This is a genomic window from Mucilaginibacter sediminis (assembly GCF_051903035.1).
GTDB lineage: Bacteria > Bacteroidota > Bacteroidia > Sphingobacteriales > Sphingobacteriaceae > Mucilaginibacter.
Map to the genome: position 1 here is coordinate 6,513,952 of NZ_CP170602.1, position 115,343 is coordinate 6,629,294.

Consider the following 115,343-nt stretch of genomic DNA (forward strand, 5'->3'; position numbering starts at 1 on the left):
TGATAGATTGATTTAGTTCTGTCATTTACAGTGTTAATACGGCCAAAATTATCTTCAAGGGTTTCTACTAAAATGTCTTTTTCAAGAGGTCGGTCTGAAAAAAAATCGAGATCTATTGATTTTCTATGGCCATATAACAGAGAAAGTGCTGTGCCGCCAACCAACCTGAATTGTTTTAATTCAGGCAATGAAACAATTTTTCTTAAAAGTTCCAGTGTTGCTGGTTCAACTGTTTCTTCTCGTAACATTTAAAGTCGGTAGGTGTTACCTTAAACAAGGTACAGCAAAAGTTTATGCTCATATCTGAAAGCCATAAAGCCTGCAAAGCCAGTTTGCCTACTTTATCAAACCCGTAAAACTTAATCAGGTTATTAAAGTCTTGTTCTTTGCCACGTTCTAAAACCTTTTCCACAACATGCGCCGCATTCTTTTCATAGTCAATACTATCCATATCCACATCCCAAAATGCCTGTTTGCTTAAAATAGGTTTGTCCATGATTATACCCTTCTGTCGCAATTGCCCTCACGTAATTTGGCACAGTTACCATAAAGGTTTAGCGAGTGGTGTTTAATATCGAATTTTAAAATGTCGCCCATCATGCTCTGTATCTGCTGAATCCGCGGGTCGCAAAACTCCACTACTTTACCGCAGTCGATGCAAATGATGTGGTCATGCTGTTTGTAGCCGTATGATTTCTCAAACTGGGCCATGTTTTTGCCAAACTGGTGTTTGGTTACCAGGTCGCATGATACCAGCAGTTCAAGTGTGTTATATACCGTTGCACGACTAACGCGGTATTTTTTATTTTTCATGTGGATATAAAGAGATTCCACATCAAAGTGATCTGAGCGCGAGTAAATTTCTTCGAGTATTGCAAAACGCTCCGGCGTTTTGCGCAGGTTTTTATTCTCAAGGTAAGCCTCAAAAATTTTTTTAACCAATGCTATAGTATCCGGTTGGGGCATAATGGTCTGTTAAGCAGGCAAAGTTATTAATAATTTGGTTTATTGGTTGAATAAGTTGATTAAGTTGCATTGGGTTGAATAAGTTGATTGAGTTTGATTGCTTGAATAAGTTAACCTAATCAACTCAATCAACCACTCACTCCCCCACCTTAAGAAGCTTTTTCAATCACCGAATCAAATCTATTGACGCCGGTAACGCCTTTAATCAGTTTTATTTTTTTGATCAGGTTTTCAAGGTGATTGGTATCGTTTACGTAAACCATTATCGATCCTTCAAAAATACCGTTATCACTATCAACGGTAATGGAGCGGATATTTACCTTAAAATCGGTTGATATTACGGTGGTAAGTTTATTGATTAACCCAACTTCGTCAATTCCGGTTATTCTTAAACCAGTTAAAAATGCGAGCTCCTGTTGGTTGGTCCAGCGGGCCTTCACAATCCGGTAGCCATAATTGGCCATCAGCTTCGCGGCATTCGGGCAATTGGTGCGGTGTATTTTAATGCCATCGCTTACGGTAACAAAGCCAAACACATCATCGCCGGGGATAGGGTTACAGCAATTGGCCAGTTTATAGTCAATTTTCTGCATATCCTCACCAATCAGCAGCATGTCGGCGTCTTTCGATTTCAGGTTACGGATAAGGTTTTGAACTTGCTCCTGTTCAATTTTGTCCTGGGGCTTGTTTTCAACGTTTTTTTCAAATGCCTGGTATTCTTTCAGGTCCTTCATGTCTATCACACCCTTGGCAATGTTATAAAACAGGTCCTGGGTTGATTGCAGTTTGAAAAAGTAGCTCAGTTTGTGCAGGTTTTCGGAGTTATAAGTGATTTTAAGCGATTTCATTTTACGCTCCAATATCTCTTTCCCATCCTCAGCAACTTTACGTTTTTCTTCTTTTAAGGCCGATTTTATTTTGGCTTTAGCCTTTGCAGTAACCACAAAATTCAGCCAATCCTCTTTGGGGGTTTGCTTGCCCGAGGTGATGATCTCTACCTGGTCGCCGTTTTGCAGTTTATAGCTAAGGGGCACCAGTTTATGGTTTACTTTGGCGCCGATACAGCTGGCGCCTACGTCGGTATGTATCTCAAATGCAAAATCCAGGGCTGTGGCATTAAGCGGCAATTGTATAAGCGCCCCCTTTGGGGTAAAAATAAAAATTTCATCGCTGAACAAATTCATCTTGAAATCGTCGATAAAATCCAGGGCGTTAGTGTCAGGGTTTTTAAGCATATCCCTTACCTTTTGAACCCATTGATCAAGCCCGCTATCGGTTGATGATTCCTTGTATTTCCAATGCGCGGCAAAACCTTTCTCGGCAATCTCGTTCATGCGTTTGGTACGTATTTGTACTTCAACCCATTGCCCGCGCGGGCCCATAACGGTGGTGTGCAATGATTCGTACCCGTTCGCTTTGGGCGACGATATCCAGTCGCGCAGCCTGTCGGGGTTGGGGCGGTATTGGTCGGTAACTATGCTGTAGGCCTTCCAGCAATCGGCTTTTTCCTGGTCGGGGGCGCTATCTAAAATTATCCTAATGGCAAAAAGATCATATACCTCCTCAAAGGGGATAGATTTTTTCTTCATCTTATTCCAAATGGAGTGGATAGATTTTGGCCTGCCAAACACATCGGCATGAATTTCCTGGGCCTGCAGCGCCTTGTTAACAGGTTCAATAAAATCGCGGATAAAGCGCTCGCGTTCAGCTTTCTTCTCGTTCAGCTTCTTTTTGATGAACTGGTAAGTCTCGCGCTCCATGTATTTCATGGATAGGTCTTCCAGTTCAGATTTTATAGCATATAAACCCAGCCTGTGTGCCAGGGGGGCATACAGGTAAACGGTTTCTGAGGATAGTTTAAGCTGCTTATCGCGCGGCATAAACTCCATGGTGCGCATATTATGCAGCCTATCGGCCAGTTTTATGAGTATTACCCGTACGTCATCGGCCAGGGTAAGCAGCATTTTACGGAAGTTCTCGGCCTGTAACGAGCTGTTGGTATCAAATACGCCCGATATTTTAGTTAAGCCGTCAATAATTTTGGCCACCTTTTTACCAAACTCCATCTCAATTTCGTCCAGCGTCATATTGGTATCTTCTACCACATCATGCAGCAGGGCGCATACTATTGATGTAGTGCCCAGACCAATCTCTTCGGCGGCTATCTGGGCAACTGCAATAGGGTGGTATATATAGGGTTCGCCGCTTTTACGGCGCATATCTTTGTGGCTTTCAAGTGCCATGTCAAACGCCTTGCGTATCATGCGTTTATCACCCTTTTGCAGGGTCGATTTACAGGCGCGCAACAATGCACGATATCTTTTTAGTATCTCATTCTTCTCGGCTTCCAGATCAATCTCTATCTCTTTCATATATGCTATAGGCGGTATTAATAAGATAAACTTGTAATTGAAAATTATTATTACAGATTATATTAAAATACCACAAAAATTTCCTTTAATTTTGTTTTAAGTAAAAATATGAAATTTATTGGTTTTCTGTTGATGTTTTGTTGCTTAGTGAGCCAGGTAAGGGCTCAGACAGATAAACCTGCACCTATGATATTAGGCAAAAATGATACCATAAGGGTGGCCGTAACCGATGTTGACGGAGAACTGATACCATGGGTAGTTTGCCCGCCAATAAGAATTGTAGATACCCGCATATTTGCTAATGATGCCGATAGGGACAATTACCGCCGATTGCGTTATAACGTAATGAAAGTGTTGCCTTACGCACGTTTTGCAGGCCAGCGGTACGCAAAATTACAGCGGGATCTGGCGCTAACCGGCGATAAAAAGAAGCAGAAAGAATTAATAGGAAACTGCGAAACCGAAATTAAAACATTGTTCAATAAGGAAATTAAAAATCTGACAATTAGTCAGGGTGAAGTTCTGATTAAATTGATTGACCGCGAAACCGGGCAAACAAGCTACACCATGGTAAAAGAACTTAAAGGTGGTTTTAAGGCATTTATGTTTCAGTCTGTAGCCAGTATATTTGGCCACAACCTTAAAGAAACTTACGACCCAGACGAGCAGAGAGATATCGAGGCCATACTTACCCAGGCCGGATATAATTCCACTAACTACTGATAATGGATAACACAAGCGTCTACGAGTTTAACGTTCAAAAGTTAAACGGTGATGATATTAGCCTGTCGGCTTATAAAAATAAAGTACTCTTAATTGTTAATACCGCCTCTCAATGCGGCTTTACACCGCAGCTTAAAGATCTGGCCGAACTGAAAGATCAGTTTAAGGATGCTGATTTCGAGATACTCGCTTTTCCATCGAATGATTTTGGAGGACAGGAGCCTTTGGAAGGCGCCGCTATTGCTGCTTTTTGCGAAAATGCTGGTGCCAACTACCCGGTATTTGATAAAATAAGGGTCCGCGGGCCTTTTGCACACCCGTTATACCAGTTTTTTGCTGATAAGAAAGCAAACGGCAAACTTAAGTCGGTACCGAGGTGGAATTTTCACAAGTTTTTGATTGACAGGGAAGGGCACGTTACCGACTTTTATTTTCCTTTTACCAAGCCAACATCTTCAAAAATCCGGAAAAAGATTGAACGCCTTTTGGCAGCCGCTCGTTAACACAAACACTATAATGAAATTAGATATTTTAGTTTTATCGGTACATCCCGATGATGCCGAACTTGGATGCTCGGGCACTATTTTAAAACACATTGCCATGGGCTATAAGGTGGGTATTGTTGACCTTACCCGCGGCGAATTAGGTACAAGGGGATCGGCCGATATACGTGAGCAGGAAGCCGCCGCAGCCGCCGAAATATTAGGTCTGTCGGTAAGGGATAACCTGGCTATTCCTGATGGTTTTTTTGAAAATACGCGCGAATATCAATTACAGGTAATTGCGGCAATCCGCAAATATCAGCCGGAAATTTTAATAACCAATGCCTACTATGACCGGCATCCAGATCATGGCCGCGCCAACGAACTGGTAGAGGCATCGGCATTTTTATCGGGCTTACGTAAAATAGAAACTTTTGAAAAAGGAGAACCGCAGCAGGCGTGGCGGCCAAACCTGGTGTTGCACTTTATACAGGATAACTATATAAAACCGGATGTTTTAATTGACATCACCGCATATTGGGATAAAAAGGTAGAGAGTATTTATGCTTATGGTTCGCAGTTTTACAACCCTCAATGGGAAAATGAGCCCCAAACCTACATATCAACCCCCGAATTTATAAATGTGGTTGCAGCCCGTGCCAGCGAATTTGGTAAAAGTATTGGTGTTAAATATGCAGAAGGCTATACCAGCAGGAAAATTTTAGGGGTAGATAATTTATTTGCTTTAAAATAATATATTATTTAACTGAAAATAAAATAAGCCAATGTCTTTTTAAGATATTGGCTTATTTTATAATATTGGTTTAAATATTTAAGCTTTGATATATTCAAAACGATTATTCTCATTGCTTCTTTCTCGCCTCAGTTTATTTTCGTTTGCCAGTTTTAAAAGGATACCGGATAACTCCGAAGTTTTAAAATCCGAATCAAACTGCTCTTTACAATAGTTGGCTATTGATGAGATGGAACGTTGAGTATCAAAAAAGTCGGTACTTAATAATTGGTTCAATATCTTTGTTGCCCCTGGCTTTTTACGACCCGAAATAGCAAAATTTTCATCGTCTGGGCGCATTTTACGCCCTTTTTTGCTAAAAATTTCAGATCCATCGGCATCCGCCTTTTCCGACTCAATCATTACGTCCAGTAGTCTGTCGATGATTCGTACCTGTACAGCTTCTGACTGAAATGAGTTAACAACTTCTGCTACCTCAACAAGTTGTTTTTTTAATTTCTCTATATGTTTGCTCATGATGAACTAGATTTGAATTCTAACAGGAATTGTCAAATCTAACTGGAATAATAATTAAAAATATAGCGTATTTTGGTAAAAAAGTTGTTTATGTTAATATTTCAGCTCTTTTTGTGCTAACAATTGGCAAAACATATATTAAATACTAAACAGCATTCACTGTGAGTAGCGATCCTTTGGTTTATAATACGACCTATTATAATGTTTTGGCTATTTTCTCCAGCATTTCAAGCCCGGTATCTATATGATTTTTTTCGATAATAAGCGCCGGCCTGAAGCGAATGCTCTTATCGCCACAGCCTAAATACATGATGTTATTATCTAATCCCTTGTTAATGAAGGTATCGCGCTTGCTTTTGTCAGGGAAATCAAAGGCTGTAAGCAGGCCCTTACCTCGTACATTACTGATAACGGGCATCCTGGCCGAAATTTCGCTAAGTTGATTTTGTAAATAATCGCCCATTTCTGCGGCATTTTGGCAAAGGTTATCCTCCTCAATCACTTCCATTATTTTTGATGACCTTACCATATCAACCAAACTACCGCCCCAGGTTGAGTTAATGCGCGATGAAACATGGAATACATTGTTCTCAATTTCGTCTACCCGGTTACTGCATAATATGCCGCAAACCTGCATCTTTTTGCCAAAAGCCAAAATGTCTGGCCGGGCTTTGGGACCAAAGTGCTCATGGCACCAAAATTTGCCGGTAAGGCCAACACCTGTTTGCACTTCATCGTAAATTAACATTGCTTCGTATTCATCGGCAAGCTCACGCAGCTTTTCTAAAAATTCCTTGCGTACGTGGTTATCCCCACCTTCTGATTGTACCGGTTCAATAATAATAGCGCAAACATCATCTTTATTATCCTCAAAAGCTTTCCTGATTTGGGCTACAGACAATTGCTCGCGTTGCAGCAAGTCTTCATGATTAGCGTCGCTGTAGGGGAAATTCATATACGGTACCGATACTCTTGGCCAGTCAAACTTGGCAAACCATTTGGTTTTATTGGGCACTGTGTTGGTAAGGCTAAGGGTATAGCCGGACCGGCCATGAAAAGCGTGCTCAAAATGGATCACTTTAAACCCTCGTTCTTTTGTATACCCCCGGGCAAAATTCTTTTGCACCTTCCAGTCCATGGCAACTTTTAAGGCATTTTCGATAGCCAATGAACCACCAGCTATAAAAAAAGCGTGCGGCAAATAATCGGGTATACCAATCCTTGAAAATGTTTCTACAAATTGCGCGTACTGAGTGGTATATATATCAGAGTTGGATGGGTTGGTTAATGCCGCCAGCATCAGGTTTTTTTTAAACTCTTCGTCGTTCACCATTTTGGGGTGATTGTAGCCCAATGGAACCGAAGCAAAGCAGGTAAAAAAATCAAGGAGTGTCCTATCATTTTTTGAATCATAAATATATACGCCCTTGCTTTTTTCCATGTCAAAAGTGAGGTCGAAGCCATCGGCAAGTACGTGCTTCTGTAATGAAGCCTGAACGTTTTGGGGTGAAACAAGTAGATTGTACATATCAATTTTGGTTTATACAAATCTACAAAAAAGCCCTCAAAAACAAAATTTAGGCGGTTTTTGAACCGATTGGGTAAAAAGTATGTTTAAATTGTTTAAAGTTACTTTTTGTACCAAAGCCAAAAATAGTATAGCGGGATAAGTTGCTTTTTTTTGATTTTAATTTGTTTAATCCTATTTCAATCTGCCTGAAATAGCGTAAGGGCAATACTGTTGGATGTGCGTTTTTAATTTATGATATAATCTGTTTGAATATTTAGGGACAGTGGTAAATACCTTATTTTACAAAAAAATTGTCAAGTCGGCAAAATCTTTAAATTGTATCAAAACACAAAAAGCCCCGGACTCCCGGGGCTTTTTGCGTTTTCATGTTTAATTGAAAATTATTTTTGTTTAAACTGAACGCGACGGTTTAATACACGTCCTTCTTCTGTTGAGTTATCGGCAATTGGCATAGTTTCGCCATAGCCTTTGATTTTTACTTTCTTGGCATCAACACCAGAGTTAACCAGGTAAGTTTTTACCGAGTTAGCACGATCTTTTGATAGCGCAATGTTGTGAGCGGCAGTACCTTCAGATGATGCAAAGCCATCAACCTCCACCTTTTTACCAGAAGCGCGCAAATCGGCAGATGTGGCATCCAAAACAGGATAAGATGAGGTGCGCAATACCGAGCTGTCAAATTCAAACTGGATGTTTGAATAAGCTGTGGCAGCAGTATGAGCTGCTAATGCAGATGAATCTGGTTTAGGGAATACGATAACGCAACCAGAACCATCAACTACGCTACCTGCAGCAGTACCAGGGCATTTGTCAAACTGATCGGCAACGCCATCACCGTCCGAATCTTTTTTCAGGTCGCTAACCGCAGTTTCAACATTGGTAACGCGGCCTTTTAAAGCTTCAACTTCCTGGCGTAAAGCTGCATCGTACAATTCATCATACATTTGAGCAACCGGGTTAACCCATGTTAGGTTCTGTTTTGTTTTCGGGCCAAAAGTATACTCTAAACCACCGTACGTATAAGAGTAATGGCTAAAGGTTGGATACGTGCTTTTACCGGCAACATTATAACCCTGTACAAAGCTAACGGTGTATCCTAAGTTCAGGGCAACTGCATCAGATAACCTGAATTTTACACCCGCGCCAACAGGGGCATATAGTTCTTTTACCGTATGTCCGTAAGGGTCATTTACTGTAGTACCTGCATCTGTAACATACATTTTAGGTTTGTACATATCTAAACCTAAACCTGCGGAACCATAAAAGTTAACACTGTTTTTACGATGTAAAAAGCTAACACTTGCAATGTTGAACACGCCGCTTAAAGCCACGGAGTTAAAACTGGTTTTGTATTCGGTAATGCCAAATTTTTCAGTACCGGCTTTATCAATGCCGTGTACCTTGCCGCCTAAATAATCTAACTGCAAGCTAAAAGTGTGCGATAGCTGCTGCCTTAAATACAATCCATAACCCAAATCAACTTTAAACTTATTTGTTGTGTTAATGGTAAACGGAACAAGCCCATCAGTTATACCGGCGCTTACACCAATACTGAATGTGTTGTACTGGCCAATACCACCAAATACCTTGGCAGTAGAGGCTTCAGTCGTGGTTGTTGTAGTAGTTGCGGTTTTGGTGGAATCGGTTTGGGCATTAGCCATACCTACAACCATCAAAGAAGCAAATGATAATCCGACTGTTTTCTTTAATGTAGAATAGTTCATAGTTTTAATTTATTAATAAAACATCATTAAGAATCTTAATGATTTAATGCTAAAAACTCATTTTTTTGAAAAAAGTTTTCTGCTATAGAAATATTTTATTTAAAATATTAATTATTAAGGGGATATATTTTTTTGAAAAAAGTATTTTGCGGATTTTATGGGCCTATAATTATTGCATTCATACAATCCGTACTGGTTTTAAAACTACGGCCAATGATAATATTTATAACTTTACCAGTGCTACTACAACGTTGAAGTAAAAATAAGCGAGGGATATCTTTTTAATTAATAACGCGGGTTGTAGAATTGCATGGATTAACCTTAATACATGATACCATTGAAAGTAATACAAAGTGTACATCCGGAAGATTTTAAACGATATGATACCGCTACCATACGCTCGCGTTTTTTGATAGATAACCAGGTACAACCGGGTAAAATCAACTGCACCTATACTCATTATGATCGTATGATAGTTGGCTTTGCCAACCCTACAGATACTCAATTGCTGCTGCCAAATTATCCAAACCTGCGTGCGGAGTATTTTTTAGAGCGCCGCGAGATAGGGATTATCAACGTAGCCGGTGATGGAGTTGTAGTAGCCGATGGCATTACTTATGATGTGAAGAAACTTGATTGCCTATACATTGGCAAGGGCACTAAAAGTGTGCATTTTGCCAGTAAAAATAGTAATGAGCCGGCAGTTTTTTACTTGCTTTCGGCGCCGGCGCATGCAACGTACCCAACAACCTTGTTAACCCATGCTGATGCGGTAAAAGTTATACTTGGCTCGGCATCAACAGCCAATCATCGTACTATTAATAAATACATACACCTGGAAGGCACCAAAAGCTGCCAGTTGGTTATGGGCCTTACCATTTTGCACGACGGCAGCGTATGGAACACCATGCCGTCGCATGTGCATGATCGCCGCATGGAGGCCTATTTTTATTTTGATGTGCCCGAGGGGCAGAAGATATTCCATTATATGGGCGAGGGCAACGAGACCCGGCACATCACCATGAATAATTACGATGCCGTGGTATCGCCGCCCTGGAGCATTCACTCGGGTAGCGGTACAGCAAGCTACAGCTTTATATGGGGTATGGCGGGCGAAAACCTGGATTATACCGATATGGATCCTATTGCTATTACAGACCTCAGGTAATCATCATCAATAAAAATAATATACATTGGAAAATAATTTCTCTTTAGCCGGTAAGGTAATCGTAGTAACGGGCGGCACGGGCATATTGGGTAACGCCTTTATAAATGGTATTGTTGAAGCAGGCGGCGCCGTAGGTATTTTGGGTCGCAACGCCCAGGTAGCCGAGGAGCGAGCCAACGCTATTAACCAAAATGGCGGCAAAGCGGTGGCATTGGTTGCCGATGTTTTAAACCAGGAAGAACTGCAGGCCGCTAAAACCAAACTGATGGATACATTTGGCAGACTGGATGGCCTGGTGAATGGGGCAGGGGGTAACATGCCGCAAGGCGTTTTACAGCCCGATGAGGATGTTTTTAAAATGAATATAGCCGGCATGAAAACCGTAATGGACTTAAATACCTGGGGCACCATTATCCCCACACAGGTATTTGGCGAGGCTATTGCGCAAACCGGCAAGGGTAGCATTGTTAATATCTCGTCGATGAATTCAAAGCGGGCTATTACCAAGGTATTGGGCTACAATATAGGTAAGGCAGCTGTTGATTGTTATAACCAATGGTTTGCCGTTGAGTTGGCTAACCGTTACGGCGATGCCATCAGGATGAATGCCCTTGCGCCGGGATTTTTCCTGACCGAGCAAAACCGGAATCTGCTCACCAAACCCGAAGGCGGCTATACCGACCGTGGCCAACTGGTGATAAAACAAACGCCGTTTAAACGTTTTGGCCACCCGGATGAACTGATTGGCGCGCTGATATGGTTGCTAAGCGATGCATCTAAATTTGTAACCGGGTCCATGATCTGTGTAGATGGCGGTTTTTCTATTTTTGGCGGCGTGTAACAATTTGATCGCACTTCTCTTTATCGCGAAATTTTATCTCAATTATTTTACGTTTGTTAACTGCAATGAATTACAATTGTAACTACACTTGCCGTTAAAGCTAAAAGGGATATGAATTTCGCGGTTGTTACCATAAAGGATATTGCTAAAGAGCTGGGGATTTCCACATCTGCGGTATCTAAAGCGCTCAAGGATAGTTATGAAATAAGCGAAAAAACCAAAGCGCTTGTACGTGAATGTGCAAAAAGGCTTAACTACCAGCCCAATCACATGGCCCGAAGCTTAAAAAAGGGCAGCAGCAAATCCTTGGGCATAGTTGTATCTACCATCGATAATCACTTTTTTTCGCAGGTTATTAACGGCATCGAGTTTGTTGCTCACGCCAGCGGCTACAATGTGTTTATTACCCAAACACATGAATCGTACGAGCTTGAAAAATTAAACGTAAGCCATTTGATGTACCGCGCAATTGATGGTTTGCTCATTTCGCTGTCAACAGAAACGGCCGATGTATCCCATCTTAAAGATCTTCACGAAAAGGGCCTGCCCATTGTTTTCTTTGATCGTGTAAGCGACGAAATAGATACCCACAAAGTAATTGCCGATAATTTTCAGGGCGCTTTTAAAGCAACACAATCATTAATTGAGGCCGGGTATCGCAAAATTGCACATATAACAAGTTCTGTAAATGTATCTATAACTGCCGAGCGTTTAAAAGGATACCAGGCTGCCCTTGCCCAAAACAACATGGAGCAAAACGATGGTTTTATAAAGTATTGCCTTCATGGTGGTAAAGACCTCATCGAGATTGAAAATGCGCTCAACGAATTACTCCTTTCGCCCAATCGCCCCAATGCTATTTTCACCGCATCTGACAGGATAACTACCACAACCCTGATGTTATTGCATAAACTGGGCTTTAAAATACCTGGCGATATAGCCCTGTTGGGTTTTACCAATACCCAATTGGCCGATGTTTTAAACCCATCGCTGAGTACGGTGTATCAACCTGGGTTTGAGATAGGTAAAAAAGCCACTGAAATGCTTATCAGTTTGATTGAGAGCCGCAGGCCTGTAACCGAATTTGAAACTGTTGTTTTACCTACCCAGGTTTGTATCCGCGATTCATCTGCTCCGTAAATTCTTTTCTTGGATTTATGCGTTCCGCTCTAAGCTCTCCATAACTATATCGATGTAGTAAATATTTCGTTATTGTATTGAATAAAATTGTCTGTTCGGCAATACATTTGAAAACCAGTTATATTTTGTGTCTATATTGGCTTTTAAATTTCATAATTATGCGTTACCGGTTATTTGTAAAGGGTTTAGTAGGCGTATTAGTGCTTTGCCAGGGCTATAAAGCAACAGCACAGGTTGTGCGGTTAGATTACTATTTTAACCGCGAAGTGCATACCGTTTCAGGCGAGACTAAGCGGTTCCATTATTTATGGGACGAAAAAGAAAATACCGGTTATTCTATTTGGGGCGATGCTTTTAAAAGATGTGGCGCTACTTTAGATTCGCTTCCGGCTGCTCCTACGGCAGATAATTTAAAAGGAACCGCCATTTATATTATTGTTGACCCTGATACTAAAAAAGAGAGCCCCAAGCCCAACTACATAACCGAACAGGACGCCGGTGTTGTTGCACAATGGGTAAAGGCCGGTGGCGTATTGGTGATGCTTGCAAATGATAGCGCCAATGTCGAGCTGCCTCACTTTAACATACTGGCCAATAAATTCGGAATGAATTTTAATAACGACCTGCAAAATCATGTAATTGACGATAGCCATTTTGAGGACGGCGCTATTATAACCGCCGGCAACCCGCTTTTTAAAACCGCGCAAAAGATATTTATGAAAGATGTTTGCTCCATAACTACCAATGCTCCTGCAAAGCCTGCTTTGGTAAAAAATGGAATAACCCTAATAGCCCAGGCAAAATTTGGCAAGGGAACGGTACTGGCCATTGCCGACCCATGGCTTTACAATGAATATACCAACGGACGTTTACCGGCCGGATATGAAAATGATAAGGCCGCAAATGATATATCGGCCTGGTTGTTAGCCCGGGTTAAAAAATAAAATAGACAACTGTGTTTACCCAATTAAATAATTATGAAAATATTTAACGCCATTAAAATCCTGTTTTTTTTGATAATTATGAGTGTTATTGCCCCAGTGGCCGCGGATGCCCAACAAACCCCGCATATTAAAGATGTTGCCAATGCAGTTGAACGCTTACGCCAGGTAATGATAAGCGCCGATAGCGTGGCCCTGGATAAAATAGCGGCCGACAGCTTGAGTTACGGTCACTCCAGTGGTAAAGTGCAAAACAAAAAGGAGTTTATACACAGCTTTACCAGCGGCGCATCGGTTTTTACAGCTATTGACTTTACAGGGCAAACAATTACCATATCGGGCAACACGGCTATTGTTAGGCACCTACTATCGGCAGCCACCAACGATGCGGGCAAAGGCCCGGGCACCGTTAAGCTGGGTGTTTTGTTGGTTTGGGTGAAAAATGGCAAAGAATGGCAATTGCTGGCCCGGCAGGCGGTTAAGGTGCCGTGAGGATAGTTTTTAGATTCTTAAAAGCATAAATTATTCGTACCTCGCAATGACGATAGTTGATTTCTTAGCCATCTATTCTTAAAATCTATCCTTCATTCCCAATAATCCCCAAATGCCGCCACTATGGATGGCCAGTATTTTACTGTCGGGTTTAAAATGCCCCTTGCCAATCAGGTCGTATAAAGCATACATCATTTTACCGGTATATACAGGTTCTATAACAATGCCGGTGGCGGCAACAAACTGCTTTACAAAATCGATAAGTTCGTCAGTCGCTTTGCCGTATCCGCCAAAATGGTAGTCGGTATGCAGATCATAATCGGCAGGAGCAGTTAAAAACCGGTTAATCTCATCCCTGATAAAGCCTCCGTTTTTAAAAACGGGTATCGCGTTAAATTTTGTTGTAAGTTGATGGTTGATTAATCCGTTAATAATGCCCGCCGCAGTGGTTCCGGTGCCACAGGCGCAAAAAATATGGTCGTAGCTGTCGGTTAGTTCGTTTACCAGTTCGGCGCAGCCCTGGGCACCTTCTGCAGACGAGCCACCTTCGTCAATAAAAAATGCCAGCTCATTATCGCTAAAATATTTTTGGAATAATGCGGGTTTATCACGATAGCTCTCCCTATCGGTAAATACCAGTTGCATGCCGTGTAGTTTGCATAAAAACAACGTATTGTTGTCAACTTCTTCTCCGCGCACAATACCTGTAGATTTGAAGCCGAATTTAGCTGCCGCCGCTGCTGTTGCCAGTAAGTGGTTGGAATACGCCCCGCCAAATGTTACCAAGTGACTTTTGTGCTGGTTTTGAGCCGATTTGAGGAGGTATTTAAGCTTACGCCATTTATTGCCCGATATCATGGGATGAATGAGATCGTCCCGTTTCAAAAAAACTTTAACCTTGTCTGCATCAAACAACGGATTTGCAATTTGATGTACCGGACTAAAAATTTCGAGATCAATATTCATAAAAATAACCTGCCCTTAATGCTATTGCAATATTACGCTTAACCTACCACAAAAAACGATTACTTTTGCGCCCAAATGGCATACGAACCCGAGCTGATAGAGCAGGAAGAACAGGATTTATTTGAACACTTACGCGTTGTGGTTGATAAGGGTCAGTCGCTGCTGCGCATTGATAAATTTTTGATGCACCGGGTTGAGAATGCTTCGCGCAACCGCATCCAGAATGCCATCGAACTGGGAAATGTGCTGGTGAATGATAAGCCTATAAAAAGCAGCTACCGGGTAAAGCCGCTGGATGTAATTTCGGTTGTATTGCCCCATCCGCCCCGAGACACGGAGGTTTATCCTGAAAATATCCCCATTAATATTGTTTATGAGGATGATGACGTACTGGTGGTTGATAAAGCTGCCGGCATGGTGGTACATCCCGGTTATAATAATTATACCGGCACATTGGTAAATGCTTTGGTTTACCACTTTCAGCAGTTGCCAACATTGCCGGGTAATGATGGCCGGCCGGGCCTGGTACATCGTATTGATAAAGATACCTCGGGCCTGTTGCTCATCAGCAAAAATGAGCGCTCCATGAGCTGGCTGGCCAAGCAGTTTTTTGACCATACCATTACCCGCAAATATATAGCCCTGGTTTGGGGCGATTTGGTTGAAGATGGCACCGTAACGGGCTATATTGGCCGCAGCATTGCCGATAGGCGGGTAATGTCTATTTATGACGACCCGGAGAAAGGCAAATGGTCGGTAACACATTACAAGGTGCTGGAACGTATGGGCTATGTTACCCTGATAGAATGCCAGCTGGAAACCGGCCGCACCCACCAGATTCGCGCGCATATGCGGCATATTGGCCACCCATTGTTTAGCGATGCTACTTACGGCGGGGATAGGATTTTGAAAGGGACGGTATTCAGTAAATACAAGCAATTTGTAGAGAATTGTTTTGAGCTGATGCCCCGCCAGGCGCTGCATGCCCAAACCCTTGGCTTTTTACACCCAACCCAGAAAAAGCAAATCCTGTTTGAATCGCCACTGCCACCCGATTTTGAAAGCGTGCTGCTAAAATGGCGCAGGTATACTGCGGCTGATAATCAAACCAATGCCAATAGCGAGGAGTAATAAAGAGTTATTTGTGGCTAAATGCATAATTTTTGCACAGTAGTTTAAGTTTTAATAAAGCAAACGGCATTTATAAATCAATCCGGTTTTAAAATCTGCACATTTGCACACTTGTAATCTGCACATCTGAAAATGACACCAGTGTTAATCAATTTTAACGGACAAATACTTCCTCAAGGCAGCCTGCTGCTTAGCATAGCTAACCGGGCATTTAAATATGGCGACGGTTTGTTTGAGAGTATGCGCCTGATGAAAGGACAGCTTAAATTTGCCGATTTGCACGCCGACCGCCTGCAACGCGGCATGAAAGCGCTTAAAATTGATGGTTACTCGCAAATGGATACCTGGTTTTTAAAAGATATTGTGGAGGAACTTGCCCGCCGCAACAAAGTAAGACATGGCCGGCTGCGCCTGACTGTTTATCGGGACGCCGAGGGCTTGTATACGCCTACTCAAAATAAAATGGGCTATTGCCTGGAGCTTACCGCATCTGACGAGCCGCGGTACTTTTTGAATGAGAAAGGGTTGATTATGGATGTATTTACCGAATTACCCAAGCCATCCAATTACCTATCCAACATCAAAACCTGTAACTCGCTTATTTATGTGATGGCGGGCATCTATAAAACTCAAAATAAACTTGATGATGTATTCCTGCTGAACCAAAGCGGCTTTTTGTGCGAGGCAAGCAGTTCAAATATATTTATCCATTACCAAAATCACCTGTACACACCAGCACTAAGCGAAGGCTGTGTAGAAGGTGTAATGCGCCAGGTAGTAATAAAGCTTGCCCGGGATAACAATATAGATATTACCGAAGCCCAGATAAATCCCGACATCCTTTACGAAGCCGACGAAGTGTTTTTAACCAACGCCACCCGCGGCATCCAAACTGTAATGGGCTTTGGCGTAAGGCGCTATTTTAACAGGGTAAGTAAGGTTTTGATGGATGAGCTGAATAAGTTGTGAGTTGTGAGTTGTGAGTTGTGAGTTGTGAGTTGTGAGTTGTGAGTTGTGAGTTGTGAGTTGTGAGTTGTGAGTTGTGAGTTGTGAGTTGTGAGTTGTGAGTTGTGAGTGAAATTGGCGATCAAGGTAAGCAATTCTTTAGTCCGTTTAATTCAGTTTAACAAAAAATGGCAATCATAACTCAGGGCAAACGCATCTGATTGGGTTAACATAACTTAACATATTTTAGATATTTTTTTTATAAATATTTAATAATCAATACTTTGTGTTTTAACATGGTTAACACTAAACTGATCGCGCAATTTAGGCTCATCCTAATATTTGCGCCTGTTGTAGGCCAACACAAGTCCCTTTGGCACCTGGATCATTTAACCGGCATCAGCCAATAAAAATAAGGTATCGTTTGATGCTGACATCTTCCCGACGCTATAAGCTTATTCCGTTAGTATTATTAAATAACAGCTTATCGTCGTTAACCATTTAGATGCGTTTGCCCTGAATCATAACTGTTCTTCGTAGATAAAGAAACGGCCGGTTTGCCGGTCTTGCATATATAAGGTATTCCCACTACTTCGTTTCCACAGGTTAACGTTTTGTGGAGGCGTAAACCATGCCGGCGTGTCCGTTGGTAATATCGCTATGTTATTGGTTTTAATGAGGTTGTTTTGTTTGATAAAAGCTGCACCCCATTTTAGGGTGGGCGCCAACTCTAAATAAACTATGTACTCTTTAGTAAAATGTGCCGATTGCCAGAATTGGCCGTGAATGGCGAATACTTCTTTGCCGGGTTTTTCGCCTGCCCAAAGCATGTAGCATTCTTCGGCATTGCTGGACCTCTTTTCCCGACAGCTGCTTAAAATGAAGCAAAGTAATACAGATAATAAGAGAATTGGAGCCAGCTTCATTTGGGTATTACTGATTTTGAAGCCAAAGATAAACTTATTCTTCAATAGCTACCGGTGCTTTAATAGCCGCCAAAATGCCACCCCAAAGCGCAATACGGGCTTGTAGTGCTTCCTGTACAGCAGTGGTCGCTTCTTCCCATTTGGAATCGTCGTCGCCGCAAAGTTCGGCAGTCATTTCGTAGGCCAGGTGGGAGTGGTGGTCGCCATCAACTTCAATGTGGCGCTCCAGGTAGTAAAGCAGGATATCTACCTTGCCGGGCAGCTGCCGGCTGAGTTCTTTAACAATGCTTACAAACATATCGGGTATTAAATCCTCGCGGCCAAAGGTAAATACCGCTGCCTGCACATGGTTTTTGTTGGTGCCGATAACATCAAAAGTATGCAGCATAAAATTGCGCGCCGCCAACGGGATATCAGCAATAATTAAAGCTTCGTCGATATGTTTGCCGAAGTTTAATTCATGAAATAAATTGTTAATAGCAATGGCGTCGCTGCCGGCCTGATGCATGGCGCGCAGGTATAGTTCAAAATGGCTGGTGCGGTTGCCTTGTTCGTCAACATCGCTTTCCTCGCCGGTTACAATTTCGTTAATCAGGTAGCGGGTATTGGCATTACCGGTTGGCATCCATGGTGTGGCAGTACAGGTAAGTTTTTGTTGCAGCGATTTTAACAGCGACATAAAATCCCACACGGCAAACACATGATGATCCATAAAAACGGTTAATTCATCCAACGAGTTAATGTTTTTATATAATTCGTGTTGTATCAGTTGATCACGTAAAGGCTGGATCTGGGTTTTTAGTAGTGCTATGCGCTCGCTGTAATTTGCCATCGGGTATTCGGTATATTATGGCGGCAAAAGTAGCAATAACAGGTGTTAAAAAACGTTAAGTTGTAATTTTTGACTTTGACTTGATTAGAATATCATTAGTCATAATAGTAACAATCCTAAATATTCCTTATCCTATTACATATAATCAATTATGAAAGCAACCGCCTTATTATCAACCCTGCTCATCATCCTGTTTTTTTCGGCATGTAACTCTACACCTTCGAAAGATATTGCTACACCGAAGACCGATATGCCCGAACCGTTAAAGGACGATAAATCAGACTTTAGCATGAAGAGGATGCCTTCAGGTTCGTTAATGGATGAGATTTATGACGACTTAGCAAAAAAAGACCCGCAACTTCAAAAGCTGGAAGAGCAGCTAACTCATTTTAACGGTGGCATAGCTGATAGTTTGAAGGCGTTTAACAATTATGCTGCAAAATCAGACGGATACTATTTTTCTGCAAACGAATCGTTAACGGCTATAAAAGATACCGTGCTGCGGGTGCAGCTTAGTGCATTAATAGCCGAGAGCAAATTGAAATACATGGAAAAAATAAGCAGGTTTACCAGTTTAAAAGCGCACATTGATAGCAATCAGATAAAAATGGACGACTATCATGCTGTGCTGAAAATAGTTGCAACCTTGCCCATTATTGAAAAGTATCAGGACAAAAACATGCCCGATATTACCAGTACGGCCAACCTGGCCAACGAGGCGCAACATCTACGGGTTAAAACAATGCAGCTGGCAAGGAAGTATCAAAAAAAGAGTAATTAAACTCTATTTGGATGTTGCCTGGTATCATATAATCTCAGAATTACAATTTTATCGGCTTTTATTCTGTAATATATTTTCAGTCTTTTGTGCGCAACAAAAAAACGCATTGGTTTTCTGGTGTTTGAAAGCCTTCCGAGTTCGGGAAAGTTTTGAAGGACCTTAACAAAGTCTATTGTGAGGTTTTTAAACCGAATAACTGCTGCTTCCCCGAAGTCTTGAAGTATATAGTCGAGAATAGTATCAAAATCAAATTCAGCTTCTTTAGTAAAAACTACTTCAAGGGCCATTGTTTGTATTTTGCTTCTATAACAGATAGCGGGATTAAATTATCTTCATCTTCACTTGATTCATAAGCATCCAAAAGCTCTTGTTGTTGCTTTGGAGATAATGACTCCCAGTCTGAATTATCGACATTTATGTGTTGACTAATAATATCATAAAATTGCGATAGCAATTCCGGATCATTTATTTGATCTATTAGACTGTGGAAATCTGATTTTAATTCGGCAAGTTTCATATTCATAAATTTAAAAAGAAAAAAAGACAATTACCATCACAATTTCACCCCTCTTAAAAAATCCTCGATACCCATCCGTTTTTTGCCTTCCAGCTGTATGTCTTTTACACTAATAAAACCGCCTTTGGCGGCAAACTTTAAAAATGTTTTACCATCGGTAAGGAAACCGCCTGGCTGTATTGCCGGTTCATCAATCAAAAGTTCTGAAGCGTAAATTTTTAATAATTTACCGTTCAAGTCCGTATAGGCGGTAGGGATGGGGCTTAGGCCACGAATTTTGTTGTATACGGCTTCGGCCGGTTGCAGCCAATCAATCTTACAATCTTCCTTAAATATTTTAGGGGCATGTTTAAGCTCTTCGCCGGTTAACAGCTGTACTTGCGGATGCTCATGATAACGGCCGCTTTCAACCGCCTTTACTGTTTTTACCAGCAGACCCGCGCCTTTGTTCATCAGCCGGTCGTGTAAGTCGCCGGCAGTTTCGGTTCCGGTTAGGGTTATTTTTTCGGTGAACAATACATCGCCGGTATCAATTTCATGTTTCAGGAAAAAAGTAGTTACACCGCTTTCCTTTTCGCCATTGATAATTGCCCAGTTGATAGGTGCCGCGCCACGGTATTGTGGCAACAACGAAGCATGAAGATTGATGGTACCTTTGGCGGGCATCGTCCAAACAGCTTCTGGTAACATCCTGAAGGCTACAACCACCTGTAAATCTGCCTTAAGGGCTTTAAGCTCGGCTAAAAAATCGGGGTTTTTTAGTTTTTCGGGTTGTAATACTTTTAAACCATTGGCTACTGCATACTGTTTCACTGCCGATTCGTTTAGTTTTTGCCCACGCCCAGCGGGTTTATCGGGAGCGGTAACAACGCCAACAATATCGCTGCCGGCCTTTATTAATGCATCAAGCGATGCAACTGCAAAATCGGGGGTGCCCATAAATACAATTCTCATGGTATATGCTGTTTTATTTGCTTCGTTTATTAATTGTACAATAAGTACTTGCTACGTGTTATGTTAAATTGCTTTAAACCTGGTTCCCAACTTGCGCGAATCTCGTTCTCGGTTTTGCCATCTGCAATCTGCTTCTGCAATTCTTTACCGCCGGCTAACTTGTTAAAGTAGGCATTAAAAAAATGCTCTTTATCCGGGAAAGCTTTGTAAAGCTCAATAAGCCACGATAAGTTAATATGCCCCATGGCGCGTATTTGGTTCGGCGTGTAATTTTTAAGGTCGACGCCGAAGCATTGTTTATCTTTTTGCGGAGGGTTCTCGCTCATACCGGGGATGCCAACAGGAGTAAAGGAAAAAGGATAAATGCCCTTTAACAGGGGGTGTCCCAACAAAAGGAACGGGAAATAAGTGCCCCTGCCCAGGCTAAATGTTGTGCCTTCAAACAAGCAGGTGCTGGGGTAAATTAAAATAGACTGTTCTGTATTTAAATTGGGCGATGGGTTTACAGGCAGCTTATAAGGCATATTGTGGCTGTAATTGGCCACTTTTATAATTTTTAGTTTGCATTGCACGCCGTTTTTTAGCCAGTGTTCGCCGTTTATCATTTGTGCATACTCGCCAATGGTCATGCCATGGCTTATAGGGATGGGGTGCATGCCCACAAAGGAGTGGTAAGCGGTATCCAGTATGGGGCCATCAACCATATAGCCATTGGGGTTTGGCCTGTCCAGTATCATCAGTTCAATGTTGTTTTCGGCACAGGCCTCCATTACATAATGCAGGGTTGATATATAGGTGTAAAATCTTGCGCCAACATCCTGTATATCAAATATTATCAGGTTTATATCCTTTAGGTCTTCGCCCGTGGGCTTGTAATGTTTATTACCATAAAGAGAGATTACGGGCAAGCCTGTTTTGGTATCTATAGCATCGTTTACCACAGCTCCATTGCTGGCATTGCCACGAAAGCCGTGTTCGGGGCCAAATACCTTTTTAATGCTGATGCCACGTTTTAGTAAACTATCAACACTGGGTGTAAGGTTTTTGCCAATAACAGAAGTTTGATTAACAACCATCCCGATATTTTTTCCCTTAAGATAGTCAATATACAGCGGAATTTGATCGGCACCGGTCAATATTTCTGTATTATTTTTTTTATCGTTTTTTTCTTTTTTTAGATGGCTTTTAGAATATGGAGCCGGATTGGCGCAGGCGGTATATACACTTAGTAATGCTATTAAAGCGCTTTGTAAAAAAACAGGTGTAATCTTCATAAAATATTGTTTTGAAACAATTTAAAAAGTAGCAGGTTTAATAGCAAAACCGCATATTTGCGAAGGTACTAAAAATCATTCTGCATTGAGTTTCGCCTCCTTTATATCCGCCCGTATAACATTCAAGTCAAAGCGTACATTTTCAAAGCTAATTGTACGTATTGCCATTATTGGTATTATGCTTGGTTTGGGCGTAATGATATTATCATTGGCCATTGTAAAAGGATTTAAACACGAGATACGCGAAAAAGTTCGTGGTTTTGCCGGCGATATACGCGTCATTAAGTTCGACCTGAACAGTTCATACGAGAGTTCGCCTATTGTTGAAGATGCTGGTTTTATTGCGCGGATGCGTAAAAGTCCGCTGATTACCCATGTAATGCCAACGGCCACCAAACCCGGAATTATTAAAGCCAATAACGAAATTGAAGGCGTGGTACTAAAGGGTGTTGATAAAACGTACGACTGGACCTACTTTAAAAAAATGATGGTTGCCGGTGATGTAATCGACTTTAAAGACTCTGTTGAAGTCCAAAAAGAGATCATGCTATCGCAGCAAACCGCCAACCGGTTAAAGCTACAGGTAGGCGATAAGCTGCTGATGTATTTTGTGCAGGAGCCATTGCGTAAGCGACAATTTAAAATAAAAGGCATTTTTAATATCGGGGTAGAGGAGGTTGACAAAACATTTGTAATAGGTTCTTTATCATTAATAAACCGCCTGAACGATTGGAAACCCGGCGAAATAGGGCAATATGAATTACGCGTAGCTGACTTTGACCAGGTGGATTTTGCGGCAGATCAACTGGACCAGGTTTTACCGGTAAGGTTAAAATCGCGGACGGTAATAGAAGATTATCCTAACATATTTGAGTGGTTGAAATTATTGGATGTAAATTCGGTAGTGATGCTTGTACTGATGGTTATTGTGGCGGTTATCAACATGATATCGGCCCTGCTGATCATGATTTTAGAACGCACCGCCATGATTGGTATGTTTAAAGCCATGGGGGCATCAAACTGGAACATCCGGAAAATATTTTTATACAATGCCACTTATTTGATAGGCCTCGGCCTGTTGTTGGGCAACGCGCTTGGGCTTGGCCTGGGTTATTTTCAGCAACAAACCCACTTTTTTAAACTCGACCAGGCATCGTATTATATGACCTTCGTACCCGTACAATTTGGATTATGGGATGTATTGCTGCTTAACCTGGGCACATTGATAATTTGCTTGCTGGTGCTTATTGTTCCATCGATGCTCGTGAGCCGGATTTCGCCGGTGAAGGCAATAAGGTTTAAGTAAAGTAGTTAAATTTCCTGTAGATACAGATATTCGCCATCTTTTTGAGCAAAGACATAGTTATTCCAAAAGTTGTCGTCGTCCATGGTGCAGGAGGAATCGAGATAATTTTCATTATCCCAATTGGTTATTTGTTTTAAATCCCTAATAATTGCTGTGCCGTAGTAAATAGAGAAGTCGAAATTCTCTGGCTCAAAATAGACCCACTTGTAATATTTTCGTTTTGCACTATCAAATACGAAATAATGCAATAGCCAGTTATCAGCAGAATTTGAAACCATACAACAAAATAGTGTGCACTGTTTCTGTTCAGGGAAAATCATCGTAAAAGTGATACCCGAACCGGCTATATACCGATATTGGTCAGGAAGTTCAATCCGTATACGATCAAAAAAAGGTAATATCAAATCCTCGTTAAAATAATACCTCCACGCTTGATTTACTTTTTCTTTTTTTCCCTTTTTTAGCGATGCAACCAAGTACGGGGCATCTTTAAACTCTTCCATTCCCACATCTTTATAAGATGCAGTTTCGAATGTTTGCTTGAGATAATCGAGCGTTTCGTATGGTTTGAATAAAGTTTGCTGCCAAAAGTCAGGATAATCCGGTTCTTTAGACAAATTCGCCTTAATTCCATCTTGATTAACCAAATCGCCATAAAAGCAAAGCGTTTTTAAAATAAACCATTGTTCCTGATAAAGCATACACAAAAAAGTTATGGAAAAATATTGGTAAATACCTTCTTCGATAAGTTTTTGAGACGATTTGTTTGTGTAGGATGTCCGGTCAAAATTATAGTCCTTTCCTAATTCCTGATTATAATTTTTAGAGGTGTGCCATCCTATTTGTTCATGCAAATATTCAAACTCATCATAATCGATGGTACTTATGTCAACAAGAGTTGCCGCGTAAAACTTATCTTTTTCAGGATTAAATACCCCGCCAAAATATCCTACTAATAATTGTTCATCAACTCTTGGTTGCAAGATAGCTTCAATATCGTTGTTATAATCAAACATAAGTGATTTAGATCTCGACTAAATATATAGATTATAATCAGGATTGGTGTAATGTTTAACCATCGATGGAATATAGGTTATCGCCTTTTTACCTTTTTCCTCCCGAAAAATTAAACTTCAAATTTAAACCGCCTGCTCCAAACTTTATCTGTTGTGCGCCCATTCCCTGGAGGGGGTATTTCAAAAACGGCTCGATAATTAAGCGGTTTTTGCCTAAGGCTGTACCTACACCTACCGATATATTCAGTGTTCTGGCAAAATAAAAGCCATTGAAACTTTGTCGGTTTGTTTCTTCGGATGTTTGCTGGGTTGCGCCGCTTAACAACGAACTATGGGGGATACCATAACTGGTAGTATAAGCTTCATTAATAAATGTACCCGAACTTAAACCAGCCGAAAAATAAGCATCTGTTTTTTCGGGGTTAAACTCGTATTTTAAATTGATAGGCACATCAAGCCCTACCAAACTGGCATTATAATTTTTAAACACCGGGAACGACGAAGCAGGCACCAGCTTGTTATCCTGTGCTGCAACAGCAAATGTTACTGCGCTGGCTGCGCTTGCGGTTGGCGGTACGTTGCTGTTGTACTTCAGCGTATTTTGCGCCAGGGCAACCCCGGTAGATAGTTTGAGGTTTTTGCTAAGCCTGATATCGGATGTAAAACCAGCCCCGGCATTTACCTGGTTGGCGCTCCCTTTGGCATAGTTAAAAAAGGTGGCCGCGTAAATGCCAAATTTTACCTTTTTATCGTCTGTAGCTTTGTCTTTTGCCTTTGGAGTTTGCAAATTATCGGCAGCAAGCATTGTAGCCATGGCATTGGCCGATGATGGCCTGGCCTGCGTTGGCTGCTGGCTTGCCGCATGGGGTGTTACATTAGTTGTAGTAGCTTTGGTAGCTGGTGCAATAACCGGATTTGCTGCATATTGCTGCTTGCCTGCATCAGTAACAACGGTTTTAGCACTATCTGCTTTAGCGCCTGGTGTGGCTACAATAAGGGGTTGTTTATTGCCAGCAGTAGGCTGTTGGGCCGCAAATGGATTAACCGTGCTGTTAATACTGCTATTTTGATTAGCCTGTGGCTGTTTAACCGCAGGAGCATTTACAGGTATTTGGGTTGATGGCCTGAAAACTGCCGCACTGTTTTGGTTAACAGCAGCAGCATTTACAGCCGGGTTGTTCATTGCCGGCTTTTTACGTGGATTGTTCTGATTTTGGGCAATATTGTTTTGGGCTGATATTGTGGTATCAACAGAATTACTATTACCTGCACCCGTATTAGCTGCTATGTGGCTAACGGTATCAATCTGTACGGCTTGTTGATGCCGGGTATTTTGCTTAACCGGTTTTATAACAGCGGTATTAGTAGTGTTTGCTTTTTGTTTGTTGTTAAGCATCCATACACCAATGGCTAAAAATAGCAGCAGGCCGGCTGCGGTGCTTGCCCACCACAGCCAAACCATAGGGCGCTTCTTCTCCCCCTCAGGAAATTTTTCCCTGAGCAGCAGCCAGCCCTCATCGGCGGTGGTGTCTTCGTAATGATCAAACACCTCCCTGATGCGGTTCTTTAAGTCGTTATCCAACTGATCATCCATGGTTTTGTGCTTCTTGCCTTAATATTTTTCTTAATCGTTCTTTAGCCCTGCTCAAATAAACGCGCGATGAGCTTGCCGGGATAGCTAACATATTGCCAATTTCATCATGATTATAACCATCTATTTCGTACATGTTAAAAATGGTAAGCTGTATGGCAGGCAGCTCATTCATCATCTTTAATATGTCTTGTGCATTTAAATTATCAACCGTACCCATATTACTGCTTATGGGCGCGGCATTATCCAACTCAACATTTAACTGGAATTTCAAGTCCTTGCGGCGACGGTCGATAGCGGTATTCACTACAATTGTACGTAGCCAGGCTTTAAAGGGTTTATCTGTATTGTAATTATGCACGGCGTTAAATACTTTTATAAATGCATCATTTACAGCCTCCAAAGCGTCGTCGCGGTTAAGGCTGTAACGCAGGCTAATACCCATGGCGTAGCCATAAAACTGCTTATACAGCATTTCCTGGTATTTAAGGCTGCCTTTTTTGCATTGGCTGATAATTTCTTCTTCAGTAATGCCTTTGGGTGGATGCATTAAGTGTGTTTAATTCCGCTTAAATATTGTGTTGTTTTTTATGTATTTACGCAATAAACAACCCTGTTGATACAAATAAAAAAGATTTTCCTATTAACGCCATATGCAGGTATCAATAGTTATCGCTAATTATTAAATCAGGTGAGCCCGACTTACCAAAAAAGCCGCCACCAAAATATGGGCGACGGCATTTCAGTTAAAAACAATAATAATTAGTTTGCAGTTTTTACAAGGTCATAACGGCCTATAGTATCCGGGCTGGTAGATGAGCTTGCACGTAACATTTTAAAGTTGGTGCCGTCGTAAATATATTGGTAAACGCCTACCAAATGATTTTTAAGCCGTGGTACGCCCGATTTAAAAGTGCTATCATTAAACTGGATGTAATAACCGTCAAAAGCAAAAGTACCGTGACTGCCAGCATGTTTTACAGTAGTATCTGCTGTTACGGCGAAGTGATAGTTACTGGTCATTTTCAACACTATCGAATCTTTCAAGGTATCATATTTACCGGTCGAGTTTTTAGTTAATAGTCTGAACTGACCGTTAAAAGTTCCTACCGGTGCAGATACTACAACTGATGTTCCTGAGTTTTTGGCGCAGGCTGCAAGTAAGGTTAACAACAGGGGGAGTAAGTAAAATAAATTACGCTTCATATTTTTGGTATTTGTAGTCATTACGAATATAAGCATATAAACGCTACAGCCGGCTGCGAAATTTTTATAGTTTTTTTGCTTCGTTCCAAAAAATGTCCATTTCGGCAAGGCTCATATCCTGAAGCTGCTTGCCATGTTCTTTGGCTTTTAACTCCAGGTATTGAAAACGTTTTATAAATTTCTGGTTTGTTTTCTCAAGCGCGTTCTCGGGGTTAATATTAATAAAGCGGGCATAATTAATAAGCGAGAACAACAAGTCGCCAAATTCACCCTCGGCTTTTTCATGGTCGATGGTGGTTTCGTCTTCGGCGTTAAACTCATTTTTAAATTCCTGCATTTCCTCTTCCACTTTGGCCCATACCTGGTTTTTCTCCTCCCAGTCAAAACCCACGCCCCGGGCTTTTTCCTGTATCCGCGATGCCTTTACCAATGCGGGCAGGGAGGACGGTACACCGCCCAAAACAGATTTATTACCCTCTTTTAGCTTAATTTGCTCCCAGTTACGTTTTACGTCTTCTTCATTCTGTACCTCAACATCGCCATAAATATGCGGATGCCGGTTTATCAGTTTGTCGCAAACCCCGTTTAATACATCTGTGATGTCGAAATCATTAGTTTCCGACGCTATTTTAGAATAGAAAACAAGGTGTAGCATAATATCGCCCAGTTCTTTTTTAATTTCCTGCATGTCATCGCCCAAAATAGCATCGCTCAGCTCGTAGGTTTCTTCAATAGTCAGGTGCCTGAGGCTTTCAAGTGTTTGCTTTTTATCCCAGGGGCAATTGGCCCGCAGGTCGTCCATTATAATAAGCAGGCGTTGAAAAGCAATAGTTGCGGTAGGTGCAGTTTCGGGGGCTTTTAAAGGCATAATATGGTGCGGTATTTTTTGCAAAGGTATGATAACATCTTTAATGCAAACTTATCCCGGTATTAATTTAAAGGTAATATTAATTAACTTTATTGGCCAACTCATAACTGTAAAACCATGATCAAGAAAATCTACCTGCCTTTATTTTTTTTAATGCTGATAATTGAATGTTGCCAGGCCCAGCAACTGATGCAAACTACGCCGCAAAACAGTACGCTTGAACAGCCGCAGCCATTTTTATTTACTATTAATACTTTAAACCCATCTGGCCGAAACTGGAGCGTAAATTATTCGGGCGGTTATGGCGAGCACACTGTTACACCATTGGGCTTTGATGGTGTTGACCAAAATATATCTGCAAAGGGCTATTTAGGGTCAAAATTTACGTTTTTGGCCACTTTAGGTACCGGTTTTAGCAACAATGGAAGCGTACATACTTTGGAGCAGGCCGAATTGCTGCGCGATTTTATAGGTGGTAACCAGCCCATGGGTTTCCGTATAGGAGCAGGCCTGGGTTTCAGGCATGAGTTTAATAATGATAACGTGGCATTTAGCCGGATAACCGCCGCTTATGATGTTATGCGGTGGAAGATAGGGGCCAACGTACGGTTAGAAAGAGCTTTCGCTACCAACCGCGATGGTCTTGATATTGTTACAAGCGTTGGTGTACACAGACACATTACCGGCCGGTTTTTTGGTGGCTTTGAGGCAGTAGGGCAGGATTTGGAAGGTTTTTGGGAAACGGATGAAGCCGAAGGCGGCGCCCGGTTAATGGTAGGCCCGTCTATAAACTATGCACCAACAAATTCGCGTTTCGCGTTTACTCTTTGCGGAGGGCCTATTATATATGCAACAAGGAGCGCCAACACCCAGGGCCAGTTTGCTGCTTACCGCGAGTTGCCAACGAATAATGGTTTTACCCTGAAATTTAACGTCGGTTTCCGGTTTATGTAAGCTGGTAGTGTTGTGTCATCGATAAAGTTACGGATAGTCTTTCGCCCAAAGTCTTAAGTCCCAGGTCAAAAAAAATCAACTTTGGACTTACGACTTAGTACTGTTGACTTAACAGTAGTACTTTAAAGTTTTATTGCCCGCAGCATTTCGCGCTTGCCTGCGGCGCCCGAAACTTTTTGTATGCTAAAACCAAGCGCTTTAAGCATCCGTTTAAGGTTGCCGGTTATGGCGTAGGTAACAAATACACCGCCGGGCTTTACAAAGCCCTCAACATGGCTAATGGCTTGTTGTTCCCACATTTCGGGCTGGCGGGATGCTGCAAATGCATCAAAATAAACAATGTCATATTGCCGGCCTGATTGAAAATCCAACAATTTGCAGTTGGCTATTTGTAGCAGGCAATTGTTGTTAATGTTTACGGAGCCAGTCAAAGCCCCCGGATAATGTTTTAAGTACGACGCCCACAACTCGGCAGGGATATAATCGTTATAACCGGTTTGCCCCATCATCTGGGCTGCAAGCGGGTATGCTTCAATGCCGGTATAGTTAAGGTTGATGTGGTTAATTGTGCAAGCATCTGCGCTCAACAAAAAATTGAGCCCGGTGCCAAAACCAACTTCTAAGATGCTTACTTCCTTTGTATTATTTTGATCAAGGAAATAGTTAAGTCCTGCGTTTACAAATACATGCAGACTTTCCTGCAGCGCCCCGTTGCGCGAATGGTAAAGCTCACCTACTTCGGCGTTGTAAATGGTTTTTGAACCATCGGCGGTTGTAACTATTTTTAGTTCATGGTTCATGATTGATAGTTCATAGTTGATGGATCATAGTTCATGGCTTATCGATCATGGTTCATGGGTTGACGGTTTGTTAATCAATTGGGCAAGAAGCTTATCCTGCTAACGGGGCTGCGTTCGCCATGAACAATGATCTATGAACCATGAACATTTTTAGCAAATTCCGTCACAACTTCGCCCAGGTCATAAACAGGCACTTCGCTTATGGTGCCTGCTATAATACTTGTTGCAGCAGCCGAGCGGTAACCCGCCGCGCAGTGCACAACAATTGGCTTATCTGCAGGTATTTCATCAATACGTTCCCGCAGTTCGGGAAGAGGGATATTGATGGCATGTTTAAATATTTTACCCTCATTTACTTCGTTGGTATTCCTGACATCTATGATGGTATAGTTTTCGGGCCGGGCCTTAAAATCTTTAAGATCCAGATCGGGGAGGTTTTCAATAATGTTTTGGGGCGATAGCTGTATAGCCATGATGTTGCTTTCATAACCTATTTTGGCAGCTTTTTTTACCAATAAATCGGCAGTATCGTCATCTTCTGCAACAAGGTAAAATTTTTCGTCGGGCTGCAGTATCGAGCCTAACCAGGTTTCAAACTTGTCGCCATCCTGCAGGTTGATAGCGCCCGGAATGTGGCCGGCACTGAAAAGCGTTTTAGGCCGGCTATCTATAATGGCGATTTTTTCCTGCAATTGAATATCGGCCTCAAATTTTACGATGTTATCAATACTTTGTTGAAATTTAGCAGCACCGGTTTTATTCAATTCTACATCGTAACCAAAGTATTTTGGTATAAATGGCTGGTCGGCCATGAGGGTTTTGATGAAGGTTGCCTCGTCCATCAGTTGCAAGGCGTAATTTTCCTGTATTTCGCGGCCGATAGTACTTTGCAGGTCGGGGCTCATATTTTTGCCACAAAGTGAGCCCGGGCCATGCGCCGGATAAACTATAACGTTTTTGGGCAGGGTCATGAGCTTGTGGCGGGTGCTCAGGTACATTTGTTTGGCCAGTTCTTCTTTTTTGGCAGTAATGTTGCCCACATTTTCGCGCAGATCGGGGCGGCCAACGTCACCAACAAATAAGGTATCGCCGGTAAAAACGGCTGTTTCTTTACCCTCTTCGTCTACCAGTAAAATACAAATAGAATCGGGGGAGTGGCCGGGGGTATTGATAGCTTTTAGCTTCACATCATTCAGCTGAATAACGTCGCCATCGTCGAAGGTTTCATGGGGGTAGGTGGCGCCGGTAAGCTTGCTGCAATAAATAACGGCATCAGTAACCTGGTGAATTTCCAGGTGCGAACTCACAAAATCGGCATGGGGGTGGGTTTCAATAACGCCCACTATATCGGCATTGTGCTGGGCCGCAAGGGAATAATATGGCAAAGGATCGCGCGCCGGATCAATAAGGATCATTTTGCCTGTGCGAATAACGGCGTACGATGCATGCGCCAAACCTTTGTCGTAGAACTGCTGGATAATCATAACAGCCGCAAAGATAACTGTTTGGCGGGGATGTTTTAAGGCCGAAATGTTTGGAGGCTGTAAAGTTTGGAGCACTTGAACATTCCCTTTGACAAGCGAAATACAGGACTAAAAATACCCCGATTAAAGGTTTAATAAAAATTATAAAACGTATAAGAAAGACTGTCATTTAAACCCCAGCCAATATTTTTTGAATCGAGCAATAGCTGGAAAGCCCGTTCTTCAAACTGGTCAAGTAAATCCTCTTTTTTGAGGAGTTTTAAAGCGCTTGCATAGGTACTGGAAAGGCTGTTATAAAAAGTCTCGTCTATGTCGCCATAGTCGTTTGTGAATTGGATGCCTGTTTGCACGTAAAAAAGCATCAGCGCTGCCAAAAGCGCCGCAGAGGCCTCCAGCTTTTTAAATTCGCTAATGTATTGTTTACCCTGTTTTAAGTTATAGCCGAAACCTCGCTTCGGATAAAAGGTCTCATATACTTTGGCCTGATATTTTTCAAATAAGCCATCTTCATCCGGCTTGAAATAAAAGTCGAGGTATTCTTTTACCTGTTTGTTTTTTTTATATAAGTCGGCTAATATTTCAATCAGCGCCTTTTTGTCGAGTTTAGTAAGGTCGTTTTTGAGGGCCATTATCAATTTTTTTTATGCGGAATAATATACTTTAATACAAACATAGTAAAGTGCTTCAATTGGGAATGCCATGGTACTTGTAAAATATGGAAATCGCTTTTAAGAGTTGATCCTGAAGAAGTTAGTTCCTAAGGAGCAAAAAAGTTAACTGTTTTACAAACAGTGAGCCTCTCCGAGGCAGCTTAAAATTATATAATCATTTACAGATTAGCGATTTGCTGATGAAAGTTGAAAAGTGATTTTCCTGGCTTGTAAAGTTTAATGTGCCGCGTTGTGCGAAGGAACATCTCAAAAGCTCATCAGTTTGAATTTAAAATTCTGCCCTTTTGAATATTATATTCGTTTTCTGTGATTGCGCCGCTATCTAACAACTGCTTATACTTTTGCAATTCATCTGCAGGCGATTGATTGGGGAAGCCGTAAAATGGTTTTTCATCTATCCGCCTGGTGCAATAAACTATAATTACACCGAATATGCTAAGAAACAGGCCCAATAGCAGCCCGCCGACTGAGCCGATTGCTCTTTTTGAACCTGCGTTGTATCCCCAGATAGCAGGTATAAACCACATGCCACCAAAGGCAATAATAATTAAAATGATTTCAGGTGCGCCGAGTCCCATATTATATTAGGTTTAAGGTTTTAAAAATTCAGTTATTTATGTGGGTTCAATGTATGAATAAGTTTTTAATTGTTTGATTGCCGTAATCTTAAATCCTTGCATCCACAAAGCTTCTACCCCCTCTGGAGCACATAAATTAATCTAAGGATAAGAAATCAAAATCCAAAAATCTGATAAATCTGCTTAATCCAAGTTCAGACAAATTTGCGTTAGGGATCGGCGCGGATACCGGCCAATGTGGCTAAGGCCTGTGCAGTATAAGCATGGAGCCCGGGCCGCAGGCAACGCCCCTTTTAGTACCAAGTAGTTAGTATCAAGTATCAAGATTTTTTGGGGAGAATATCAGATACTAAGCTGGTAGTGTCGTATCAACGATAAATTGACGGATAGTCTTTAGCCCAAAGTCTTAAGTTCTAAGTCAAAAAAAGAAAAAATTCAACTTTAGACTTACGACTTAGTACTGTTGACTTAACAGTAGTATCAGTTAGTAAGATTGGTAACCAGGTTTACGCTTTGCGATTGCATACCCTGTCTTGATACTCAATACTTGCTACTAAAAAAAGTTACCAAATCCGCGTCCTGTCTTCCGGTTTTTTGTACAATTTATCGCCCGGCTTAATGTTAAATGCCTTGTACCAGGCGCTGATGTTGGTTAAGGTGGCATTGGTGCGGTGCTTATCGGGCGAGTGCGGATCCTTAAGGATATTTTGGGCAGTAGCCTCGGGGCGTTCCGAACTGCGCCAAGTTTGCGCCCATGACAGAAAGAAACGCTGATTGGGCGTAAATCCGTCTATAACTTTGGCCGACCGGCTTTGTTTTGTTTTCAGGAAGGCCTCATAGGCTATGCTCAAGCCACCCAGGTCGGCAATGTTTTCGCCAAGGGTTAGTTTGCCGTTTACGTGCAGGGTATCCAGGACTGTAAGGTTATTGTATTGCATTACCAGTTGGTTGGCGCGTATTTTAAATTTGTCAGCATCACTTTTCGTCCACCAGTTGCGCAGGTCGCCGTTGGCATCATACCGGCGGCCTTTATCGTCAAAACCATGGATAATTTCATGGCCTATAATACCGCCTATACCACCGTAATTTACGGCATCATCGGCCTGTAAATCAAAGAAAGGGAATTGCAGCATAGCTGCCGGGAAAACGATTTCATTATTGGTTTCGGAATAGTAAGCATTAACGGTTTGCGGTGTAATTCCCCAACGGGTTTTATCAACCGGTTTGCCCAGAAGGCTTATGTTAAAATTATACCGCCATTTTAAAAGACTACGGATGTTTCCTACATAGTCGTCGCGTTTTATGATTACACCATCATATGTTTCCCATTTATCAGGATAACCTATTTTTAAAGTAATTGCGCGTATTTTTTTTAGCGCCTGTTCTTTTGTTTCCGGGCACATCCAATCCAGGCGCTTAATGCGGTCGCCCAAAGCTATTTTAATGTTGTTTACAAGCATCACCGCATATTGTCTGGCGGCCGGGCTAAAATATTTCTTTACATATAGTTGGCCCAACAATTGGCCAAGGACCTCGTCAATAGTGTGGCTCACTCGTTCGTTATGGGGTAATTGTGTTTTTTCACCTGTTAAAACGTTTTTATAAGCTAAGTATGCTTGTGCAAAAGGCGAGCTTAAGGCGGGCGAAGCGCCTCTTAAAATACCCCATTTAAGAAGTATTTTCCAGTTTTCAACAGGGGTAACCGCTAACAGGGAATCGGTAGCTTTGAAAAAGGAGGGCTGGCTAACCAGGATGCTATCCTGGCCAGGTGCATGAAACATGGGCAATAATGCTGTCCAGTTTAAATGTGGGGTAACTTTAACGAAATCTGCTACAAGGAATTTATTGTAAATAACATTCGGGTCGCGCATCGCCACACGGGAAAGCTGCGCTTTTGCCAAAGCAACCTCAAGGTTATAAACTATTCCGGCGTTTTTAGCAGCTTCATCTGCGCTACAACCATTTAACCTAAATATGGTTATTATGAAAGTTTTTAATGCATCTGTAACGCTTTTGGATCGTTTATCATTTTGTAAGTAATATGCCCTGTCGGGTAACGAGATGCCTCCCTGGCTAAGGCGAAGAATATACTTTGATACATTTTTATCATCCTGAACAGCCTCCAGGCCAAATAACAGGACAACTATGCCATTAACACGTTCAAAAGCAAGCTCGTTGATTAGGCCATTCAAGTCTTTGATTTTGCCGATGCGTTCCAGGTCCGGTTTAATATGCGAGTAACCTAACCTTTCAATAGCCAGGCTATCCATGCCGCTGGCGTAAAGGTCGCCAACGCGTTGTTCAATGCTGCCTTTAGGCGCCGTTACGGATTGCCGGCTTACTTCTTCCAATAATCGTAAAAGTTTTTGGGTGTTTTCGTGGCGTAGCACAGCAAAGCTGCCCCAGCGGTTTTCATTGTCAGGTATGGGGTTGTTTTTTATCCAGGTACCGTTGGCATATTCAAAAAAATCATCGCCGGGGTTAACGGATATATCCATATTAGCCGGGTCGATAAATTTTTTGCGTATGGTAGTTTTGTGTTTTGGTGGTTTTGTTTTACCGGTTACCTGGGCGTTTACCGATGGTAATAAGGCTACCATGAGCATAAAACACCAGAATTTTAATTTCATTATAATATTATTTGAAAATTAAAGGTAATAAATTACCGAAATAACGTACTAACCAAAAAGGTGGCCGGATATCAAAACTAAGACTGGCAGATAGTCAGGGCCAGTCCAGGTATCCGATATTAAAACCTACCAAATCTCCGTCCTGTCTTCCGGCTTTTTGTACATTTTATCGCCGGGCTTAATGTTAAATGCCTTATACCAGGCGCTAATATTGGTTAAGGTGATGTTCGTGCGGTGCTTATCAATCGGGTAGGGGCTTGTTAATATGCGCTGGGCTATGGCCTCCGGGCGTTGAGCGTTGCGCCATACCTGGGCCCATGACAGAAAGAAGCGCTGATCGGGCGTAAAGCCATCTATCCTGTTGGCCGACTGACCTTGTTTTGTTTTCAGGAAGGCTTCATAAGCTATGTTTAAGCCGCCCAAATCGGCAATGTTTTCGCCAAGGGTTAGCCGGCCATTTACATGCAAGGTATCCAGTACAGTAAGGCTATTATATTGCACTATTAATTGGTTGGTACGTGCTTTAAATTTGTCGGCATCGTTTTTTGTCCACCAATCGCGCAATACCCCATCTATATCATATTGGCGGCCCTTATCGTCAAAGCCGTGGGTTATTTCGTGTCCTATTATGCTGCCTATGGCGCCATAATTTATCGCATCGTCGGCCTCTAAATCAAAAAAAGGAATTTGCAGCATCGCCGCCGGAAAAACTATTTCATTGTTGGGTGTAGAGTAGTAGGCATTTGCGGTTTGCGGCGTTATGCCCCAACGACTTTTATCAACAGGTTTGCTAAGGTGGCTTATCTCGAAGCTGTAACGCCATTTTGATATATTACGTACATTTTCTAAATAGCGGTTGCGCTTAACGATTACGCCATCGTATGTTTCCCATTTTTCCGGGTACCCAATTTTTACCGCAAGGGCGCTCAACTTTCTTAACGCGTGTTCTTTTGTGTCCGGGCTCATCCAATCAAGGCGTCTGATACGGTCGCCAAGGGCTGTTTTTAGGTTGTTTACAAGTTCGGTTACGCGTTTTTTAGCCGATGGCGAAAAATATTTCTCTACAAATAATTGCCCTAATAACTCACCCAGGGCATTATCAACCAACTTACTTATACGCTCGCTTCGCGGCAGTTGTTCTTTTTCGCCGGTTAAGGCGCTGTTATAGTCAAAAGTTGCTTTTACAAAAGGCGAACTTAAATATACTGCCGACCCCCTGATGGTATTCCACTTTAATAAAAGTTTCCAGTTTTCAACAGGTGCGGCCGCTAATAAAGAGTCGGCAACTTTAAAAAACGACGGCTGGCCTACCAGGATGCTATCCTGTTCGGGGATGTTTAACGCGGCCAACAGTTTGGTCCAGTTTAAATGCGGGGTAATTTTATTAAAGTCGGCTACCAGGAATTTATTATAAATAACGTGTGGGTCGCGCATGGCCACGCGGCTAAGCTGTGCTTTTGCCAATATACTTTCCAGGTTATAAACAGCTGCGGCATTGCTATTTGCTTCAGCAGAAGTGCTGCCGGTTAGGGTGAATAACTTCACCATCAGGGTTTTTAAAGCACCTTGTAACTTTTTTGCGCGCTCGTCATTTGTCAAATAATAATCCTTATTTGGTAAAGAAGTGCCTCCCTGGCCAAGATTTACAATGTATTTTGTTGAGTTTTTATCATCCGGGTCAATCCCCAATCTGAACAGTTGGGCGCTGCCATTAATGCGTTCAAAAACCAATTCATTAATGATGTCATCAAAATTTTTGATTTTGTCAATGCGCTCAAGGTCGGGTTTAATTGGCGAATAACCCAGTTTTTCGATAGTGACACTATCCATGCCGCTTGCGTAAAGATCGCCAAGGAGTTGCGTTAAACTGCCGTTGGGTGCAGTTGCCGATTGCCGGCTAACCTGGTTTAATAAACCTGCAAGCTTTTGGGTATTTTGCCAGCGTAGCACGGCAAAGCTGCCCCAACTATTTTCATTGGGTGGTATAGGGTTGTTTTTAAGCCAGTTGCCGTTGGCATACTCAAAAAAATCATCGCCTGGTTTAACGGAGGTATCCATGTTGGCCGGATCGATAAATTTTTTTCGTATGGTACTTTTATGTTTGTGTTTTTGTAGCGTTGCTTTTGTGCTTACTTGTGCATTTGCCGATAACGATAAGGCGCATATCAGGATAAAACACGAAAGTTTTAACATCATAATTTATTACTTGAAAAATAAAGGTAATAAATTGTGGCAAAATGGAAAAACCTGTTAATTCCCGAAACTGGTTCAAAATAAACCGGCATATTCCTCTGGCATTTTATCAATACTTTTAATCTGGATATCCTTAAAATAAACTTCGGCGGCTTCGCTTTGCAATTGGAGCTTGCCTTTGGTTAGGGGTTTGCTCTCCTTACCGTCCTGGTAACCCAAATTTGATAAGGCATTTACAACGTGGCCGTTTACGATATAAACACTTTTATCGCCATAACAAATCAACTCCATGGTGTTCCATTCGCCTTTGGGTTTTTCAAAGTTTTGGTGGCGCTGGCAAAAGCCCTGATTAGGTGCTCCTACGCCCATGTAAACCCTATCCGCATTTTTATCAAACACGTAATTGGGCACGCCGTCAGGCTTGCTGGCCCTCACGGTGGCATGGGCGGTGCCTACGTTCCAATAATCGCCAATGCCGCCTTCCATCACCTGGAACTCTTGTGATAACATCCAGGCATGAAAATAGTCTGCGCCACACTCGCCCTGCGAATGGTATAACAAACCCGAATCCATAGGTTCGTTTAAACGTGGTTCCCATTTCTTGGTGCCGAATTTGGTTTTCAACCGGAGGCGATAATTTTGAAATTCCTGTTTGGTATAAATACAGCCATATATTTCGCCGGTAATATGCAATACAGGTTCGCCGTTTTGCATCTCGACCGAAAACAAATTACCTTCATTTTTATCATAACCAATAGGTGGCAGCGTTTTTCCATCGGCGCCTTTCGGCGCTTCGCCTTTGTAGGGATAGGTTAACCGGTAGCTTTGGTAAATGGTCCATTTGCTCATCTTTTTATCTATCAGCTTAACCCAGCCGTTATCAGGGTTAAAAGAAGTAAGGCAGGCCAAAGCCATGCAGCCAAGCGCAAGTGCTAAAGTTTTTTTCATAGTGGTGAGAAACTATAAGTTTAAGAAATTCAAATCAATTCGCAATCGATTGCAATTGCGTACTAATGTAAGCAATTGGCATTGCAGAAATACTGCGAATGCTAAAAAACGATCAGGAAATGTTTAAATGTTATTAAAAAACGACATGATTGCGGGAACATAAAACCGGAGACGCTGTACCATCGCATGTCGGCGAAGACTCACCCTGTCGAGGCTACGCCCGACATCCCTCTCTTCTGCTGCGCAGGAAAGAGGGGCTTGAATATCGAGTAGGCCTCAAAAGGTCATTAGTCATTTACGGCCAAATTTAATTGGTAGCCCTTGTTTTAAAAATTGACTAATGACAGCGAAGCGAAATGACCAATGACAAGCGCAGCGACAGTGACCAACTCATTTCTTCACCCACTCCTTTTGTTCTTCGGGAGTAAAAAATGTCCAGGCCATAATGCGACTGGCCTTTTGGCCTTGCGACATGTTGATGGTTTGTACCTCAACTGCGCCTGCTTTTTGCAGGGCGTTATATAAAATACGCAGGTTCTCTTTTTTTGATACCAGGGTGGTAAACCACAGGCATTGTTTGGCAACGCGGGTACTTTGGGTAGCCATTTGCTTTAAAAACGCGGCCTCGCCGCCGGGATACCATAATTCCATATTCTGGCCGCCAAAGTTCAATACGGGTTCTTCCCTGCCTGTTTTCAGACCCAGATTATTCCATTTACGCTTGGAGCCCTCGGCTGCTTCTTTGATAGAGGCGTGGAAGGGCGGATTACATAGTGTAAGATCAAATAGCTCGCCCGGTTTTATAGCGAATGTAAAAATATCTGCTTTGTGTTTTTGCAGGCGCAGTTCAATAGCGGCTTTTAATTCCTTACTCTGGTCTATTATTTTTTGTGCCGATGCCAGGGCTTCCTCATCAATATCAACCCCGATAAAGCTCCAGCCATATTCCTGGTGACCTATGATAGGATAAACACAATTGGCGCCTACACCAATATCAAGTACGCGCACTTTTTTTCCTTTACGCACTACGCCATCATTTGCGGTGGCCAACAAATCGGCAGCGTAATGAATATAATCGGCACGGCCCGGTATAGGCGGGCACAGATATCCTTCGGGGATGTCCCAGTACTCAACCCGGTAATGGTGTTTAAGCAAAGCCCTGTTAAGCAGTTTGACAGCTTCGGGATCAGAGAAATTGATGGTTTCGTTCTCGTACTTATTTACCGTGACAAAGGCACGTAACTTAGGCATCGCCTTTATAAGCGCTTTAAAATCATATCCCATACGGTGCGCATTGCGCGGGTGCATGGCTTCTTTTACTTCGGGCTTATCTGGTGTCGGTTCTGACAAAATATTTATTTTAGTGTTCGATTAATTAATTGTTTTAAGCTTTCCGCCTTCGGCTTTAAACTTATTATCCTACAATACTGCTCAAATCGGCGGGCGAGTAATTGATCGATTTCAAGGTTTTATTATCGGCGGTGCGGTAAACCAAAAACAGGCCGTCAATTTCTTTATAGTGCGATTCGGTACCGGCAGTATTGCGGTAATGCTCAATAGTTTGGTTGGCTTCTTCAATGGTTTTGCAGGCTTTGCTCATATTGGAGCGGTGCACTTCGTCAAACAATTCTTTAAACTTTCCGGCAAGGCCAAACTCAAGAACAGCGCCCGATAGCACGTATTGTAAATCGCAAAGCGCATCGGCTATTTCAACAAGGTTATTATCGTTCACGGCTTCCTGTAGTTCTTTCAGCTCTTCGGCCAAAAGTTCAATACGCAGCTGGCAGCGCTCTTTTGAAGGGATTTGCGGATTTGCTACAATGGGATGTTTAAAGGTGCTATGAAATTCGGCAACCTGGTTAAGCGAGTTTAAATCTTTGATCATTTTGTTGAGGAAGCATCTAAGCCCGCTAAGTTATGAATAACCTGATCGCTTTCAAAAAGTCACGTTTTAAAAAGACGGTTCGTCCATTAAAACATATTTATTTGAATAATGTTGATGTTTTGCTTTTAATATATAGTAACACCGTTTTTGGCGCAATTAAAAACCTTATAATTAGTCCAATGACAATTATTTGCAATAACATTTACTTAACATATCATAACGTTGTTAACATAAACATAATATTAAAATAGCATTTAGTTAACGTACCTTTGTGCCGAATTTAAAATTCTTGAGTCAACCTGAATTTTTCCATCCCCCGAACATATGAAAGATAAAAAAGTAAAATCCGCAGCCAAAGAGGCCCGTAAGGCGCTTAAAAAACAATTAAATGATAAGTTTACTGTTCAGCTAAAAAACATTGTGAGCGAATTTGAGCCCGATTTAAAAAGCCTGACCAAAGCAATTGAAAAGGCTTCAAAAAATTTAGCCAAAGCAATTGCTGCAAAAATAAGCGATAAAAAGGACGCGCCAGCCGCACCTGCAAAAAAAATAAAAGGAATTGTTGTTGAAGTTAAAGCGCCCGCTTTACCAATAGTTAAGGAGGCCGCCGCCCAGGCACCTGTTGCTAAAGTTGCCAAAACAGCCACCAAAACGGCCGCTCCTAAGCCCGTAGCTAACAAAAAGGGAAGTGAACCTGCAAAATAAACCTGTAAATACGACGGTTATTTTTGCCGTAGTCAGGTGCCTTTTATTCATAGATGGTAAATTTATTAACTTGATTAACAAATAGTTAAATTAAATTTAACTATTGTAAGTTAAAATAAAAAATGTAAATTGTCGGTTGCGATAACTGATAATTTACATTGATTAAACCAGACTCATTAGCATCAAAAGCGCATAGCGTTTGTGGTGCCCAATGCGGCAGAGTGCAGCATGCGGCAATTGCCAAAGCGGGGCTTTACCAACAGGTAAAGGATTTTTTTTCTGGGATATTTGACACCAGCAACTGGCCCGCCCGATGGCATTGTGGCACATGGAGCGAATTTCATGGCTGGCTGTACATTTTTTCTGATTTGTTAATAGCGGTATCTTATTTTGCCATACCACTATTGCTTATCATCCTGCTCACCAAACGAAAGGATGTTCCCTTTCCAAAAATACTTTGGTTATTTGTGGTATTTATTGTTTTATGCGGCATTACACATTTAATAGACGCCGGCATTTTTTGGTGGCCTGCATATCGCCTGAGCGCGCTGTTAAGGTTATTCACCGGTATTGTATCGGTAACAACAGTATATACGCTATACCGGGTTATGCCAACTGTACTTTCGCTACGTTCGGTTAACGAGTTGCAAAAGGAAATAAATGAGCGTAAAATTGCCGAAGAGAAGCTGGCTGCAAGCGAGTTCCTGTTGCTGGAAGCAGGCCGGATGGGCAAATTTGGCGGATGGGAAATGGATTTAATCACTAATAAGATTACCTGGTCTGAAACTATTTTCGATATCCATGAACTGCCCTATGATTATGACCCCACTTTTTATGATTTCAGCCGGTTTTACTCCGAACCGTATTTGACGACAATGACCCAGGCATTAAACGAGTGCCGGGATACAGGCACGGGTTATGACCTGGAAATGCAGCTGATAACCGCCAAAAACAACCGGGTCTGGGTGCGCGCCCGTGGCGAAATGTTGTATGATGAGCATAGCCAGCCCGCCAAATTAAGAGGCGTATTTATGGACATTGATAAATACAAGCTCAATGAGCTGTCGTTAAACAAAACCGTAGAAATGGTTACCAAAAACAACCAGCAGCTCAAAAATTTTACGCACATCCTGTCCCATAACATCCGTAACCATGCCAGCAATATCTCGCTGGTTTCGTCATTAATTGATGAAAGCACATTGGATGAAGAGAATGCCGAACTGTTTCAAAAAATCAAAAAGATTTCTGAAGGCTTGAATACTACTCTTGAAGACTTATCATACGCCATTAAAATTAAAGATGAAATTATAGAGGCCGAACGACTAAGCTTTAAGGAAATAACTGGCAAAATTTTGGGAATTATCGGATCGGACGTAGCTGCAAACCACGCGGTAATTACGCAGCAATTTGAGGTTGAAGAGGTTACTTTTCCAAAAATTTACCTCGAAAGCATCCTGATGAACCTGTTAAATAATGCAATAAAATACCGTAAGCCAACCGTCGAGCCAAGGGTGTTATTAAAAACATACAGGGACGAAAACGGGAACACTGTTTTAGAATGTACCGATAACGGTATTGGCATTGATTTGAAACTACACGAAAAAAAGATTTTTGGTTTATACAAAACTTTTCATGACCGCAAAGACTCGCATGGGGTTGGTTTGTTTTTAACCAAAACTCAGATCGACTCGCAAGGCGGACAAATAACCGTAAAAAGCAAACCCAACAGTGGCAGCACATTTAAAATAACTTTTAATGAAAAAAATTAATACCCTTTGTGTGATAGATGATGATGATATCTACACTTTTACCATCAAACGCATTATCGCCAAAGCAGAAGTTGCCGAAAAAACTATTTTTTTTCATAACGGCCGGGTCGCAATAGATTTTATTTGTAATTGCATGGAAGCCATTGCCAATTTGCCCGACATGATTTTGCTTGACCTGAACATGCCTGTGCTTGACGGTTGGCAGTTTTTGGACGAATTTATAAAACTGGTACCCCGCCTTGGAAAAAAAATACTGATTTACATTGTAAGCTCGTCAATTGATGAAGACGACTTTAAACGCGCCAAAGAAATGGAACTGGTATCTGACTTTATTGTAAAGCCCCTTAACGCAATCGATCTCAGGAATATTGTAGATCAGTGGGTATAAATCGAAAAGCCTTAAAGCTGGATGTTAAAAGGCCAATTTGGTAAGTACCATGGCTTTTCGTCGCACATAATCCTTAGCTTCGCTGTTGATTTGTGTTGATACCTATGTTTACTTTTAACGCATTTTACAACATCCTCCGGGAGCGCCTGCATTACATATATCTTTTGTATGCTGTGCCGCTGGTGATTACTATAGCCATGATAACCCCGGCTTTTCAAAGCCCTGACGAGCCGAATCATTTTGCACGCGCCGAACAGGTTTCAAGGCTTGAATTGGTGCCCGAATTTGTGTATGACAAGGCACACCCAGTTACCGCAGCCGATTCTATATCCAAGGACCCAACTTTGGTTTATCCCGATAGGGGAGGCTTCAGGGTTGATAAAGGCATTTACCAACTCGATGGTATTTACAAACCACTTGCCCGGCACGATAGTATAAAATTGGCAACGTTAAAAATAGACAGCGCTAAAAAAATAAGATGGCATACAGGTACCATCTATTTCAATTTTGGCAACACGGCCATTTATCCGCCTGTTGTTTATTTAATGCAGGCGCTGGGTATTTCGGTGGGTAAACTGCTTCATTTAAGCATCCTTAATACATTATACCTTTCCCGGATATTAAATGGTTTACTATGTGTGGCGTTATGTTTTTTTGCCTTGATGCTGGCCAAACAGAGTAATATTTTACTATTCATCGTGTTACTTTTCCCGATGACGGTATCGTTATTTGCTTCGGTAAGCCAGGATGCTGTTTTGATTAGCTGTTGTTTTTTGCTCGTTGGCTTTATAGACGATTTCTCTTTTGGCGATAAAAAACATCAGCCCCAATGGAAACTGTATGCCATGGTTATCCTGGTATCTATCATCGGCATTGCCAAACCGCCTTATATTATCTTCGCCTTTTTGTTCCTGTTTTTAAAACTTACCCCAAAGCAAAAGGCCGTCGGTATTATTACACCTTTTGCTGTGTTGGTGCTTTGGCTCGTGGTCAATCATGGCAGTTTTATGATTAAATTCGCGCCTGCCGAAATGCGGCTCAACTCAAAATTACAGGTATTGTATATTTTGCACCATCCTTTCAGGTTTATAGGCATGTTCTTCAACTTTGATAAAACCGCATTACAAAACACAGCTGATATGTTTGTAGGAATACTGGCCTGGCTTGATGTGCCGTTGCCCGATATTTATTACCGCAATGCGTACATTTGCCTTGTTTTAGGGATCATCATCAGCCTTGGTTTTAAAGGCAGCGCCAGGCTCAGGATAGCTTTGCTGGTTTGCAGTATCATTACCATCGTCGCGGTTATATCTGCCCAATATATAACCTGGACTGCCCTCGAATCTCCAACCCTCGGCGGCATGCAGGGCAGGTACCTCATTCCCATTTTTCCGCTTATTGCGTTGGCTTTATGTGGCTATTCGTTAAATAACCGCTTCGCGGGTTTAAAAGCAGTTGTGTTATCTATTGTCTTATTATTCCCGGCATATTCGGCCATCATCATGATACAGGTTATCAGCAGCAGGTATTATTAACCCCATATGCTCCACAGCCGCTATTAGGCGATGCCTGCGGCCGGGCTCATACACCTGCAGGCTTTGTGTGTGGCGAGGGTATCCGCTGCCATCCATAACACATTTTGTCTGAATCAAAATTTTTAGAATTAAAGAATGAACAGAATTTGCCTGACTTGCATACCATTTTCTCCATGAACCATGAACCAATGGCCCGATGAACTTTTTCTAAAACAATTTCACATTTAATATCATTTTAATATCTGCTATCAGTTTAGTAACCTTGTATACATCTTTTTTATAGCTTAAATGGCTTTAAAACACAGTTCTGCATTGCCCCCCGAAATGTTAAGGGTTTTTGAGACCTTGCCTCAACCGTACCTTATACTTTCGCCCGAGCTTTATATGCTCACGGCCAGCAATGTTTATTTGCAGCTTACAAATAAAACCCGGGTCGAAATTGAAGAACAGTATCTTTTTGATGTATTCCCCAAAATGCCCGATTGGTCGTCAGAAGAGGGGGGGATTGCTTTTTCGCTTAATAAAGTTTTAGAAACCCTTCAGCCGCACCAGTTGCCTGTTACGCGCTTTGATATACCGGATCGTGATGATCCGCAACAATTGGTTGAGCGCTATTGGGAAACGTCGCATACACCCGTGTTTGATGCTGAGGGCGAGATTTGCTATATTATTCATCATACCGAAGATGTTACCAAACGCGTACTGGCCGAACGTGCTTTAAAAAATAGCCTGGATAAAGAAACCCAGGCAGCCGCGACAGCCGAAAGATTAGGCAAACAAATAGAAAAACTTTTTGCCGAGATTCCCGCCCAGATAGCGATAGTGACCGGTCCTGATATGGTTTACGAGTTTATAAACCCACGCTACAAAACCGACCTTTTTCCAAACCGGGAGGTTTTAGGCAAGCCTTTGCTATATGCCCTGCCCGAAGTAGCCGGCCAGCCTATATTGGATATTTTGCAGCATGTATACAAAACAGGCGAGACCGTTGCCGGCAACGAGATTAATATTCCATTGGCCGATGAAGTAGGCGGCCCTGTTAAAGATCATTATTTTAACTATGTATACCAGGCTATCCGCAATGACGATGGCGATATAATATCTGTTTTAAGCTTTAAATATGATATAACCGAGCTTGTTTTGGCAAAAAAGCGTTTGGAGCAAAACGAGAAAGAGTTGCTGGCTTTAAATTATGATTTGGCCAATGCTAATGCCGAGGTTCAGGCTACAAACGAGGAGATACAATCGGCGAATGAAGCGCTACACACTACTAACCAGGAGCTTTTTAGGGCACAAGAAAGTGTGTTAAGGCTTAACGATGCGCTGGAAGAAAGGGTTGAACAGCGTAACATTGAACTATTTAACGCCCAGGCCGAGGCTGCAAGGGAACGCGACAGGTTAAAACGTTTTTTTATGCAGGTACCAACCGGCATTTGTGTGCTTGACGGTCCCGAAATGATATTTGAGTTGGTAAACCCGGCCTATCAGCAGCTTTTTCCTGGCAGGGATTTATTAGGTAAACCTATCATGGAGGCGCTGCCGGAGTTGGATGGTACCCCCATCATCGATATATTAAAAAGGGTTTACTACACTGGTAATACCTTTGAAGGAAAAGAACTTTTAGTGCCGCTGGCACGCAGGGTGGGCGGCACCATTGAAGACCGGTATTTTAATTTTATTTACCAGGCCCGGTATGATGGTGATGGTGTAGTAGATGGCATTTTGGTTTTTGCTTTTGAGCTGACCGAAACTGTACTTACCCGCCAAAAAGAAAAGGAAAATGAGCAGCGTTTCCGTTTTTTGCTTAACGCCATGCCGCAACAGGTTTGGACAGCCCGCCCCGACGGCTCGCTTGATTATGTGAACGAAGTGGTTTGTGACGATTTTGGCCGAAGTATGGACCAGATATTAGGCCGTAGCCTGCAGGAATTTATCCACCCGGATGACAGGCAGAACAGCTCGAAAAAATGGAAGGCTGCGTTGCAGAACGGCAACGAGTTTATGGTCGAGTTTCGCCTTAAGTTTCATAACGGGCAGTATGTTTGGCATTTGGCCCGCGCACTTCCGCTGATCGAGAACGGGCATATAAGGTTATGGCTGGGTACAAATACCAATATCGAAATTCAAAAAAATAACGAACAAAAGAAAGATGAATTCCTATCTATAGCAAGCCATGAGCTAAAGACACCACTTACCAGTATAAAAGCTTTTAACCAACTGATGCAACGCACATCAGATATGCACAAGCTTAACGGCTTTATCCAAAAATCGGCCTTGCATGTGCTACGGTTGGAGAAGCTGATTAACGATTTGCTTGATGTAACCCGGATTAACGCCGGTAAAATGGAGTATAATATGGAGCCCTTCAGCTTTCTGGAAATGCTTAAAGATAGCATTGAAAGTATGCAGCAGGCTACCACATCGCACCAGATTATTCTTGAAAAGGCCGACGATGTAATTTATACCGGCGACCGTTTCCGGTTGGAACAGGTGGTAAATAATTTACTCAGTAACGCCGTTAAATACTCGCCGGAAGGCAAAAAAGTATTGGTAAACTGCAGCATACATTCCGATGGCAGCATCATTGTTTCTGTAGAAGATTTTGGCATCGGCATAGAAGAGAAAAACCTGATGCGGTTATTTGACCGATACTACCGGGTTGATAACACTGCTATGCGTTTTGAGGGGCTTGGCCTGGGGCTGTTTATATCGGCCGAGATATTGAAAAGGCACCATGGCAGTTTTTGGATTGAAAGTACCCCGGGTAAAGGCTCAACTTTCTTTTTCAGGCTTATACCTGATACAGCTACCAAAGCCAAACCTGTTGCAGATAGCGACACCCATTACCAGGACGATACCATTATTATTAAATATAACCCTAAACATAACCGCCTTGATGTTGATTGGATAGGGTTCCAAAACCTTGAATCGGTACAGCATGGCTGTTTTAAAATGCAAAACATGCTTATCAAAAACAATGTAGGCAAGGTGCTCAATAGCAACATCCATGTTTTGGGCAACTGGTCGGAAGCATCTGATTGGGGTAATACCGAGTGGTTCCCGGATATGGAAAAAGCAGGCTTACGTTATTTTGCCTGGGTGCATTCGCCAAGTGTTTTCAGCCAGTTATCGGCCCGTAAAAGCATATATGCATTAAAAGGCAAATTGGTGATTGAGTTTTTTACCGATGTAAAATCGGCGGAGGAATGGATAGAAAGCGTGTAGTGTTAAGTCATAAGTACTTAGTCGAAAGTTCTGAGTCTGAATTATTTTTTTGACGTAGAACTTAAGACTTTCCACTAAAGATTTTCCTTCAGAGGCTCATATATCCCATCAATTCGTCCTGTAATTGCTTTGCCTGGTTTAGTAATGCTTTATTGGTAATATAGGGATCTATATCAATATCCTGGCCTATCAGGTTCTCTTTAAATACATCCTTAAACTTTGAATATGTTAACGAGAAATTCCACTTGTTTTGCAGGTGCCCAAAAACGCGTGTATCCTCTTCGCTCAGCATGTTGTAGTTAACTACAACAAAAGCATCGGGGTCCAACTTTTTAATGCATGCTAAAATATCACTGGTATAGTTAATCCACACTTTTAAATATGCTTCGGCATTTATCCGGTAGAAGGATTGTTTTCTGCGTGCCCGTCTAAAAATTAGCCATACCAACCTTGATAAATATTTACGGCCCAGGTACTTCCTGTCAACCGTTTTAAACTCCCGCCGTAACAATGAACTGGTTACCGACCGGTAATCACGCATAATAACCAAATATCGGGCATCCGGAATAAGTTCTTTATAAACATCAAGGAACATACAGGTGCGGGGATCTTTCCAACCCCATTGGTAGTACAACTGCTGTTTAACCTTTATAATGCTTTTTATTTTCTCTTTCTCATAAATAGAAACAGCGTCAACATATCCGTCTGTTAAGCCGTTCCTGGGCAGGTTATGATTAGTCAGGATCTCCTCATGGATCTTCAAAAACTCTACGTCCTCAAAATGCCCTTCCGCATTTCCCGGGCCCGGCTCAACCATTTTTTCGCCCAGCTGCATGCCGCATTTGGCAAGCCAGTGCGTTATAAGAGAGGTACCGGAGCGGTGCATACCGGTTATAATAAGCGTTCGTTTTTGCATAACGTGCGGTGGCGCTAATAGCTGTTATCTTACAGATTTAACTATTATGTATGGGCTACTTTTTTTTCGGCCTTATCAAACGGGTTAAGGTTGCTCAGTATAAAATATAGCAAGGTTGAGGTGCTTTGCGCTACGGTGCTTTCGTTGGTGTTTATATACAGGTCGGGAGCGTACGGAACATCAAACTGCGCGTTAATGCCTGTCAGGTTTTTTAGTTTATCAGGGTGTCCATCGGGTAAAAAAGCTTTTTTGTAAAGTCCCTTGGTGTCGCGGCTGATGAGCTTTTTTACCGGGCAATCAATATACACAATGTTTACATGCTTGTATTTTTCGGCAAGTTCGCGACGCATTTCGTCATATGGGTTTATAGCGCTCACTATGGTAACAATTCCGTGGGCCGAAAAACGGCTGGCCACAAAGCCCAACCTCCGAATATTTTCGCAACGATCGACCTTGCTAAAGCCCAAATCGCGGCAAATTTCATTGCGATATTCATCGCCGTCAATTATTTCAGTCCTAATGCCAAGCGCTGTTAATTCATTTGCAACATTTTTAGCCAATGTTGTTTTACCAGCTCCTGATAATCCGCAGAATAAAAGTATCATATCTCAAATAATTTATGTTGATGATGAGGCTCAAAAGCACTGCAGGTTACCTTTGATGGCATGAACATAATAAATTAAATTACTGGTTAATTTTGTTACAATGTAAATACTTCTTTACAAATAAGTGGTCTTGGGCGGCCAATGGGTGAAAAACCGCTAAATTAAGCTGTATCAGCCATTTTAGCATGAAAAATCAAGGGTACGGGTAAAGGCACCAGAGTGATACATCTAACAAAAATGTTACCTTATCACCCCAAGGGTAAGGTAACATTTGGGCAAAAGAAAGGTTAATGCAGTATTTTAAACATTAGTTCTTTCATCAACTCGCCGTGGGGCGCGTTTGATTCAACACCTTTGCTTTTCAGGTCGTACTCGCGCAAATAGCCGATGATTTGCATGGTTTTGGAATAGTTGTAGCTGCGGCCAGCCAGCTCATAATCTTTTACAAAATACGGGTTTACGCCAATTTCGCGGGCAACGTTTTGGGGCGATTTATCTTTTACATAATGATAGGCCAGCACCTTGCTAAAAAAATTATTCAGGTTACCCAATACAAGCACAATGGGATTTGCCTTAGGGTTTGCCTCAAAATAATTAATAATCTGGTTAACCTTTAAAACATCCTTTTTACCGAGGGCGGTTTGCAGCTCAAATACATTATACTCTTTACTGATGCCAATGTTGTCCTGCACCAGTTTTAGGGTAATCTCTTGCCCGGCAGCTATGTTAAGCATCAGTTTCTCCAGCTCGTTGGCTATTTTGGATAAATCGTTGCCCAGGTATTCGGATAACATGGCCGATGCCTGTTGGTTTATTTTATAACCTTTATCGCTAATAAAGCCCTCTATCCAGGCGGGTATCTTACTATCATACAAAGGAGCCGACTCAAAAATGAGCCCGTTTTTTTCAATTGCTTTGTATGTTTTTTTGCGTTTATCAAACTTGCCATATTTGTAACAAAACACCAGAATGGTACTTGGCAGGGGTTTTTCCAGGTAGCTCAATAATGGGTCGATGCCTTTTTTGTTGTCATCATCCTTGCCCCATTTCATGTCCTGGGCCTCTTTCACCATTACTACCTGGTAATCGGCCATCATGGGGTAGCGTTTGGCCGCATTAAGTACGGCCATCATCTCGGTATCTTTACCATATACCACGGTTTGGTTAAAGCCCTTCTCGGCCTCTGGCAGCAGGTGATGTTCAATGTAGTTGCTCACTACATCAATAAAATAAGGCTCTTCGCCGTGCAACAGGTACAGGGGCTTGTATTTACGGTTCTTTATATCCTTTACTATATCTGCTGCGGTCATTCTTTTTAAGTCAAAATTCAAAAGTCAAAATTCAAAAATGACTTCCTGATTCTTTTAAGTCAAAATTAAAAATTCAAAAGTCAAAAATGACTTTTTGGCTGAGTATTCAAAATTAAAAAAACGAAGCGGTAAAATGTTGCTATTGCCATAATGTGGAAAGTAATATTTGAATTTCACTTATCTTATTCACATTACTTCCTATTTTTGAATTTTGACTTTTTAATTTTGACTTTTGAATTTACCACCTCTCAATCTTCCTCCCTATCCTTTTAAAATAAGCGACGATAACGGGCAGTTGAGCTTGTTTGATGAAATCCGTAAAAAAAACATAATACTTACACCCGAGGAGTGGGTGCGGCAGCATTTTGTACAATACCTCATCAGGCAAAAAGGCTATCCGCGTTCGCTCATCCGGCTCGAGGGTGGCCTTAAGCTTAACGGGCTGCAAAAACGCACCGATATAGTAGTATTTGACAGCAGCGGGCAAAGAATTTTGATTGTAGAATGCAAAGCGCCATCCGTTAGTATCGATCAAAAGACTTTCGATCAGGTAGCCCGTTATAATATGGTGCACAAAGTATCACTATTAGCGGTAAGCAACGGCCTGCAGCATTTTTATTGTACCATTAATCACGACAAAAGAAAATATCAGTTTATTGAAGAGTTGCCTGCTTACAGCAAACCTGTTTAAGCAGCGCGTACCAGGAGGTGCATTTTCTCCAGCAGTTCGTCGGGCTTAAATGGTTTCGAAACATAATCGTTCATACCGGCCTCAAAAATTTTCTCTTTAATATCCAGCAGTGCCGAAGCCGTAAGGGCAATAATAGGAATGTGCGATTTTTTAGGATCGGCCATTTTTCTGATCTCCATGGTGGCATCAAGACCATTCATTACCGGCATCTGCAGGTCCATCAGTATAATATCAAAGTTGCCATATTGCATCAATTCAACCGCGCGCAGGCCGTTTTCGGCAACGGTTGGTGTTATGTTCCATTTAGATAATAGTTTTTTCATCAACATAACATTTACCATGTTATCTTCGGCAATAAGCACACGGATACCCGATATAACATCGGCTTTTTCACGCGGCTGCACCAAAGGAGTTATGGCTTTTTCAACTGCCATTTCTGTTGATACCGGGAACTCCATATTAAATGAAAACTCCGAACCTGAACCTGGTAAGCTTGATATATCCATATGCAGGCCCTGTAAATCAAGCAAACGTTTCACAATAGCCAAACCTAATCCAGTGCCGCCGTACTGGCGGGTTGTGGTTAATGATTCCTGGGTAAAGGGCTCAAAAATACTGGTGAGGTTATGTTCTTCGATGCCAATACCTGTATCTCTTATCGCAAATTTAACCGTAACCGTATTGTGCCTATCCTCAAAACAGGTAACCCTAACCCATACGTTGCCTTTTGCAGTAAATTTTATGGCATTGCTTACCAGGTTATAAATAATTTGCGTAATACGGGTAGGATCGCCAAAAATTATCTTGTTGCAAAGGGAGCTATCCACGTCAAGCTTAAACAACAATCCTTTTTCTTCGGCCTTAATCATTTGCGCGCCGCAAATATTGTTCATTAGCTCAACCAGGTTAAAACGGATATTTTCAAAAACTAACTTGCCCGATTCAATTTTGTTAAAATCAAGTACATCGTTTACAACGGCCAAAAGGTTATTGGCCGAAAACTTCAGGATCTCAAGATTTTCTTTCTGATCGGCCCTCGGGTTGCCCATTATAAGCAGGTTGCTCATGCCTATTACCGCGTTTAACGGCGTGCGGATTTCATGCGACATTGTAGATAAAAACTCCGACTTGGCCTGGGTTGATTTTTCGGCTTTGCTTATTGCTTTTTCAAGTTGGGCGTTTAGCGCAACCAAATCTTCACCGCTTTCTTTCAGCTGTTTTATATTCTTTAAAAAGGCGGTATAAAAATGGCTGTGAATAAATATCAACAGGATAAAATTGGCAAAAAGGGTAATAATAATAGTAGATTGATCTATCCTGTCTGGCTTAATACTAATAACGTACCCTTTTGTGAATTCAATAATCATGAAAACCAATACAGGCATCGCATTCAACAACGAATAAATAAGCCCGCCGGTTTGCCCAAGCATGTAATAGCTAAATACGATAACTAATATAATTACCTGTACAGTAACTATATTTACAGTTTGTAAAGTAATATAAACTATGCTAAGGTTAACAATAGTACCCGCGCTAAGCAGTAAATGAGAAATTAAACGCCATTGAGGCCGGTATGTTAAAAATTTAAACAGCCCGGCTACACAAACCATTAATACACCGGCTGTATAGGCCAGCATAGTTTGACCCTGGAAATAAACACTCATGAAAACGGCCCCTAAGGCAATGAACACTAAGGGGAAACCAAAATAAAGCAACCGGATACGAGCCTGGTCAAGAAAAGGCTGCTCCTTTGATAAAATCCTGAAAATTGAAAAATTGAAAAAGCTTACTCCTTTACTCATGATTAAAGCACCTTGCTTATACAAAACGTATTATAGCTAATCAATTGATGTTGAATACCTACCTCCATTTTGTATTTCGCAGCCTCTCGTTCATGCAATTAGCAAGCCAAATCAACCATGTTTTGTTCAATGATGCTCAATTTGGCTTCGGCATCGGCCTTTTTGCGTTGCTCAATTTCAATAATTTCGGGTTTGGCATTGGCCATAAAACGCTCGTTGCCAAGCTTCGCGTTAACCGCTTTCAGAAAACCTAAAAGGTAGTCCTTCTCTTTTACAAGCCTCGCGCACTCCACAACCGGGTCAAGTTTCTGGCTTAGCGGAATAAAAAACTCATCGGTTGAAGCAATAAAATTAACCGCACCTGAAACTTTATCGGCAACAGATGCAAACTCGCATATATTACCCAGTTTGGCTATAATGGCCGCGTACTGCAGGTAATTTATGCCCGAGTTTGATTTATATGAAAGGCTCAGCGCCTCTTTGGGCGAAATTTCATTTTTATTACGAATGTGCCTGATTTGCGTAAGAACAATTTTTACTATCTCCACTTCTTCAAGTAGTTGTGTATTTATTTCCCCAATGTTTGGCAATTGGGCAACAATACAGCAGTCTTTTTCGGTGCGTTCGCCAAATATTTCATCATGCCATAATTCCTCGGTAAGGAATGGCATAAAGGGGTGCAGCACTTTCAATATATTCTCAAAGAATTTCACTGTAGCTTTGTACGTTGCGCCATCAATAGGATCCTGGTAGGGGTCGGCGTTGGCTGGGTGGTGATAAGGAGGTTTTATCATCTCCAGGTACCAGGCACAGAAATCGTCCCAAACAAGTTTATAGGTGGCCATTAGCGCCTCAGACAAGCGGTATTGTGTAAAATTATCTTCAATTTCGCCAAGTGCCTGGTTAAAACGGCTCTCAAACCACTCAATGGCAATGGTATTTGGGTTTTCGCGGCTGTCATCAACCTCCCAGCCTTTTAGCAATTTAAAAGCATTCCAAATTTTATTAGCAAAATTACGGCCCTGTTCGCAATAACTTACGTCAAACATCAAGTCGTTGCCGGCAGGCGAGCAAAGCAGCATGCCAACGCGTACGCCATCGGCGCCGTATTCATTCATCAAATCAATAGGATCTGGCGAATTTCCCAACTGCTTCGACATTTTACGACCCAGCTTATCCCTTACAATTCCAGTAAGGTAAACGTTTCTAAAAGGTAACTCTCCCCTAAACTCATGGCCGGCCATAATCATCCTGGCTACCCAGAAAAACAGGATCTCGGGGGCGGTTACCAGGTCATTAGTTGGATAATAATAGTTAATATCGGCATTATTAGGGTCTTTAAAACCATCGAATACCGATATAGGCCACAACCACGATGAAAACCAGGTATCAACCACATCGGGGTCCTGGCGTAGGTCGTCAGTAGTGAGTTTTGAGTTTTGAGTTTTGAGTTTTGCTTCGGCTAATGCTTCGTCAATGTTTTTGGCAATAACAAATTCGCCGTTTGGAAGGTACCATGCCGGGATTTGCTGTCCCCACCACAACTGGCGGCTGATGTTCCAGTCCCTTACGTTCTCCATCCAGTGACGATAGGTGTTTATAAACTTTTCCGGGATCAGTTTTATCTCGCCGTTTAGTACATAATCCAATGCAGGTTTGGCCATCTCGCTCATTTTGCAAAACCATTGCATCGATAATTTGGGCTCGATAACAGCATCAGTACGTTCGCTGAACCCGATTTGTGATTTATAATCCTCCACTTTGGCCAAAGCACCAGCTTGCTCCAGTAAACCGGCTATTTTTTTACGGGCTATAAAACGGTCTTCACCTACCAGTATCTGCGCCTTTTCGTTCAGCGTACCATCGTCATTTAAAATATCAATAACGGGCAGGTTGTGTTTTTGGCCAAGCTCATAGTCATTCAAATCATGCGCCGGGGTTACCTTTAAACAACCTGTACCAAAATCCATGGTAACATATTCGTCCAGTATAACCGGAATAATTCTATGAATCAAAGGTATATAGACACTCTTCCCATGAAGATAAGTGTATCTCTCATCATTTGGATTAATACAAATGGCAGAATCTGCCATAATAGTCTCAGGACGAGTGGTAGCGATAGTTAGATAATTAGTAGGAGTTGCTACATGATTTGCATTCTTACTAACTAATTCCGATACCACTTCGTAATTGATATAATAAAGCTTTTGATTAACCTCTTTCCTGATAACTTCCTCGTCAGATACCGCCGTTTTTCCCTGTGGGTCCCAGTTTACCATGCGCACACCGCGGTATATCAGGCCTTTTTTGTACAGGTGAATAAAGGTATCAATCACCGCTTCAGACATTTCGGGGTCCATGGTAAATTTGGTACGGCCCCAATCGCATGATGCGCCTAATTTTTTAAGCTGATCGAGAATGATACCACCGTATTTTTCTTTCCACTCCCAGGCGTAAGTTAAAAATTCGGGGCGGGTAAGGTCTTTTTTGCTGATGCCTCGCTCTTTAAGCATGGCCACCACTTTGGCTTCGGTAGCAATACTGGCATGATCTGTTCCGGGTACCCAGCAGGCATTTTTGCCTTTCATGCGGGCGCGGCGTACCAATACATCCTGAATGGTATTGTTTAGCATATGCCCCATATGCAAAACCCCGGTAACGTTTGGCGGCGGAATCACTATAGTATAAGGTTCGCGCTCATCGGGCACCGATTTAAAAAAATCGTGCTTTAACCAATAACTGTACCATTTATCTTCGGTTTCTTTAGGCAAATATGTTTTAGCAATACTCATAACGCGCAAAAATACGATTGTTAGGGGTTGATAGCAAATAGTTCATGGATCATAGTTTGGTTCATGGATCATAGTTTAGTTCATGGATCATAGTTTAGTTCATGGATCATGGTTGATAGTTCATGGCCGAGACTTCTTCTTACTATGTTCCTGGATTATAGCTGATAGTTCGTAGCCGAATGTCGCAACGACGAATTTAGTTTGCTCCCTGATTATAAAACTCCTTTCCACTATGAACCATGAACTATGATCCATGAACTATGATCCATCAACCATGAACCATCAACTTTCAGTCACAATATTTTTGCAATTAAAAAGTTATAATACTACTCAAACATTAATTAGTCATGAAATCACTGCATATACACCGTTTTTGGCTCGATGTTTTAAAAAGGTCAAGGCTGGGTTTTGTAATAAACTGGTTTAACCGTTAAACGGTTGCGGCCATAGTTTCGCGCATTTTTGCTGCAATTTACTACCTTTAATTTCCAAATAATAATTATGAAATTAAGGTTCTGGTGTTTCATATTCCTGATAGTCTTATGGCAATCTGTAAACGCCCAGGTAACCGGGAAAGTAAACCCACCAAAACACAAGCGCAGCCCCCCCCGCTCCTGTAAAGTTTATCGACCCTGCCAATATGGATACGTCCGTTAAAGCCGGAGATGATTTTTTTGAATACGCCAACGGCGCCTGGATTAAAAATAACCCGATACCTGCCAAAGAAAACCGTTGGGGCAGCTTTGCTATTGTGCGCCAGGAAAATGCCAAAAAGCTTATAGAATTATTGAAAGAAGTAAGCAGGCAATCGGTAACTGCACCTAAAGGCAGCCTTATACAGCGCGTTGGCGACCTTTACGCCAGCAGCATGGATACCGTCACTATTGAAAAGTTGGGCTATTCGCCCATTAAGCCCGACCTGGAACGCATTGACAAAGTCGACAACCTTGACGACCTTATCAATGAGCTTGCTTTTGAACGTGTTAACGGCATATTCGCACAGCTGTTTGGGTTGGAGGTTAATCAAGATGATAAAAATGCATCAAAATATATTGTTCGCCTTGGCCAGGGAGGTACTGCATTACCCGATAGGGATTATTATTTAAAAAACGATCAGCGATCAAAGGATGTCCGGGACGCTTTAAAAACTTTAGCGATAACTGTGTTTACGTTAAGCGGCTGTGATGCCGGTGAAGCTGTTAAAAATGCGACAATAGTTTATAACCTTGAAACGGCTTTGGCAAAAGCGCAGCTTAGCCGTGTGGCTATGCGCGACCCGCATGTTATTTGCAATAAATTCCTGGTGGCAGATTTTAATAAAGTTACCCGGCATTTAAACTGGACCAAATTATTGCCAATGCTTAAAGCATCCGGGCAGGACAGTATCCTGGTTGGGCAGCCCACATTTTTCAAAGTGGCCGATTCGTTATTGGCGGCTGTGCCGGTTGAAAACTGGAAGGTGTTTTTTAAATGGAATATTTTAAAAGGGGCCTCATTAAGCCTAAGCTCGCCTTTTGTACGGGCATACTTTGCTTATAACAGCGCGCTGACCGGCGAAAAAAGACATGTGCCGCGGAACGAGCAATCGAGCCATACAGTTGATGGAGCCCTTGGCGAATTGTTAGGACAACTGTATGTAGAGAAATATTTTAGCCCGGCCGCCAGGCAATACATGCTGGAACTGGTAAACAACATGAAAATGGCCCTGAGCGACCGCATTAAGCGCCTGGATTGGATGAGCACCGAAACAAAGGAACACGCGCTTAAAAAATTGAATGCATTTACCGTAAAAATAGGGTACCCCGATAAATGGGAAACTTACGCCGGTGTAATAATAAACCGTAATGACTACCTGGGCAATATGCGGAGCATATACAAATGGCGGTACAATTTTATGGTCGGCCACCTTGGTAAACCCGTTGATAAAGCCCGTTGGGGATTAACGCCATCAGCCGTGAACGCTTACTATACCGAGACCAATAATGAAATTGTTTTCCCGGCAGGGATCCTGCAATTCCCCTTTTTTGATTTAAATGCCGATGATGCTATAAATTATGGTGGTATAGGCGCATTAATAGGCCACGAAATGACCCATGGGTTCGACGATAAAGGCCGCCAATATGACGCCGATGGTAACCTGCGCGATTGGTGGACAAAAAGCGACGCTGATAAATTTAAAGTACGTGCCAATCAATTGGTAATGCAATATAACAACCTCACCGTGCTGGATAGTCTGCATATAAACGGGAAACTAACCCTTGGCGAAAATATTGCCGATTTGGGCGGCTTAAGCATTGCCTACGAAGCCTTTCTGAAAACAAAGCAAGGTCAATCAGGCAATACGATAGACGGTTTTACGCCCAATCAGCGCTTCTTCCTGTCATGGGCGCAAATATGGCGCAGCTCGCAACGCCCTGAGGCGGCAGCCCAACGTATTCTTACCGATCCGCACTCGCCCGATCCGCACCGTGCCAATGCTACTTTAACCAACATTAGCGCCTGGTACAAAGCATTTAACGTTAAGCCTGGCAATAAAATGTACAAAAAACCAGCAGACAGGACAGAGATCTGGTAGCTATTTTAGCAGCAAGTATCAAGAGAAGGCAGCCAGGCTTGGTTAAGATCGTTTGAATATCGAACATCGAATGCCTTGTATCAAATAATAAAAGAAAAATTTCGATGTTGGAAATCCAAAATTCATTGTTCGATATTACGTTCGTTTTCCTAACTTAATAACATTGGACATATAATGGGGGGCAAGCCCTTAGCGCCTTTTTATTACACCCTTAAAAACGTCTTCTTCTGATATAAATAATATAAAAACAGCCATTTTACCATCACAAAGGTAATGGCCATGGCTACGGCGTTAAACGGATCGCCTATGAGCTGACATATCCAGCCGAAGAAACCGTTGTTGGTATAACTCCATTTGATGAAGTGCCCCGATACGTAAATCAGGATGGAGTTCATGCCTATCACCCTAAAATAAAACGACCATTTTTGGTAGCCCAGCACATCAATAATATAGTAAAAGAAAGCCATCAGCAATAAGCTTAAACCGCCCACCTGCATTACAAACGAACTGGTCCACAGGTTTTTGTTGATAGGGAAATCGAGGTTCCAAACCTGGGCTATAATCAGGAAAGCAACACCGGCTATGGCAAGGATGGCTACTTTTTTCATTTGCGCCAGTCCCGTTTTTTTCAGGATGGTGCCGGTAATGATGCCCAGTAGCCCGGTACTAATGGCCGGGATGGTTGAAAATAATCCTTCGGGATCATGAATGCCCAAATATAGTTTTCCCGGCAGGATAACCCTATCCATGTAGGATGCAAAATTACCCTGCATGGTTAAATCGCCATGCGGATAGCCCGGGGCCGATGTGAATTTTAACAGCAGCCAATAGCCTATAATGAATACCCAAAACCAAACCATTTGCATGCGCTCGCTGCTATACAGGTAAATAATATTGGCAAACATGTAGGCTATGCCTATGCGGCCAAGCACGCTTGCAAACCGGATATCTTTAATGGGCATAATATTTAGGCCGTTGTTTACCACCAGGCCCAGCAATACTAATATCAGTGCCCTTTTCATCACACGCAATACCAGTTGCTGCTTGCTTTTGCCTTTTTCCAGCTCGCGGCCCACCGAAAATGGGGTTGATACACCTGCCATGAACAGGAACAGCGGGAAGATCAGATCGTATAAATGAAAACCGTTCCAGTCGGGATGGGTAAACTGGTTGGCGATGGAACCCCAAAAAGGCGATCCGGTGGCCTTGGCCATGGTATGAAATATCTCTTCGCCACCCATTATCCAAAACATATCAAACCCGCGCAAGGCATCTAATGAAAAAAGCCGTGTAGGAGCAGAGTTGATACTATCAGGCGCGGTATCGCTTGTAACGGTTTTTGCTTTGGCAGTCATTGTTTTACGGTTTATTGTGATGAACTAAAGATATAAAAAGAATAAACTAATTAAAATATTTTTTTTAGATGGTTGACTTTTTAAAATTTAGTAGTGAGTAGTGAGTAGTGAGTAGTGAGTAGTGAGTAGTGAGTAGTGAGTGAGTTGTGAGTTGTGAGTTGTGAGTTGTGAGTTGTGAGTTGTGAGTTGTGAGTTGTGAGTTGTGAATAAAATGGCCGTCAAGTTAATCAAAATCAAAAAAATCTGATAAATCTGTTTAATCCGGGTTCAGACAAAATACGTTGCCGCTTTAAGTCTCAAATCTCAAATCTCACATCTCAAATCTAAAAAGTACCTTTGCCGGATGTTAGAGATCGTATATCGGGATGAATACCTTATTGCTGTTAATAAGCCGCATGGATTGCTGGTACACCGGTCGCCTATTGCGGCAGAGGCCACGGAGTTTGCGTTGCAGATATTGCGCGATCAGATAGGGCAGAAGGTTAACCCGGTACACCGGATAGACAGGAAAACAGGCGGTATTTTACTTTTTGCGCTGGATAAGCAGGTAGAGGTGGCCATGCAGCAAGCTTTTATGGATAACAAGGTGCAAAAAAAATACCTGGCCATTGTGCGCGGGCATACCGTTGATACCGAGGATATTGATTATCCGTTACGCAAAGAGAACGGAACATTGCAGGATGCATTTACAACATACACCACGCTTAAACGTGCCGAACTTGATGTGCCTTTTGGCGCACACCCCACATCAAGGTACTCGCTGATTGAGGCTGTACCAACCACGGGGCGCATGCACCAGTTGCGTAAACATTTTGCCCACATTTTTCACCCCATTATCGGCGATCGTACGCATGGCTGTAACAAGCAGAATAAGTTTTTTACCGATACCTGGGATATGAACACCATGCTGCTTCACGCATCGCACCTGCAATTTAACCACCCGGTAACCGGGCAGCAAATCACTATAAATGCCGGTTTTCAGCCCGAATTTGCAAGGGTGATGGAAATAATGGGCTGGTAACGTTTTAGCTAAATGCTGGTAACGTTTTAGCTAAATAAAGTAAACAAAAGCGGCTTTGATTTGTAGGTAATGCAAATACATTAAACATGACAAAGCCTGTAGATTATACATTATATACATCAAATGGCGATCGCTTTATTACCATAAACCCGGTAACCGAGCCCACAACGGGGGGCCACATCCAGGCTACCGGTGTTTTTGGGTTGAACGAGGGTATGGTTGATTTGGGCGATATTGTTTTTGACGATAACATGAACCAGTGGGAGTACAGCGGCATGGGCGACCTTACACACCTGCAAGCCGAAGAAATTGCAAGTTTTATCAAAAACTATCATGAGCCTAACGCCGAAGACAGGGCGTTTGACGAGCATAGCATATTGTAACTACGGATAGTTTTTAGTCGGAAGTTCTAAGTTCTAAGTCAAAAAATGACATTTGAGACTTAGAACTTAAGACTTAGGACTCATTTTTAGTTAAGGCTATGCTCAATATCTCCGGCCTTCAGCAGGCATGCTTTTACCGTACTAACAATGTCGGCAAGGCTAAAGGGCTTGGCTACAAAGGCATCAGAGCCATAGCTGCCCAATGACTCCAGCACCCGGGGGTAAGCCGAAACCATAACTACTGGTATATGGGCCGTGAGCGGGTTGGTTTTTAGCATATGGCAAAGTTCGCCACCGTTTATGCCAAAAAGGATATAGTCTAATATCACCAGGTCGGCATTAAAAGTTATGACCGATTTGCATATATCTGCCGTATAATTTAAAATTTCAATCTCGTAACCCTCCATCTCGAGCACGTCTTTCATCACCTCAAGGATATCTTCGCTATCATCGAGTATCAAGATTTTTTTAGACATTTTTTATATAATTGGTACTCTTGATAACGTAGCGGATTTAAAATTTGTTTTTTGTGGCTACAACCTGCTGTTGTAATGTTTTGAATTACAGCTAAATATTTTTTTTGGTAACAGTCTTCTTACATTAAGCCGACAATTTTACAATTGTGCGGCGGCAAATAGGGTTAGGTTACTTTAAGGGCGGTTATTAAAGCGTTTACAGTTTGCAATACCCTATCCAGGCTTGTGGGGGTGTTGGTAACCTTGGCTATCATAATGCCGCCTTCAATAAGCGCTATCATAGATAGGGCGGTGCCGCTTAAATCTGCATCGGGCTTAAACTCGCCCGCATCAATACCCGCTTGTATCAGGTTTTCTATCGATTTTTTCCAGCGGAGCACTGCCTGCGCGGCCTTATCTTTTAATAAAGGGTTGGTGTCGTCGGCATCAACGGCAGTATTCAAAATAGGGCAGCCGCCTGCCGGGAATGTAGCCCTGGTAAAGCTGTGATATACCTGGGCGTAAACCAGCAGCTTATCGTAATAAGTGCCGGCTTTTTGAATGCGGTCCTGGATCTGTTTTCTCAGGATAGCCGAGTTATGATCAAATGCTGCTGCCGCAACTTCCTCTTTATTGGCAAAGTTTCCGTAAATGCTCCCTTTGGTAAGGCCGGTAGCATCCGTCAAATCAGACAGCGACGTACCGGCATATCCTTTTTTATTGAAGATGGGCGCGGTGGTTTCTACAATGAACCTGCGGGTGCGTTCGGCTTTTGATAATTCCTTTTCCATGATGTAAATATACCGGTTGGTATTTGAATTGTGGGAATTTTTGAACTATGTTATTTTTATATAAAATCTATAATTAATTTTACATATGTTGCTTTTGTCGAATAGAAAATCAATGTCAGCTTTTAGCCTTCTGCCTTCAGCTTCTACATAATCCCGATTAATGATCGCTTACCAAAACTACCGGGCCAGCCTGCTTTTTACGATCGAGCACCAGTAGCAATAAAGGCATAGCCAATACAAACAACAACCCTACAAAAATATAGGCATCCAGGTAGCTCATCAGGAATGATTGCCTGTCTATCCCGTTATTTACCACTGCCATCGCTTTATGCTGTGCTTCTATTAGCGTGCCGCTTTTGCCTGCAAAGTATTGGGTTAGGCCATTGATGCGCTGTGTAGCCTGCGGATTGTATATGCTGATGTTAGAGATAAGATCGTTACGGTGCGATCCAAAGCGATGGGCCACATAAGTATTGATCATAGCGATACCGAACGAGCCGCCAAGCTGCCGCATCATATTGTTTAATGCCGATCCCTGCGGAACATCTTTGGCATCCAACCCTGATACTGCCAATGCCGTAAGCGGAACGGTTAAAAAAGCTAACCCCAAAGCCCTGAATATAAGTATCCTGGCGAGGTTTCCGGGTGTTGCTTCCAGGTTTAAGCCCGACATCAGGAAGCTGAAAATTATAAACAACACAAAGCCGATGATGATAATTATTAATGGCGATACGCCCCGTTTAAGCAAGGTTGCCGAAAACAACAGGCCAAAAATGGCTAATATAGCGCCCGGAAGCAAGGTAAGCCCCGTTATAGTAGGCGGGAATAGTAGTACCCGCTGTGCCAGCACAGGTGTTAAAAACACCGATGTAAACAGGCCCACACCTGTTACTGCGGTAAGTATTGCGGCAACTGCCAGCGATTTGCTTTTAAGTACCCGCAAATCAATAACCGGGTTGGGGATGGTAAGCTCCCACCAGATAAAAGTGAGGATACTGAATACGGCAATAACGGTTAATGCTACGATATAACCTGCAGAAAACCAATCGTCGGTTTCGCCGCGTTCCAGCACGGTTTGGAGCGAGCCCACACCTATAACCAATAAAAGGATGCCCCACCAGTCGACGGCCCTTGGTGTTACTTTTACTTCGGGTTCGGTAACCAGTAAAATGCTGGATACCGCAACAGCGATGCCTATTGGGATATTGATAAAAAATATCCAGGGCCAGGAGTAGTTTTCGGTGATGAAACCGCCAAGGGTTGGGCCAATGGTTGGGCCTAAAAACACACCTACACCAAATAAGGCGCTGGCAATACCCGCGCGGGCTTTGCCATACACCTCAAAAACTATTGCCTGCGATACCGATAACAGCGCGCCGCCGCCAATGCCTTGTAAAAAACGGAACAGTACCAATGTCCAGATATTTGACGCCAGTCCGCACATGGCCGAAAAAAAGGTAAAAGCGATAATAGAGCCTATATAGTAATTGCGCCTGCCAAGTTTGGTAGCTAAAAAGCTGGTCATGGGTATTACGATAATATTGGCAATGGCGTAAGCGGTTATAACCCAGGAGGTATCTTCCAGCGTTGATCCCAAATTACCACTCATGTGCGATAAGGCTACATTGACTATCGAGGTATCAATGAGCTCCATCATGGCCGCGGTAATAACAGTGATGATGAGGATGCTTCTTTTCATAGCGAATTGTGTAAATAACATAAATTATACCAATCGGTATAATTTATGTTAAATTTTTTTATTTAGCTATTATTCCCTTGGTAAATTTATCACCCTTAAAGCCTCATCCGGGTTGGATAGGTAAAGCCTGTAAAATTGTTCGGTACCGGCAACGCGAATCTCGTAGGTATCGCTTTGTAAACCGGCTAAAAACTCGTCGGCAACCTGGGCAGGGGGGATGCCATTTTTACCACCAATTTCGGCAGAGAATTCAGTATCAACCAGTGGAGGCATCAGCTCAAAAACTTTTATGCCGGTTTCGGCCAATGCTAATCTCAAAGCCCTGGTGTATGCATGTAACGCAGCTTTTGTGGCGCCATAAGTAGCCAGTTTGGTGCTTGGCGCAAACGCTACTATTGAAGATACGTTTACAATAGCTGCCTCATTTTGTTTTTTAAGTGATGGCAGCAGCTTTTCGTTCAGGCGGATAACGGACAGGTAGTTAGTCAGCATTTCTTCACCGGCTTTTTCAAAGGTATCGGTATCGGTAAGCAGGTTGTTCAGGTTTGCAGCGCCTGCGTTATTGATCACGATGTTCAGTTCGGGGAAATCGGCAGTTAGTTTTGTTACCAGTTTTTCTACATCTTCAGCGTTGGATACATCTGCGGTTATGGCGCTCACATTTGGTAGTTGGGCCGCAGCTTTTTGTAAGCGGGCCTGGTTACGGCCAATGATGATAACATGGTTATCTGCTGATAATTTTTTTGCTAACTCAAAACCTATGCCGGCACTGCCGCCGGTAATGAGTATGGTGTTTTTTGAAGTTTTCATTGTTTTGCGTTGTGTGATTAAATTCAACGATACAAAAATATACCAATCGGTATATTTTAACAATAGGCAATCTTCATCCTTGTGTCATCATTATCAGGTGGCTTTTTTAGCGATTATGCCTTACGCTTTTTAAAGCTGCAAAACAGGAAGTTTTGTTTCGTTGCAAAGGGAGTGGTATGATCTTCGGTGATACAGCTTAGCTTTTCAAAATGTTCGTCAAATGCGGTTTGCAACTCTTGTTCTGTGTATTGTTTAATGGCTAAGCCGCTGCATTTTTCGGGCCCGTTTTCAGAAAATGTTCCGATAACTAAATAATTGCTGATTGCTTTTGCGGCAATATTTAAGTAACTGGTAATTTGATCCTGCGTTGTCAGGAAATGGAAGGCCGCGCGGTCATGCCAAAGAGTGTAGGTTTCTGTGGGTTCAAAAGTGGTAACATCGCAAACTATCCAGGTAACCAGGCTGCTTTTTTCACCAAGCCTTACCTTTGCTTTGGCTAAGGCTGTTTCGGAGATATCCAAAACGGTAATGTTGGTGTAACCCTCTTGTAGCAGGAAATCAACCAGTTTGCTGTCGCCGCCGCCGATGTCGATTATCTTGTCGGTTTTTGCTAAATCGAAGCCACGAATAAAATTAAGCGAGGTTTGCGGTACGGCTTGCGTCCAGCTTACCTGGCCGGCATTTTTGGTGTGATATATCCGTTCCCAATGTTCTTTTTTATCTTCTTCCATAGATAATTAATGTTCATATTTGAGCAAACGAAGTTGCTGATAAACACCCGGAACATGAAAAATAAATATTTTGGAACTTTGCTAAGCTTGATTTTTGTAGTTTTATTAACTACAAACACCAGGGCGCAAACCTCGCCGATGACTATGCCCACGTTAGGCGTTACTAACCACTGGACAGAAAGTCAATTACTGGAACCGGCTGCCTTAGTTGCTAACATAAAAACAGGTACAACAGTCCCCGTTATCTTTAACATCGGTGCTGTAGAAGATATTAAAGGCGCTACCCATATTGGTGCGGTAAACAAACCCGAAAACCTGGAAAAGTTAAGAACGGCTGTTGCTAATTTATCCAAAAATACTGCGATAGTTATTTACTGCGGATGCTGCCCATTTGTTAAATGCCCTAACATTCGCCCGGCTTTTTCCGAATTGCAAAAATTGGGGTTTACTGATGTGAAGCTGCTTAACCTGGCCACCAATTTGAAAACCAACTGGGTTGATAAAGGGTTTCCGTTGGCAGGGAAGTGAATAGTGAGTAGTGAGTGGGCATTATGTGAAATTAAAAATCCAATCATCCCTTAATCCGACGAATCCCGGTTCAGACAATTTTGCGTTAGGGATCGTCGCGGATACCGGCCTGTGAATAAGGCCTGTGCGGTATGAGCAAAGAGCCCGGCCGCAGGCAACGCCCGGGAAAAGAATCAAGAAGTTAGACTCAAGACGTAGCCATTAAAAAAGCCTGCCGTCAATCAACCGGCAGGCTTAATTAAAAATATATAACCAGGAATTAAGGGGCTAAGGAAGTATAAACACCGACAAACTCCTTGGGCCATGCGCGCCAATAACCAATGATTGTTCAATATCGGCGGTTTTTGATGGGCCAGAGATAAAAGCACCATAGCCATATGCGGCCCCGCCAATTTTTTCATAAGCCTGCGCCATGGTAGGCACCAAATTAGTTTTACTGATTACTACGGCCAGGTGCTGGGCAATAAAGGGCAGCACCCTGACGGTCATATCCTCCTCTGTGAGCCATAATGCCCCGTTTTCTGCAACGCCGAGGCCCGACCAGAGGATGCATAACTCCACATCGGCAAAACTGTGAGATAATTCGTTTTTTACATCGGCAACATAGGTGTATTCGCTTAATTCTTTAATGCCTGATATGATTTTTACACCCGGTTTAAACTCTTTGTGAAGAATGTTTTGGATGGCCTCGTAGCCGGCTACTTCGTACACAAAACTGCCCCCGGCGCTGCCGATGGTTTTGTATTTTTCAACCAGGTCGTCGTTGGTGGCCGTCAGGGTGTTTAAAACCTCAAGGCCGGGCAAATCTGCCTGGCTAAACTGGTTGGCTTTTACGGCTGCTAATATGTTTTCGCGGCTGCTCATTTCTTGTTTTCCTTTCTTTTGGCATACCATTCGCCAAATGATTGTTCTGGTGCTTTGGGCATTTCGCGGTGTTTGTACCATGGGTTTGCGCCATTATTAACCGCAAAGGGTGCATATTTAAACGTAAAGCGCCCCATTTTGCCTGCCGCCCGATAGATCATCGGCGAGGATAGGGTAAAAGCCATACCTTTCATGGCTAAAGTTTTTGCTTTGGGCGTATAGCCTGCCTTAACAATTACCTGCCGCCATTTGTATAGCTGGTCGTGAATATCAATTTTAACGGGGCATACGTTACTGCACGATCCGCACAGGGTTGAGGCAAAAGGCAGGTCGGCATATTTTTCCATATCGAGGTTGGGCGCCAGGATGCTGCCTATGGGGCCGGCAACCGCGGTATGGTAACTGTGGCCGCCGCTTTTGCGGTATACAGGGCAGGTATTCATACAGGCCCCGCAACGAATACATTTTAACGAATTGCGAAAATCCTCGCGGCCCAGCTGGATGCTGCGGCCGTTATCAACTATCACAACATGTATTTCTTTACCATCCTGCGGTTTGCTGAAATGGCTGGAGTAGGTGGTAATAGGCTGCCCTGTGGCGCTACGGGTAAGCAGGCGCAAAAATACACCAAGGTGTTTACGCTCCGGGATTATCTTTTCGATACCCATGGATGCAATATGAATTTCGGCCAGGTGGGCGCCCATATCGGCATTGCCCTCGTTGGTACATATCACAAACTCGCCAGTTTCGGCAATGGCAAAGTTAACGCCGGTAAGGGCCGCGCGGCGGGTGAGGAATACTTCGCGAAGGTGCTGGCGGGCCGTTTCGGTTAATATTTTAGGATCTGATTCGCCTTTGGCCGAGCCTAAATGCTCGTGAAAAATGTCGCCTATTTCTTCCTTTTTCTTGTGGATGCAAGGCAGTACAATATGGCTTGGCGGCTCGCCGGCTAACTGAACAATGCGTTCGCCCAGGTCGGAGTCGATAACATCTATGCCCTGTTTTAACAGGTATTCATTAAGGTGACACTCCTCGGTAAGCATCGATTTGCTTTTTACCATACGGCTGATGCCGCGTTTCTCCAACAGGGTGTAAATAATTTTATTATGCTCTTCGGCATTAGCTGCCCAATGTACTATTATCCCATTGTTAATGGCATTGGCCTCAAACTGCTCCAGGTAAGTGCTCAGGTTTGATAGTACGTTGTTTTTAATTTGCGAGGCAGTTTCGCGCAGCAGTTCCCACTCGGGTAGTTTATGTGCGGCAATATCGCGTTTGGCGCGAACCCACCACAGGGTTTCGTCGTGCCAGTCAACCCGTGGTTCGTCGCGGTTAAATATGGCGGCCAATTGCGGGTGATCTTTTGTTGCGGTGCTGCTCATATTAGATACTGTGGTTTAAAATTTCGGCAACATGAATTACTTTAACACTGCTGTTTTGGCGGCGCAGGATGCCTTCCAGGTGCATCAGGCAGCTTAAATCGGCCGAGGTGATGTATTGTGCCCCATGTTCAATATGGTCGTCCACACGGTCTTTACCCATTTTGGATGACACAGCTTCTTCTACCACGCAAAAGGTACCGCCAAAGCCGCAACAATCATCGGCCCGGCTTAAGGGTACCAGTTCCAGGCCTTTAACCAGGCCCAGCAATTGAGCTGGTTTGCTAAACGGCGGGGCCACCAGTTCGGTCATTTGCGAAATGCGTAAACCGCGCAAGCCATGGCAGCTTTGGTGCATACCTACTTTGTAGGGGAAGCTGGCTTTGAGGCTTTTTACCTGTAATATATCTACCAAAAACTCGGTAAGTTCAAAAATACGTTTACGGATTTCGATAGCTTTATCTTCGTTTTCGTGAGAATGCAAATGTTCTTTAATATGCAGCGTGCAACTGCCGGATGGGCATACGATATAATCGTAACCGGCAAAATTATCGATGAATAAATTATTGCAGCCGCCGGTAAGGTGCTCATAGCCGCTATTGGCCATAGGCTGCCCGCAACAGGTTTGATTTTTAGGGTAATGAACTTCGCAACCCAGCTTCTCCAGCAATTCCAGGGTTGCAACGGCAGCCTGTGGATAAAATTGGTCTACATAGCAGGGAACAAATAAAGCTACCTTCATTTTTGTGTTTATTTCAATTGGTTAAAGCAATATTAGCGCTTATCATTTGCATAACTATCCTTATGTATCTGCAAAGTATAGTTGTATATTAAGGTACCCAAAATACAGTTATAACAGGCAACTGTTATTCAGTTTTTTTTGCAAAAGGATACAGGAGATTGGCTTGTTTGGGTAGTGGAATAATCCATCAGATGGAAGAAAAGTGAATGACGGGGGTTAAGGCAGAAATTCAACACCTGTGAGATTAGGTTAGCATTACTCGTGAGTATCTCCGGGTTTAAATTCTCTTGACTTAGTTCAGCTGAAAGCTGAAATCATTCGGCCCACGAGCTGGAAGCTCGCGGGAGTATTTGTTATTTATATTGCTGATTTTTAGAGAGATAATGGATTGATAAAAAATATTCTACTATTTCTATAGGATTTATATAAATAATGTTTTATGTTTGCATTGTCAAAACAGACAAATCGTTCTTTATTTTAACTTATCAAGAAAGACTGAGGGAAAGGCCCAAAGACGTCTTAGCAACCTATACATCCGCATAATGTAAAAGGTGCTAATTCCTGCTCCATTCAACGGAGAAAGATAACATACCATCTTCGCCCCCTGCCAATCTAATAAGTGATTTTATAGTTTTTTTAAGTCGCGTGACCGAGAGGATAGGTGGGGGTCTGCAAAACCCTAAACGGCAGTTCGAATCTGCCCGCGACGTCTATTTTAGCTGAAAGCTAAAGGCGTAAAGCACAAAGCTTTTTTGGCGCGTTGTCAGGCTTTAAGCCTTAAGCTTTCTGCTTTTAGCTTCTTCACAAATTCCCTATCGTATATCTTGTCGAGATCCTGAGGTAAGGATATTTCTTATTCACATCAGGATAATCATGGTAGTTTCCTTCCAGCCGGAAATAACCCGATTCGGCAGCTATGGAAAGTCCTTTAATAAACATGTAGTTTACTTCGTTACTAAAGGTGTGCAAAAAATAATGCGATTTATTACCGTCTATGGTTATCATCCAGCCTCCCCGGTAATTTGCGCTGTATGATAACCTGTTTAATAACCTTATTGTCCCGCCACCGTTAACAGAGAAGCCTGGTCCGTAATCATAATTACGGCTATTGTACGTGTATTGATCAGGTACGGCAGCCAAAAGTATTGGGCCAGCCCCAAGATTGCCGGTTATTTTTATGCCGTGTGTTAGTTTAAGCTCTGAGAATAGATTGAATTTTACGCTTTGCGCCCCATAGAAAAAAGCCTGGTTGCGGATATAGTCATAATTTGCAGATAGTATTACCAGGTGCTCTATTTTATCCTGGTCAACCGCAGAAACGTCCCAGCCGGTAAGTGATCCATACACGCTTATCACGTTAACCGAGCTGCTATCGTCTTTACCAAATTCGGCAGTTATAGATATATTACTGAAGGGTTTCCTGAAGCCTTCATTTGGTACACCATATAATAATGCTGCCCTGCCGAACCAGCCAAAGCGACCATGCTTAAACGGGCTCACCGATTGGGAATTAAATATCCGCCCTCCGAGGTCAAACTCTGCGCCTATTTTTGATGAGTCGCGCTCGGTACTATTGCCATAAACCTTGCCCCAGGTACCGTCTAAAATGCGGTTTAGTCCGCGCATGGGGTTAATTATTAATCCGGCTACTTCGCTGGCCTGCCTTTTAAAACCCCGCTGGCGGTTGTTTACTATGCGGCTTGATAGGCGAAAAGTCATCTCGCCCAGCACGATACCGCCAAAACTGGTATTTATAAAATCGTTTGGAGAGGGTGCCTGGTTTTCGGCAAAGGTTTCCCAAAGGTAGCTACCCGCCATGGTAGCCGGTACAGACTGCCAGAAGCTAAAGCCATTGCTTCGGAACGCGCTATAAAACAAACTGCCATGATAAGGGTGTCCAAACTGATTAGTTTGAAAAGGATCGTTATCAAACTCCCAGTTGCCAGGGTTAAGGTTGTGGCTAACGCTTTTCCAGTTTATACGGGCATAATCCTTGTTGGCTACATATCGGTCAAAAATCCAGGGCGTAATTTCGGCTATACCCAATTCGGCTGCAGCGCGGCCAAACCTGCGTTTTACCGAGGTATCCCGAACATCCCGGTAATAGCGTAGTTTCACCTCGGGCTTTTGATCGAATATATTGTTTTGGGCAAAAACCTTGAAAGCGGTACAGAAAAATATAAAGCTGATTAATATTATTTTTTTTGAAGGGTAAAGATCAGCTAAGCTCATATTAAGAATATCAGGAGGTGCAAAAACTATTACCCAAAAGCGCTTAAGTAATGAAATTGTTTTAATTGATGTTATAATAATGTTAAATGTTTGTTTTAAAATTTAGGAGATGGAAGTTAAGAGCCGTTGACACTGGCGTGTGACCAGCGGAATCACTGGGTGCGACTTTATATTAACCCATAAAATCAGGTACATTTTGCCAGCTAACAACGTCGTATCTTGTTCTTTTTTCATTTTCGGCGCCACCATAAATCAACGTTTTATTTACTTTTTCAGGAGCGGCAATCTCCTCAAACCTATCCATCTCTTTAAATAGTGCATTGCTTACAGTTTGTGTTGCTTTGATTTCAAAAATTGAGAAGCCTTGTGCTTTTTTCATCAACAGGTCGACTTCATGGGCATTGCTGTCCTGCCAGAAATAATAATCTTTATGCAGATATAAATGATGGTTTTGTTTTTGATACTCGGCCAGGATCATATTTTCAAATATGTTCCCTTTTAGCCGGTTTTCGTCAAGTTCTTCGGCAGTTCTTATTCCCAGTAAATGATTTAACAGGCCTGTATCATAAAAATACAATTTGGGGCTTTTAACTAAACGTTTATTGAAGTTTTGATGATAGGGCTGTAAAAGAAAAACAATATAGCTACTTTCAAGTATCGACAACCAGGCTTTCGCGGTATTATGCGATATGTTGCATTCATTAGCCAAAGCACTGAAATTGAGTAACTGGCCCGCCCGCCCGGCACACAAACCTAAAAAGATACGAAATTGCTTAAGATCCTTTATATTCATTAATTCTGTTACATCCTTTTCAAGATATGTTTGAATATAATTAGCATAAAATACAACCGGATCAATATCCCTGTCAAATATAGCCGGGTAAAACCCCTTAATACTGGCCGGCGCATAAGAACTTGCTAATAAGGCAGCTTGTTTTAATTCAGTAAAATCAAAAGGTAGTAATTTAAACAATGCAACCCTGCCCGCCAGCGTTTGAGTGATATTATTTAACAAATGGAAATTTTGTGAGCCGGATAATATATACTGCCCCATCATTTTAGATTCATCAACCCTGCCCTGGATGTATGAAAATAATGCCGGCACTCGTTGTACTTCGTCTAAAATGACTTTATGATCGTAACGGTTCAAAAAACCGATCGGATCATCCATAGCAAAGGATCGTGTGTTTGGATTTTCGAGACTTACATAGCTATAATCACTAAAAATCTCTTTCAGCAAGGTAGTTTTACCAGATTGCCTTGGGCCGGTAATAGCCAATACGGGAAATTTGCTTTTTTGAGCCTCTATTATAGGCGCAATTTGCCGTTGTATAAATTTACTCATCTCGATGAAATTTAACAAAATTACTTAAATGCTTACAATATACATGATGTGAACTTACAATTTACATAAGCATTACTTACAAAATACATAGGATCAACTTACAATTTACATAAAATGAATCATGGTATTTAAGATCGCATTTTGTTATTATATGGTTGGCGCATCAAGCTTAGTTTCTTTTTAAATAGAATCATCTTTGTTTTGCTGAATATATTATCTTTAAGCGCTTAACCTGCATTAAGCCCAATCAAAACCAATATCCATTTAAACAATGAAAATTTTCAACATCGTATTTGTTGTGCTGTTTGTCATTTTTGCAGCCCTGCAATATAATGACCCCGACCCTTACATTTGGGTACCTATTTACCTTTACAGCGCATGGTTTTGCTTTAAGGCTTCGCGAAAACAGTTTTACCCGGTTTGGTATGCAGTTGGTATATTTATTTACCTGGCTTATGCTACTTATAAAATATTTGACGCCAATGGCCTGATAGACTGGTTTACCAAGCACCACTCCGAAAGCCTGGTAGAAAGTATGAAGGCCGAAAAACCCTGGATTGAAGAAACCCGCGAATTTTTTGGTTTGTTGATATGCGTTGCCGTATTAGGCATCAACTGGGTTTATGGGAACAGGTTGAAAAAGAAAGCATAGTATTGATGCGCTTCAATCAGTACAACTTCCAAATAGAGCGGCTATAAATACGATAATCCGTTATACCCGCCATGTATATAATACACCGGCTCAAAATTATGCTCATCCGGGGCAAGTTCGCAGCTTACCTGCATGGTGGTAAAGGTTACATCGCCAAAAATATTGGCTATGGCTGTGTCGGCAGCATCACGACCGGTGGCTATTTTTATAAGGCCGTTTAAGGGCACCAGTTTGGTGGCGTCAAAAAGAATCCATTTGCCGCCAAGGTAAGCCTCAAAACAGGCATGAAAATCGGCGGGGTATAAGTGGTAGGCATAGCCCGTAAAATAGCGCGCCGGAATAGTTAAGGCGCGGCAAAGGGCAATACCCAGGTGAGCAAAATCGCGGCAAACGCCAACCTGCTCCGTAACGGTATCAAATGCCGATGTTTGCGAATTGCTGTACCCGCTTAAATACTGTACATTGTTGTGAATCCAATCGGTAAGGGTAACCACTTTTTCAAATGGGTTGGTAATGTGGCCAAACAGGTTGTGCGACAGCCGGTACAATTTATCCGACTGGCAATAACGGCTTGGGTTTAAATAGGGTAGCACCGATGAGTCGAGCTGGGCTACCAACGTTTCCTGTTGCTGCGAATAATCGGTAAGCTCGTAAAAATTGTCAACCAGCGCGTTGTATGTAACTTTAATAGTTCCCGGCTGGTATACCTCGAAGCGCATCAGCCGGTTTTCTCCCTGGGCAGATATAATCTCTTCAATTTTAACGTAAGGGTCAACCGTAAAATCCTCATTCAGTACGGTTTGGTTGGGTGTACGTAATGCATGTATATTTAATATCAATGTGCCCGGCGCCCGTACTACATATTCCATTTGGGTAAACACATTGAATTTCATTGATCAGCTTTCGGTTTTAATTTCTTCTAATTTGTTAAAGGTCGTATCCATCCAGTCTTCAGATATATGTTCTAAAGCCAGTTTTAATTCTTCGGCCCACTGGGCCGATATATATTCCAGGTCTTTCTTTTCGTATCGCTGTTGAATAATATCGAAGCTATCCTTTTTATAAACAGCTACATCAATCGGGAAATCCACATTATTGGAGCTTACCCTTGTTGAATCGAACGAAAGAAAGCCTGTTTTGAGGGCCAGTTTCAGGCTGCTGTCTTCGGTAAGGATGCGGTTTAATATTGCTTTGCCATGGCCCGAATTGCCTATAACTACATAAGGTGCGCCCTGCCCAAGTTCAACCCAGTTGCCTTCGGGGTACAGCAAAAAAAGCTTGTGCTCGTCGTCGTCTTTTAGCTGCCCGCCTATAATGGTGTTCAGGTCAAACCGGAAGCCTGCGGCTTCTAACGACGCCTTGTCTTCGGCAATTACCCGTTTCACCTGCTCGCCAAAGGCGTTTACAGCTTTGTACATTTTGTTAAACTCCTTGGTTTCCAGTAATTCGTTAAAATAAACAATGGCCTTGTCCCTGGCCGACCGTAAACCGCTGGTCATGATAAAAAGCGAAAAATGATCTTTTTGTTCAATGGTGATCTTCTTTTTTACAGTGGTATCTGTACCAGAGGTTATTCGGGTATCGGCAATAGCCAATAAACCCTCCTTAACCTTAATTCCGAGGCAATAAGTCATTTTTATACAGTGCGATTTTTTTCAAAATTTAAGATAGCCAAAGTAGCGAAAAGAATCGGGGAAAATAGAATCAAGAGGCAAGACGTTTAAAAAGTATCAAGTAGTTAGTATCAAGTATCAAGACCTTTTTTGACGTTCAACACAAAAAAGCCGCCGTTTCCTTTTGGAATCCGGCGGCATCACGGAACAGAAAAAAGTCTTAACTTTTGATTCTTTTTAAAGTATGTAAAACTGAGTCTGCTTTTGTGGTTGTTTGCCGATGACAGCGTCGATGTCATGAGGTAACTCATCCTTCATCATTTGTTTCAGGTTTTTTTCGATGGTGCGGCTGATGGTTGTTGTGGGGGTATCTGTTGGTTTGTTTTCAAATGGATCCTGCAGGTGGATGGCCATTTTTTCGATCAGGAAAAAGGCCGAGGATATGGCTATTACCAGCGGTACCTGGAAAATTCCGAAAAACTCCATCAGGCTAAAAGGCAATAACAGCACAAAAAACATAACCAGCCAGTGAATATATACGCTATAAGTAACCGGAAAAACGGTATTCTTGATACGCTCGCAGCCACCCATCAAATTCATAAAGTTGGTTAGTGTGTTATCAAGGGTCACTTGCTGGTACTCATTTATCCAGCCCAGTTTATACAGTGTGCGCAGGTCATGACCCTGCAGCTCGTTTATTGCAAGCGGAATATGGTCAAGCTTTTTGATGTTTTTTACATCATCGTCGGTTAGGTAGGCCTCCAGGTTATCCTTTGCGTTTTGGCCGCGCAGATGGCAGCTTAAGCTATAGCACCAGGCCATTTGCCTGCGGATGATGCGCTCTTTTAACGCCCACTTTTGCTCGCCATCATGACTGCTATCCACAAAAGTTAAAATTTGGCGTGCAAAGGTGCGGCAATCATTTACGATACCTCCCCAAAGGATGCGGGCCTCCCACCACCGGTCATAAGCCTGGTTTGACCGAAAGGCCAGCAGCAGCGATATAATGGTTCCGAGGATGGTAGGCACTGTTAGTGGTATCGAAACATCTTTGAAGTTATAGTATTGGTGAATACAATAGACAGTAATTGCGTAAACCGCCACCATCAAAACTTCCTTTTTTATTTTGCCAAATACATAGCTTACCGGTATATTTTCTTTTAATAACATAAGGTGTAAGATTTTAATTTATGATTCTTGTTCAGTTAAAACAGGCTCCTCTATAACCACATCTGCCAAAGTGCCCGGCGTTTTAGGTAATTTTATAAGGGCTGTATCGCATTTATCAAAAAGCATTTGCGGTGCTATGCTGTTTTTAAAAAGCAACTCGTAATTGTCATGTGCAGGCACAATGGCGTCAATTTCATTAGCTTCCAGGAAATTATTGAAAACTGCAACCGTGCTGCCATAAAAAAAAGTGATAGCAATATTGTTGATGACATGGCTGTATTTGTTTTCGATATCGCGGCACCTGATATAAAAATTATCTGGAATTTGCCGGTACTCCACACTGCGGCGCGATAGCATCAGCAATTCGCTCATGTTATCGGTAATTTTCAGCATGTGTACCAACACAATGTTTACCTTTTCGGGGTAAAAAACCTGGGCCAAAGCAGGAATATCCTGGATAGACTGCTGGGTGAAATCGGTAGGGATTAATAACGTTTTCATGGTAATTTTAATTAATGGTGAAACCTTGTATGTTTTGTTTGATACAAGTGTAGCAGCCAATAATTAGGAGGATATAAGAAAGTTATTAGAATTTGATTAGAATGCTCATAGCCTCACCTAAACAGCATTCATGAGCGCCCAAAAGCATCATAGTGCGAATAATCCTTTACAAAGGAGAGAACTTTTGATTTGCATATTCAAGAATCGTTTTAACTTTATTTTTTAAGAACCCTGGCCTTTGGAGTGGGCAGGTTGAGGCTCCACCGGCAAAAACACCTTAATCTCGGTACCTACACTAATTTCCGAGCTAATGCCCAGGCTGCCTTTGTGCAGGCGGATGATGTTAAGTGTTAATGGCAACCCCACGCCATGGCCTTCGTACCCGTGTGCGTTTGAGGCGCGGAAAAAAGGCTCGAATATATGCTGAAGCTCGGTTTGGGGAATGCCGATGCCCTGGTCTTTAATGGCAATAATAACTCTGTTGTTTTCTGCTAACAGGCTAACTGTCACCGGCCGGTTGTCTGAGTATTTGCAAGCGTTGCTAATTATATTGTTAATGGCCAACCGCAACAAATTGCTGTTTCCTTTTACGTAAAGCAGGTTTTCATCAGCAGGTAAGTTTTCAAGGTTGATATATATATTGCACTCAGGGTTTATTCGTTTAACCGATTCAGAGGCGGTTAACAGAAGTTCATCCATGCGTATGCTTTCCCAGTTTTGTCTTTTGCCGTCAAAACCCGATTGGGCCAGCGTAAGCAGGCTGTTCAGGATCTGGCCCAGTTTTTCCGATTCGGCATACACCGTGTTTAAAACCCCGCGTTGATGCGTGTTCAGGTCTTGTTTGTTTAAAGCCAGTTCAAGCTCAGATGATATGATGGTTAGGGGGGTGCGCAACTCGTGCGATGCATTGCTTACAAAATTATTTTGTGTTTCAAAGGCTGTTTCAAGCCTGTTAAGCATATCATTAAATGTAAGGGATAGTTCGGCTATTTCGTCTTTTCCGGCCAGTTCGTCCAGTCGGAAATGGAGGTTATTGGCTGTAATGTTTTTTACATTGTTGATGATTCGCCGCACCGGCTGAAAGGTGTAGAAAGAAAAAATTTTGCCTACAAAATATACCAATATCATGGCCAGTAAAAAGCCATACAGCAATATTTTTTGAAGGTCTTTTAGTTCCTGGAAACCAGCCGGGTTTGATGCCGAAACAATAACAACATAACCCGCATTGCCTTTTTTGAACAGTGAGCCGGCATAAAAAGTATTATCGTGCCTGTAATGAGCCTGGCCAGTCATTAATATATCTTCGATAAAAACCTGGGCAATGCCGGCACTTGCATGCACCTTTTTGTTACTATCTACCGCTAAAAAATACTCTTTTTCCGAATCCAGTTTCTCCAGGTATTTGTTACGTACCTCTAAAGTGGCTTTGCTTTTGGCGCCTGGTGATAGCTGCACTTCGGCCGCTATGTTTACGCGGGCTTCCAGCCGTTTATAAAAATCATCGAAGTTGAATTTGTAAACCAGGTAAAAAATGGATGCGTTAAGCAGTATAAGTATGCCGCCCGACAGTAGCAGGAATAGTAATGTTATTTTACTTTGTATCTTCATCAGTATCGCCCTCTTTCATCAGGTAACCCATACCAAACACCGTATGGATGAGGTTGGAGCCGCCGTTTTTCTCCAGTTTTTTACGCAGATAGTTTACATAAACATCTACCACATTGGTCCCCATATTAAAATCAATATCCCAAACATTTTCCAGGATCTGGATCCGGGATAGTACCTTTTTCTGATTTTTTACAAAATATTCAAGTAGCCGGTATTCGGTAGCTGTGAGTTTTAATACTTCGTTGCTGCGGTAAGCTATTTTCGATTCGGTATTGAGCACCAGGTTGCCTATTGTATAGGTGTTATTTGCTAACGTTTCGCTTCCGCCGCGGCGCAGTAGGGTGCGCAGGCGGGCAGCAAGCTCAGCAATTTTAAATGGTTTTACCATATAGTCATCTGCCCCGCTGTCCAGGCCGCTTACAATGTTCTCGGTAGAGTCAAGTGCAGTAAGCATAATGATGGGTATCATCTTTTTTTGCTGTCTGATGTGTTTACAAACCTGTATGCCATCCATTACGGGCAGCATTACATCAAGTATAACAAGGTCAAAGTCATGATCAAGCGCCATTTGTAAACCCGTTGCGCCATTAGCTGCAACACTTACTTCAAAGCCATAATCGGTAAGGCCGCGTTTAACTACCGATACCACATTTGGTTCATCCTCAACTAATAATATCCCCATAAACAGCTAATTTGATTTAAACGCATTGTTTGCCAAAATAATTAAATAATTTGTTGACTACTATTGTTATTGAAATATAAGCTATCATTGTAAAATCCATTTGTGCCACTTAAAAACCGCCATCGGCATATCAATTTAGTTTATGAAGCCGATTTTAACCGCTGGTACAAAAATATATCATAGTAGGTTTATTAAATTAAAGAAGCAAGAGCCAAATTAACAGTCAAATGGGCAAATTTATTAGCATACAACCTTCAGTAATTTGTGAGAATTGCATCATATGTGGTAGCCGTCCCGTAATTGAACAAAGTAAAGGAAGCAAATTTACGGTACGGTGCCCTAAAGACAGCACACACTACCAAACCCTACCAGGGTTAATAGACATAAACGACTGGAATACGAATAACAAAGCGCAGGATAGCGGCGGCGAGTTGAAATTGGGTATCAATTAGCCCTTGCCTATTATATAGTTAACTGCAAAGCCAACAATTTCTTTTATGTAAAAGCTCCATCTGTTTAAAATTTCGGCGCTGGGCATAAACTCAAAAAACGACCATTGTACATCGCCTGCTATTACATTGCATGAATACGGAATTACATCAACATGCTGGCTTTTAAAAATTTGAATGGCCCTGCGCATGTGAAAGGCCGAAGTTACCAGCAGATAAGGACCTTGTTGCTTGTTTTTGATTAACAATGTTTTGGTTAATGATGCATTTTCAAGTGTGTTTCGGGCCTGGTTCTCTATCAATATGCAACTATCGGGTATCTGTAGAGCCCGAAGCTGCTGAAATACAAAATCTGCTTCCCTGAAAGCGCCTGGAACAAGATTGCTGTTGCCACCCGATATCACTATTTTTTTTACCTTACCTCTCCGCTGTAGTAAAACGCCTTGTATAAACCGGTCGGCGGCCCAGTTAAATACTCCTTTGCCATGTTTGTTTTCACTTGTAAAACCGCCTAAAATTATGGCAGCGCTGTATGTTTTGCCTGGCTGCAGTTTGGCCGGAGCAATATCCCACGCCCTGGCCAGCAGGTTTAAAAATACCGGGGCCGAAAATATCCAAAACAATGCAACACCCCAAATTAGACACCTGCGTTTTAACCTTGGCTTTTTTGATAGTACAGCAATAAGCAACAAAACAAAAACATATAGAACAGGCAGCAGCAAAAATGATAGTACTTTTGACAGGATAAAAAACATAGTTGTGGTAAAAATAGTTAAAAACAAAGAACATGGAAATTGTCATTAAACAACGCCGGGACTAAGCGTTATTATTGCCTGTATACGCATTAAACTATTTGTAGTTATAAAACTCTAAGCATAGGCGCCACGTAACAAACTGGCACCATCATTGTCATATACTTATTAAATAAAACACTAAAAATATGGGCATTATAAAAACACTTGCTATTGGCGCTGCAGTTGCTTATGGCATAAATTACGTTACAAAAAAAGGACCTGACGGAAAATCAATCGTCGATAACCTGGCCGACGAGGCGCCCGAATGGTTTGATCGGGCAAAAAAATATAGCGAGCTTACTTTACAACAAATTGCTGTACGCGCACAAAACTTCAGGGATAATACGCGTTATTAGTTTATGGGCTATTGTAGATTGAGTTGAGTAGTTAAAAACCAGGCAGTGGTCAAGGGGGCACTATCTGAAACTGAATGTTTGGCCTGCTATTTGTATAGGTGATAATTATTAACACTTATCAGATACATTATACCATGAAAAAGCTAATCATATTTGCATGCCTGTTTTTCGCAATGTTATTAACGTTTGCGCAAAACACCCAGGCTCAAACTACAAAGAAAAAGGGAATAAGCGACCAGGGTAAGGGCGCTATAATAGGAGGTGCCGGTGGTGCCGTTGCAGGTGGCCTGATAGGCCATAATGTTGGCGGTGCTTTAATTGGTGGTGCCATAGGTGCGGGCGGTGGCTACATTATAGGTAATGAAACCCGCCGGGCAAGGGAAAAAAAAGAGCGCGCCCGCCGTATTGCTTGGCGTAAAGCCCACCCAAGGCATCACGCGCATCCATACAGCAAAACAACTACTGTAACTACGATTAAGTACCAATAAAGGTTAAAAAAAGTTAAATTTATTTAAAAGCCCCGGTTTTACTACAACCGCGGGCTTTTTTTATTATCTTAAGTGAGTGCTATCATCAGCAAAGTGTAAAATAAAATTTGCTTAATAAATGCGTTAAAGACGGGTTATTCGTTAAAAGTTTGGTTTTACAGGCAACAATGCCAAACAGCAGGTGTACATATTACGTTGAATAAATAATGGGTAAAACGTTTGTAGCATTATTGTTTTGTTTAATACCTTTTGCTATAATGGCACAAACCGGCAGGCCTAAAGCCGATACAGCAAGAAGGCCAACGGATACTATTCCGCAGCGGGACCTAATAGATGTTTTCCGGTCGGTATTTAATGTTAAGCCACGGAAGGTATCGGTTACCGAGAAGAAGAAATTTTATTTCTCTTTTCTGCCTATCTCAACATCTGACGGCCGGAGCGGAGGCAGAGCACTGTTTACCTCAACTACAGCAGGCTTTTACCTGGGCGATCAAAAGACTACCAATCTTTCTACCGTTGTATTTACCCCTTATTTTAACCTTAAAGGGCGGTACGGCTTGCCGATTCGTTCAAGTGTTTGGCTTAAAGATAATCAGTGGAACGTTATAGGCGATATTCGTTTACTGGTTTACCCCCAATATACCTGGGGCCTTGGGGGCAATATGAACAACCACGACAAATTTTTGGTTGATTATAATTACATACGCCTTTACCAAACTGTGCTAAAAAGAATAAAACCTTATTTTTATGCCGGCGTGGGGTATAATCTTGATTATTATGCCGATATAGATAGCCAGGGTGAACAAACCCTGCGCGATTTTACCAAGTACAAGTATGGTACCGCAACTGGCCAGGATGCATTTTCATCGGGAGCCACCCTGAATTTGTTATATGATACACGCAGAAACTCAATTGACCCTTTGCCAGGGGTTTATGCTAACGTGTCGTACCGGTTTAATACCAAAGTACTGGGGAGCCATACCAACTGGCAATCGTTATACATCGATTTGCGTAAGTATGTTTCGCTAACTAATTCGGGCCCAAAAAATGTACTGGCATTCTGGACGTATTACTGGACATCGCTTACGCCGGGCACTCCTTATTTAAACCTGCCCAGTTTAGGCTGGGAGCCATATCAACGATCGGGCAGGGGTTTTCAGCAAAACCGTTACCGCGGCCAGCGGCTGGCTTATTTTGAAACCGAATATCGCCGTGATATTACCCGCAACGGCCTGCTGGGTTTTGTTTTATTTGCCAACGTGAACTCGGTAACCGAACCGGATACCTATAAATTTACCTACTGGCACCCCGCGGGTGGCACCGGCCTGCGGTTTAAATTCAATAAAAAATCTGGTACAAATATTAGCCTTGATTATGGCGTAAGCCGTAACTATTCGTCGATAAACCTTAATTTAGGCGAAACGTTTTAGCGAAGAGTTCATGGTTGATAGTTCATGGATCATGGCTGCTTCAAAAAATTATCAGGCAAAAATAGCAACGTTTTAATTAATTCACGGCAGTACGGCTACCATGAACTATGAACCATAACCTATGAACAAATAACGCCACATGACTAACAAAAGATACTTTTTCCTTATCCTGATATTAGGTTCGCTTACGGCTTTGGCGCCATTTTCAATTGATATGTATTTGCCGGCTTTTGATACCATTGCCGCGTATTTACATACCAGCCCCGAGCAGATGACGCTGACCATGTCGAGCTTTTTTATCGGGATATCGGCCGGCCAACTATTATATGGGCCGTTACTTGACAGGTTTGGCCGCAAACGCCCCCTTTATTTCGGCCTCATTTTGTACATAGTTGCTTCTATCGGTTGTTTTTTTTCGACTTCACTACCGATACTTGTGGGAATGCGGTTTTTTGAGGCCATTGGAGGCTGTGCTGCAACCGTGGCAGCAATGACCATGGTGCGCGACTTATTCCCGGTAAAAGATAATGCTAAAGTGTTTGCCCTGCTTATACTGGTGTTGGGCGCCTCGCCCATGCTTGCCCCAACCGCGGGCACCGCTATAGTTAATCATTTTGAATGGCAGGCCATATTTTTGGTACTTACCGTGATAGCTGTACTCATATTTATTGCTGTGTTTTTCTTCCTGCCCGAGAGTTATAAGCCCGATCCTACTTATTCGCTTAAGCCTGTACCCATCATCACCAACTTCTTGGCTGTTATAAAAGAACCTCAATTTTTTACTTATGCGGTAAGCGGCGCCTTTATATTCGCTGGTTTGTTTACCTATGTGGCATCGTCATCGCTTGTTTTTATCGGAATTTTTAAGATAAGCAAAGGTGCATTCGGATGGGTTTTCGGCGGACTATCAATTGGCTTTATTGGAGCAAGCCAGGTGAACAGCCTGTTGGTTAAGTATTATAAAAGCGAGCGAATTATAAACGTTACAGTGATTTGCCTGGTCATTATTTCGGCAGTGTTTTTAACAGGATCATTAAATGGCTGGTTTGGTATGGCCGGTACAATAGTTATGATATTTGGTGTTTTGTGTTGTGTTGGCATTTCCAGCCCCAACGCGTCTGCCTTGTCGTTGGCACCGTTTACCAAAAACGCAGGCTCGGCATCGGCATTAATGGGGGCGCTACAAATGGCAATCGGGGCGCTTGCATCATACGGCATCACACTTATTCAAAACCAGGGCACATTGCCTATGGCCGGTGTTATGGCGGCATCCTCGGTTGTGGCTTTTGTAGTATTATTTGTAGGGAAGAGGTTTATTAAGAACAAAGTGGAAGCAGTGGCCGGGGCGGCGATGGCGGCGCATTGAAAGTTTGATATCATATTTGACCGAATTGCAGACTTACGAAGTTTTTAAAACTTCGTAAGTCTTTTGCCGATAAGTAATCCCTTCACCTGCACATCTGCCTACACCAGCACCTCATCAATTATCCCAAATTCTTTGGCTTCGGATGCTATCATCCAATAATCCCTGTCAGATACCTGGTACACTTTTTCGTATGGCTGGCCGCTGTGTTTAGCAACTATTTCATACAATTCCTGTTTCATTAGTAATATTTGTTGCGCAGCTATCTGAATATCTGATGCCATGCCCTGTGCCCCGCCTGATGGTTGATGCAGCATTACGCGCGAATGCTTTAAAGCAGCTCTTTTGCCCGCGGCGCCACCGCATAATAATATCGCGCCCATGGATAGGGCAATGCCCGTACAAATAGTAGCCACATCGGGGCTGATGAAGTGCATGGTGTCGTAAATACCCAGGCCGGCGTATACCGAGCCACCGGGCGAGTTAATGTACATCTGGATATCTTTTTTAGCATCTGTCGACTGCAGGAAAAGCAGTTGCGCCTGGATAATGTTAGCCACGTTATCGTCAACGGCCTGGCCCATAAAAATGATGCGGTCCATCATCAGGCGCGAAAACACATCCATCTGGGCTACGCGCATTTCGCGCTCTTCGGTAATATAGGGCGTCATGGCCGTTGGCAAGGCACTTTTTTCGACTCCTGAGATGTAGTTATCTACCAGCGAACCGGCAATAGCATGGTGCATGACCGCATATTTGCGGAATTCCTGTTTATCAATATTCATGATTTAAAGTGGTGAGTAGTGAGTGGTGAGTTTTAAGTCGGAAGCACTAAGTCATAAGTCTTGTTTTTTTGTCGATTAAGACCCTGGGCTTAAGACTTAATACTTTCGACTTAAGACTTAAAAAATAACCGGGTAATCTTTTGTTTGAAGCTCAGATGTTCGGGCTGGCTGAATAGTTGCTCATGAGCTGCCTCTATCTCTTGTTTTAATTGTTTGCGGCTATACTGCCGTACCATGCTATATACTTGTTTTTGGGCGGATACATCAACCTGCAGGCTGTCATCCAGCAATAACCTGGCTTCAAACAGTAAAGCATCCGTGGGCTTTTGGCTGCCAAGCAGGTGTACTTCTATCCGGGCTATGTTATTTAAGGAAGTCCTCATAGGTTAATGCTTTTTGTTTAACGGTTTCCCTTACTTTTTCTATGCACTTATATTTCTGCACCGTGGCCGATCGTACGCCCGAGAAGCCAAATGTTTCGGCAATCTGGGTCATGGGCAGTTTGTCGTAATAAAACGAGCGTAGCAGTTCCATACAACGTTTGCCGGCAGATTCTAAAAAGTTGAGCAATTTGTTATCATCAGTTAAACAGATGCTTTCCTCCGCAGTGTTGACGATAAGAGCTTCATTTAACTGCGAGGTTTGCCCGCCTTCTTTATAACGTTTTATCCAAAGATACCGGGCCGTACCGTAAATATAAGCGCCGTCGCTATTATTAACAGATAACCCGGTCTGTGCTGTTTTTTCGTAATAGCTTAATAAGGCATCTTGGAAAACATCTTTAGCCTCATCAAACGAGCCCCCGCAGCGGGCCACGTACTTTGCTACAGCTGGGAATACCTTTTTATATAGCCCGACAAAAAGCTCCTGCCTTTGCTGCGCCTGCTCCTGTAATTTAACTGTATCCATTGTTTACTGTTTATTACTATGTGCAAGTTAGGGAAGATATATCACCTTTTTTGAAAGAAAAATTTTGAACAACGGTTCAACTATTTTCTGTTAGCCCGAACCATGCCGCACACAACACAAACCACACCTCACGCCACAAACAACCGCCCTCAGAATTTACTGGCCCTTAAGGCCGTCACCTTCGATCCATCAACACCGATAGTTTCAAAAACTATTTTGTTTTCCGTCAGTTCCGATACGGTGAAAACATAATTACGTATTTTACCATCGGGTAGAGCTTCGGTTATGTTCATATTGCCGCCGTCTAATGTGAAAGTTCCGTGCGAGAGGAATTTACCACCCCATACAATCAAAAACTTCATTTCGGGCGTAAACTGGATGTATGGCGCTACCTCATCAAGGTCGGCCTTTTTCATGGTATCCGGAGGGCTGGCATTGGGGTGCTCTATCTTTACATATTTCCATTTGCCGGTAAGGGTAGTAACTGAAACCGACGGCTTGCATGCGGTAATGAACAGCAATACAACAGCAAACAATAAAAAGCTATGTTTAATCATGATGGGGACAATTGTTTGCCTAAGCTATAAAATTGCTGTTAAAATAAACAGGAAAATTATTTGCCTTTCGTTTGTTTTTTCATTCGTTCTTCGGCTTTTTTTACTTCGTCTTTTTCGCTCATGGGGAAGTCGGTTTTGAGTTCATTTTTAGCCTGCTTGCTGGTATCGGGGCTTACTTTTTTTGGAGTGATTTTATTGGATGTGGCCATGATCATAAAGTTTTTAGCTGTATTACATTTTAACTCCTGGCGATTTGGATTTGTTTGCAATTATTTAAAGTAGATGAAGGGAGCATCAGGTAGTTAGTATCAAGTATCAAGATTTTTCAACACTTTGGTTCTGTGGGCTTTTAGCTTCTGAGGCCACCCTGTTGTCTTTCATGAGCTTATCATTTTCCTGTTGGAATTTTGCAAAATTTTACCACTTTCAAAACTTCTTGATTTAAATAAATCCGAAATCGAACATTCGAATTCCCAAATCCAAAAATATTTTTTAAAATTGTTGTAACAACCTATAACCGTAACTGTCTAAATGACACTAAATAGCCAAGGACTCCCTTCCAAAAGGTATGCTACTTAGTATTGTGAGGGCCCGCACCTTAAGGGTTCCGTTAAAAAAATCAAAAAAAAATTAAATTCTAAATCTTAAAAAAATGGACAAATCAATTGTTATGCTTTTTTATGCCGTGCCCCTAATTTTATTATTGGTACTGTACAAATTTGTTTTACGCGTATTCTTTGGGATGGTGATCGTCCCCGATGACCGTATTGGCCTGGTGGTTAAAAAGTTTACCTTGTCAAGTAAATCGCGGTTGCCCGACGGACGTATCATTGCCACCAATGGCGAGGCCGGTATGCAGGCCAAAGCGCTTGCGCCAGGCCTGTACTGGGGCATGTGGCCCTGGCAGTATGGTATTACCATGGAACCCTTTACCATTATTGAGCAAAACAAGCTCGGGCTGGTAAAAGCAAAGGACGGTGCATCCTTTGATACAGGCCGTGTGCTTGGTAAACCGGTAAACTGCGATAAATTCCAGGATGCTATTGCGTTCCTTGATAACAACGGTCAAAAGGGCCCTCAGGCCGCTTTCCTTACGCCGGGTAGTTACCGTATCAATACTTTCTTGTTCGAGATTGTAACGGTACCTATTACCCAGATCCAGGAAAACAAAGTAGGTATTATTACCACGCTTGATGGTGAGCCGCTGGCCAAAGGCGAAATTGCCGGCTACTCGGTAGAAGGGCATAAGAACTACCAGGATCCTATAGCGTTCATCAACGCTGGTGGCCGCAAGGGTTTGCAGGAAGATGTTATCCTGGCCGGTACTTATTACCTTAACCCCTGGTTTGTAATTGTGGAGCAGGTAGATATGATATACATACCCATTGGTTATGTAGGCGTTGTTAACTCCTTTGTTGGCCCCGAAGGTAAGGATACCAGCGGTGATGCCTTTAAACATGGTAATATTGTAAAACGTAACGAAAAAGGCGTTTGGGATGAGCCACTTGACCCTGGTAAACACCCCGTAAACATTTATACCCACGCGGTTGAAATTGTGCCAACTACCAACATCGTGCTTAACTGGGCCGATAGCCGTACCGAGGCGCATGAGCTGGATAAAAACCTGTGTACTATTACCGTAAGGTCATCAGATGGTTTTACCTTCAATCTTGATGTGTCACAAATTATACACGTTCCGCGTAACGAAGCACCAAAGGTGATAGCACGTTTTGGTAAAATGAAAAACCTGGTATCGCAGGTATTGGAGCCTACCATTGCCAACTATTTCCGTAACTCGGCCCAACGGAGCGATGTTATCGGCTTTTTAGCCAACCGTATTGAAAGGCAAAATGATGCTAAAGAACACATTAGCACCGTACTGCAAAGCTACAATGTAATAGGTGTAGATACCCTGATTGGCGACATAGTGCCGCCAGCCGCTTTGATGAAAACCTTAACCGACCGTAAAATAGCCGAACAGGAAAAAGTAACTTACGAGATACAACGCCATGCGCAAATTGAACGTAAGGAATTTGAAAGCGCCCGTGCCGGTGCCGATATGCAGCCGGAGGTTGTAAAATCGACCCGCCAGGTTGAGATAAATACACAAATGGCTGCCTCAAGGGTTGCCGCATCACGTGGTGAGGCCGAGGCAAAAACCATTAACGCAAAAGCGGATGCCGAAGTAAGGATTACGATTGCCAAGGCCGATGCAGAAGCAAAAACCGTGAACGCCAAGGCTGATGCAAACGCCACCGAAGTGAATGGTTTGGCCGAAGGTGCTAAAATTAAAGCCATAGGTATGGCCGAAGCCGAAGTTACCAAACAAAAAACCGAAGCCATGGGTACCGAACAATACGCCATTGTGCGTGTAGCCGAAGCCCTTGCCAGCAATGGTATTAAACTGGTACCAGAAATAATGGTAAGCGGCAAAGAAGGCGGTGGCAACGGCATTATAGACGCCTTAATTGGCAGCGAAATGCTCAAAAAGCTGCAAAAAGCCAATGAAGAAGGTGGAGCAGTGAGTGGTGAGTAGTGAGGAGTGAATGGTGAAAGTTGGTAAAAGGCGGGGACTGTGCGATTCCTTCCTTGGGGAAGGGAAGGTAGGGGTTAAATCAGGCGAAAAGCAGTGTATTTGTAAATCGTGCGGAGAAACCCCTCCCGGCCTTGCTTATAACTCCGATATGCTCCATGGGAATGAATTTCAAAATCATCCATTATTAAACACAAATGGCGCATCGAAAGGTGCGCCATTTGTGTTTAATTCGACCACTGACCACTGACCACTGACCACTGACCACTACTCACCACCCAACTAAATAACCTTCATCACTTGCAATGCTAAAAAGCCAACTGCAGCAACCATCGTTAGTACCATGGTTAGTATGCTGGTTTTCATTTTGGCGCGGATGCCGGGCAGGCAAACTATTACAGATATCAGTACAAAAAAACTGATAACAATGAGGTTCCGGATAACTTCGTCTGTTGATATGATATCGGCATAGCGGTCATTTAATTTAATATCCAGGTCCTTTTTTAAAAAATATGCCTGTTTAAGCGCGTTATACATTACTGCCCAGGACAGCATTATCCACCCAAGTTGTTTTCTTAAACCAAAACCAATGGCGCCCAGTGGCAACATTAAATAAGGTATTACTACAAACAAAAAAGATGGGCGATATGAGCTTGATTCGGTAATCATGCGTAAAACGGCGGTATCACCCTCGGCGAGTGTGATAAAATACACTGCCAAAACTGTTAACGAAACAATGCCGATTACCCGCTTGGCCGAAAAAAACTGCTGATTTACGGGCGCTTTTTTTGCTTGCTGAGGCTTGGGCGAATTTAACTCCTGCGTTTGTTTGGTGACTTTTCGCTTCAGGTAAAAATTAAATTCGTCATTTATTTCTTTAAGTTGTTCGGGTGGCAAGGCCCTGCGCTGAAGTTCGATGTACGCCGTTTCAACAGCAAGAGGCTGAAAATTTCTTGAATTGCGTATGATAGCGATAAGTTCTGAGTTTTCAAGTCGTTCGTACTTGTACTCAAATGAGTTGACATTAACAAGTTGGTCCATAATAAAGGTAAGGAGCGTAAATATATTACATCAGCCAACATCGCCATATACCAATGAGTTGGTATTATTTCTATTTGATTCAGCCAGGTCTTCAATTTTTGTAATTGTAGTGCCGGCCTGCACAGCTATATATTGATGTTTGTTGTAGTATGTTTTATTGCTGTTAAATTCCGCGTAACTGTGCAACCTTGTGCCACTTTGGAGCAGATGGGTTTTATGTAAATTGAAATTGTTTTGTGCCTGTTCAATTTCGCTCCGGGCATTTGATGGCGCAGCAAAGGGCATGCTTTGAGCGATATGCTCCATGTTGAGTTTTAGCTGCTGTAATAGGTCGTTTACTTTAGCAAACCAAGTGCTTATAAAACTGGTTTTACCAACTCTAAAAATGGGCTCCGATAGTGTGACTGCGAATTTATGCACAGCTAACAATTCGCCCCCGCTCAGGGTTTCCGAACTTTGTAACAGTATATTCAAAATAAGATCAGGAGGTATTTGGTTTAAAACTGGAACCAAATATAGATACTTTTTTAAATTAAAATGTAGTTAAAAATTTATCTTTTTTTAAGATAATAACCTTTAAGTATCTGATGTATATGTAATTACGTTTAAATGTTAATTTTAGTTAAAATGCAATTTCGTTACAGTTACAGATCGGATTTATGTTTATTTTTAAACATGCTTAAACATCTACTTTTATTACTACTGAGCGGCTCAATTCCGGCATTAGCGCTTGGGCAAACTATCCAAACCGGGGTTGTGTTTGAAAACAAAACACGTGTAACGCTACAAGGCGTTAAGGTTGAAAACATGGGCACGCACAAGGTTTTCATTACCGATAAAAGTGGCCTATTTAATATTGAAGGGAAAATAGGCGAGGTACTGGTATTTAGCAGCAGTTTTTACCGGGCCGATACCGTATTGCTTACCGGCAATAAGCCAATGGAGATTTTTCTGATACCGCAGCATAACATGCTTAACCAGGTTAACGTTACGGCAACCGAAGCCAAGCACACAGGCTCGTTCCAGGCACCCGATTTTCATAACCAAACGGTAGTTTACCAGCGCGATCCAAAAACCGGGTATTACAAAGGTGGCGTAGCAATCAGGCTCCATTACTTTAAAAAAGACGAAAAACGAAAAGCTAAGCAGGCCGCCTTTTTAAAAGACCAGCAGCAACAGGATGAGATAGCTAAGATTTTTAACGCCGAAAATATTGCTAAGTACCTGCCACTGAAAGATAAGGACATGGACGATTTTTTGATCCTGTATACCCCATCAACCAAATACTATTTTAGCGCGGCTTTTAACCTTGTTAGTTATCTGGATACCAGTTACAAAGCGTTTTTAAAGATTCCGGTTGATAAAAGGAATACCGTTCTGGGCGCTTCGCCACCCGTTTTAGGCAAACAATAAGTTTAACTTACAGGTTTCTGTACATGATATAGGTATCTACAAAGCCCAATTGCCGGTGTCTGAATCCCTTAGGCGTGGTCCCGATGATGGTGAAGCCGTGTTTTTGCCAAAGCTTTACGGCTTTTTCGTTAGTTGAAACCACAAAGTTAAACTGCATGCCCTGGTAACCTTGTTGTTTAGCTTTTTCAAGCGAGTGCAGGCACAATTGGCTGCCTACACCTTTGCCGCGGGTATCGGGATGCACCATGTAGCCGCAATTGGCAACGTGGCCGCCCAGGCCCGGCTGGTTGGGTTTTAATATATAGGTGCCCAGTATTTTGCCATCTCCTTCGGCAACAAACGTTTGAATAGAGTTGCCAAACCAATATTTTTCTAAATCGGCCTTTGGGGTTTCCGGGTCAAATGCGTAGGTATCGCCGCTTTGTGTAACGTTCGAGAATATTTCCCAAATCGAGTCGTAATCTTGTTTTGTAGCCGGCCTTATTTCCATGACGATAAAATGTTGATCGTTATGATGTTTATTATGATGGCAAAAGTGCATTATTAGCCATTCAGATTAAAAAATAAAGGCAGATAATTTTGCAGTGTGCTGTAACAAGGGGGCAAAATTGCCGTCTGTTTTACAATATTGTTTATCGACAACCTTATGCAAACAGAAACTGGTATCCCTGCGACAGCAAATAGCAACAGCGCCAAAATCGGCTATGTAGATAATTTAAAGGTAGTGCTTACTGTATTGGTGATCATGCATCATGCATTTATTACGTATGGAGCGCCCGGAGGCTGGTATCTTACCGAAAAAACCACGCTTAAGGCGGCGCTTATCCCCATGACCTTGTTTGTAGCCACCAACCAGGCGTTTTTCATGGGCTTCTTCTTTTTCCTTTCGGCATACTTTACCGAATCGTCATATAATAAAAAGGGCACTCTGAAGTTTTTGGGCGACAGATTGAAACGCCTTGGTATCCCGCTGATATTTTATTCGTTTATACTTTCGCCGGTTTTAAGTTACCTTGTTTATAGATTTGCCCAGGGGAACAACATTACTTATCTGCAATTTTTGAGCGGCTTTCATCCCTGGATAAATTTTGGGGTGCTGTGGTTTGTAGCGGCTTTATTGTTATTCAGCGTGTTGTATGTAGTAGTAAGATTTTGGTTTGATAAAAAGCCAGGTGTAGTAAACCCAATGCCGCCAGGTGGCCGGAAGATTATTTTATTTACCGCCGCGCTGGCACTTGCGAGCTACTTTGTCCGATGGGTTTTCCCCGTAGGTTGGATCTTGAAACCGGTTGGTTTCCAGTTAGGGCATTTTGCGCAGTATGTGGCTTTGTTTGCTTTAGGTATTATAGCTTCGCGGGGGAGATGGTTGAATAATGTAAACTATCAATTGGGTAAAAGTTTTGCTATAGTGGCGTTGGCCATGATAGTTGTATTGTTCCCTGTATTGTACGCAGTGGTAACTATAACCCAAAGCCCAATCGAAACCCTTAACGGGCATGGCAGCTGGCAATCATTAATGTATGCCTTTTGGGAACAATTTACAGGTATTTTTATCATCGTTGCCCTGTTGGGTATAGCCCGCCAAAGGTGGAACAATCAATCCGTTTTTTTTAAAAAGCTCTCCCGCTTAACTTTCTGCGTTTATATTTTTCACCCGCTGGTATTGATATCGTTATCGGTGTTGCTGAAACCATGGGCTGTCGATCCGGCCTTTAAGTTGTTAGTTGTTGCTCCAGGAGCTGTTGTTGGTTCCTTTTTGCTGGCAGCGGTGTTAGTTAAGGTGCCGGGAGTGAAAGCCATTGTGTAAAGAGATTTAACATCAAACTGTCAAGTTAAAATGACTGTTGAAGAATTCGGTTTCAACGGTATATAAAAATCGCTTTTTACTGCGACCGCAATTACCGGCCGGCGATTTTTATACATGGAATGGTATTTGTATCGTTAAACCAAATTGTAAATAAACTACCGTGAAAGACGAAAACATAAAAACAGCCGCCCGGGTATTATTAGGGGTAGGTTTAATAATGGCTGGCATCAGTCACCTTACATTTGCGCGTAAAGATTTTAAGGCACAAGTACCCGACTGGGTGCCTTTAAAAACAGACGATACTGTGGTATACTCCGGCATAGCCGAGATAACCTTGGGAACTGCATTGGTACTTGCTCCCGAAAAATACAAAGCAACTACAGGTAAAATCGCGGCCACATTTTTTACAGCGATATTCCCCGGTAATATATCGCAATATGTAAATAAACGCAGTGCTTTTGGATTAGATACCGATGGTAAACGGTTTGCAAGGCTGTTTTTTCAGCCTGTGCTGGTGTACTGGGCGCTTAAAAGTACGGGTAATATAAAGTAGGTTATAACATGTGGCCTCCGTGTTTGAAACGAATGGGCTTGAATATAATCGAACGTAAGGCAGTTAACGCAATCTGGCGACGAAATATAGGGTGCAGGCCTGTCGGGTTTTTTCACCGCCAAATTGCGATAGTATATTATATTTCTTCTTTTTCTTCCGCTTCTGGTTGTTTAGGCTCTTCCCGCTCAACAGTGATGGTACACTCGCCAACTAAAGCGGCTACTGCGCCAACTGCCGCCAATACAGGCGCCAGGAAAATGCCCACAAGGCCTACCGCCAAAGGGAAAGTCATCAGTTCTTTGCCTGAATGATCGGTTATTGTTATTTTTCTGATGTTGCCTTCGGCAATAAGGTCTTTTACTTTTTTAAGCAGGATGTCTCCGTTTATAGAGAATGATTCTTTTGTGGCCATGATAGGTGTTATTAATGGGTTAATTTTTAATAATAATTCAGCAAAACTTGCAGGTTATGGTAATCTGTATTAATGTGCTTTTGACTGTTACTTGTTTGTATTGTTACTAATAAAATTTATTAATGTTTAAGCAGAGGGAAAGCCCAAAATAAACTGGAGATTTCGATTGCAAACAGGGGCATGGCAATCCCGACCCAGCGGGGTAGAAGTTGGCCCGGGCCAGGCTATCCGTTTATACGCCCGCAAGGCCTTAGGCGCGGCCGGCACTTATGCCGCTATTGGCCGGTATTCATTGCTATCCTTATTGCAAAAGAACAGGTTTGGCTACAACCACTTGTACTTGTTCCTTGCTTTATCATTCCTACATGGCCGGTTACATTATGTTTTGCAAAAGTACTTTCATTAAACTACCTTAGGCCATATAAATCCACAAAACCTTATGGAACCGATAAAAACCCCAAGGCCGACAGTAGGTTGGAAAGCGCAATTAGATGACGGCAGCGAATTTTTTACCGAAGAGGCAATTGTAACAGCCGATGTATTGCTGGATAATTATATTGCCGCCTTACAGGGTGCCACCAATGAACGAACTATCTGGAAAGCTATTGAAGCCGTTGTAAAAGGCTTCGATCAGCTGAATATTGATCATGACTACTTTATTGAAACCATGGAGCGCGAAGACCTGGCCGAATTTATCCAAAAGGCAGCCGAAGCAGCCGGATTGTTCTATGATGGTGACGTAACCGAAGAGTGGCGCGAGGAATGGTAGGTGTGATATGAAACATCGTCAAAAATAGTATCCGGCTATAGTCTTGGGTTGTTGTTAGCCCAAGTATTGATCTTAACAACAGTATCGCAGACACGTTATAAAGGCGATCAGGTGAAAATACTGATCGCCTTTTTTAATTATTGATTCCGCCGAAAATCTCCCTGTTAATTTATCATACAATAATAACAGAAGGCTGTCCATATCTGAAGTGAAATGCATTAGCATCCTGATAGCTTGATGGTTCCTGGGCGTTTGCTACATCTGTGATAAACTTAAGGTCGTCAAGAGGTGGTTCAAAAAGCATAATAATATCTGATCCTCCAAAGGCAAAATAGCCAAACTCTTGTCCTTTATCTACTTGTTGCCCCTGCAGGGTATCTGTGTACATATTAACTGACGATACCTGCGCCATCCCGATAGGTATGGTAGCAACCAGGCCAACGTCAGATCCGCTTGTGCTGGTGTCAATTACCAATACGCCCCTGGCTTGGGTAAACTCATATCCATCTTCGGCTGCGTCGGGGGCATCAAACTGGTTATCGGTTATATTAACAGCAAGGTATACATTACCGGGTACTGCTACCAGGTCAAGAACGGTGCCACTCACCGGTGTATGAAAGCGGTGATAGTCAAACGGGCTTAAAAAATAATGAACAAAAGTGCCGTTATAAAAATTGGCGGCATACTGGCTCCCCGCTTCGCCAAGTAAATCGTTGATATTGCCTATGGTATGTGTTTGCTTTAAGGTAACTGTTGTGAAATTCCCATCGCTATCAATCACATTCCCGTCCTGGTCAATCTGGTAATATGCTTTGAAAGTACAATCGGCCGGTGAGCAAATAATGGTATTGTCATAGGGGTTGGCAACCGGGCGCATAGGCGAGCCATCGGGCTGTGTTGAATTAAGTTGCCTGTAAAAAAAGGTGTTGAATGAAACCCAGTTAGGCGAGTCGTTAGCATAGTCGGGCAGGTTATATTCCGGATCGTTCCAGTACGATTGAAGTGCTTCTGGTGTAAGCGAAGCAGGTGTATCTAAAAAGCTGCCCCAGGCTGTAGCATACTCGTCAAGCCAGCCTGCAAACGTAAACTCATTAATGGGGCTCTGGTAGTTCTGCAAGGTAACACCGGATGCACCCTGGTCTACCAGCCAGTAAAATTGGCACAGGCGGTCGTATATCTCCTGGCTATAGCCGTTTTGCCCGGGTGTATTTTCCCAGGGATCATAAATGCCGGTGTTTTCGCTGGGTATTACTTCTGAAAAAAGCGTCAGGTAGGTAATATAATCGCCGGGGATAGTAGGCCACCCAAAGCCCGAGTATAAATCATTGAGTGCATTGTACAAATCAGGATCGAGGTTGGCAATAGCCAAATTATTTGCCGACACTAACGAAATGGTTAGCGCGTTTGCAAAGTCGCTGTCATCATTGATCTGGGTTTGGAGTTCCTGAATTACGTCGTACGAGGTTGTGGTTAATGTGCTCATAATACTGTTTTTGATAGTAGGTTTATGTAAATTGGTGATACTAATGTATGAACTATTTTTAAATAATAATAAACAAAAAAATATTATTTTACTATGCTAATAAACTCTATTTACCAGATTATCAACATGTGTTAAAAAAGATTATTGACATAAATAAATCGTATTGTTTGTGAATTTAATATTAAAAAAGCAGGCAAAGGATTTAACAAATTTGGTTATATCACCTGCTGCTGTCCCATATTCAGCAGGCGGGGCATCAAACTGAAATAGGGTTTTTGTTTCCGCTTTTGAATATCTCAGCAATCCACGGCTACAGCATTGCCGCGAACGTTGTTCAAATTAGTTTCGCATCGGCACTATAATGGCGAGCCGCCTGATAATCAACTGCAATAGGCATTATTTGTAAACATGTGGGCTGAAACCCCAAAAGCATTATTTTAACTTAAAAAGATGCCATTAAATGCTGCAATTTTTTATTTTTGAGGATAACTACAACTCTAATACCTTTTGCAATATGAATATGCTTTTTGGCGGCGGCAGCTATTATTATTTGGTACTTATTTTAGAAGCCTTTTGTATTATTCATTGCCTGCGCAGGGGTACTCAACAACAATGGCTTTGGATACTTATTGTTATCCCTGTTTTGGGTTGCCTTATTTATATTTATAAGGAAATTTTAACCAACCGCCATTCCATCCGTATACCTAAAGTGGATGTGGGCGCTGTACTTAACCCCGGTGTAAAACTAAAACGGCTGGAAGATGAGTTGCGCTTCACCGATACCTTTGCCAACAAAGTGAAACTGGCCGATGCCTACCTGGAAGCCGGCTTTACCGATAAAGCCGTTGAGATATACCAGGCCAGCTTAACAGGTGCCTTTGCCGAGAATGAACATGTGCTTGCCCAATTAATTATTGCCTATTACGAACAGGAGCGTTACCAGGAGATTGTCCCGATAGCACAAAAGATTTATAAACTACCCCAGTTTGCCCGTTCAAAGGCGCATATGAAGTACGCAGAAGCCCTGGAAAACACCGGCCAGGTTGATTTGGCCGAAAAGGAATTTAAGGCGATGAAAGGCCGTTACTCATACTTTGAGCAGCGTTACCAATATGGCTTATTTCTGGTACGCCAAAACCGCGACGAAGACGCCTACCAGGTTTTTGCCGATATCCTGAACGAAGAACGCCAGCTAAGCGCCATGGAACGCAAAGCCAATAAAGTTTGGTTTGCCAAAACCAAGGATGAGCTTAAGAAACTGGCAGTGGCGTAACTGTTTGTTTGTTCCGGATGGGGTTGCAATTTTCGGTATGCCCCGCTATCTATTGTAACGTCAGCCAGCGGTATCAATAGCAGTTATGGTAACTCCCAAAGGTGTCCGTCCGTCCGCAGGTGCCCAGGGTAACGACAGGAAGATGGTACAGCTTCCCCCTTAAAAACTCACAAAAAATGGCGCCTCAAAAACATGGCCTGGGCTAAGTTTTTGGATAGCTTCTTTGTGTTTAATGTCTTTTTGCTCGCCTGCTGTATCGGCGCAGCCTAACCATGGCTCGATGCACACAAAATCGGCACCGGGTTTGGCCCAGATGCCCAGGTAGCTAAAGTGAGGGAACTCAACCGATAGTGTTTGGCCGTGTTTGTCGCTTTTTATGGTTACCATCCTCGATTTTAATTCTTTAAACACCAAGGCATCGGCATTAAATAAATCGCGGGTTAATTGCAGCCTGTTTTTAGGTGTGGCTACCGGGTGACTTTCGCCATTAAAAAAACCATCGGCCGATAGTAGTTCTGTTTCCAGGTGTTCATCTGTTTCAAATTCAATGTAATAATCTTCATACTTCTCGCCTTTGTTAAATGGAACGTTAAACGCCGGATGGGCGCCGACAGAAAAGTAAATGGTTTTTTTATCAAGATTAATTACCTTGTAGGTTATCCTGAGGGCGTTATCTATCAACGTATACAGTACCTGGTAATCAAATTTAAAGGGGTACGCTTTTAAAGTGTTATCACAATAAGGCAACGAAAAACTTGCCGAAACATCGCCTGCATCTAATGTTATAAACTCCGATTGCCTGGCAAAGCCATGCCGCCCCATAGGGTACTTGCTGCCATCAACCACCAGTTCGTTGTTAATTAAGCCACCTACTACCGGGAATAAGTTGGGTGCATGCCATGGCCAAACGGCGGCATTGGCCTGCCAAAGGTGTTCAATGCCGGTTGCCTTATCAATTAATGAACTTAACTGCGCACCTTTGGTATCGATGCTTGCCTTCAGGTATTCGTTTTCGATGGTGATCATAACAATTAGAATTTGACAGAACCCGAAGTTAGGGATTTGTTTGAATTTCAGGAATTACTTCAAAGTTAGATTTTCTAATTTCTATTAATTCATATATTCTTCATTAAGCAACCGCGGTAGTTTTTAGTCTAAAGCCTAAAGTTCTAAGTCAAAAGAGATTTTAATTAATACTTTGTGGCTCTTGACTTAGAGCTCAAGACTTTGTACTTAAGACTCAACACTAATCGTCATCTTCTTCCTTCTTCGGCTCCAAAATTACAAAGGCGCTCCGTTTTGGCGCGGGCATAACCGCGGTTTCGCCCTTAACAAATTTCCAGATCACTTCGTTCAGATCAATGTCTGGTGCCGCATCCTCTTTGGCCAGGTTAAACAATTCCGACCGGCGGCTGCTTTCATTTACAGCAACGTTGCGTTGCTCCAGGTCAACCTGTGCGGCTTTGGCCACGTACGGTGTGAAATCTGCTTTGCTGGTAAAGCAATCATATAATGGCATGGCGGCTGCGTCATATTGGCTCATCGGCGGCAGGCCTAATATCAGTTCAATAGTGCGTAATACGCCCGAAGTGGAGTACATACCATGCACCACTGTGTTACGTTTTACATACGGCCCTGCAACAAACACCGGCGAGCGGTGTGCATCTACATGGTCGGGCCCGTTTTGGGCGTCATCTTCTAAAATAAATACTACCGACTCTTTCCAGATAGGGCTTTTTGAAAGATGTTCAATAAACTGGCCTATTGCCTGGTCATTATCCCCAACAGCCGCTATGGGCGATAGGGCACCTTTGCGCTGCCCGCTGGTATGGTCGTTCCCAATCCTTACGCTGTTAAAACCCGGCACAGCGTTAATAGCCAGTAACGAATCGAAATCGTGTTTCCAGATCTCTACGCGTTTAATATCCTTCACACCCAGGTCAAAGCCCGGCGATTGCGTGCAGTAATGCCCCTCTAACGATTTAAGGCTGGCCTTGCCAGGGTTGCCATCGGTAACAAATTCGCCATAGGTTCGGTAGCTTACACCGGCCCGTTTGCAGTAATCCCATATAAAGCCATCGCGGGGGTAGGCAGTTTTGCGGGTGCCCTCGTAGTCGTAATTACCACCCCGGCTACCATAGCTGGTTGGCCATGTTTTCTCTACAAAATCGGTGGCATAGGCGGCGTTGCTCCAGTTGTGTCCGTCCGCACTTACTTCCGCGTCTACATAAAAGTTATCAAGTAATACAAATTCGCTGGCAATGGCGTGGTGGTTGGGCGTTACTTTTTTATCAAAAATACACAGCGAAGTATCGCCGTTGCCCTGTGGCATATCGCCCAAAACCTGGTCGTAAGTTCGGTTTTCTTTAATAATGTAAAACACGTGCTTAATAGGCGATTTTTCGCCCATCCGGCGGGGGATAGGGTTCCCCTCTTCGCCAGGTGCTGTTTTGGCTATTTTGTTGTTAAAAGGCGTGTTGGCATAAACCTGTTTGGTATAGGCCTTAAGCTCACTTACCGATGGTGTATTTATAAACGACAGTGCGCCTTTAAATAAGCCGCCAATGTATTGTTCCCTGCTATTGATAGCCCCCTTTTGATAGCCGCTGTTATCGGCCTTTTTTACAGGCTGCGGGCCTTGCGGGTTGGCCATTGATGTAAAACCTTTGCCGTTGGCAACCAGTATTTTTTTGCCCAGCATTTTAACGTTGGTAGGGTACCAGCCCACGGGTATAAAACCCATACTGCGGCTGCTGCCTGGTTTGCTTACATCAAACACGGCCAGGCAATTGTTATCGGCATTGGCTATGTACAGCGTTTTTTCATCGGCCGATAAGGCAAGGCCGTTGGTAGTTGAGCCGGTAAGATGGGTAGGGTATAAGGCTGTAGAAATAGTTTCGAGCGCCCTGTGCGTTGCTGTGTTTATTACCGATACCGAGTTATCATTGGCGTTGGCTACATACAACAGGCTGCCTTTTTTATTCAGCAGCAATTCGTTAGGGTTACTGCCTGTTTTTATAGTTTTAAGCGTTTGGGTAGCTACATCGTAAATACCAAGCTGGCCGCATCCCCATAAAGAAATATAAAGCGTTTTTTCATTTGGCGATAAGGTGCAGCTATAGCCCTCTGATGGCAGCTTGAGCCGTTGTAATGTTTTACCATCGTTAGGGTTAACCGAATAAAGTGTGCTATCCTCTTTAGTAACCACATAAAGCCGGGTGTCGCTTTTATTTACCGCTATTCCACTCGGCGATACCTTGTTTTTCGGCCATGATTTTGGCGCCAGTTTAATAGTATCGGGTTTGCCCAGTTTAGTACCGGTTATATTAAAAACATAAATCAGGTTATCGTTACCGCCCGATGCGTAAAGCTTTTTCTCGTCTTTGCTGAAAGTAAGCCCGTACCATGATTTGGCTACCACCTTTTCATCCAGCAGCTTCTCGTTTTTTGGGTCGATAAGCTGGATGGACTGGGTACTTTGGCCGTTGTTGGTAACCGCCAGCAGCTTGCCCGAACCCGATAGCTGGATGTTGAGCGGTAAATCGCCCAGGGGCAGGGAGGTACCTGGCGGGCTAAGCTTCCAGCCGTTTGGCAATAAAACCTGCCCTGTTTGGGCTATTTTGCCGGGTGTTTGGGCAAATGTTGTAACTGACGATGCTAAAATAGCTAAGCCGATGAGTAGCTTTTGTTTCATAGTAAAAAGATTCTACTCAAAATTACATAATCGTTTTGCATAGATTGGCGGGTTAACACAAACTTAATATGTAAGAATGTTGCTATAATCAAACACATTTGCCGCAACGGGTTAGTGACGGGTAAAAAAAAGGGTCAACAGAATGATAACTTTATGAATTCTACGGCCACTTGTTCAGGAAAATTCACCTTGCTTTTCGCATAATTCCATCATATGGGATTTCTCTTTTACGCCCCGCTCTTTCCGTTCCGGCCACTATTGTATGGCATTTTTGTTTCTTAAAAGACGCCTATATACAGCAACTCCTTTGGGGACTGTTTATGAGATGCTCTCCGCAAGTTCCTGTTTTGCAGCTTTCTCCTTCCTGTATTTGCTCAAATTAATCAGCAGTACACTTGCCAATATCACCACCAGGCCGGCCACCTGTATAAGGGTAACACTTTCGTGGGCAAAAAGTACGCCCAATATTACAGCTATAACCGGGTTTACGTAGGCGTAAGTACCAACCTGTGTTGCCGGGCGTACCTGTAACAGCCAAACGTAGGCGCTAAATGCAGCTATTGATCCAAAAACAATAAGGTATAGTAGCGCGTACCAGCTATGTGCCGGTATAGCGCCCCAGTTAAGTGTTTGAACTTCGTGGCGTAAAAAGCTTGATGGTATAAATACTACGCCTGCAAACAGCATTTGCCATGCCGTATTTACCGCTGCCGATCCTTGCGTATTGTAATGTTTTGAATAAAGAGAGCCCGATGCCCAGCCCAATGTACCTACTATTAATAAAAGCATTCCGGGCAGCTTTGACGGCCCGGATGCCGGTCCCATCATACTTTCTATCTGCTCGCTAAATAATAATATTACACCTGCAAAGCCAATTACCAGGCCAATAATGGTGCTTTTGTTTTTAAAATTGGTGCCCCAGTTTGGCTTGTCAAGCAATACAAACCATATTGGCGGAGCTGATACCATAATTGCAACCATAGCACTTGGCAGGGCTTGCTCAACCCATATCACTACACCGTTGCCAATTACCAGCAATAAAAATCCGCTTACTGCCGCATGGATCATATTGCGCTTTACAAAAATCCGCTCGCCTTTAACAGCACACCAGGTAAGCAATAAAGCGCCTGCCATAAAAAAACGGATTGCGCCCAGTAAAAATGGTGGGAAACCATCAACAGCCATTTTTATAAAAAAGTAGGTAGAACCCCAAACCAGGTAAACCGTAGCAAAAGCTATGATAACCAATAGGGGCGAGGCGGATTTTTGTGAAGATGTGGCCATGGTATATTTATTTTTCGGGTATAACTAATTGTTGTTGCTCTTTCACGGTTTCGAGCACGATGGTGGTACGTGTGTTCAAAATGTGTGGTATTTTGCTAAAGTGGGTACGCATAAGGTGCATCAGCGATGCCGAATCATAAGTGCGTACCTTAATCAGGTAGCAATCGTCGCCGGCTATATGGTGTACTTCCTGCACTTCGGGTATTTTGGCCAGCTCCTGCGTGGTTTTATCAGAACCCGGCCCGTCGGCGGCTTTCATGAAAATGAAGGCCAGCAATTTTTGCTGCAACGCGGTTGGGTTTATTTTGGTTACATATTGCTGAATAACATTTTTTTGCTCCAGCTTTTTCACCCGCTCCAATATCCCCGAAGGCGCCATTCCCAACTCCCGGGCCAGGTCGGCGTTTGATATGCGGGCGTTGTCCTGCATCAAGCGTAATATCTGCAGATCGGTTTTGTCTAAAACTATTTCTGTTTCGTTAATCATGCGGTAATATTAGTTATTAGCAGAATTAAATTCAATAATAGTTTATAAAAATGAATTTAATTCGACAAAAGTATGGTTTAGGAGGTGTGATGGATTCGGGTTAAATAAGCGAGGATGTTTTATGAAACGTAACCCAATATTAAGGCGGCGTTTGTTTTATGCGGGTAATCCCAAGCCTAAGCTCTTAATTCTTGGTTCTTGACTCTTCTTCAGGGGGCAAAAAAAAGCAAACCTCCGTTAAACATATAACGGAGGTTGCTTACAAGGTTGAGGTATAAAAAACGAAGGTTTAGGTTTTTTATAGGTTTTTTTAGGCCGATAGGCTTAACAGCCTGTCGGATTTTGTTTCATCAAAAACAGTACGTACATATTTGAGGCCGCTTTTGGTAGTTGCTGTGAGTAATTTGGATTTGTTGCCTTCGTCGTCAAGAATATAAGCCAGGCCGTTATCATTTATCCAATCGAAAAGTACATCCCTGGTGGTAATGCCGCGGTTTTGAGTATGATCATCAATCCACATTAACGAGTTGATAGCCAGGTAAGGGTTATCATACGCATCGCTGGTTCTGTGAACACCGATTATTTGTAGGGGCATCGTTAGTTAATTTCAGGGGTTAACGATGTTAAATCTCGGGATTTTAAAAACGGCCGTCAATCCGTGAAAACACGGTATTTGACCCCGTTAAAATACGGGGTCGAAAAGTTGCATCCGGCCTTTGTAATGTCAAAATAAATGTTATAAGTTAAATCTTAATAACCTTATCATTCTTGTATTCAGGTTGTTTGTGCTTACCTGGTTTTGGGATATTTTTAACTATCGTGATAAGCGCGCTTGCAATAACCCCGGTGGCCTTTAGGCCAAAATGCATAAAGGGCTTCATCACCTCCCAGGTATTGTGTGCTGGTTTCACTTCTGTGTTTCCTTTGCCTATCTCTTTTACGTTGGATGTTGCCATGTTTTTATGTTTTTTATAGATATGGCATAACAGGTATAAAAACCTTGCCAGAAATCAGGATGACCAATCTATATCGCACAACACAACAAACCAGTTACCTTTTTTCTTTTCCAGGAAAATATCATAGCCCTGGGCTACAACAAGCCCGCCGCGTTTTTCAATGTAGGCAAAAGCTTTGGTCTTATTGTGATTAAAAAACACCGCTGACATCCTAAACATGCCTGCGTTAAAGAAAGCCGGAGGCAATTTTTTTCGCTGGTTAAAAAGCATGTATTCGTAGTTATAGGTAAAAGACAGGTTTTTAAGTTGGAAAATGCCTGGTTTCTCGTTAATGACCACTTCGGGGGCCCAGCTATCTACCAGCATATTTTTAACCATGTCCTTATCATTCCTGTGGCGGCTTTTTGCTTGTTTTTTTAGATAATCTTCTGGTATCCTTATTAATGTATCCGCAATGAAAACATATAGCCTGGCAGTATCTAATTGATTTTTTAGCTGTTCGATATTATCTGTTTGGGATGCGGGGAATTTGTATTTAATTAAATGTGCTTTTAAAACACTATCTGATGGCATAATGTAATTAAAGGCAAGTGTAGTTACCGCCGCTTCATCTGATGGAACATATAATTTATTAACCGGTTTAGGCCTGGGATGCCTGCACGAAGTAAAAATCAGTAACACCAAAATCAATTGCAGCAACTTGTTCATATCGGTGTGGCTAAGCTGTAACCTTTTTCTTCAACTCAATAACTGTAACCTCGGGCCAGATGCCAAGCCTGCCGCTAAAGGCCAGGAAACCAAAGCCACGGTTTACATATAAGTAGCGTTCGTTATGGTTGGCCAGGCCCGCCCAGTCGAGATATTTGTATTTAACCGGGCTCCATTTAAAGCCGGGAATCTCTACGCCAAATTGCGCACCATGTGTATGGCCCGATAGGGTGAGATGGATGTTGGCCGGATTATATCGCACATGATCTTCCCAATGGGTAGGATCATGCGATAGCAATACCTTAAAGGCATCCTTGGGTACATCACGGAGCGCTTTATTTAAATCGCCCATTTGTATAAAACCGCGGCCCCAGTTTTGAACCCCAATGAGCGAGATTTTTTGGCCTTCTTTTTCGATAGTAACATTTTCATTGAGAAGCAGGCGGTAACCCAAAGTTTGATGGTGCTGTTTTAGGGTTTCCAGGTTGGCAGCTTTGGCTTCGGGGCTTTTCCATTCAATATAATCGCCGTAATCATGATTGCCAAGGATAGAAAACTGGCCGTAGGGTGCTTTTATCGATCCAAACCGGTCTAAATAAGGCTCAATTTCTGCGGCAGCATTGTTTACCAGGTCGCCTGTAAAAACAAACAGGTCGCTTTTTTGCGCTATGGCCAAATCTATGCCCTTTTGCATGGCCGCTACATCATCAAAACTACCGGAGTGGATATCAGAGAGTTGGGTTATGGTAAACCCGTCAAAGGCGGCAGGCAAATCATCAAAATAAAGGGTTATTTTGTGTAAGCGGTAATCATATTTGCCCTTCAGTATTGCGTAAAAAAGAGAAGTAAATGGAATTGCGGCTACCAAAACTGCAATTTCGCTGATGAATTTTCGCCGGGCCGGAAATACCGGTTTATCGTGAGATTGCGTTGCCAATTTAAATAAGCCTGTCAGAAACCGCCCGATATCGCCCAAAAACATTACAGCTATGAAAAACAGTTTGGTGATAAAAAAAGTGAGGAACAGGCTCAAAATCCATTCGTGAAAAGGCCGCATGCCGGTGTTGGTTTTAAAAGCCTGCAAGCCGGTTACAAATAAAACTGTAACACCAATTGAAATCAGCAGGTATCCCCATAAAACTATTTTTTGCCAAAGCCGGGAGCGCCAGCCGGCAATTAATGTTTTTAACCCGGAGAATACATACCAGTCAAATAATAAACTAATTGCAGATATAATCAGGAAGACTTTCAGAAGGCCGTTGACATGCATAAATAAACAGAAAAAAAGCAATTTAATAAAATATTAGCGATTCTTAATCGTCATCATACTAACGGGCGCCGATTACAAGCTATTTGTTAAACAATGTTAAACCTTTTTAGGGGCAACAATAGATAGGGTTTTTATGGCGTTTTATAAAAGTTAATCAAATGATTAATTTTTGACTTTAAACAAACACTGCATTAACAACAAAGAATTATTTTTGAAATATCAATTAAAACAAACAATTACCATGGCAATATTAACAATCCAAATCCCCGACACCGAAGTAACCACGCTATCAACCATTGTTGAGCGTATTGCAGGCAGCATTTTAAAAGTAAATGCAGATGAAGACGTTTACACCAATGATTGCTTACAAAAAGAAGAAGATCATTTTATAAAAAGCAAACTGGCCACATCGTTCCCGTTTAACCATTTATGGAACGATTAAACCCGTAACAATTTGATATCCTGTTAATAGCCATATAGGAAGCCGAAAACTTAAGGCTTTCCTGAAAAAGACGCCGGACCTGAAAAATCCGGCGTCTTTTTTACTTTTAATTAGATGTCGCCACATCGCCGGCTATAACTGGCAAGTTATACGCCAGGTTTTTAGAGGATGCTAATCAGCATAAAGTATTATTGATATGTCCTTGTTGCCAGTTTGTTGTTTAACATCAGAAATAAGCATCCAAAAAGCAAAAAAGCCACCATCACAAAAAAAGAATTGACAGCTACTTGCTGATAGCCCAGTTTATCGGCATCAACAAACGGGTAGGGGTAAAAATGGAAAACCGCCCCGCGGATAAGTATATAAACAAGGTACAATAGCGGGTACCACAACCAACCGGCGGCCTGCCGCCACGATAATTTTGTTTTAGCGATAAAAAACAGCCAGAAGATAACAAAAGCCACCGGGTTAAATACATGGGTTAATTCGTTGGTTAGCGCAAACAAGCCATCTAAATTTACAATGCTGCGTAATACCGTGTTAAAAATAAGGCCCACTATGGTGATGTAAAGCGCTACAGCAGTAACTACCCTGTTGTTGTTAAAGAATTTTTTAAACGCCGAAGCTTTGTTTAAAACAACAGCAACCAGGCAAAGCCCAACCAGTATATTATTTAGTATTGTAAAAAAACTCATGATTTGCACTATAGCGCCACCAAATGTACGGCCTTGTTGCATATAGGCAGCTGTAGAAATAATAAATTGCAAAACGACAGAAAACCAAACAATCAACGCTAACAATATGGCGTAAATGAATGCCAGTTTATTTAGTTTTTGCACAATCATGGGTCGGGTTTTATCGCTTATTAACGCTGTCTAACATAACTTGTAACGAATGGTTGTTTTTACGTACACTTTCTATTACACCAACATTTGTTTTTACGAAGGAGATTAACTTATCCGAGGGCTCATCGGTTCTGATCACTTTGTTGGCTTTCATGTTACGGAACAATGCCTGCGATGTGCGTATAATTCCCCAGGGTAACCCCCACCAGCCCATTAAGGCTGTTGACGCGGTAGCACGTTGGTTGGCTTGTTGCAGGCATGAAGGGCAGGCAATCATAAGCTTTTTCTTGTAATGAGTTAATATAATAAAGCTTTTAACACTGCCAATTACTATTGCGTTAAGTGGTTGGGCCGTACTACTGCAAACCGGGCATGGCTGGTTGCGGATAAGCGAGATATAGCTATCAATGGCTAAACTGTCCGGAGTGGTAAGTTGCACATTTACGCCGTTCATAATACCTTCATCCAGCCCGCGGCTTTTTATCTCGGCTTTTAGTAAATCTAGCGCTTCGGGTCTTAGACTTGCGGCTTCGGTTATGGCAAGGCGGGTAAGCTTATCGTCGCTTAGGTTTTTGTAAGTGGTTTTTAACTGTTCAATATCAGGCTGCATGGCAATAAATATAATAAAAGAAATTAATACCAGCCTGGCGAACTTTTGTGGGCAATAGGCTTGCCAGGTGCATATTGAATGGCATATTATGGTAAAATATTTTTTATTGCATTATATTAACAAATAAGCAACCGTAGCAGGTTATTGAACGTAAACAAAGATAATATGAGGAGTTACGTTAATATACCAAAAACGATAAACTGCAGGTTTTGTAAAACATGTGGTGCGCGCCCGGTTATTGAACTGGCGCCAGAAGGCCTTTACGTGGTTAAATGCCCCAACGATGACGGCCATTACCAAACCCGTATGGGTTTAATAGATATTGATGACTGGAACAGGAACAATACGGTTAATGTTGTCCCCGAAACCGAGTTTGATCACCAATATCTGTTTAAGTAATATTTCTGTGATTTGGCCTTAGTGTTATATAAACACATATCTTTAGGTTTTTAAACCAAAAAACTTAAAATGAGCCTTTTACTTAATCCTAATACCCGCAAACCGGGTAGCCTTAAATTAATATGGTTAATTGCTGCCCTTATGTTGCCGGGCTTTTGCTTCGCCCAATCGGGCACCGATGCTGTGCCGGTGGTTGATCATGTTGCCATTTGCGTAAAAAATCTTAAAAAAAGCACCGCGTTTTACACCGATGTAATGCATCTGCGCAAGGTAGGCAATCCATTTAAAGATACGGTACACCAATGGTACAGCCTGGGCAACGGGGTAAAATTACATGCCATCCAGGGCGATTGCGCTGGTGTACACCCAATAGCCGAACATTTGTGTTTTTCGGTTGGCTCGGTTCATGAGTTTGCCAAAGTTTTAGAAAGCCACAATATTAAATACAGCAACTGGAAAGGCGATAGCAAAGAGCCAACCTTAAGGGCCGACGGCGTGTTGCAACTATATTTCCAGGATCCGGATGGTTATTGGATTGAAATTAACAGCCCGGCACCGAAGAAGTAGGGTAGGTTGTACGTTTTACGTGATACGTTTTACGTTTTGTCCGGGTGTATGTATAGGGGAACTACGTAAAACGTCACACGTACAACGTTATCAGTAGTGTAGGTTTTACGTTTTGTTCGGCTGTATCAAAACTACGTACAACGTAAAACGTCCCACGTACAACCTAATCAGTATTCCAGCTCCCGGCAATGTATCCCGGCGCCTATCAATAGCCTTTCGATGTAGCGGGGCGAAAGGTTTTCGGCCTCGATGCGGAGTATATTATCGCAGTCTTCCAGGTCGAAATTCCATTGGGCGATAGCCGGAATTTTGGTAAGCAAAGTGGTTACTTTGTTTACCTGCCTTTTTTGTTTAACGCTTGTTGAAAATACCAGGATATTCATTTTGGTGAGTGGTGAGTAGTGAATGGTCAGTGGTGAAAAGCGGTGAGTTAGTGAGTGGTGAGTTGAATAGTGAACGGATTATAGCAACGTAGGTATACCTACTCCCCATTCACTACTCACCCCTCACCATTCCCTATTCTCCTTTTTCTTCTGTCGATGCAAAATCGTCCCATGGGCGGCGGCCAAATCCACCGTGGCCGTGATGGTCCCAGCCACACATACGATCTTTTAGTTTGGCTTTAAATTTTTCTTTTTCCTCGGGGCTCATATTTTTAAAACGTTCTTCCATACGTTTGCGCATCCAGGGCGAGCCTCCGCGGGCCCAGCCCGGTTTACTGCCTTTACCAAAACCAAACAGTATTTTGCATAGTACAAATATGCCCATGGCCTGCCAAAACGTTATTGCGCCTACGTGCAATATTGCGGGCAGTAGGTTGTTCCATAACTGCATCACCACAAAACTGATGAGCGTCAGGATGGCGGCCGCTCCTATAGGGAACAGTATAAACCGCGCTTTATAAAATGATCTTTTCATTATCTTTTAATGTTTTAAATTCTTTTTAATATTCTGTTATTTCAAGGTATAACTGTTTAAGCCTTTTGCGCAGATGCAGCACTGCGTACCGCTTGCGCGATACCAGCGTGTTTATATTTTGGCCGGTGCGGATAGCTATCTCCTCAAACGGTACATCGTCAAGCTCATGCCAAATAAAAACCTGTTTCTGTTCCTCAGGCAATTCGTCCAGTGCCAAAAATAATTCGTCCCAAAACAGGTTGCGCAGGTATTCGGTTTCGGGTGTACTGGTTTCGGCAAACAGGATCGATTTAAAATTATCGGTATCCTCTTCATCGTCATCAGTAGCAAGCATATCATCCAGCAGGGTCTCCGTCTTTTTTTTATGCTTGTCCGTTATTTTGTTGCGGGCTACACGGTACAGCCACGCGCTTGTTTGCTCAATAGGCTCCGAGTTGATAACCGAACTAAACTGGTACCACACATCCTGCAGAATGTCTTCGGCATCGGCATCGTTGTTTACCCGCCGCCTTATAAAACTCAACAGGCTTTTACCATACGCTTTTATTGTATGTATAATATGACTGTTTTTGTCTTCGGGCATTACGGCTGTTATCAATTTATTATTCCTTTAAAGGTACAGACGATTGATGATTGAAAACATTTTAAATTATTTTGATTTTTTTGGGAGGGAAGGTTTTTGTGACGCAGCAACTGGTTGGTAGCCCCTTCGTTTCTATTCAAGCCATTTTCAATTTTCCTTTCATCCTGAGTGGTAAAATTTCGAGGAATTCTGAATGGGGATGACGCATATCGTATGGCGGCGAGTCGACTCACCCCGACGAGGCTACGCCCGTCTGCCCCTCTCTCCGACTGCGTCGCATAGAGGGGCAATAGCACAAAAATTAAGTTTTACCCTCTTTGCGGCTTCAGCCGGAGAGAGGGTCGGCCAGCGTAGCGTAGCCGGGGTGAGTCTTAACCAGCGTTTAAACGAATGTTTGTGTAAAACACAATACATTATGGGCAGCCCGCTCGAAGCATAGTGGGCAAAGGCCTCTAAGCCCGGTCCTTCGATAAGCTACCCAATGATTGCAAAAGTATTTATCTTCCTAAACTGTTAATTTCAGTTCGCCAAAATCCACTTTCTTTAAATATATTGGCGTTAAGTTTCTTAAACTCGTCTTTTAAATCAGCAATTTGAGCAGGCGAGAAATCCGAGTTCAAAAAAGCATCCTCGCCATTTTCATCTTGTACCCTTTTAACGAAATTTTTATATAATAACAAGCATGCCGCTAATTCAGAAATATCCTTATTCATTACTGTAATAATTTCAAAATCCTGCTCGTGGTCAAGAAGTATAATTTTATCGTCGCGCGAAACGTCGAAGCAAATTGGATTGCCATTTCCGTCGGATCCGAATAGCCAATAACTTTCGGTTATTTTATTCAAATTAAGTTCAGAGTAGCAGGATTTGATATCGACAAATTTTCCATCATAAACACTCCATCCAAAATCAAGAAATGGCGCAGCGGACTGTGGAAAACCAAATTTTAAAAAAGCTTTTGTTAAATCATTAATGGGCGCCTTATCTATTTCTGATAGTTCAAATATTTCCCATTTGCTAAATTTATCAGGTTCCCATGATTTTTTAAATTCTTCTTTAAATCCCATTGTTATACTGGTGATAAGTTAGATTTTATAGGTACAGTAGATGATAACTGTCTTGTTTGTTTTTTACCCTTAAAGGTATGAGTTTTATAAATAGCTACAAATTCTCCAGAAGGAAGGTGAGTCTCCGCGTTGTCCCCAATATTTGGATGCGCCAAATTAAGCAATACATCAGTTTAGTGTTAACCTTGTTTTATTTTAAAGTATTGATTATTAAATAGTTAAAAATTAAATGTCTAAAATGTGTTAAGTTATGTTAACCCAATAAGATGCGTTTGCCCTGTAATCCTCACCGCTTTTGTTGCTTAAATTACAAAATCTACCTACTTTCAACCCTTAATGAACAAACGCCCGTCTGCTTATAAAATATTGCCCAAATTGCTGGCACCATTGCTGTTTACTATAGCAACTACGGCGGCTGCCCAGGAGTTTGGGGGCAATCCGCCGTCTATCAAATGGAAGCAGGTAAATACACCGGCTGCTAAAGTTATTTTCCCTTATGGGATGGATACGGCAGCAGTTAATGTAGCCAATATTGTGCAGCAAATGAACGAGCTTATAAAACCAACTATAGGTAATAAGCAGCGGCAGATTAGCATTGTGTTGCAAAATCAAACTACGATATCAAACGCTTATGTAGGTTTGGCGCCTTTCAGGAGCGAGTTTTTTTTAACCCCCCAACAAAATAGCTTTGAAATAGGCAGCCTGCCCTGGCAGCAGCAATTGGCCATACATGAGTTTAGGCACGTGCAGCAATACAATAATTTCAACGTAGGTTTATCCCGTTTTCTGCACATCCTTTTTGGCGAGGGCGGGCAAGCCCTGGGGAACGATCTATCGGTACCCAACTGGTTTTTTGAGGGGGATGCCGTGTTTAACGAAACCCACGTAAGCCGGCAGGGCAGGGGGCGCCTGCCATACTTTTTTAATGGTTACCGGGCGTTGTGGGCGGCGGGCAAAAATTACAGCTACATGAAGCTACGCAACGGATCGTACCGCGATTATACGCCCGATCATTACCCGCTTGGCTATATGCTGGTTGCCTATGGCCGGGATAAATATGGCGACGACATCTGGAAAAATATTACGCACGATGCAGCCGGCTTTTATACCGGTTTTTATCCTTTTCAAAACGCTGTAAAAAAATATACAGGCACCAGCTTTAAAGCATTTGCAAACCAGGCACTGGATTATTTTAAAGGGCAGTTTGCGGCAGATATGCAAAATCAGCCTGTTAAAACTGCTGCCCCCAAGCACTTTGATGCCGATAGAGAGTATCCCGCTTTTGTAAACGACAGTACGCTCATATATATGAAGAGCAGTTACGATCATGTGCCGGCCTTTGTGGTTAAAACCGGAGAAAAGGAACGTAAAATAAGTACACGTTCCTACTCGCTCGATAATTATTTTGATTACCGCAACGGTAAAGTAGTTTATGCTACCTATCGCCCCGATGCCCGCTGGGGATATCGTGATTACAGCGAATTGATGTTATTGGATGTAAACACAGGGCAAGAGCACCGCATAACCCAAAAAGCAAAGTATTTTGCCCCTGCCTTTAGTGCCGATGGTGATAATATTGTAGCCGTACAGGTTAGCCCGTTGGGTAAAAGCGAATTGCATATATTGAATGCTGATGGTAAACTGCTGAAAGTTGTGCCTAACCCGCAAAAGCTGTTTTATACTTATCCTAAATTTTACAAAAGCGACCGGCTGCTTTCGGCGGTAAGGAACGCCGAAGGTAAAATGACTTTGGCGTTGATTGATATAGCCACAGGCAATGCCCAATATTTGCTGCCGTTTACATTTAAACCGATAGGTTTTACAGCGCTAAAAGGCGATACGGCATACTTTTCGGCTGTTGTTGAGCGACAGGACAGGTTGTTTGCCTTAATGGTTGGCGCTAATAAACTTTACGAGTTATTGCCAATGGCTAATGATGTTACCATAGGCAGTTATCAGCCTGCTGTTACCGATCATAAAATGGCCTGGGTTGGTTTTACCGCAACCGGCTATCAAATAACCGGGGCTGATAGGAAAGAGCTGAAATGGATTGATGCGGGTGATTTATATGCCAATAGCAATTTGCCTCTAATGGGTATACATGCGCTTGAAAAAGATAGCTCGGCCAATATGCTGGCCCGCGTTACAGATAAACCTTTGCCGGTTACCAAATATTCAAAATTGCATGGCTTGTTCAACTTTCACAGCCTTATCCCAAACATCAGCGATCCTAATTATTCGGTGGCTATTGTGGGCGAAAACGTGTTGAATACATTTCAGTCGCAGGTTTCTTTCAACTACAACACCAACGAAGGTTATAAGGAGTTTAGCTTTGATGCCATATATGGCGCGTTGTTCCCGTACCTGTCTGCCGGTGCCGATTATACTTTAGATAGGAGGGGCTTCTCCAAAGGACATTATGTGTACTGGAACGAAACCCAGCTGCATGGCGGTTTGCAGGTACCGCTCAATTTTTCGCAAGGCAAAAACTTTACCGGCCTTACCATCGGCAGCGATCTGTATTTTAATCGTACCAGTTTCCAGCAGCCCTACGCCGCCCAGTATGCCGATAGGAGCTATACTTACCTTAATAATTACGTAGCTTTTAATAATCAAACCCAAAGGGCCCGCAAAAATATTTACCCGGCCTTTGCGCAAAGCATCAGCGTAAATTATAAGGCTACAATTGCTGGTGCAAGTGCCACGCAATTGTTGGCTACAGGCTCATTTTACTTCCCCGGCCTGGTTACCAATCATAGCTTTGTAGTTAGCCTGGCGCACCAGCAAAAGGGCAAGGACGATGTAATAAGTTTTTCTAACGATTTTCCTTTCAGTAAAGGCTACGCGGCCCAAAATCTGGAGGATATGAACAAGCTGGGCTTAACCTACCATTTCCCGATAGCCTATCCCGATGGCGGTTTTGGCAATTTGGTTTACTTGCTGCGCCTGCGTGGGGCTTTGTTTTTTGATTACACCCACGCCACCGCCAATAATTTTTATACCGATGGCAGCAGTTTTAAACAAAACTTCCGCTCGGCCGGCGGAACGCTATTTTTTGACACCAGGTTTTTTAACCAAAACAGCATCTCGTTCGGTATCAGGTATAGCCGCTTGCTGGATGAAGACTTTTTTGGAGGAACAGGCAGGAATAGGATAGAACTGGTATTGCCGGTTACGTTTTTTTAGTTGGGCGGGCAATGAATTGCTGCATGACAAATGCACGGTTTTGTGCAATTCCCTGCGCCTTGAGGGTGGTCGGGAATGAACTCAAACGCCAAGAAGGATTTATACGAGCGGAGGGGTGCAAAGCGGCTTCAACGCCTAATTTGGCTGCCTACCTCCTCCTTCAACAAGGAAGGAATCGCACATACCATCCGCTTTTTGCATTTCTTCCGGACATCTTTATTGTTGTTATCAATAGTTTGATGGAATGACTTACGACTTAGTACTGTTGACTTAATATTAGCCCAATGTATTAAATTCTAAGTCTTAACTCATAAGCTCTAAGCAAAAAAAGACTTTAGGTTTACGACTTTGGACTTACAACTTAACGCTTTTGGTGATAGGTTACTTTACTATTTTATTTTGTAAAAGTTCAAACAGTTCATGGAACTCCACGTCGCCAAATTGCCTGCGGCTTAAAAAAAATGTCAGTACGGCCGGGTCTTTCAGGGCAATGCGCATATTATCCTTAACAACCGTTACAGATTTTAGCAGGTGCCACTGAAAAAGCAGCGTTTTCTCTTTATCCTTATACTCAAAGCCGGCATCATTAAAAGTAAATGTACCATTCAGCATTTCCTTTTCATACCTGTCGGCATGTTGGTTAACGGTTTTTAAAAACCTGGCCCGTCGTTCAAAAAGTCCTATCCAGGCTATCAGCATATAAAAAACAAATCCGCCGCATGCTCCCTTAGCCATTGTTACATCTGTTACGCTCTTGTCCGTCAGAACAGCGGCAGAACACACTAAACCTAATAACGTGTAAATAATATATTTTTGAATAACCTTACTTGCCGATGCTGACCAAAAATTTCGTTGACTTTCCGTGTAGAACAAACGGTTGAAGGGAACATGTATAACTTTTTCCTGCATGATTTAATTTAACCAAGACTTTA

The 115,343-nt window shown here is 42.5% G+C and carries 116 protein-coding genes, 1 tRNA gene and 1 riboswitch (1 of these 118 running past the window's edge); of the genes, 41 read left to right on the forward strand and 76 right to left on the reverse strand.

What is annotated here, in order from left to right; translation table 11 throughout:
- From ACFGVS_RS27040 to ACFGVS_RS27055, 4 genes are all read right to left on the reverse strand, one after another.
- Positions 1–248, reverse strand: the beginning of a protein-coding gene (locus ACFGVS_RS27040; protein ID WP_274209434.1) for a nucleotidyl transferase AbiEii/AbiGii toxin family protein. Its footprint begins 385 nt before the window's first position; only the first 248 of its 633 coding nucleotides appear in the window; it begins with the start codon at positions 246–248; its stop codon lies beyond the left edge, outside the window.
- Positions 203–496 carry a DUF6922 domain-containing protein gene (locus ACFGVS_RS27045; RefSeq protein ID WP_090652791.1) on the reverse strand — a complete coding sequence of 98 codons (294 nt, stop codon included), beginning with the start codon at positions 494–496 and terminating at the stop codon, positions 203–205. Before ACFGVS_RS27045 ends, ACFGVS_RS27040 begins: the two co-directional genes overlap by 46 nt.
- A 2-nt stretch (positions 497–498) precedes the next feature.
- Positions 499–966, reverse strand: a complete 468-nt coding sequence (locus ACFGVS_RS27050; RefSeq protein ID WP_090652792.1) for a Fur family transcriptional regulator — start codon at positions 964–966, stop codon at positions 499–501.
- 149 nt (positions 967–1,115) lie between these two features.
- Entirely contained in the window at positions 1,116–3,338 is a 2,223-nt protein-coding gene (locus tag ACFGVS_RS27055; protein WP_090652793.1) for a RelA/SpoT family protein, read from the reverse strand.
- A gap of 186 nt (positions 3,339–3,524) precedes the next feature.
- On the opposite strand from ACFGVS_RS27055, the gene ACFGVS_RS27060 reads away from it, so the two are divergent.
- The 3 genes from ACFGVS_RS27060 to bshB1 are packed head-to-tail and all read left to right on the forward strand — an operon-like array spanning position 3,525 to position 5,297.
- Positions 3,525–4,061, forward strand: a complete 537-nt coding sequence (locus ACFGVS_RS27060; RefSeq protein WP_255369930.1) for a DUF4294 domain-containing protein — start codon at positions 3,525–3,527, stop codon at positions 4,059–4,061.
- 2 nt (positions 4,062–4,063) lie between these two features.
- The gene (locus ACFGVS_RS27065) at positions 4,064–4,564 is read left to right on the forward strand and encodes a glutathione peroxidase (RefSeq protein WP_090652795.1); all 501 of its coding nucleotides are present in this window, start codon (positions 4,064–4,066) and stop codon (positions 4,562–4,564) included.
- Between the two features lie 13 nt (positions 4,565–4,577).
- Positions 4,578–5,297: a bacillithiol biosynthesis deacetylase BshB1 gene (gene bshB1 / locus ACFGVS_RS27070; protein WP_439696340.1), complete on the forward strand. Its 720-nt coding sequence runs from the start codon at positions 4,578–4,580 to the stop codon at positions 5,295–5,297.
- 78 nt (positions 5,298–5,375) lie between these two features.
- Here the strand turns inward: bshB1 and ACFGVS_RS27075 are convergent, their stop codons facing one another.
- From ACFGVS_RS27075 to ACFGVS_RS27085, 3 genes are all read right to left on the reverse strand, one after another.
- The gene (locus ACFGVS_RS27075) at positions 5,376–5,813 is read right to left on the reverse strand and encodes a hypothetical protein (RefSeq protein ID WP_439696341.1); all 438 of its coding nucleotides are present in this window, start codon (positions 5,811–5,813) and stop codon (positions 5,376–5,378) included.
- A gap of 196 nt (positions 5,814–6,009) precedes the next feature.
- Positions 6,010–7,341: an L-lysine 6-transaminase gene (gene lat, locus ACFGVS_RS27080; RefSeq protein WP_439696342.1), complete on the reverse strand. Its 1,332-nt coding sequence runs from the start codon at positions 7,339–7,341 to the stop codon at positions 6,010–6,012.
- A 383-nt stretch (positions 7,342–7,724) separates the two neighbouring features.
- Positions 7,725–9,068: an OmpA family protein gene (locus ACFGVS_RS27085; protein ID WP_274209430.1), complete on the reverse strand. Its 1,344-nt coding sequence runs from the start codon at positions 9,066–9,068 to the stop codon at positions 7,725–7,727.
- A 328-nt stretch (positions 9,069–9,396) separates the two neighbouring features.
- Here ACFGVS_RS27085 and kduI point away from each other — a divergent pair, with 328 nt between their 5' ends.
- The 5 genes from kduI to ACFGVS_RS27110 all read left to right on the forward strand — a co-directional run bounded on the left by kduI (position 9,397) and on the right by ACFGVS_RS27110 (position 13,650).
- Positions 9,397–10,236: a 5-dehydro-4-deoxy-D-glucuronate isomerase gene (gene kduI, locus ACFGVS_RS27090; protein ID WP_439696343.1), complete on the forward strand. Its 840-nt coding sequence runs from the start codon at positions 9,397–9,399 to the stop codon at positions 10,234–10,236.
- 25 nt (positions 10,237–10,261) lie between these two features.
- Positions 10,262–11,077 carry an SDR family oxidoreductase gene (locus tag ACFGVS_RS27095; protein WP_439696344.1) on the forward strand — a complete coding sequence of 272 codons (816 nt, stop codon included), beginning with the start codon at positions 10,262–10,264 and terminating at the stop codon, positions 11,075–11,077.
- 111 nt (positions 11,078–11,188) lie between these two features.
- Positions 11,189–12,217: a LacI family DNA-binding transcriptional regulator gene (locus tag ACFGVS_RS27100; RefSeq protein ID WP_439696345.1), complete on the forward strand. Its 1,029-nt coding sequence runs from the start codon at positions 11,189–11,191 to the stop codon at positions 12,215–12,217.
- A gap of 158 nt (positions 12,218–12,375) precedes the next feature.
- A complete protein-coding gene (locus ACFGVS_RS27105; protein ID WP_439696346.1) occupies positions 12,376–13,161 on the forward strand; it encodes a DUF4350 domain-containing protein in 786 nt (261 codons plus the stop codon).
- A gap of 33 nt (positions 13,162–13,194) precedes the next feature.
- Complete coding sequence (locus ACFGVS_RS27110; protein ID WP_439696347.1) at positions 13,195–13,650, forward strand: nuclear transport factor 2 family protein; 456 nt, start codon at positions 13,195–13,197, stop codon at positions 13,648–13,650.
- A 78-nt stretch (positions 13,651–13,728) separates the two neighbouring features.
- Here the strand turns inward: ACFGVS_RS27110 and ACFGVS_RS27115 are convergent, their stop codons facing one another.
- The gene (locus ACFGVS_RS27115; protein ID WP_439696348.1) at positions 13,729–14,616 is read right to left on the reverse strand and encodes a 1-aminocyclopropane-1-carboxylate deaminase/D-cysteine desulfhydrase; all 888 of its coding nucleotides are present in this window, start codon (positions 14,614–14,616) and stop codon (positions 13,729–13,731) included.
- A 75-nt stretch (positions 14,617–14,691) separates the two neighbouring features.
- Here ACFGVS_RS27115 and ACFGVS_RS27120 point away from each other — a divergent pair, with 75 nt between their 5' ends.
- Positions 14,692–15,747: an RluA family pseudouridine synthase gene (locus ACFGVS_RS27120; protein WP_439696349.1), complete on the forward strand. Its 1,056-nt coding sequence runs from the start codon at positions 14,692–14,694 to the stop codon at positions 15,745–15,747.
- Between the two features lie 132 nt (positions 15,748–15,879).
- Positions 15,880–16,716, forward strand: coding sequence for an aminotransferase class IV (locus ACFGVS_RS27125; protein ID WP_439696350.1), 837 nt, complete (start codon positions 15,880–15,882; stop codon positions 16,714–16,716).
- A 497-nt stretch (positions 16,717–17,213) separates the two neighbouring features.
- Here the strand turns inward: ACFGVS_RS27125 and ACFGVS_RS27130 are convergent, their stop codons facing one another.
- Positions 17,214–17,618, reverse strand: a complete 405-nt coding sequence (locus ACFGVS_RS27130) for a hypothetical protein (protein ID WP_439696351.1) — start codon at positions 17,616–17,618, stop codon at positions 17,214–17,216.
- A gap of 34 nt (positions 17,619–17,652) precedes the next feature.
- A complete protein-coding gene (locus ACFGVS_RS27135) occupies positions 17,653–18,450 on the reverse strand; it encodes a DUF3050 domain-containing protein (RefSeq protein ID WP_439696352.1) in 798 nt (265 codons plus the stop codon).
- 151 nt (positions 18,451–18,601) lie between these two features.
- Between ACFGVS_RS27135 and ACFGVS_RS27140 the strand changes: the two genes are divergently transcribed.
- Positions 18,602–19,231 (forward strand): hypothetical protein, encoded by a 630-nt coding sequence (locus ACFGVS_RS27140; RefSeq protein WP_439696353.1) that lies wholly within the window; start codon positions 18,602–18,604, stop codon positions 19,229–19,231.
- Here the strand turns inward: ACFGVS_RS27140 and ACFGVS_RS27145 are convergent.
- From ACFGVS_RS27145 to ACFGVS_RS27160, 4 genes are read right to left on the reverse strand one after another with little or no spacing between them, the layout of a single operon-like run.
- On the reverse strand, positions 19,228–19,518 hold the full coding sequence (locus ACFGVS_RS27145; protein WP_439696354.1) for a type II toxin-antitoxin system RelE/ParE family toxin: 291 nt from the start codon (positions 19,516–19,518) through the stop codon (positions 19,228–19,230). The two genes, ACFGVS_RS27140 and ACFGVS_RS27145, sit on opposite strands and share 4 nt — an antisense overlap.
- Entirely contained in the window at positions 19,503–19,748 is a 246-nt protein-coding gene (locus ACFGVS_RS27150; protein ID WP_439696355.1) for a hypothetical protein, read from the reverse strand. The genes ACFGVS_RS27145 and ACFGVS_RS27150 overlap by 16 nt, the downstream gene beginning before the upstream one ends.
- 36 nt (positions 19,749–19,784) lie before the next feature.
- The gene (gene fmt, locus ACFGVS_RS27155; RefSeq protein ID WP_439696356.1) at positions 19,785–20,702 is read right to left on the reverse strand and encodes a methionyl-tRNA formyltransferase; all 918 of its coding nucleotides are present in this window, start codon (positions 20,700–20,702) and stop codon (positions 19,785–19,787) included.
- 29 nt (positions 20,703–20,731) lie between these two features.
- A complete protein-coding gene (locus ACFGVS_RS27160; RefSeq protein ID WP_439696357.1) occupies positions 20,732–21,976 on the reverse strand; it encodes an exo-beta-N-acetylmuramidase NamZ family protein in 1,245 nt (414 codons plus the stop codon).
- Positions 21,977–22,061: 85 nt separating this feature from the next.
- On the opposite strand from ACFGVS_RS27160, the gene ACFGVS_RS27165 reads away from it, so the two are divergent.
- The gene (locus ACFGVS_RS27165) at positions 22,062–23,282 is read left to right on the forward strand and encodes an ABC transporter permease (RefSeq protein WP_439696358.1); all 1,221 of its coding nucleotides are present in this window, start codon (positions 22,062–22,064) and stop codon (positions 23,280–23,282) included.
- A gap of 5 nt (positions 23,283–23,287) precedes the next feature.
- Here ACFGVS_RS27165 and ACFGVS_RS27170 read toward each other — a convergent pair whose 3' ends face one another.
- The 5 genes from ACFGVS_RS27170 to mazG form a co-directional block, all read right to left on the reverse strand.
- Positions 23,288–24,298: a hypothetical protein gene (locus tag ACFGVS_RS27170; RefSeq protein ID WP_439696359.1), complete on the reverse strand. Its 1,011-nt coding sequence runs from the start codon at positions 24,296–24,298 to the stop codon at positions 23,288–23,290.
- An 88-nt stretch (positions 24,299–24,386) separates the two neighbouring features.
- Complete coding sequence (locus ACFGVS_RS27175) at positions 24,387–25,892, reverse strand: hypothetical protein (protein ID WP_439696360.1); 1,506 nt, start codon at positions 25,890–25,892, stop codon at positions 24,387–24,389.
- On the reverse strand, positions 25,885–26,439 hold the full coding sequence (locus ACFGVS_RS27180) for an RNA polymerase sigma factor (protein WP_090652815.1): 555 nt from the start codon (positions 26,437–26,439) through the stop codon (positions 25,885–25,887). Before ACFGVS_RS27180 ends, ACFGVS_RS27175 begins: the two co-directional genes overlap by 8 nt.
- A gap of 212 nt (positions 26,440–26,651) precedes the next feature.
- Complete coding sequence (locus ACFGVS_RS27185) at positions 26,652–27,095, reverse strand: hypothetical protein (protein ID WP_439696361.1); 444 nt, start codon at positions 27,093–27,095, stop codon at positions 26,652–26,654.
- Positions 27,096–27,159: 64 nt separating this feature from the next.
- On the reverse strand, positions 27,160–27,963 hold the full coding sequence (mazG, locus tag ACFGVS_RS27190) for a nucleoside triphosphate pyrophosphohydrolase (protein ID WP_090652817.1): 804 nt from the start codon (positions 27,961–27,963) through the stop codon (positions 27,160–27,162).
- 117 nt (positions 27,964–28,080) lie between these two features.
- Here mazG and ACFGVS_RS27195 point away from each other — a divergent pair, with 117 nt between their 5' ends.
- On the forward strand, positions 28,081–28,917 hold the full coding sequence (locus ACFGVS_RS27195; RefSeq protein ID WP_439696362.1) for a hypothetical protein: 837 nt from the start codon (positions 28,081–28,083) through the stop codon (positions 28,915–28,917).
- Positions 28,918–29,039: 122 nt separating this feature from the next.
- Here the strand turns inward: ACFGVS_RS27195 and mnmD are convergent, their stop codons facing one another.
- The 9 genes from mnmD to ACFGVS_RS27240 form a co-directional block, all read right to left on the reverse strand.
- Entirely contained in the window at positions 29,040–29,717 is a 678-nt protein-coding gene (gene mnmD, locus ACFGVS_RS27200; protein WP_439696363.1) for a tRNA (5-methylaminomethyl-2-thiouridine)(34)-methyltransferase MnmD, read from the reverse strand.
- 131 nt (positions 29,718–29,848) lie between these two features.
- Entirely contained in the window at positions 29,849–31,201 is a 1,353-nt protein-coding gene (locus tag ACFGVS_RS27205; protein WP_439696364.1) for an MBL fold metallo-hydrolase, read from the reverse strand.
- 131 nt (positions 31,202–31,332) lie between these two features.
- Positions 31,333–31,830: a DUF6155 family protein gene (locus ACFGVS_RS27210; RefSeq protein WP_090652820.1), complete on the reverse strand. Its 498-nt coding sequence runs from the start codon at positions 31,828–31,830 to the stop codon at positions 31,333–31,335.
- Between the two features lie 299 nt (positions 31,831–32,129).
- On the reverse strand, positions 32,130–32,450 hold the full coding sequence (locus ACFGVS_RS27215) for an SHOCT domain-containing protein (protein ID WP_439696365.1): 321 nt from the start codon (positions 32,448–32,450) through the stop codon (positions 32,130–32,132).
- Positions 32,451–33,013: 563 nt separating this feature from the next.
- Complete coding sequence (locus tag ACFGVS_RS27220) at positions 33,014–35,080, reverse strand: M13 family metallopeptidase (protein WP_439696366.1); 2,067 nt, start codon at positions 35,078–35,080, stop codon at positions 33,014–33,016.
- A 126-nt stretch (positions 35,081–35,206) separates the two neighbouring features.
- Positions 35,207–37,276: a M13 family metallopeptidase gene (locus ACFGVS_RS27225; protein ID WP_439696367.1), complete on the reverse strand. Its 2,070-nt coding sequence runs from the start codon at positions 37,274–37,276 to the stop codon at positions 35,207–35,209.
- A gap of 72 nt (positions 37,277–37,348) precedes the next feature.
- A complete protein-coding gene (locus tag ACFGVS_RS27230) occupies positions 37,349–38,221 on the reverse strand; it encodes a 3-keto-disaccharide hydrolase (protein WP_439696368.1) in 873 nt (290 codons plus the stop codon).
- 390 nt (positions 38,222–38,611) lie between these two features.
- The gene (rlmF, locus tag ACFGVS_RS27235) at positions 38,612–39,571 is read right to left on the reverse strand and encodes a 23S rRNA (adenine(1618)-N(6))-methyltransferase RlmF (protein WP_439696369.1); all 960 of its coding nucleotides are present in this window, start codon (positions 39,569–39,571) and stop codon (positions 38,612–38,614) included.
- Positions 39,572–39,635: 64 nt separating this feature from the next.
- Entirely contained in the window at positions 39,636–40,106 is a 471-nt protein-coding gene (locus ACFGVS_RS27240; RefSeq protein ID WP_439696370.1) for a hypothetical protein, read from the reverse strand.
- A 324-nt stretch (positions 40,107–40,430) separates the two neighbouring features.
- Between ACFGVS_RS27240 and ACFGVS_RS27245 the strand changes: the two genes are divergently transcribed.
- The 5 genes from ACFGVS_RS27245 to ACFGVS_RS27265 all read left to right on the forward strand — a co-directional run bounded on the left by ACFGVS_RS27245 (position 40,431) and on the right by ACFGVS_RS27265 (position 47,728).
- Complete coding sequence (locus ACFGVS_RS27245; protein ID WP_439696371.1) at positions 40,431–40,811, forward strand: hypothetical protein; 381 nt, start codon at positions 40,431–40,433, stop codon at positions 40,809–40,811.
- 158 nt (positions 40,812–40,969) lie between these two features.
- Complete coding sequence (locus ACFGVS_RS27250; RefSeq protein ID WP_439696372.1) at positions 40,970–42,580, forward strand: sensor histidine kinase; 1,611 nt, start codon at positions 40,970–40,972, stop codon at positions 42,578–42,580.
- Positions 42,567–42,968 carry a response regulator gene (locus tag ACFGVS_RS27255; protein ID WP_439696373.1) on the forward strand — a complete coding sequence of 134 codons (402 nt, stop codon included), beginning with the start codon at positions 42,567–42,569 and terminating at the stop codon, positions 42,966–42,968. Before ACFGVS_RS27250 ends, ACFGVS_RS27255 begins: the two co-directional genes overlap by 14 nt.
- Before the next feature lie 104 nt (positions 42,969–43,072).
- Entirely contained in the window at positions 43,073–44,503 is a 1,431-nt protein-coding gene (locus ACFGVS_RS27260) for a DUF2142 domain-containing protein (RefSeq protein WP_439696374.1), read from the forward strand.
- Positions 44,504–44,791: 288 nt separating this feature from the next.
- A complete protein-coding gene (locus ACFGVS_RS27265; protein ID WP_439696375.1) occupies positions 44,792–47,728 on the forward strand; it encodes a PAS domain-containing protein in 2,937 nt (978 codons plus the stop codon).
- An 88-nt stretch (positions 47,729–47,816) separates the two neighbouring features.
- Here the strand turns inward: ACFGVS_RS27265 and ACFGVS_RS27270 are convergent, their stop codons facing one another.
- The 3 genes from ACFGVS_RS27270 to holA form a co-directional block, all read right to left on the reverse strand.
- Positions 47,817–48,644, reverse strand: coding sequence for a sulfotransferase (locus ACFGVS_RS27270; protein WP_439696376.1), 828 nt, complete (start codon positions 48,642–48,644; stop codon positions 47,817–47,819).
- Between the two features lie 44 nt (positions 48,645–48,688).
- A complete protein-coding gene (gene cysC, locus ACFGVS_RS27275) occupies positions 48,689–49,249 on the reverse strand; it encodes an adenylyl-sulfate kinase (RefSeq protein ID WP_439696377.1) in 561 nt (186 codons plus the stop codon).
- 287 nt (positions 49,250–49,536) lie between these two features.
- Complete coding sequence (gene holA / locus ACFGVS_RS27280; protein ID WP_439696378.1) at positions 49,537–50,559, reverse strand: DNA polymerase III subunit delta; 1,023 nt, start codon at positions 50,557–50,559, stop codon at positions 49,537–49,539.
- A gap of 232 nt (positions 50,560–50,791) precedes the next feature.
- Here holA and ACFGVS_RS27285 point away from each other — a divergent pair, with 232 nt between their 5' ends.
- The gene (locus tag ACFGVS_RS27285) at positions 50,792–51,250 is read left to right on the forward strand and encodes a type I restriction enzyme HsdR N-terminal domain-containing protein (RefSeq protein WP_439696379.1); all 459 of its coding nucleotides are present in this window, start codon (positions 50,792–50,794) and stop codon (positions 51,248–51,250) included.
- Here the strand turns inward: ACFGVS_RS27285 and ACFGVS_RS27290 are convergent.
- Both ACFGVS_RS27290 and ACFGVS_RS27295 read right to left on the reverse strand, forming a co-directional pair.
- The gene (locus ACFGVS_RS27290; protein WP_439696380.1) at positions 51,247–53,052 is read right to left on the reverse strand and encodes a response regulator; all 1,806 of its coding nucleotides are present in this window, start codon (positions 53,050–53,052) and stop codon (positions 51,247–51,249) included. The two genes, ACFGVS_RS27285 and ACFGVS_RS27290, sit on opposite strands and share 4 nt — an antisense overlap.
- A 98-nt stretch (positions 53,053–53,150) precedes the next feature.
- Positions 53,151–55,844, reverse strand: coding sequence for a valine--tRNA ligase (locus ACFGVS_RS27295; protein WP_439696381.1), 2,694 nt, complete (start codon positions 55,842–55,844; stop codon positions 53,151–53,153).
- Between the two features lie 640 nt (positions 55,845–56,484).
- Between ACFGVS_RS27295 and ACFGVS_RS27300 the strand changes: the two genes are divergently transcribed.
- The gene (locus ACFGVS_RS27300) at positions 56,485–58,419 is read left to right on the forward strand and encodes a M13 family metallopeptidase (RefSeq protein WP_439696382.1); all 1,935 of its coding nucleotides are present in this window, start codon (positions 56,485–56,487) and stop codon (positions 58,417–58,419) included.
- A gap of 203 nt (positions 58,420–58,622) precedes the next feature.
- On the opposite strand, the gene ACFGVS_RS27305 is transcribed toward ACFGVS_RS27300, so the two are convergent.
- Complete coding sequence (locus ACFGVS_RS27305; RefSeq protein ID WP_439696383.1) at positions 58,623–59,774, reverse strand: acyltransferase family protein; 1,152 nt, start codon at positions 59,772–59,774, stop codon at positions 58,623–58,625.
- A 343-nt stretch (positions 59,775–60,117) separates the two neighbouring features.
- Between ACFGVS_RS27305 and ACFGVS_RS27310 the strand changes: the two genes are divergently transcribed.
- Positions 60,118–60,795 carry a pseudouridine synthase gene (locus tag ACFGVS_RS27310; RefSeq protein WP_274209392.1) on the forward strand — a complete coding sequence of 226 codons (678 nt, stop codon included), beginning with the start codon at positions 60,118–60,120 and terminating at the stop codon, positions 60,793–60,795.
- Between the two features lie 86 nt (positions 60,796–60,881).
- Positions 60,882–61,178: a hypothetical protein gene (locus ACFGVS_RS27315; protein WP_090652838.1), complete on the forward strand. Its 297-nt coding sequence runs from the start codon at positions 60,882–60,884 to the stop codon at positions 61,176–61,178.
- A gap of 86 nt (positions 61,179–61,264) precedes the next feature.
- On the opposite strand, the gene ACFGVS_RS27320 is transcribed toward ACFGVS_RS27315, so the two are convergent.
- From ACFGVS_RS27320 to ACFGVS_RS27340, 5 genes are all read right to left on the reverse strand, one after another.
- Positions 61,265–61,654, reverse strand: coding sequence for a response regulator (locus tag ACFGVS_RS27320; RefSeq protein ID WP_274209390.1), 390 nt, complete (start codon positions 61,652–61,654; stop codon positions 61,265–61,267).
- A gap of 164 nt (positions 61,655–61,818) precedes the next feature.
- Entirely contained in the window at positions 61,819–62,424 is a 606-nt protein-coding gene (locus ACFGVS_RS27325) for a TetR/AcrR family transcriptional regulator (protein ID WP_274209389.1), read from the reverse strand.
- 157 nt (positions 62,425–62,581) lie between these two features.
- Positions 62,582–64,123 carry a DHA2 family efflux MFS transporter permease subunit gene (locus tag ACFGVS_RS27330; protein WP_439696384.1) on the reverse strand — a complete coding sequence of 514 codons (1,542 nt, stop codon included), beginning with the start codon at positions 64,121–64,123 and terminating at the stop codon, positions 62,582–62,584.
- A gap of 69 nt (positions 64,124–64,192) precedes the next feature.
- Positions 64,193–64,933 (reverse strand): SDR family oxidoreductase, encoded by a 741-nt coding sequence (locus ACFGVS_RS27335; RefSeq protein ID WP_439696385.1) that lies wholly within the window; start codon positions 64,931–64,933, stop codon positions 64,193–64,195.
- Positions 64,934–65,046: 113 nt separating this feature from the next.
- Entirely contained in the window at positions 65,047–65,664 is a 618-nt protein-coding gene (locus ACFGVS_RS27340; protein ID WP_439696386.1) for a class I SAM-dependent methyltransferase, read from the reverse strand.
- 54 nt (positions 65,665–65,718) lie between these two features.
- Between ACFGVS_RS27340 and ACFGVS_RS27345 the strand changes: the two genes are divergently transcribed.
- Positions 65,719–66,192, forward strand: coding sequence for a rhodanese-like domain-containing protein (locus tag ACFGVS_RS27345; protein WP_439696387.1), 474 nt, complete (start codon positions 65,719–65,721; stop codon positions 66,190–66,192).
- 267 nt (positions 66,193–66,459) lie between these two features.
- Here ACFGVS_RS27345 and ACFGVS_RS27350 read toward each other — a convergent pair whose 3' ends face one another.
- From ACFGVS_RS27350 to ACFGVS_RS27360, 3 genes are read right to left on the reverse strand one after another with little or no spacing between them, the layout of a single operon-like run.
- Entirely contained in the window at positions 66,460–67,056 is a 597-nt protein-coding gene (locus tag ACFGVS_RS27350; RefSeq protein ID WP_439696388.1) for a LutC/YkgG family protein, read from the reverse strand.
- Complete coding sequence (locus ACFGVS_RS27355) at positions 67,053–68,438, reverse strand: lactate utilization protein B (protein ID WP_274209384.1); 1,386 nt, start codon at positions 68,436–68,438, stop codon at positions 67,053–67,055. Before ACFGVS_RS27355 ends, ACFGVS_RS27350 begins: the two co-directional genes overlap by 4 nt.
- A 1-nt stretch (position 68,439) precedes the next feature.
- Positions 68,440–69,177: a (Fe-S)-binding protein gene (locus ACFGVS_RS27360; RefSeq protein WP_274209383.1), complete on the reverse strand. Its 738-nt coding sequence runs from the start codon at positions 69,175–69,177 to the stop codon at positions 68,440–68,442.
- Between the two features lie 479 nt (positions 69,178–69,656).
- A riboswitch (SAM riboswitch) is annotated at positions 69,657–69,767 on the forward strand.
- Between the two features lie 49 nt (positions 69,768–69,816).
- Here ACFGVS_RS27360 and ACFGVS_RS27365 point away from each other — a divergent pair.
- Positions 69,817–69,887 (forward strand) — tRNA-Cys (locus ACFGVS_RS27365).
- Positions 69,888–69,978: 91 nt separating this feature from the next.
- Here the strand turns inward: ACFGVS_RS27365 and ACFGVS_RS27370 are convergent.
- On the reverse strand, positions 69,979–71,409 hold the full coding sequence (locus tag ACFGVS_RS27370; RefSeq protein ID WP_439696389.1) for a DUF3943 domain-containing protein: 1,431 nt from the start codon (positions 71,407–71,409) through the stop codon (positions 69,979–69,981).
- Positions 71,410–71,581: 172 nt separating this feature from the next.
- Entirely contained in the window at positions 71,582–72,754 is a 1,173-nt protein-coding gene (locus tag ACFGVS_RS27375) for an ATP-binding protein (RefSeq protein WP_439696390.1), read from the reverse strand.
- A gap of 271 nt (positions 72,755–73,025) precedes the next feature.
- Between ACFGVS_RS27375 and ACFGVS_RS27380 the strand changes: the two genes are divergently transcribed.
- Entirely contained in the window at positions 73,026–73,406 is a 381-nt protein-coding gene (locus ACFGVS_RS27380; protein WP_274209380.1) for a transmembrane 220 family protein, read from the forward strand.
- 41 nt (positions 73,407–73,447) lie between these two features.
- Here ACFGVS_RS27380 and ACFGVS_RS27385 read toward each other — a convergent pair whose 3' ends face one another.
- From ACFGVS_RS27385 to ACFGVS_RS27410, 6 genes are all read right to left on the reverse strand, one after another.
- Complete coding sequence (locus ACFGVS_RS27385; protein WP_439696391.1) at positions 73,448–74,299, reverse strand: transglutaminase-like domain-containing protein; 852 nt, start codon at positions 74,297–74,299, stop codon at positions 73,448–73,450.
- Positions 74,300–74,302: 3 nt separating this feature from the next.
- Positions 74,303–75,040 (reverse strand): peptidase, encoded by a 738-nt coding sequence (locus ACFGVS_RS27390; protein WP_439696392.1) that lies wholly within the window; start codon positions 75,038–75,040, stop codon positions 74,303–74,305.
- Positions 75,041–75,256: 216 nt separating this feature from the next.
- Positions 75,257–76,189, reverse strand: coding sequence for a bestrophin family protein (locus ACFGVS_RS27395; RefSeq protein ID WP_439696393.1), 933 nt, complete (start codon positions 76,187–76,189; stop codon positions 75,257–75,259).
- A gap of 18 nt (positions 76,190–76,207) precedes the next feature.
- Positions 76,208–76,690: a hypothetical protein gene (locus ACFGVS_RS27400; protein ID WP_439696394.1), complete on the reverse strand. Its 483-nt coding sequence runs from the start codon at positions 76,688–76,690 to the stop codon at positions 76,208–76,210.
- Positions 76,691–76,912: 222 nt separating this feature from the next.
- On the reverse strand, positions 76,913–78,298 hold the full coding sequence (locus ACFGVS_RS27405; RefSeq protein ID WP_439696395.1) for a sensor histidine kinase: 1,386 nt from the start codon (positions 78,296–78,298) through the stop codon (positions 76,913–76,915).
- On the reverse strand, positions 78,282–78,980 hold the full coding sequence (locus ACFGVS_RS27410; protein WP_090652854.1) for a response regulator transcription factor: 699 nt from the start codon (positions 78,978–78,980) through the stop codon (positions 78,282–78,284). The genes ACFGVS_RS27405 and ACFGVS_RS27410 overlap by 17 nt, the downstream gene beginning before the upstream one ends.
- Positions 78,981–79,207: 227 nt before the next feature.
- Here ACFGVS_RS27410 and ACFGVS_RS27415 point away from each other — a divergent pair, with 227 nt between their 5' ends.
- Positions 79,208–79,432, forward strand: a complete 225-nt coding sequence (locus tag ACFGVS_RS27415) for a hypothetical protein (protein WP_274209373.1) — start codon at positions 79,208–79,210, stop codon at positions 79,430–79,432.
- Here the strand turns inward: ACFGVS_RS27415 and ACFGVS_RS27420 are convergent.
- Positions 79,429–80,184 (reverse strand): YdcF family protein, encoded by a 756-nt coding sequence (locus ACFGVS_RS27420; protein WP_439696396.1) that lies wholly within the window; start codon positions 80,182–80,184, stop codon positions 79,429–79,431. The two genes, ACFGVS_RS27415 and ACFGVS_RS27420, sit on opposite strands and share 4 nt — an antisense overlap.
- 185 nt (positions 80,185–80,369) lie before the next feature.
- On the opposite strand from ACFGVS_RS27420, the gene ACFGVS_RS27425 reads away from it, so the two are divergent.
- From ACFGVS_RS27425 to ACFGVS_RS27440, 4 genes are all read left to right on the forward strand, one after another.
- On the forward strand, positions 80,370–80,579 hold the full coding sequence (locus ACFGVS_RS27425) for a YtxH domain-containing protein (RefSeq protein ID WP_274209371.1): 210 nt from the start codon (positions 80,370–80,372) through the stop codon (positions 80,577–80,579).
- A 134-nt stretch (positions 80,580–80,713) separates the two neighbouring features.
- Positions 80,714–81,067, forward strand: a complete 354-nt coding sequence (locus ACFGVS_RS27430; protein ID WP_439696397.1) for a hypothetical protein — start codon at positions 80,714–80,716, stop codon at positions 81,065–81,067.
- 257 nt (positions 81,068–81,324) lie between these two features.
- On the forward strand, positions 81,325–82,497 hold the full coding sequence (locus tag ACFGVS_RS27435) for a hypothetical protein (protein WP_439696398.1): 1,173 nt from the start codon (positions 81,325–81,327) through the stop codon (positions 82,495–82,497).
- A gap of 139 nt (positions 82,498–82,636) precedes the next feature.
- Positions 82,637–83,863: a multidrug effflux MFS transporter gene (locus ACFGVS_RS27440; protein ID WP_439696399.1), complete on the forward strand. Its 1,227-nt coding sequence runs from the start codon at positions 82,637–82,639 to the stop codon at positions 83,861–83,863.
- A 98-nt stretch (positions 83,864–83,961) separates the two neighbouring features.
- Here the strand turns inward: ACFGVS_RS27440 and ACFGVS_RS27445 are convergent, their stop codons facing one another.
- From ACFGVS_RS27445 to ACFGVS_RS27465, 5 genes are all read right to left on the reverse strand, one after another.
- Positions 83,962–84,645 (reverse strand): ClpP family protease, encoded by a 684-nt coding sequence (locus tag ACFGVS_RS27445; protein WP_439696400.1) that lies wholly within the window; start codon positions 84,643–84,645, stop codon positions 83,962–83,964.
- Positions 84,646–84,755: 110 nt separating this feature from the next.
- Entirely contained in the window at positions 84,756–85,028 is a 273-nt protein-coding gene (locus ACFGVS_RS27450) for a hypothetical protein (RefSeq protein WP_439696401.1), read from the reverse strand.
- A complete protein-coding gene (locus tag ACFGVS_RS27455; RefSeq protein ID WP_439696402.1) occupies positions 85,009–85,554 on the reverse strand; it encodes an RNA polymerase sigma factor in 546 nt (181 codons plus the stop codon). Before ACFGVS_RS27455 ends, ACFGVS_RS27450 begins: the two co-directional genes overlap by 20 nt.
- 149 nt (positions 85,555–85,703) lie before the next feature.
- The gene (locus ACFGVS_RS27460) at positions 85,704–86,111 is read right to left on the reverse strand and encodes a lipocalin family protein (protein ID WP_439696403.1); all 408 of its coding nucleotides are present in this window, start codon (positions 86,109–86,111) and stop codon (positions 85,704–85,706) included.
- Positions 86,112–86,167: 56 nt separating this feature from the next.
- A complete protein-coding gene (locus ACFGVS_RS27465; protein ID WP_177183937.1) occupies positions 86,168–86,320 on the reverse strand; it encodes a hypothetical protein in 153 nt (50 codons plus the stop codon).
- A gap of 443 nt (positions 86,321–86,763) precedes the next feature.
- Between ACFGVS_RS27465 and ACFGVS_RS27470 the strand changes: the two genes are divergently transcribed.
- The gene (locus tag ACFGVS_RS27470) at positions 86,764–88,647 is read left to right on the forward strand and encodes an SPFH domain-containing protein (RefSeq protein WP_090652866.1); all 1,884 of its coding nucleotides are present in this window, start codon (positions 86,764–86,766) and stop codon (positions 88,645–88,647) included.
- A 279-nt stretch (positions 88,648–88,926) separates the two neighbouring features.
- Here the strand turns inward: ACFGVS_RS27470 and ACFGVS_RS27475 are convergent, their stop codons facing one another.
- Together ACFGVS_RS27475 and ACFGVS_RS27480 are read right to left on the reverse strand one after the other, a co-directional pair.
- Positions 88,927–89,685 (reverse strand): hypothetical protein, encoded by a 759-nt coding sequence (locus ACFGVS_RS27475; RefSeq protein ID WP_439696404.1) that lies wholly within the window; start codon positions 89,683–89,685, stop codon positions 88,927–88,929.
- Positions 89,686–89,715: 30 nt separating this feature from the next.
- Positions 89,716–90,159: a hypothetical protein gene (locus ACFGVS_RS27480; RefSeq protein ID WP_439696405.1), complete on the reverse strand. Its 444-nt coding sequence runs from the start codon at positions 90,157–90,159 to the stop codon at positions 89,716–89,718.
- 201 nt (positions 90,160–90,360) lie between these two features.
- Here ACFGVS_RS27480 and ACFGVS_RS27485 point away from each other — a divergent pair, with 201 nt between their 5' ends.
- A complete protein-coding gene (locus ACFGVS_RS27485) occupies positions 90,361–91,098 on the forward strand; it encodes a hypothetical protein (protein ID WP_439696406.1) in 738 nt (245 codons plus the stop codon).
- A 7-nt stretch (positions 91,099–91,105) separates the two neighbouring features.
- Here the strand turns inward: ACFGVS_RS27485 and ACFGVS_RS27490 are convergent, their stop codons facing one another.
- Positions 91,106–91,588 carry a GNAT family N-acetyltransferase gene (locus ACFGVS_RS27490; RefSeq protein WP_439696407.1) on the reverse strand — a complete coding sequence of 161 codons (483 nt, stop codon included), beginning with the start codon at positions 91,586–91,588 and terminating at the stop codon, positions 91,106–91,108.
- 156 nt (positions 91,589–91,744) lie between these two features.
- On the opposite strand from ACFGVS_RS27490, the gene ACFGVS_RS27495 reads away from it, so the two are divergent.
- Both ACFGVS_RS27495 and ACFGVS_RS27500 read left to right on the forward strand, forming a co-directional pair.
- The gene (locus ACFGVS_RS27495) at positions 91,745–92,905 is read left to right on the forward strand and encodes an acyltransferase family protein (RefSeq protein ID WP_274209359.1); all 1,161 of its coding nucleotides are present in this window, start codon (positions 91,745–91,747) and stop codon (positions 92,903–92,905) included.
- A gap of 160 nt (positions 92,906–93,065) precedes the next feature.
- Positions 93,066–93,458 (forward strand): DoxX family protein, encoded by a 393-nt coding sequence (locus ACFGVS_RS27500; protein WP_274209358.1) that lies wholly within the window; start codon positions 93,066–93,068, stop codon positions 93,456–93,458.
- A gap of 136 nt (positions 93,459–93,594) precedes the next feature.
- Here ACFGVS_RS27500 and ACFGVS_RS27505 read toward each other — a convergent pair whose 3' ends face one another.
- On the reverse strand, positions 93,595–93,870 hold the full coding sequence (locus tag ACFGVS_RS27505; protein ID WP_274209357.1) for a DUF4342 domain-containing protein: 276 nt from the start codon (positions 93,868–93,870) through the stop codon (positions 93,595–93,597).
- Positions 93,871–94,036: 166 nt separating this feature from the next.
- Here ACFGVS_RS27505 and ACFGVS_RS27510 point away from each other — a divergent pair, with 166 nt between their 5' ends.
- Positions 94,037–94,276 carry a hypothetical protein gene (locus ACFGVS_RS27510; protein ID WP_274209356.1) on the forward strand — a complete coding sequence of 80 codons (240 nt, stop codon included), beginning with the start codon at positions 94,037–94,039 and terminating at the stop codon, positions 94,274–94,276.
- Between the two features lie 33 nt (positions 94,277–94,309).
- A complete protein-coding gene (locus tag ACFGVS_RS27515; protein ID WP_274209355.1) occupies positions 94,310–94,639 on the forward strand; it encodes a hypothetical protein in 330 nt (109 codons plus the stop codon).
- Positions 94,640–94,811: 172 nt separating this feature from the next.
- Here ACFGVS_RS27515 and ACFGVS_RS27520 read toward each other — a convergent pair whose 3' ends face one another.
- Positions 94,812–96,122: a phosphatidylserine decarboxylase gene (locus tag ACFGVS_RS27520; protein ID WP_274209354.1), complete on the reverse strand. Its 1,311-nt coding sequence runs from the start codon at positions 96,120–96,122 to the stop codon at positions 94,812–94,814.
- Positions 96,123–96,636: 514 nt separating this feature from the next.
- Between ACFGVS_RS27520 and ACFGVS_RS27525 the strand changes: the two genes are divergently transcribed.
- Positions 96,637–97,395, forward strand: a complete 759-nt coding sequence (locus ACFGVS_RS27525; RefSeq protein ID WP_439696408.1) for a PLDc N-terminal domain-containing protein — start codon at positions 96,637–96,639, stop codon at positions 97,393–97,395.
- Between the two features lie 159 nt (positions 97,396–97,554).
- On the opposite strand, the gene ACFGVS_RS27530 is transcribed toward ACFGVS_RS27525, so the two are convergent.
- The 8 genes from ACFGVS_RS27530 to ACFGVS_RS27565 all read right to left on the reverse strand — a co-directional run bounded on the left by ACFGVS_RS27530 (position 97,555) and on the right by ACFGVS_RS27565 (position 105,794).
- A complete protein-coding gene (locus ACFGVS_RS27530) occupies positions 97,555–98,421 on the reverse strand; it encodes an aldose 1-epimerase family protein (RefSeq protein WP_439696409.1) in 867 nt (288 codons plus the stop codon).
- Positions 98,422–98,641: 220 nt separating this feature from the next.
- The gene (locus tag ACFGVS_RS27535) at positions 98,642–101,089 is read right to left on the reverse strand and encodes a bifunctional YncE family protein/alkaline phosphatase family protein (RefSeq protein WP_439696410.1); all 2,448 of its coding nucleotides are present in this window, start codon (positions 101,087–101,089) and stop codon (positions 98,642–98,644) included.
- Between the two features lie 318 nt (positions 101,090–101,407).
- Positions 101,408–102,373: an EamA family transporter gene (locus ACFGVS_RS27540; protein ID WP_439696411.1), complete on the reverse strand. Its 966-nt coding sequence runs from the start codon at positions 102,371–102,373 to the stop codon at positions 101,408–101,410.
- 7 nt (positions 102,374–102,380) lie between these two features.
- Positions 102,381–102,860: an Lrp/AsnC family transcriptional regulator gene (locus ACFGVS_RS27545; protein WP_274209348.1), complete on the reverse strand. Its 480-nt coding sequence runs from the start codon at positions 102,858–102,860 to the stop codon at positions 102,381–102,383.
- 310 nt (positions 102,861–103,170) lie between these two features.
- Positions 103,171–103,455, reverse strand: a complete 285-nt coding sequence (locus tag ACFGVS_RS27550) for a DUF3892 domain-containing protein (protein ID WP_090653063.1) — start codon at positions 103,453–103,455, stop codon at positions 103,171–103,173.
- Positions 103,456–103,603: 148 nt separating this feature from the next.
- The gene (locus tag ACFGVS_RS27555) at positions 103,604–103,816 is read right to left on the reverse strand and encodes a hypothetical protein (protein ID WP_439696412.1); all 213 of its coding nucleotides are present in this window, start codon (positions 103,814–103,816) and stop codon (positions 103,604–103,606) included.
- A gap of 54 nt (positions 103,817–103,870) precedes the next feature.
- A complete protein-coding gene (locus ACFGVS_RS27560; protein ID WP_439696413.1) occupies positions 103,871–104,524 on the reverse strand; it encodes a hypothetical protein in 654 nt (217 codons plus the stop codon).
- Between the two features lie 10 nt (positions 104,525–104,534).
- The gene (locus ACFGVS_RS27565) at positions 104,535–105,794 is read right to left on the reverse strand and encodes a metallophosphoesterase (RefSeq protein ID WP_439696414.1); all 1,260 of its coding nucleotides are present in this window, start codon (positions 105,792–105,794) and stop codon (positions 104,535–104,537) included.
- Positions 105,795–106,035: 241 nt separating this feature from the next.
- Between ACFGVS_RS27565 and ACFGVS_RS27570 the strand changes: the two genes are divergently transcribed.
- Positions 106,036–106,236: a hypothetical protein gene (locus tag ACFGVS_RS27570; protein WP_143065553.1), complete on the forward strand. Its 201-nt coding sequence runs from the start codon at positions 106,036–106,038 to the stop codon at positions 106,234–106,236.
- Between the two features lie 188 nt (positions 106,237–106,424).
- On the opposite strand, the gene ACFGVS_RS27575 is transcribed toward ACFGVS_RS27570, so the two are convergent.
- Both ACFGVS_RS27575 and ACFGVS_RS27580 read right to left on the reverse strand, forming a co-directional pair.
- A complete protein-coding gene (locus ACFGVS_RS27575; RefSeq protein ID WP_439696415.1) occupies positions 106,425–107,075 on the reverse strand; it encodes a Pr6Pr family membrane protein in 651 nt (216 codons plus the stop codon).
- Positions 107,076–107,091: 16 nt separating this feature from the next.
- Positions 107,092–107,691 carry a hypothetical protein gene (locus tag ACFGVS_RS27580; RefSeq protein WP_090653057.1) on the reverse strand — a complete coding sequence of 200 codons (600 nt, stop codon included), beginning with the start codon at positions 107,689–107,691 and terminating at the stop codon, positions 107,092–107,094.
- A 165-nt stretch (positions 107,692–107,856) separates the two neighbouring features.
- Here ACFGVS_RS27580 and ACFGVS_RS27585 point away from each other — a divergent pair, with 165 nt between their 5' ends.
- The gene (locus ACFGVS_RS27585) at positions 107,857–108,090 is read left to right on the forward strand and encodes a hypothetical protein (RefSeq protein ID WP_439696416.1); all 234 of its coding nucleotides are present in this window, start codon (positions 107,857–107,859) and stop codon (positions 108,088–108,090) included.
- A gap of 69 nt (positions 108,091–108,159) precedes the next feature.
- Positions 108,160–108,657, forward strand: a complete 498-nt coding sequence (locus tag ACFGVS_RS27590) for a VOC family protein (protein ID WP_439696417.1) — start codon at positions 108,160–108,162, stop codon at positions 108,655–108,657.
- A 167-nt stretch (positions 108,658–108,824) separates the two neighbouring features.
- Here ACFGVS_RS27590 and ACFGVS_RS27595 read toward each other — a convergent pair whose 3' ends face one another.
- From ACFGVS_RS27595 to ACFGVS_RS27610, 4 genes are all read right to left on the reverse strand, one after another.
- Positions 108,825–109,040 carry a hypothetical protein gene (locus ACFGVS_RS27595; RefSeq protein ID WP_090653053.1) on the reverse strand — a complete coding sequence of 72 codons (216 nt, stop codon included), beginning with the start codon at positions 109,038–109,040 and terminating at the stop codon, positions 108,825–108,827.
- 133 nt (positions 109,041–109,173) lie between these two features.
- Positions 109,174–109,575, reverse strand: a complete 402-nt coding sequence (locus ACFGVS_RS27600) for a hypothetical protein (RefSeq protein ID WP_439696418.1) — start codon at positions 109,573–109,575, stop codon at positions 109,174–109,176.
- 25 nt (positions 109,576–109,600) lie between these two features.
- Entirely contained in the window at positions 109,601–110,173 is a 573-nt protein-coding gene (locus ACFGVS_RS27605; RefSeq protein WP_255369948.1) for an RNA polymerase sigma factor, read from the reverse strand.
- 482 nt (positions 110,174–110,655) lie between these two features.
- Positions 110,656–111,225, reverse strand: coding sequence for a hypothetical protein (locus ACFGVS_RS27610; protein WP_439696419.1), 570 nt, complete (start codon positions 111,223–111,225; stop codon positions 110,656–110,658).
- Positions 111,226–111,561: 336 nt separating this feature from the next.
- Between ACFGVS_RS27610 and ACFGVS_RS27615 the strand changes: the two genes are divergently transcribed.
- Entirely contained in the window at positions 111,562–114,411 is a 2,850-nt protein-coding gene (locus ACFGVS_RS27615) for a hypothetical protein (RefSeq protein ID WP_439696420.1), read from the forward strand.
- Between the two features lie 381 nt (positions 114,412–114,792).
- Here ACFGVS_RS27615 and ACFGVS_RS27620 read toward each other — a convergent pair whose 3' ends face one another.
- Complete coding sequence (locus tag ACFGVS_RS27620) at positions 114,793–115,146, reverse strand: hypothetical protein (protein WP_439696421.1); 354 nt, start codon at positions 115,144–115,146, stop codon at positions 114,793–114,795.
- Between the last annotated feature and the right edge of the window lie 197 nt (positions 115,147–115,343).

Coding starts and splice junctions, on each gene's coding strand:
- ACFGVS_RS27045 (WP_090652791.1), bottom strand. CDS start 496: ATGGACAAACCTATTTTAAGCAAACAGGCATTTTGGGATGTGGATATG.
- ACFGVS_RS27050 (WP_090652792.1), bottom strand. CDS start 966: ATGCCCCAACCGGATACTATAGCATTGGTTAAAAAAATTTTTGAGGCT.
- ACFGVS_RS27055 (WP_090652793.1), bottom strand. CDS start 3,338: ATGAAAGAGATAGAGATTGATCTGGAAGCCGAGAAGAATGAGATACTA.
- ACFGVS_RS27060 (WP_255369930.1), top strand. CDS start 3,525: ATGATATTAGGCAAAAATGATACCATAAGGGTGGCCGTAACCGATGTT.
- ACFGVS_RS27065 (WP_090652795.1), top strand. CDS start 4,064: ATGGATAACACAAGCGTCTACGAGTTTAACGTTCAAAAGTTAAACGGT.
- bshB1 (WP_439696340.1), top strand. CDS start 4,578: ATGAAATTAGATATTTTAGTTTTATCGGTACATCCCGATGATGCCGAA.
- ACFGVS_RS27075 (WP_439696341.1), bottom strand. CDS start 5,813: ATGAGCAAACATATAGAGAAATTAAAAAAACAACTTGTTGAGGTAGCA.
- lat (WP_439696342.1), bottom strand. CDS start 7,341: ATGTACAATCTACTTGTTTCACCCCAAAACGTTCAGGCTTCATTACAG.
- ACFGVS_RS27085 (WP_274209430.1), bottom strand. CDS start 9,068: ATGAACTATTCTACATTAAAGAAAACAGTCGGATTATCATTTGCTTCT.
- kduI (WP_439696343.1), top strand. CDS start 9,397: ATGATACCATTGAAAGTAATACAAAGTGTACATCCGGAAGATTTTAAA.
- ACFGVS_RS27100 (WP_439696345.1), top strand. CDS start 11,189: ATGAATTTCGCGGTTGTTACCATAAAGGATATTGCTAAAGAGCTGGGG.
- ACFGVS_RS27105 (WP_439696346.1), top strand. CDS start 12,376: ATGCGTTACCGGTTATTTGTAAAGGGTTTAGTAGGCGTATTAGTGCTT.
- ACFGVS_RS27110 (WP_439696347.1), top strand. CDS start 13,195: ATGAAAATATTTAACGCCATTAAAATCCTGTTTTTTTTGATAATTATG.
- ACFGVS_RS27115 (WP_439696348.1), bottom strand. CDS start 14,616: ATGAATATTGATCTCGAAATTTTTAGTCCGGTACATCAAATTGCAAAT.
- ACFGVS_RS27120 (WP_439696349.1), top strand. CDS start 14,692: ATGGCATACGAACCCGAGCTGATAGAGCAGGAAGAACAGGATTTATTT.
- ACFGVS_RS27125 (WP_439696350.1), top strand. CDS start 15,880: ATGACACCAGTGTTAATCAATTTTAACGGACAAATACTTCCTCAAGGC.
- ACFGVS_RS27130 (WP_439696351.1), bottom strand. CDS start 17,618: ATGAAGCTGGCTCCAATTCTCTTATTATCTGTATTACTTTGCTTCATT.
- ACFGVS_RS27135 (WP_439696352.1), bottom strand. CDS start 18,450: ATGGCAAATTACAGCGAGCGCATAGCACTACTAAAAACCCAGATCCAG.
- ACFGVS_RS27140 (WP_439696353.1), top strand. CDS start 18,602: ATGAAAGCAACCGCCTTATTATCAACCCTGCTCATCATCCTGTTTTTT.
- ACFGVS_RS27145 (WP_439696354.1), bottom strand. CDS start 19,518: ATGGCCCTTGAAGTAGTTTTTACTAAAGAAGCTGAATTTGATTTTGAT.
- ACFGVS_RS27150 (WP_439696355.1), bottom strand. CDS start 19,748: ATGAAACTTGCCGAATTAAAATCAGATTTCCACAGTCTAATAGATCAA.
- fmt (WP_439696356.1), bottom strand. CDS start 20,702: ATGAGAATTGTATTTATGGGCACCCCCGATTTTGCAGTTGCATCGCTT.
- ACFGVS_RS27160 (WP_439696357.1), bottom strand. CDS start 21,976: ATGAAGATTACACCTGTTTTTTTACAAAGCGCTTTAATAGCATTACTA.
- ACFGVS_RS27170 (WP_439696359.1), bottom strand. CDS start 24,298: ATGTTTGATTATAACAACGATATTGAAGCTATCTTGCAACCAAGAGTT.
- ACFGVS_RS27175 (WP_439696360.1), bottom strand. CDS start 25,892: ATGGATGATCAGTTGGATAACGACTTAAAGAACCGCATCAGGGAGGTG.
- ACFGVS_RS27180 (WP_090652815.1), bottom strand. CDS start 26,439: ATGCATCCACCCAAAGGCATTACTGAAGAAGAAATTATCAGCCAATGC.
- ACFGVS_RS27185 (WP_439696361.1), bottom strand. CDS start 27,095: ATGAAGCGTAATTTATTTTACTTACTCCCCCTGTTGTTAACCTTACTT.
- mazG (WP_090652817.1), bottom strand. CDS start 27,963: ATGCCTTTAAAAGCCCCCGAAACTGCACCTACCGCAACTATTGCTTTT.
- ACFGVS_RS27195 (WP_439696362.1), top strand. CDS start 28,081: ATGATCAAGAAAATCTACCTGCCTTTATTTTTTTTAATGCTGATAATT.
- mnmD (WP_439696363.1), bottom strand. CDS start 29,717: ATGAACCATGAACTAAAAATAGTTACAACCGCCGATGGTTCAAAAACC.
- ACFGVS_RS27205 (WP_439696364.1), bottom strand. CDS start 31,201: ATGATTATCCAGCAGTTCTACGACAAAGGTTTGGCGCATGCATCGTAC.
- ACFGVS_RS27210 (WP_090652820.1), bottom strand. CDS start 31,830: ATGGCCCTCAAAAACGACCTTACTAAACTCGACAAAAAGGCGCTGATT.
- ACFGVS_RS27215 (WP_439696365.1), bottom strand. CDS start 32,450: ATGGGACTCGGCGCACCTGAAATCATTTTAATTATTATTGCCTTTGGT.
- ACFGVS_RS27220 (WP_439696366.1), bottom strand. CDS start 35,080: ATGAAATTAAAATTCTGGTGTTTTATGCTCATGGTAGCCTTATTACCA.
- ACFGVS_RS27225 (WP_439696367.1), bottom strand. CDS start 37,276: ATGATGTTAAAACTTTCGTGTTTTATCCTGATATGCGCCTTATCGTTA.
- ACFGVS_RS27230 (WP_439696368.1), bottom strand. CDS start 38,221: ATGAAAAAAACTTTAGCACTTGCGCTTGGCTGCATGGCTTTGGCCTGC.
- ACFGVS_RS27240 (WP_439696370.1), bottom strand. CDS start 40,106: ATGATCAAAGATTTAAACTCGCTTAACCAGGTTGCCGAATTTCATAGC.
- ACFGVS_RS27245 (WP_439696371.1), top strand. CDS start 40,431: ATGAAAGATAAAAAAGTAAAATCCGCAGCCAAAGAGGCCCGTAAGGCG.
- ACFGVS_RS27255 (WP_439696373.1), top strand. CDS start 42,567: ATGAAAAAAATTAATACCCTTTGTGTGATAGATGATGATGATATCTAC.
- ACFGVS_RS27260 (WP_439696374.1), top strand. CDS start 43,073: ATGTTTACTTTTAACGCATTTTACAACATCCTCCGGGAGCGCCTGCAT.
- ACFGVS_RS27265 (WP_439696375.1), top strand. CDS start 44,792: ATGGCTTTAAAACACAGTTCTGCATTGCCCCCCGAAATGTTAAGGGTT.
- ACFGVS_RS27270 (WP_439696376.1), bottom strand. CDS start 48,644: ATGCAAAAACGAACGCTTATTATAACCGGTATGCACCGCTCCGGTACC.
- cysC (WP_439696377.1), bottom strand. CDS start 49,249: ATGATACTTTTATTCTGCGGATTATCAGGAGCTGGTAAAACAACATTG.
- holA (WP_439696378.1), bottom strand. CDS start 50,559: ATGACCGCAGCAGATATAGTAAAGGATATAAAGAACCGTAAATACAAG.
- ACFGVS_RS27290 (WP_439696380.1), bottom strand. CDS start 53,052: ATGAGTAAAGGAGTAAGCTTTTTCAATTTTTCAATTTTCAGGATTTTA.
- ACFGVS_RS27295 (WP_439696381.1), bottom strand. CDS start 55,844: ATGAGTATTGCTAAAACATATTTGCCTAAAGAAACCGAAGATAAATGG.
- ACFGVS_RS27300 (WP_439696382.1), top strand. CDS start 56,485: ATGGATACGTCCGTTAAAGCCGGAGATGATTTTTTTGAATACGCCAAC.
- ACFGVS_RS27305 (WP_439696383.1), bottom strand. CDS start 59,774: ATGACTGCCAAAGCAAAAACCGTTACAAGCGATACCGCGCCTGATAGT.
- ACFGVS_RS27310 (WP_274209392.1), top strand. CDS start 60,118: ATGTTAGAGATCGTATATCGGGATGAATACCTTATTGCTGTTAATAAG.
- ACFGVS_RS27315 (WP_090652838.1), top strand. CDS start 60,882: ATGACAAAGCCTGTAGATTATACATTATATACATCAAATGGCGATCGC.
- ACFGVS_RS27320 (WP_274209390.1), bottom strand. CDS start 61,654: ATGTCTAAAAAAATCTTGATACTCGATGATAGCGAAGATATCCTTGAG.
- ACFGVS_RS27325 (WP_274209389.1), bottom strand. CDS start 62,424: ATGGAAAAGGAATTATCAAAAGCCGAACGCACCCGCAGGTTCATTGTA.
- ACFGVS_RS27330 (WP_439696384.1), bottom strand. CDS start 64,123: ATGAAAAGAAGCATCCTCATCATCACTGTTATTACCGCGGCCATGATG.
- ACFGVS_RS27335 (WP_439696385.1), bottom strand. CDS start 64,933: ATGAAAACTTCAAAAAACACCATACTCATTACCGGCGGCAGTGCCGGC.
- ACFGVS_RS27340 (WP_439696386.1), bottom strand. CDS start 65,664: ATGGAAGAAGATAAAAAAGAACATTGGGAACGGATATATCACACCAAA.
- ACFGVS_RS27345 (WP_439696387.1), top strand. CDS start 65,719: ATGAAAAATAAATATTTTGGAACTTTGCTAAGCTTGATTTTTGTAGTT.
- ACFGVS_RS27350 (WP_439696388.1), bottom strand. CDS start 67,056: ATGAGCAGCCGCGAAAACATATTAGCAGCCGTAAAAGCCAACCAGTTT.
- ACFGVS_RS27355 (WP_274209384.1), bottom strand. CDS start 68,438: ATGAGCAGCACCGCAACAAAAGATCACCCGCAATTGGCCGCCATATTT.
- ACFGVS_RS27360 (WP_274209383.1), bottom strand. CDS start 69,177: ATGAAGGTAGCTTTATTTGTTCCCTGCTATGTAGACCAATTTTATCCA.
- ACFGVS_RS27370 (WP_439696389.1), bottom strand. CDS start 71,409: ATGAGCTTAGCTGATCTTTACCCTTCAAAAAAAATAATATTAATCAGC.
- ACFGVS_RS27375 (WP_439696390.1), bottom strand. CDS start 72,754: ATGAGTAAATTTATACAACGGCAAATTGCGCCTATAATAGAGGCTCAA.
- ACFGVS_RS27380 (WP_274209380.1), top strand. CDS start 73,026: ATGAAAATTTTCAACATCGTATTTGTTGTGCTGTTTGTCATTTTTGCA.
- ACFGVS_RS27385 (WP_439696391.1), bottom strand. CDS start 74,299: ATGAAATTCAATGTGTTTACCCAAATGGAATATGTAGTACGGGCGCCG.
- ACFGVS_RS27390 (WP_439696392.1), bottom strand. CDS start 75,040: ATGACTTATTGCCTCGGAATTAAGGTTAAGGAGGGTTTATTGGCTATT.
- ACFGVS_RS27395 (WP_439696393.1), bottom strand. CDS start 76,189: ATGTTATTAAAAGAAAATATACCGGTAAGCTATGTATTTGGCAAAATA.
- ACFGVS_RS27400 (WP_439696394.1), bottom strand. CDS start 76,690: ATGAAAACGTTATTAATCCCTACCGATTTCACCCAGCAGTCTATCCAG.
- ACFGVS_RS27405 (WP_439696395.1), bottom strand. CDS start 78,298: ATGAAGATACAAAGTAAAATAACATTACTATTCCTGCTACTGTCGGGC.
- ACFGVS_RS27410 (WP_090652854.1), bottom strand. CDS start 78,980: ATGGGGATATTATTAGTTGAGGATGAACCAAATGTGGTATCGGTAGTT.
- ACFGVS_RS27415 (WP_274209373.1), top strand. CDS start 79,208: ATGGGCAAATTTATTAGCATACAACCTTCAGTAATTTGTGAGAATTGC.
- ACFGVS_RS27420 (WP_439696396.1), bottom strand. CDS start 80,184: ATGTTTTTTATCCTGTCAAAAGTACTATCATTTTTGCTGCTGCCTGTT.
- ACFGVS_RS27425 (WP_274209371.1), top strand. CDS start 80,370: ATGGGCATTATAAAAACACTTGCTATTGGCGCTGCAGTTGCTTATGGC.
- ACFGVS_RS27430 (WP_439696397.1), top strand. CDS start 80,714: ATGAAAAAGCTAATCATATTTGCATGCCTGTTTTTCGCAATGTTATTA.
- ACFGVS_RS27435 (WP_439696398.1), top strand. CDS start 81,325: ATGGCACAAACCGGCAGGCCTAAAGCCGATACAGCAAGAAGGCCAACG.
- ACFGVS_RS27440 (WP_439696399.1), top strand. CDS start 82,637: ATGACTAACAAAAGATACTTTTTCCTTATCCTGATATTAGGTTCGCTT.
- ACFGVS_RS27445 (WP_439696400.1), bottom strand. CDS start 84,645: ATGAATATTGATAAACAGGAATTCCGCAAATATGCGGTCATGCACCAT.
- ACFGVS_RS27450 (WP_439696401.1), bottom strand. CDS start 85,028: ATGAGGACTTCCTTAAATAACATAGCCCGGATAGAAGTACACCTGCTT.
- ACFGVS_RS27455 (WP_439696402.1), bottom strand. CDS start 85,554: ATGGATACAGTTAAATTACAGGAGCAGGCGCAGCAAAGGCAGGAGCTT.
- ACFGVS_RS27460 (WP_439696403.1), bottom strand. CDS start 86,111: ATGATTAAACATAGCTTTTTATTGTTTGCTGTTGTATTGCTGTTCATT.
- ACFGVS_RS27465 (WP_177183937.1), bottom strand. CDS start 86,320: ATGGCCACATCCAATAAAATCACTCCAAAAAAAGTAAGCCCCGATACC.
- ACFGVS_RS27470 (WP_090652866.1), top strand. CDS start 86,764: ATGGACAAATCAATTGTTATGCTTTTTTATGCCGTGCCCCTAATTTTA.
- ACFGVS_RS27475 (WP_439696404.1), bottom strand. CDS start 89,685: ATGGACCAACTTGTTAATGTCAACTCATTTGAGTACAAGTACGAACGA.
- ACFGVS_RS27485 (WP_439696406.1), top strand. CDS start 90,361: ATGCTTAAACATCTACTTTTATTACTACTGAGCGGCTCAATTCCGGCA.
- ACFGVS_RS27490 (WP_439696407.1), bottom strand. CDS start 91,588: ATGGAAATAAGGCCGGCTACAAAACAAGATTACGACTCGATTTGGGAA.
- ACFGVS_RS27495 (WP_274209359.1), top strand. CDS start 91,745: ATGCAAACAGAAACTGGTATCCCTGCGACAGCAAATAGCAACAGCGCC.
- ACFGVS_RS27505 (WP_274209357.1), bottom strand. CDS start 93,870: ATGGCCACAAAAGAATCATTCTCTATAAACGGAGACATCCTGCTTAAA.
- ACFGVS_RS27515 (WP_274209355.1), top strand. CDS start 94,310: ATGGAACCGATAAAAACCCCAAGGCCGACAGTAGGTTGGAAAGCGCAA.
- ACFGVS_RS27520 (WP_274209354.1), bottom strand. CDS start 96,122: ATGAGCACATTAACCACAACCTCGTACGACGTAATTCAGGAACTCCAA.
- ACFGVS_RS27525 (WP_439696408.1), top strand. CDS start 96,637: ATGAATATGCTTTTTGGCGGCGGCAGCTATTATTATTTGGTACTTATT.
- ACFGVS_RS27530 (WP_439696409.1), bottom strand. CDS start 98,421: ATGATCACCATCGAAAACGAATACCTGAAGGCAAGCATCGATACCAAA.
- ACFGVS_RS27535 (WP_439696410.1), bottom strand. CDS start 101,089: ATGAAACAAAAGCTACTCATCGGCTTAGCTATTTTAGCATCGTCAGTT.
- ACFGVS_RS27540 (WP_439696411.1), bottom strand. CDS start 102,373: ATGGCCACATCTTCACAAAAATCCGCCTCGCCCCTATTGGTTATCATA.
- ACFGVS_RS27545 (WP_274209348.1), bottom strand. CDS start 102,860: ATGATTAACGAAACAGAAATAGTTTTAGACAAAACCGATCTGCAGATA.
- ACFGVS_RS27550 (WP_090653063.1), bottom strand. CDS start 103,455: ATGCCCCTACAAATAATCGGTGTTCACAGAACCAGCGATGCGTATGAT.
- ACFGVS_RS27555 (WP_439696412.1), bottom strand. CDS start 103,816: ATGGCAACATCCAACGTAAAAGAGATAGGCAAAGGAAACACAGAAGTG.
- ACFGVS_RS27560 (WP_439696413.1), bottom strand. CDS start 104,524: ATGAACAAGTTGCTGCAATTGATTTTGGTGTTACTGATTTTTACTTCG.
- ACFGVS_RS27565 (WP_439696414.1), bottom strand. CDS start 105,794: ATGCATGTCAACGGCCTTCTGAAAGTCTTCCTGATTATATCTGCAATT.
- ACFGVS_RS27570 (WP_143065553.1), top strand. CDS start 106,036: ATGGCAATATTAACAATCCAAATCCCCGACACCGAAGTAACCACGCTA.
- ACFGVS_RS27580 (WP_090653057.1), bottom strand. CDS start 107,691: ATGCAGCCTGATATTGAACAGTTAAAAACCACTTACAAAAACCTAAGC.
- ACFGVS_RS27585 (WP_439696416.1), top strand. CDS start 107,857: ATGAGGAGTTACGTTAATATACCAAAAACGATAAACTGCAGGTTTTGT.
- ACFGVS_RS27590 (WP_439696417.1), top strand. CDS start 108,160: ATGAGCCTTTTACTTAATCCTAATACCCGCAAACCGGGTAGCCTTAAA.
- ACFGVS_RS27595 (WP_090653053.1), bottom strand. CDS start 109,040: ATGAATATCCTGGTATTTTCAACAAGCGTTAAACAAAAAAGGCAGGTA.
- ACFGVS_RS27600 (WP_439696418.1), bottom strand. CDS start 109,575: ATGAAAAGATCATTTTATAAAGCGCGGTTTATACTGTTCCCTATAGGA.
- ACFGVS_RS27610 (WP_439696419.1), bottom strand. CDS start 111,225: ATGGGATTTAAAGAAGAATTTAAAAAATCATGGGAACCTGATAAATTT.
- ACFGVS_RS27615 (WP_439696420.1), top strand. CDS start 111,562: ATGAACAAACGCCCGTCTGCTTATAAAATATTGCCCAAATTGCTGGCA.
- ACFGVS_RS27620 (WP_439696421.1), bottom strand. CDS start 115,146: ATGGCTAAGGGAGCATGCGGCGGATTTGTTTTTTATATGCTGATAGCC.